Here is a 112,802-nt window from a genome sequence, read left to right on the forward strand (position 1 = left end):
CGGGATTCAGCGCATCCAGCACCAACAGGCGACCGCCTTCGTCATGCCCGCCATGCCCGCCGTGGCCATGCGCCTGGCCAGCGGGCATGCCGACAATCAGCAGGGACTTGCCATCGGGGGTCAGATCCACGTTGTGGGGTAGCACCTCCAGGGCGACGGTGCGGGTGGACGCGGCGTCCTCGTCGATGATGGTCAGGCTGCCGGCGCCTTCGTTGGCGACATAGACGGTGGCGGCCATCACGGGCGTGCCGGCGAACAGGGCGCTGGTCAGTGCCAGCGCCAACAGGCGGGATTGCATGGGGAAATCCTCTGGCATTGCGATCTACCCCCAGCCTGCGGCAGCGCCGCTGACGGCAGGCTGAAGCGTCGATTACGTTTTCGTCAGCTCAGCGGCGCGGCACCTTCGGCGCCGGGTAGCTGGCCAGCACCTCGTCCTGCCCGGCGCGGTTGAGGCCGAGCACCTGATACGCCTCGTGCGGCTGGCCGTAGTCCATGCCCGGCGAGCCGGCGGGCATGCCTGGCACGGCGATGCCGCGCAGGTCGGGGCGCTTGAGCAGGGCGTGAATCTGCGCCACCGGCACGTGGCCCTCGACGAACTTGCCGTCGATCACGCCGGTGTGGCAGGAGGCCAGGCGCGGCTGCACGCCCAGCTTCTGTTTGACCGCGCCGATGTCGCGCTCGACGTGGTCGCGCACCGTGAAACCGTTGTCCTTGAGGTAGACGATCCAGTCCTTGCAGCAGCCGCAATTGGCGTCGCGGTGCACGTCGATGGTCAGGGGTTCGGCCGCCTGGGCGGCGCCGCTCAGCAGCAGGGCGGCGAGGGCCGCGATACGCAGTCTGGGGTGCATGGAACTTCTCCGGATCAGTCGATGGAAACCTTGCGCAGGAGCAGCGCGTTGAACACCACCGAGGCCGAGCTCAGGCTCATGGCCAGCGCGGCGATCAGCGGCGACAGCAGCAGGCCGGTCAGCGGATAGAGCAGGCCGGCGGCCAGCGGAATGCCCAGCGTGTTGTAGAGGAAGGCGAACGTCAGGTTCTGGTGCATGTTGCGCACGGTGGCCACCGACATACTGCGCGCGCGCAGGATGCCGAGCAGGTCGCCCTTGACCAGCGTGACCTGGGCGCTGTTCATCGCCACGTCGGTGCCGGTGCCCATGGCGATGCCGATGTCGGCGCGCGCCAGGGCCGGGGCGTCGTTGATGCCGTCGCCGGCCATGGCCACGCGGTGACCCTGCTGTTGCAGAGTGGCGGCCAGGCGCTCCTTGTCCTGCGGCTTGACCTCGCCGTGCACCTCCTCGATGCCCAGCTCGCGGGCCACCGCGCGGGCGGTGGTCAGGCCGTCACCGGTGGCCATGATCACCCGCACGCCGTCGGCCTGCAGGCGCTCCACCGCCAGTTGCGAGGTCGGCTTGATCGGGTCGGCGACCGCCAGCAGCCCGGCCAGCGTGCCGTCCACCGCCAGGTACATGATGCTCACCCCGTCGCCGCGCAGCCGTTCGGCGCTGGCCTGCAGCGGGCCGGTATCCACGCCGGCGTCGGTCAGCAGCGCGGTGTTGCCCAGTAGCAGGCGGCGGCCCTCGACCTGGCCGCGCACGCCGATGCCGGAGGTCGACTCGAACGCCTCGGGGGGGCTCAGCGCCAGGCCCAGGGCGCGGGCCTGAGCGACGATGGCGTGGGCCAGGGGGTGTTCGCTGCCCTGGTCCAGGCTGGCGGCCAGCCGCAGTACCTCGCCGGGTGTGAAGCCGGGCGCGGCCTCGACGCTGTGGAAGGCCGGGCGGCCTTCGGTCAGGGTGCCGGTCTTGTCGACGATCAGCGTGTCGATCTTGCGCAGGTTCTCGATGGCGCCGGCATCGCGGAACAGCACGCCGCTGCTCGCCGCCTTGCCGGTGGCGACCATTACCGACATCGGCGTGGCCAGGCCCAGGGCGCACGGGCAGGCGATGATCAGCACCGCCACCGCGTTGATCAGGCCGAACACCCAGCTCGGCTCCGGCCCCCACAGACCCCAGACGAACAACGTGAGCACGGCGATGCCGATCACCACCAGCACGAAGTAACCGGCGATGACATCGGCCAGCCGTTGCATCGGCGCCTTGGAGCGCTGTGCCTGGGCGACCATCTGCACGATCTGCGCGAGCACGGTCGCGCTGCCGACCTTCTGCGCCTGCATCACCAGGCTGCCGTGGGCGTTCAGGGTGGCGCCGATCAGGCTGTCGCCGGCGCGCTTCATGATCGGCAGCGGCTCGCCGGTCAGCATCGACTCGTCCACCGCGCTTTCACCTTCCAGCACCAGACCGTCGACCGGCACCTTCTCGCCCGGTCGCACGCGCAGGGTGTCGCCGCTGTGCACGTGGCTGAGCGGGATGTCTTCTTCGCTGCCGTCGGCATTGATGCGCCGCGCGGTCTTGGGCGCCAGGCCGAGCAGCGAGCGGATTGCCGCCGAGGTCTGCGAGCGCGCCTTGAGTTCGAGGATCTGGCCGAGCAGGGTCAGCGAGATGATCACCGCCGCCGCCTCGAAGTACACGCCGATGCGCCCGTCCTGGACGAAGTCGGCGGGAAACACGCCGGGAGCCAGGGTGGCGACCAGGCTGTACAGGTAGGCGGCGGCGGTGCCCAGGCCGATCAGCGTCCACATGTTCGGGCTGCGCAGCCGCACCGAGCGCACGCCGCGCACGAAGAACGGCCAGCCGGCCCAGAGCACCACCGGGGTGCTCAACGCGAGTTCGACCCAGTTCTGCGCAGCGCCGTGGAACAGGTTCAGGGCATGCCCGCCCATGGCCAGCACGGTGACGATCAGGGTCAGCGGCAGGGTCCACCAGAAGCGCCGGGAGAAGTCCCTGAGCTCCGGATTTTCCTCTTCTTCCAGTTCCGGCATGACCGGCTCCAGCGCCATGCCGCAGATCGGGCAGGTGCCCGGGCCGATCTGGCGGATCTCCGGATGCATCGGACAGGTGTATTCGGCGGCCGCCCCTGCGTCGGGCGCGGTAGCAGCCGGCGCGTGATCGGCGTGCTGGGCGGACAGGTACTTGTGCGGTTCGGCGCCGAAGCGGTCCAGGCAGTGCTGGCTGCAGAAGCGCAGGCGCTGGCCGGCATGCTGGGCCTGGTAGGGACTGTCGGACTTGACCGTCATGCCGCACACGGGATCGCGGTCCGGGACGGCGGCACTTGCAGGGTGTGAGTTCGGCGGGCTGGGCATGGCGGGATTCCTTTTACCTGTTGGCACCGTAGCGTCGGATGGCTGACATCAGGCTGAGCCCGGGATTACTTTTCTGTCAGCTTGTGGTCAGCGTCGTTCGGGCGCTGCACACTGCCCGCGTCTGTTTCCCGTGGGGGGTGTTGCCCATGAAACTCCTGGTCGCCGAAGACGAGCCGAAAACCGGTACCTACCTGCAGCAGGGCCTCGGCGAGGCCGGCTTCAGCGTCGACCGCGTCACCAGCGGCGCGGATGCCGTGCAGCAGGTGCTGAGCGAGCCGTATGACCTGCTGATCCTCGACGTGATGCTGCCCGGCCTGGACGGCTGGGAAGTGCTGCGCCGGGTGCGCGCCGCCGGCCAGGACATGCCGGTGCTGTTCCTCACCGCCCGCGACCGGGTCGAGGACCGGGTCAAGGGCCTGGAGCTGGGCGCCGACGACTACCTGGTCAAACCCTTCGCCTTCTCCGAACTGCTGGCCCGGGTGCGCAGCCTGCTGCGCCGCGGCAACCCGGCGGCGGTGACCACCCAGCTGCGCATCGCCGACCTGGAGGTGGACCTCCTCAAGCGCCGGGCGGTGCGCGCCGGGCGGCGCATCGACCTGACCGCCAAGGAATTCGCCCTGCTGGAACTGCTGCTGCGCCGGCGCGGCGAGGTGCTGCCCAAGTCGCTGATCGCCTCGCAGGTGTGGGACATGAACTTCGACAGCGACACCAACGTGATCGAAGTGGCCATCCGCCGGCTGCGCGCCAAGATCGACGACGACTTCGAGCCCAAGCTGATCCACACCGCGCGCGGCATGGGCTACATGCTCGACGAGCCCGAGCCGTCATGAGGCGCCTGTCGCTCACCGCGCGGCTGAGCCTGCTGTTCATGCTGGCGGTGGCCGGGGTGCTGGCGGGCTCGGGGTTCTTCTTCAACCACCTCAGCCAGCACCATTTCGACGAGTTGGACCAGCAGACCCTGAGCGTCGCCGCCGCCGCGGCCGAACGCCTGCTGCGTGAGGCGCCGCCGGCGAGCCGCGACGGGCAGCTGCGCGCGCTGTTCAGCGGCCAGGCCGACCTACAGGCGCGCATCCTTGAAGACGGGCGCCCGCTGTTCGCCACGCCGGAGCGGGGCGCGGCCCCGTTCGGCGCCGGCTCCGGCGAGTGGCGGTACGAGGGACGCGCCTGGCGGGGACTGGAAAGGAACGTCGTGGTGGGCCAGCGGCCGGTGAGCATCCAGCTGATGCTGGATGTCACCACCCATCAGGTGTTCTCCCACCAGTTGGCCGGCTGGTTGTGGGCCGGGTTGGGGCTGGCGGCGCTGCTCAGCGTGCTGCTGGGCTGGTTGCTGGTGCGCAGCGGCCTGCGCCCGCTGCGCCAGGTGACCGAGGTGATCGCCTCGGTGTCGGCCCGTTCGCTGGAAGAGCGCATCGAGCAGGAGGTGCCGGCCGAGCTGCGCGCGCTGGTGCGGGCGTTCAACGCCATGCTGGCCCGCCTGGAGGACTCCTTCGTGCGCCTGTCCAACTTCTCGGCGGACATCGCCCACGAACTGCGCACCCCGGTCACCAACCTGCTGACCCACACCGAGGTGGTGCTGACCCGCGCGCGCAGCGTCGAGGACTATCAGGAGAACCTGCATTCCAACCTGGAAGAACTGCGGCGCATGGCGCGGATGATCGACGACATGCTGTTCCTGGCCAAGGCCGACAACGGGCTGATCATCCCCGAGCAGCGGCCGGTGGCGCTGCATGAGCTGTGCGCCAGTCTGCTGGATTTCTACGAGCTGTCCGCGGAGGAACGCGGCATCCGTTTCGAACTGAGCGGCGAGGCCACGCTGCAGGGCGACGTGCTGATGCTGCGCCGGGCACTCTCCAACCTGCTGTCCAACGCGCTGCGCTACACGCCTGACGGCGGCAGCATCCGCCTGACCCTGCGGCAGAGCGAACACAGCGTGTGCCTGGCGCTGGCCAACCCCGGCGGCACCATCGCCGCCGAGCATCTGGAGCGCCTGTTCGACCGCTTCTACCGGGTCGACCCGGCCCGCCGCGAAGGCCACCCCGGCAACGCCGGCCTGGGCCTGGCCATCACCCGCTCGATCGTCGAGGCGCACCGGGGAAGGATCCGCTGTCACAGCGCGGAGGGTTGGACGACCTTCGAGCTGGAGTTTCGCGTGTGAAAGGCGATCGCTCCCGCGTGGTGACGCGAATGCCGGCGCGGTTTCCTTAAGTCCGCCCTGTCGACTGTCGCCGTATCGGTCGTACCCGCTGAACTGAACGGACGACGACATGGCAGAAACAACAGTGCTCAATCCCTGGCTATCGATGTGGACGAAGCCGCGCTCGACCGTTCAATGGCTCGTCGAGCACGACCCCGGGCGAAGCGTCGTGCTGCTCCCCACCCTGGCCGCTCTTTCCGATGCGCTGAACCGAGCGAGCAGCAAAGGCCTGGGGGATACCTCGCCGTTGCCGTTGATCCTGGTGATGGCCCTGGTGACCAGTGTCATTTTCGGCCCCCTCATGCTTTATCTCGGGTCGATCATTCTGGGCTGGACAGGCAAATGGCTGGGAGGCCGCGCATCGAGAGAGGCGATCGGCATGGCGCTTGCCTGGTCGATGGTGCCGATTGCCTGGTCGCTGTTGCTGTGGATTCCCGAGCTGCTGATTTTTGGCACCGAGCTGTTCAGCCACTCGGCACCCAGTGTTGCCGCCAGCCCATTGCTCTTCCTGTCATTCAAGGTCGCCGAGGCGGTGCTGGGGTGCTGGGCGTTGGTGCTGCTGCTCAAGAGCCTTGGCCAGGTCCAGGGTTTCTCCGCATGGCGCGCCCTGGGAACCACACTGCTGGGGCTGCTGATTCTGGTCGTGCCGATCGTGCTGCTGGTCTTCGCATTCAAGGCGCTGTTCTGACGCTGGCGCACGGGCCGCGATCCGTCGTATCGAGACGGATCGGCCCGCCCTACATCGGGATATCTTTCGCGCAGTAGATCTTTGCCAGGTTCTGCGTGCTGTAGCAGGTCAGGCCGTCTTGCACGATGGATTGCGGCACGGGAAAGCCGGGCTCACCGTCCAGGCTGATCGAGGACGTGTCCTCGGTGGCGCTCACGCTGACCGCACTTTCGCCGCCGCCGATGTCCCACTGCGCCCAGTACGAATGGACATTGGCGCATACGGTTACGCCGCACACCCGCTCGGTTTCCTCGCCCCCGCTGATCACCAGGCACATGCCCTGCATCTCGCCGCAGCCGGCCACGCCAGGACCGGCGAACAGCAGCGCGCACAAAAACAGCAGGGGTTTCGCGAGGCTCGATTTCATTTCACTACCTGAGGGTGGGCTGGGGGGGCCGGCGAACGCTACTGTTTTGCCATTACGGTGTCCACTGACGGCAGGCGCGGCAATGTCGCAGGGAGTCGCGCCGCAGGGCCTATTTGCTGCGCAGCGCCTTGGCCAGGCGCAGCATGGCGGCTTCGATTTCCATGGCGTTCAAGGATGAATAGCCCAGCAGCCAACCCTGTTTCCGTTCCTCCCCGGCATACAGTCGACTGAGACCGGGCAACTGCACGCCGGCGTTGGCGGCCAGGCGGATGGTCCTTTCCTCCGACCAGCCCTCATCCAGCAGGCAAGGCATCTGCAAGCCGCCCGGGGGTCGCATGGCGGTGGCGATACCGTCCAGATGCCTGCCGATGGCCTCGAACATGCTGGCCCGTCGGCCCGCGTACAGTTTGCGCATGGCCCGCACATGGGCGTTGTAATGGCCGTCTTCCATGAAGCGCGCCAGGGTCAGCTGAAGGATCTGCGGGGTGTGTCCGTCCATGATGCTGCGCGCATGGGTGAACGCTCTTACCAGGGGCTGGGGCAACACCATGTAACCCAGGCGCAGGCCCGGAGAGAGTGTCTTGCTGAACGTGCCCACGTAGAGGGTGCGCTGGTACTTGTCCAGGCCCTGCACACAGGCGGTTGGCAAGCCGTCGTAGTGAAACTCGCTGTCGTAGTCGTCCTCGATGATCCACCTGCCGTTTTCCGCCGCCCAGTTGACCAGCTCGAGCCGGCGCGCCAGTGGCAGGGTCGCCCCGGTGGGGTACTGGTGGGAGGGCGTCACGTAGACGCAATTGGCGCCGCTGCGGTCCGCGCGCAGCAGGTCGGTGCGAATGCCCAGCGCATCGACATCGATGGGCACGACCCTGGCCTCGGCGCTTTCGAAGGCTTTCCGGGCGCCGTAGTAGCCGGGGTTTTCCAGCAGGATCGGCTTGCCGGCATCGACCAGCAACTGGGCGCACAGGAACAGCGCCTGGCGGGTACTGCTGAGTACCAGGATCTGCTCCGGGGTGCACGCGGCCCCGCGTTCCAGGTTCAGGTAGGTGGCGATGGCCTTGCGCAGCGGCTCGGCGCCCTGCGGGTCGCCATGCAGCAGGACGGTGGCCCGATAGTCCTTCATGGCCTGGCGTTGCAGGCGTAGCCAGACATCGATGGGGAAGGTGCGGGTCTCCGGCAGACCGGTGGCGAACGCCCTGACCACCTGCTGATCGCTGACCCCGCCGCTGTCCAGAATCATGCGCCCACGCCGGCTCAGGCCGGGTTCCGCCGCCGCCGTCTCGCTGCGTCGGGCCTCCCGTGGCCTTGGGCGCTGGCGCGCGATCCCCTGCAACTCGTTGCCGAGCGTCTCGGCCACGTAGCTGCCCGAGCCCTCGCGTCGCACGATGAAACCGTCACGGTGCAGTTGCACATAGGCGTTTTCGACCGTGTCGCGGGCGACCCCCAGCGATGTGGCCAGGGAGCGGGTGGCCGGCAGTTTCAGGCCGGGGGCCAGTGCGCCGTCGAGGATCAGCGCGCGCAGGGCGCGCTGAATGCGCTGATGCAGATCCAGGCGCTGAAGCTCGGCATCGTTGAGCCGCATCTTCAGCGTTTCGAGCTCGAAGGTTTTCACGAAGTGGTCTGCCCTGAACAAAAAAACCGGCCGGCGGAAGCGGGCCAGTTTATCCATGGTTGCGCTCAGCGCAGAAGGAGTTTCTCGACGTACCCCTGCGGCAGCCCAGGCGGGAAAGTGGTCTGGTTATCTGATGGAAAGTGTACGGGTTCTACGGACCATTACCGCGCTATAAATCAGCCGCCAATTCCAGCCTCGTGTTGCCAGGAGCCACCTGAAGCCATGTCGTCCCCTGTCTCCCCATCCGCGGTTCGCCTCCGCGATCTCGTCCATCCGATCGTCGCCGGGCTGGTCTCGGTGATCGTCAACTATGGCGGCACCTTCATTCTGGTCTTCCAGGCGGCCCAGGTGGCGGGGCTGAGCCCTGAGCTGACGGCTTCCTGGGTGTGGTCGGTATCGATCGGCGTGGGGCTGAGCGGGCTGGTGCTCAGTTGGCGGTTCCGCGAGCCGATCATTACCGCCTGGTCGACTCCGGCGGCGGCATTCCTGGTCGTCGCCCTGGCGACGACGCCCTATGCCGAGGCGGTCGGCGCCTACCTTGTCTCGGCCGCCGCCTTCGTGCTGCTGGGCGTGTCCGGCTATTTCGAGAAGGTCATCCGCATGATTCCGCCGGGGGTGGCCGCGGGGTTGCTGGCGGGTATCCTGCTGCAGTTCGGCATCGGCGCCTTCGCCGGCGTGAGCGTCGATCCGCTGCTGGCCGCGCTGCTGATTGGCGCCTATGTGGTACTCAAGCGCCTGAGCGCGCGCTACGCAGTGGTGGGGATTCTGCTGCTCGGCCTGGCCTTCCTGCTGCTCCAGGGGCGGGTGGACCTGTCCGGGCTGGAGCTGCGGCTCGCGGCACCGGTGTTCACCCTGCCGGTCTTCTCGCTGAACGCCTTGCTCAGCGTGGCGCTGCCACTGTTCCTGATCACCCTGACCGGCCAGTACATGCCCGGCATGCTGGTGCTGCGCAACGACGGCTTCCGCACCAGCGTCAACCCGATTGTCACCGTCACCGGGCTGGGCTCGCTGCTCATGGCGCCGTTCGGCTCGCATGCGTTCAACCTCGCCGCGATCACCGCCGCCATCTGCACTGGCAAGGACGCCCACGAAGAACCCGCCAAGCGCTGGATCGCCGGTGTCGCCGCAGGGGTCTTCTACATCCTCGTCGGGGTTTTCGGCGTCACCCTGGCCGCGCTGTTCATGGCCTTCCCGGCGACCTTCATCACCACCCTGGCCGGGCTCGCGCTGCTCGGCACCCTCGGCGGCAGCCTGGCCAGCGCCATGGCCGATGCCCAATCCCGCGAAGCCGCGCTGATCACCTTCCTGGCCGCTGCCGCCGATATCAGCCTGTTCGGGATCGGCGGGGCGTTCTGGGGGCTGGTGATCGGGCTGGCGGCATTCGCCGTGCTCAACGGCCGTTTGCCGCGCCGCGTGCCGGCCGGCCAGCCGGTCGCCAATGCGGGAGGGACCCACTGATGCCGCGCCTGCACGAACAGCATGGCCGCTACCCGCAGGCCAACAGCGTCGAGGACTTCCTGCGCAACCTGGCCGCCGTGCGCCAGCGCATCGCCGACGCCTGCCGGAGGGTCGGGCGCGATCCGGCGGGCGTGCGCCTGTTGCCGGTGAGCAAGACCTTCGACGAGGCGCACCTGCGCCTGGCTTATGCCGCCGGCTGCCGCTTCCTGGGCGAGAACAAGGTGCAGGAGGCGCAGCGCAAATGGGAAGCCATGGCCGACCTGAGCGACCTGCAATGGTCTGTGATCGGCCACCTGCAGACCAACAAGGCCAGGCAGGTCGCGCGCTTCGCCGCCGAGTTCCAGGCGCTGGACAGCCTGCGGGTGGCCGAGGCCCTGGACCGGCGCCTGCAGATCGAGGGTCGGCACCTGGACGTGTTCGTCCAGGTGAATACCTCCGGCGAGGCCAGCAAGTACGGCCTGGCGCCCGACGCGGTCGCCGACTTCCTGCGCGCGCTGCCGGCGTTCTCCGCGCTGCGGGTGCGCGGCCTGATGACCCTGGCGTTGTTCTCCGCCGATGCGGCCCGTGTGCGTCCCTGTTTCGTGCGGCTGCGCGAGCTGCGGGAGCGACTGCGCCAGGACGCACCGGCCGGTATCGACCTGGAGGAGCTGTCCATGGGCATGTCCGGCGATTTCGAAATCGCGATCGAAGAAGGCGCCACCGTGGTGCGCGTCGGCCAGGCCATCTTCGGTGCCCGCGCCCTGCCGGACAGCCACTACTGGCCGACGGTCAGCGAATAGCACGTCGCGCACGTTTACCCACGATCCCCACTGAGGAATGCCATGACCCCCTCATCCGCGTATCTGATGCCGACCTACGCACGCCAGCCCGTTTCGTTCAGTCGCGGCCAGGGCGCGCGCCTGTGGGACACGCAGGGCATCGAGTACCTGGACGCGATCGCCGGCGTGGCCGTGACCAGCCTCGGTCACGCCCATCCGGAGATTGCCGCCGTGATCGCCGAGCAGGCCGGCCAACTGCTGCACACCTCCAACCTGTTCCGCATCGAATGGCAGGAGCGACTGGCTGAGCGCCTGTGCGCCGTGTCGGGCATGCAGCGTGCGTTCTTCTGCAACTCGGGGGCCGAAGCCAACGAGGCGGCGCTCAAGCTGGCCCGCCTGCACGGCAGTGCCCGGCGGGTGACCGATCCGCAGGTACTGGTCATGGAGAACAGCTTCCATGGCCGCACGCTGGCAACCCTTTCGGCCACCGGCAACCCGGCCGCGCAGCGCGGCTTCGAGCCCCTGATGCCGGGCTTCGTGCGGGTGCCCTACGACGACATCGAGGCGCTGCGGGACGCGGCGCGGCAATTCCCGGGCATCGTCGCGGTGCTGGTCGAGCCGGTGCAGGGCGAGGGCGGGGTGCGTGCCGCCTCCGCCGGCTATCTGCAGGCCCTGCGGCAACTGTGCGATGCGCACGACTGGCTGATGATGGTCGACGAGGTGCAGACCGGCCTGGGCCGCACCGGCAGCTGGTTCGGTTTCCAGCAGGCGGGCATCGTGCCCGACGTCATCACCCTGGCCAAGGCGCTGGGCAACGGCCTGCCGATCGGCGCCTGTCTGGCCCGGGGTTGGGCGGCGGAACTGTTTTCCCCCGGCCAGCACGCCTCCACCTTCGGTGGCAATCCGCTGGCCTGCCGGGTGGCCTGCACGGTACTCGACATCCTGGCGCGCGAGCAGCTCCCGCAGCGGGCCGCCACCCTCGGTCGCCGGCTGCTGGCGGCCCTGCAGGAGGGACTGAGCGGCTGTCCCGAGGTGCTGGCGATCCGTGGCCTGGGCCTGATGGTCGGCATCGAGCTGAATCGCCAGTGCCCCGAGCTGGTTGGCCGGGCGCTGGAGGAACAGCGCCTGCTCATCACCGTGACCCGCGGCACCACCCTGCGGCTGTTGCCGCCCTTGATCTGCGACGACGCGCAGATCGACGACATTGCCGCGCGGGTCATCCGGCTGCTGGCCTAGCAGGCCCCCGATTTTCCAACCCACAGGTTCCCTTATGTACGACGCATCCCTGACCCTTGCCGATTTTGATCCCGAGCTGTCCGCGGCCATCCATGCCGAGGAAGTCCGTCAGGAAGACCACGCCGAACTGATCGCCTCCGAGAACTATGCCAGTCCGCTGGTGATGGCGATCCAGAGCTCGGTGCTCACCAACAAGTACGCCGAAGGCTATCCGGGCCGGCGCTACTACAGCGGCTGCGAGCATGTCGACGTGGCCGAGCGCCTGGCTATCGCGCGGGCCAAGGCCCTGTTCGACTGCGACTACGCCAACGTCCAGCCGCACGCCGGCTCCCAGGCCAACGCCGCCGTGTTCCTGGCCTTGCTCAGTCCCGGCGACACGGTGATGGGCATGAACCTGGCCCAGGGTGGGCACCTGACCCACGGCAACCCGGTGAACTTCTCCGGGCGCCATTACCGGATCGTTCCCTACGGGCTCGATCCACGCACGGGTTTGATCGACTACGACGAGATGGAGCGCATCGCCCTGCAAACCCGGCCGAAGCTGCTGATCGGCGGGTTTTCCGCCTACTCCCGGCACATGGACTGGGCGCGCATGCGCGACATCGCCGACCGGGTAGGCGCGCTGTTCTGGGTCGACATGGCCCATGTCGCCGGCCTGGTGGCGGCCGGCGAGTACCCGAACCCGCTGCTGCACGCCCATGTGGTGACCAGCACCACCCACAAGACGCTGCGCGGCCCACGGGGTGGCCTGATCCTGTCCAGGGGGCAGGACGAGACGTTCTACAAGAAGCTCGATTCGGCGGTCTTTCCGGGTGTCCAGGGCGGCCCGTTGATGCACCTGATCGCCGCCAAGGCCGTGGCCTTCAAGGAAGCGCTGCAGCCGGGGTTCAAGACCTATCAGCAGCAGGTCGTGGCCAATGCTCGGGCCATGGCCGCGGTGCTGCAGCGGCGGGGTTTCCGGATCGTCTCCGGCGGGACGGACAACCACATGATGCTGATCGATCTGTCCGACCGGCCTTACACCGGCAAGGACGCCGATGCCGCGCTGAGCGACGCCTGCATCACCGCCAACAAGAATTCGGTGCCCAACGACCCGCGCTCGCCGTTCGTGACCTCGGGGCTGCGGATCGGCACCCCGGCGGTGACCACCCGTGGATTAGGCGTGCCGGAGTGCGAGCAACTGGCGGGCTGGCTGTGTGACGTGCTGGACGCGCTGGAATCCGGTGGCAGCGAGACGGTGGTTCGTCAGGTAGGGGAGCAGGTGATGGCGCTATGCCGGCGCCATCCGGTGTATCGCTAGGCGCTGTACGTAAAAGTGCCTAGCCCGGGCTGGCCGGCGTGGCAACGACCGTCAGCAGTTGCTCGCCGAGCGTGCCGAACTGGCCCTCCAGCTGTGCGCCTGCCCGCCATTCGTCGCCCAGGTCGCGCAGCAGGCCCAGGCGCAGGCGGCCGGCCGGGTCCCAGTCGAGCAGTTCCGCGTCCTGGAAATAGAAGCGTTGGCCGACCAGGGGATACAGCGCCTTGAACAGGCTTTCCTTGGCCGAGAAGGTCAGGGTTGTCAGCCAGGGATGCAGCGCCGGCTCCAGCTGTTCGAGCCGCTGGCGCTCGCCGGCGGTGAGGATTTCCCCACGCAGGCGCTGGCTGCGCTCGGCACTCAGCAGGCGCTCCAGATCGATGCCCAGGCCGCGCCAGTGCTCGGTACTGGCGACCAGCGCGGCGGCCTGGCCGTGGCTGTGGGTGATCGAGCCGACCACGCCGGCGGGCCAGCGCGGCGCGCGGTCCTCGCCGACGGCGGGGACGCCCGGCTGGCCGGTGAGGGCGTGCAGGGCGTGGCGCGCGCACAGGCGTCCGGCCAGGTATTCGCACTTGCGCTTGGCGACGCCGGGCACGCCGGGAATCGCGCAACTGACGAAGTCGCCGGGTTGCAGCTGGTCGGCCTGGAACAGGGTGCTGACCAGCCGCGCGCCGGGCATGGGGATGGGCAGGGGCCAGTGCTCGCGCAGCGGTGCGCAGCAGGCGGGGTGGAAGTCGCTCATGGGGGGCATTGTGCCGGGGCGGACGGGAGTCGTCACGTCGTCAGGAACCGGCCATCCCGCCCGTGCCGGAGCCTGCTTTGCACGGGGCAAGGCACGACCCGGCGGTGCTGTCGGCGCCCTGCATGCATGGCGAGATACTGCACCGTGATGGATAATGCGCGCTTTTCGGCGGCTCCGGCTGGGGCTGCCTGGCCGCCGTTGTACCGTTGTTCGCTGGACTGTGCCTGTCGCCGTCCTGCCTGAGAGTTGCCATGTTCAGCCCGCTCGTCACCTTCCCGGCGTTGTATGCCGCCACCCTGCTCATGCTCGCCGGTTCAGGGCTGTTCAGCACTTACATGGGCCTGCGCCTGACTGAGGAGGGCGCAGGCGATGCCTGGGTCGGCGGGTTGATGGCGGCTTACTATTTCGGCCTGGTGTGTGGCGGCAAGTTCGGCCACCGGCTGATCGCCAGCGTCGGCCATATTCGCTCCTATGTGGCCTGCGCCGGGCTGGCCACGGTGATCGTACTGCTGCACGTGCTGGTGGAGCGGTTGGAGGTCTGGCTGCTGCTGCGTTTCGTCATGGGCGCGGTGATGATGAACCAGTACATGGTCATCGAGAGCTGGCTCAACGAGCAGGCGGAAAGCCACATGCGTGGCAAGGTCTTCGCAGGCTACATGGTGGCTGTGGACCTGGGGCTGGTCGTTGGCCAGGGGCTGCTGGCAATGCTTCCCTCTCTGGATTTCAAGCCGCTGGTGCTGGTGGCGATCTGTTTCGCCTCGTGCCTGATCCCGCTGGCGGTGACGCGGCGTGTGCACCCGGCCAAGCTGGTTGCGGCCCCGCTGGAAATCGGCTTCTTCTGCAAGCGGGTGCCGCAGGCACTGGGCAGCATCTTCGTCGCCGGGCTGATGGTCGGCGCCTTCTATGGCCTGGCGCCGGTGTATGCCAGTCGCAATGGCCTGGATACCTCGCAGGCCAGCCTGTTCGTGGCCATGTGCATCGTCGCCGGTTTCTGTGCGCAGTGGCCGCTGGGCTGGCTGTCCGATCGCCTGGATCGCAGCTGGCTGATCCGGGGCAATGCCATTTTGCTGTGCCTGACCGCCATTCCTCTCTGGGGGCTGTTCAGCCTGCCGTACTGGTTGTTGCTGGCCAATGGCTTCGTGACGGGCATGCTGCTGTTCACCCTGTATCCGCTGGCGGTGGCGCTGGGCAATGACCATGTCGAGCAGTCGCGGCGGGTGGCGCTGTCGGCCATGCTGCTGACCACCTATGGTGTGGGCGCCTGCCTCGGGCCGCTGCTGGCCGGCCTGATGATGCAGCGCTTCGGGCCGGGGATGTTCTACGTGCTGGTGTCGATCTACGCCCTGGCGCTGATCTTCTGGGTGCAGCCCAAGCGTGTTACCGGGCGCCATCGTGTCGACGAGGCGCCACTCAGTCACGTGCCGATGCCGGATACATTGAGCCCGATGGCGGTGGCGCTCGACCCGCGTGTCGAGGAAGTGCCGGAAGAGCTGCTGGTCGAGACGTCGGCGAGCATTGGGCGCTCCGACGATGAGCCGGAAACGCGGGAAATGGCGTAGCTCGGCTTCGTGCCGGCTGACCGATGTCGCGTGCGGCATGGCGCAACGCACAGCGGTCGTTGTACCTACCCGGTTCGCGTCGCGCGGCGAAATTCGCCGGGGGTCTGAGCGCTCCAGCGCTTGAAGGCGCGCTGGAAGGCTTCGGCCGAGGCGAAGCCGAGCAGGTAGGCGATCTCGCCGAAACTCAGCTCGGTGTCGCGGATATAGGTCATCGCCAGGTCGCGGCGGGTGTCGTTGAGGATGTCGCGAAAGCGCGTGCCTTCCTCGGCCAGCTTGCGGCGCAGGGTCCAGCTGGGCAGTTGCAGTCGCCGGGCGATCTCCTCCAGATCCGGCTCGCGGCCATGCAGCAGCGGGCCGAGCAACTGGGTGATGCGTTCGCGCAGGCTGCGGGTGCGGGTCAGCTGCGCCAGCTCCGCCTCGCAGAGTTCCAGCAACTGGTGCCAGGTGCTCGGGCAGTGGGCGGGGTTGCGCAGTGCCAGCACCTCGCGATCCAGGCGCAGGCGGTTGTGCGCGGCACCGAACTCCACCGGGCCGCCGAACACCTCGGCATAGCGCTCGGCATAGTCCGGGGCCGGGAACTCGATCTCCACCCGCTGCGCCGCCAGCGGCCGGCCGGCCAGGGCGCCGAGCTGGTGCAGCCAGCCGGCCAGCAGCGCGTCGACCACGAAGCGGTTGTAGGCGTTGTAGGGGCTGATCGAATAGAAGTTCAGCCAGGCGCCGTCGGCGTCTTCCGCGAAGCTCGACTGCCCCCGGTAGTTGGCGGCGTACAGCGGCTCGAAACGGATCAGAGTGCGCGCCGCCTCGCGCACCGTGGGCGCCTGGGCGGCGGTCACGCCGGCCAGGCCGACCTGGGCGATATGGCCGAGGCGGCCCATCTCCAGGCCCAGCGCCGGGTCGCCGCACAGCTGCATGGCGGCATGCCCCAGGCGCATGTAGCGGGGAATCGACAGCCGTGCGCGGGGTTCGGCCAGGCGCGCCGGGTCCAGGTCGTACTCGACGAGCAGCGGCTGCGGATCGATGCCCTGCTGGCGCAGGGCGGCGGCCAGGCTGAGCACGCTGCCCACCGACAGATCACCCAGGCGCACGCGCGCTGTCTTCACGGCTCGATCCACTGGTTGAGCAGATGCGTGCCGGGCAGGCTGCTGAGCTGCGGTGCCTGGGCCGGAGTCAGCGCCACACCGCGCGGCACGCCGCCGATCGGCCAGCTGAGCCGGCCGCGCAGGAACAGGGGCGGGCTGGTGCGCCCGTTGGGCAGCTGCACACGACTCTGCGGCCAGCCGGGGAGCCAGTCGCGCTCGACCAGGTACTGCTGATCGCCGACCGTCACCCGCTGGGTGGGAATGCGTACCGAGGTCCAGGGCCAGTCCTGCAGGAACGGCTCGCCGGTGATCTGGCCATCCGGGCCGAACACCAGGCTGAGGTTCCACAAGGGCCCGCTGCCGCTGTGCAGCCGGCCGTCACCGTTGATGCGCGGTTCGGGCAGCAGGATGGAGCCGGCCTGCAGGGTCACGCCATACTCCCTGGCCAGGCCGCCGAACAGGGCCTGGTAGTCGGTGGCCATCTGCTCGGCCTTCATGCGCAGCAGGGCTTCGTCGAGGCGGTTGGCGTCCAGGTTGCGCAGCAGCACGTTCATGGCCAGCAGCGGGTTGCCCAGCAGCAGCCAGTTGCGCACTTCCAGGCGGTCGCGGGCGCGGTAGAACTCCGGTTTTTCACCGGTGGCCAGCAGCCAGGTGCCGATATGGTCGGGCAGCACCACCAGGGTTTGTGCGTTGAGCAGACCGGCATCGCGCGCCGCGTCGAGGGCGGCGGCCAGCACCAGGCGCAGGTGCGCCGGGCTCTGGTAGTCGAGCGGGAACAGCTGCGGGCGGATGGTGAGCAGGTTGCCGTGTCGCACGGCGGGCGGCGGCGGGCTGATTACCTGGGTGCGCAGGTCGGACAGGTAGTGGATGGTCGGGCGTTCCTTGGCCCAGTCCAGGAAGCTCAGCAGGGCGCCGCCGGCGAGCAGCAACAGGGCGGCGGATATCAGCAGGGTGCGTTTCATGGCGGTCAGGGTAGGGGGCGGCGTCGGACTTGCCAAGCCGCGTTGTGCATTTGGATCAGCAACTTGTCAGTTTTGATCATTGAGCGCCTCGCGCCGGCTGACTATCGTCTGGCGCCATAACAGGCTGCGTCGATGAGCGTAGCCAGCACCGTGAACTGCCGGAAGGATTGCCATGACCGCACGCTACCCGCACCTGCTCGCCCCGCTGGACCTGGGCTTCACCACCCTGAAGAACCGCACCCTGATGGGCTCCATGCACACCGGCCTGGAAGAGAAGCCCAACGGCTTCGAGCGCATGGCGGCCTATTTCGCCGAGCGCGCCCGCGGCGGCGTCGGCTTGATGGTCACCGGCGGCATCGGCCCGAACGAGGAGGGCGCGGTGTACTCCGGCGCCGCCAAGCTGAGCACCCCGGAAGAAGCCGAGAAGCACCGCATCGTCACCCAGGCCGTGCACGAAGCGGGCGGCAAGATCTGCATGCAGATCCTCCATGCCGGTCGCTACGCCTACAGCCCCAAGCAGGTCGCACCGAGCGCCATCCAGGCGCCGATCAACCCGTTCAAACCGCGCGAACTGGACGAGGAAGGCATCGAGAAGCAGATCAGCGACTTCGTGAACTGCGCCCGTCTTGCCCAGCAGGCCGAGTACGACGGCGTCGAGATCATGGGTTCGGAAGGCTACTTCATCAACCAGTTCCTGGTCGCCCACACCAACCAGCGCACTGATCGCTGGGGCGGCAGTTACGAGAACCGCATGCGCCTGCCGGTGGAAATCGTGCGCCGCGTGCGCGAAGCGGTCGGCCCGAATTTCATCATCATCTACCGCCTGTCCATGCTGGACCTGGTGGAGGGTGGTAGCACCTGGGACGAAATCGTCACCCTGGCCAAGGCCATCGAGGCCGCCGGCGCCACCATCATCAACACCGGCATCGGCTGGCACGAGGCGCGCATCCCGACCATCGCCACCAAGGTGCCGCGCGCGGCCTTCACCAAGGTCACCGCCAAGCTCAAGGGCGAGGTGAAGATTCCGCTGATCACCACCAACCGCATCAACACGCCGGAGGTGGCCGAGCAGGTGCTGGCCGAGGGCGATGCCGACATGGTGTCCATGGCCCGGCCGTTCCTCGCCGACCCGGAGTTCGTCAACAAGGCGGCCGCCGGTCGCGCCGACGAGATCAACACCTGTATCGGCTGCAACCAGGCCTGTCTGGACCACACCTTCGGCGGCAAGCTGACCAGCTGCCTGGTCAACCCGCGCGCCTGCCATGAAACCGAGCTGAACTACATCCCGGTCGCCCAGGGCAAGAAGATCGCCGTGGTCGGCGCCGGCCCGGCCGGCCTGTCCGCCGCCTGCGTGGCGGCCGAGCGTGGCCACCACGTGACGCTGTTCGACGCCGGCAGCGAGATCGGCGGCCAGTTCAACGTCGCCAAGCGCGTGCCCGGCAAGGAGGAGTTCCACGAAACCCTGCGCTTCTTCCGCAATCGCCTGGACAGCACCGGCGTGGACGTGCGCCTGAACACCCGGGTCAGCGCCGAGGCGCTGGTCAAGGGTGGCTTCGACGAAATCATCCTGGCCACCGGCATCGTGCCGCGCACCCCGGCGATCCCCGGCATCGAGCACCCGAAGGTGATCGGCTACCTGGACGCCATCCTCGAGCGCAAGCCGGTCGGCCGGCGCGTGGCGGTGATCGGCGCCGGCGGCATCGGCTTCGACGTCTCCGAATACATCACCCATGACGGCGTTTCCACCAGCCTGGACCGCGAGGCGTTCTGGAAGGAGTGGGGCATCGACCTCGGTCTGGAAGCCCGCGGCGGAGTGGCCGGCATCCAGGCGCAGCCGCACGCGGCGGCCCGCGAGGTGTTCCTGCTGCAGCGCAAGAAGAGCAAGGTGGGCGACGGCCTCGGCAAGACCACCGGCTGGATCCACCGCACCGGATTGAAGAACAAGAACGTGCAGATGCTAAACAGCGTCGAGTACCTGAAGATCGACGACGCCGGCCTGCACGTCAGCATCGCCGGAGGCGAACCGCAGGTGCTGCCGGTGGACACGGTGATCATCTGCGCCGGCCAGGAGCCGCTGCGCGAGTTGCACGACGGCCTGGTCGCCGCTGGCCAGAAGGTGCACCTGATCGGCGGCGCCGACGTGGCCAGCGAGCTGGATGCCAAGCGCGCCATCAACCAGGGCTCGCGCCTGGCCGCCGAGCTGTAATCCGCGCCCGGCGCGCCGCTCGTCGCGGCGCGCACGGTGGGGCAGGTGGTTGCCAACGGCGTCACGCTGCCCGTCCCGGGCTTTTCCTAGACTGCGAACCCCGCCTGGCGCGGGGTTCGTTCGTTTCAGGGGGTAAGCATGAGTCTGCAGGCCAAGCCTCAGCAGGTCGAAGCGGTGATGTTTTTCCGCGCCGGTGCCATCTGCAAGGAGATGCACCTGGCCGAATTCGAGGCGGTGCTGGACGGGGTGGTGAGTCTGGTGGATTTCGCCGACCAGCAGATCCCCGCCGCCTACGTGCTGATCACGCCGCGCCTGCACATTCGTGCCGTCACCTTCTTCCTCATCGACTTCGACGAAACCGGCCGCGCCGACAGCGGCTGGAACATTCCCTTGCGCCATCTGGCGGAGCAGGGCGTGCGCGGCCCGGATCTGGGCGATGGCGCCATCCGCCTGGCCTGCCGCAGCCGTTGCCCGGTCGCCTGGCACCAGATGCACCTGTGGGACCCGAGCCTCAAGCCCGGTCGCAACGAGCTGCTGCAGCTGCGCGATGCCGCAAAACGCAACAATCTGGGGATTCTCAGCGAGGTAGATGCGCCGGCCGGTGCCGACGCCGGCGGCGGGGACTGGCTGGCCCCGGAGGCGGCCAAGAGCATGGCTGCGCGCCTGGCCCGCAAGGTGGATCTGCAGCATCGCCAGAAGACCGCGCAGTTGATCCGCCAGCAGCGTCTGCGCCTGCAAAGCCTGACCCAGCAGTACGAGGACCAGTTCGCCCGCCTGCGCCTGGAGGCCGAACAGCGGGAGAAGGCGCTGCTTGAGCAGATCGAGACGCTGCAGCAGGTACTGGCCTGCCAGGAGCAGATGAACGTGGACCTCAAGGTGCAGCAGCAGAGCCAGGCCGATCAGTTCCGCCGGGCCCGCGAGGCACTGACCCGCCAGTTGCGCTCGATGGAGCACGACGGGCGCAGCGAGGCAGAGTTACTGCGCGGGCAGTTCGAGCTGGAGCTGCAGGCACGCATTGCCGCGGAGGTCGCCGACTACAAGGACCAGATCGCCGCCTTGCAGGCGGAGCTGGCCAGCCGCAGCGAGCTGGACTCGCAACAGCAGGCGGAAGTGGAACGCTTGCGCCAGAACCAGCTGCGCGGCATCGAGCGCCTGGCCGGACTGGGCGTGATGTTTGTGGTCTATCACCCGGGCACCGGCCACCTGACCATTCCGCTGGCCGAAATCGGCCGCTACCAGGACGACCCCGAGGCGTTTGTGGCGGCCAAGTGCCTGGTGTCCCCCGAGCACTACCGGGAATGGCTGGCCCATTACCAGCAGCCGACCTGCAGCGCCCGCCTGCCCACCGGCGAACGCTGCGCCATGCCCATCGACCGCATCGACACGCCGAGCCGCTTCGTGCGCGGCGAAAGTAGCTGCTGTACGCGGCATCAGGCCAAGGTGCGGGCGGCGCGGGCAGGGGTCTGAGGTTTCACGTAGGGCGGGCAACGTTGTTCCTGGCCGCCGATGCGGCGGTCCGGTGGTCCGGTGGTCCGGCGCCCGGCGGCCCGAAAAGGCGCTGACCGCCCTACTAATACCCCGCTCCGAGGCGGGGGTGAGGGGATAGCGGCTGGACTGCGCCGACGGCGCGCCCTAGGCTGAGCCACCCCAAACCGCCTCCCCGCCCCATGCTGATCCTGCCCGACTGGTCCCCCGAACCCCCGTTGCAGCGCCTCGAACTCGACTGGCTGGCCCACGCCGGTGTGGAGGTCGCCGTGTTGCGCCTGGACCTGATCGACCCGCAGCTTTCCGGCAACAAGTGGTACAAGCTCAAACCGCATCTGCGCGAAGCCGCCGCAGCGGGTCGGGCCGGGGTGATGACCCTGGGTGGCGCGCATTCCAATCACCTGCATGCAGTGGCCGCCGCCGGCGTACGCTTCGGTTTCGCCACTGTCGGTCTGCTGCGCGGCGAGCCCTGCGACACGCCGACGGTGCGTGATCTCGAAGCATTCGGCATGCGCCTGCACTGGCTGGGCTACGGCGGCTACCGGGCGCGCCATCGGGAGGACTTCTGGGACGCCTGGCGGCAGCGCTACCCCGATCTGCACCCGGTGCCGGAAGGCGGCGGCGGGTTGCCCGGCGCGCAGGGCTGCGTCGAGCTGGTGGAACTGGCGCGCCGCCAGCTGCCCGCGCTGGGCTGGGACGACTACCACGGCTGGTGGCTGGCGGTCGGCACCGGCACCACCCTGGCCGGGCTGGCGCTGGGCGAGGCGGGACAGCGCCCGGTGCATGGCGCGCTGGCGGTGTCCGAGGACCATGGCGTGCCCCGGCGTCTGGCCGAGCTGGGCTTGGCGCGGGAGCACTATCACCTGCAACCGGCCTGTCGCGGTGGTTTCGCCCGGCTGGACGACGCCCTGCTGGCCTTCATGCGCGACACCGAGGACGCGACCGGCCTGTCGCTCGAACCGCTGTACACCGCCAAGGCCCTACTGGCGCTGCGCGAGCGGGTGGCCGCCGGCGAGGTTCCGGCCGGTACGCGGCTGATCTTCGTGCATACCGGCGGCCTGCAGGGCTGGCGCCACTGACCTTTGGTCGCAGGGCCGCGGCACTGCCGGCTTGATGCAAGTCAATCCGGGTGCTAGCGCATGGCGGCACAGTGACATCGTCATTCACCGAGGGTTGTACTACTCATGCAAGGCTTTCGTATTGCCGTCATCGGCGCCGGCGAGACCGGCACCCCGCTGCTCAAGCAACTGCTGACTTCGCCCTTCGTCACCGTGGTGGGCGTGGCCGACCTGGACCTGTCGATGCCCGGCATCGTGCTGGCCCGCGAGTTCGGCGTGCCGGTCACCGACAACTTCATGGAACTGGCCGAGCTGGGCGAACGCGTGGACGTGATCATCGACGTCACTGGCGCGCCCAAGGTGCGCGAGACCCTGCGCAAGCACATGGTCGAGACAGGCAACACCCACACCCTGATCATGCACGAGCGCATTGCCCTGCTGATGATGTCGCTGTCCGCTGGCCGCCTGGTCGGAAGCAAGCACGGCCATCAGGAATACGCCTGAGTCAGCCGCCGGCCTGGCCGTTGAGCGGCCAGGCGTCGGGCATCAGAAAGACTCGTTCCGCTTCCTCCCACACGTCCGTGCGCGCTTCCCGCAGGCGTACCAGCAGTTGCGCCGGCGCCGTGCGCGGCAACTGTTCCAGCCAGTCGTCAAAGTGTTCGGCCGACCACACCTCCGCGTGCGGCAGTTGCGCAGTGGCCAGCCAGGCCTGGCGGGGCAGCGGCTGCCAGGGGCCTGGCGCGCTGTCCGCGCGCAACGCGGTGAAGCGCTCGCGCGTCAGCCAGTATCCACGGCAGTGCAGCGGGTGTGCGCCCGCCGGCGCGGCGCAGCCGTCCGGCCAGGGGTAGAACAGATAACCGCCCAGCCAGAATTCAGCCTGGACGTCGTCCGGCCGCAGATCGGCCAGGGCCAGCTTGCCGTGGCGGCTGCTGGAGAGTGGCAACTGGTGGCTGGCCAGGTGATCCAGCTTGCGGTCCAGACGATCCTCGCTGCCCGGGCCCAGCCACTGGGCCGTGTCATGGCCGTTGCCCTGCCGCGGGCCCAGGTAGAGTTTGACCGCCAGTTCCAGGTGGTGGACGCCATCCTCGTCGCGCAGCAGCAGGTCCAGCTCGCCCAGGGTGCGGCCACCCAGGCGGATCGGCAGGTTGCAGGCCAGCAGCAGGATGCCGGGCGCGGCCTGCAGGGCGAACTGCCAGAGTCGCTCGTAATACAGGCCCAGACGCCGCAGCGGGCCGCGCGCCAGCCATTCCAGCAGGACGGCGGGCTGCTCGTCGAGGCGCAGCAGCCAGTCGGCCAGTCGCCCCGGCTGGCGCGCCCAGCCACTGCCGGCCAGCGGATGGCGCTGCGGCCATTCGGTCTCCGCCAGCAAGGGTGGCGATAGCAGCGTCCAGGCCAGGTCGCGGACCACGGGCTGGCGCAGGCGGGGCAGCAGGTCGGTGAGTTCGAGGAAGGGATGCATGGTGTCGAGCATAGTTGCGCTGTGCCCGGCGAATGACAAGGTCGGCACGAGGGCTGCCCCTGGCAGCCGCTTTCGCCCATAATTGCCGGCACTTTGGCGCGGCGAACAGGAGTCCCATGGAGCAGTTTCGTAATATCGGCATCATCGGCCGCCTGGGCAGTTCCCAGGTCCTGGAGACCATTCGCCGGCTCAAGCGCTTTCTGCTCGACCGCCACCTCAATGTGATCCTTGAAGAGGAAATCGCCGAGGTGCTGCCCGGACACGGCCAGCAGGTCTGCTCGCGCAAGAACCTCGGCGAGGTCTGCGACCTGGTCATCGTGGTCGGCGGCGACGGCAGCATGCTCGGCGCGGCGCGCGCCCTGGCGCGCTACAAGGTGCCGGTGCTGGGCGTCAACCGCGGCAACCTGGGCTTTCTCACCGACATCCGCCCGGACGAGCTGGAACAGAAGGTCGCCGAGGTGCTGGACGGCCAGTACACCGTGGAGAGCCGCTTCCTGCTGGAAGCCGAGATGCGTCGCAACGCCGTGCCCATCGGCCAGGGCGACGCCCTCAACGATGTGGTGCTGCACCCCGGCAAGTCAACGCGAATGATCGAATTCGAGTTGTACATCGACGGCCAGTTCGTCAGCAGCCAGAAGTCCGACGGCCTGATCATCGCCACGCCCACCGGGTCCACCGCCTACGCGCTGTCCGCCGGCGGGCCGATCATGCACCCCAAGCTGGACGCCATCGTGGTGGTGCCCATGTACCCGCACACGCTGTCCAGCCGGCCGATCGTGGTGGACGGCAACAGCGAGCTGAAGGTGGTGGTATCGCCCAACCTGCAGATCTACCCGCAGGTGTCCTGCGACGGCCAGAACCATTTCACCTGCGCGCCGGGCGACACGGTGACCATCTCCAAGAAACCGCAGAAGCTGCGTCTGATCCATCCGCTGGACCACAACTACTACGAGATCTGCCGTACCAAGCTGGGCTGGGGCAGCCGTCTGGGTGGTGGTGGCGAGTGATGCAGTTCGATCCCGCGCGCGGCTACGACATCATCGGCGATGTCCACGGCTGCGCCGAAGCCCTTGAGCAACTGCTCGAACGCCTCGGCTATCGCCTGCAGGACGGCGTGTGGCGACATCCGCAGCGCATGGCGCTGTTCCTTGGCGACATCATCGACCGTGGCCCGCACATCCGCGAAGCGTTGCACATCGTGCGCGACATGGTCGAGGCTGGGCAGGCGCTGTGCATCATGGGCAACCACGAGTTCAGCGCGCTGGGCTGGGCTACCCCGGCGCCGCCCGGCAGCGGCCGGCTGTTCGTCCGTGAACACGTGCGCCGCCACGCCATCCTGCTGCAGGAAACCCATCGGCAGTTCGAGGCCTACCCCGCCGAGTGGCAGGCGTTCCTCGACTGGTTCCAGGACCTGCCGCTGTTCCTCGACGCCGGCGCCTTCCGCCTGGTGCACGCCTGCTGGGACAGCGAGCTGATCGACATGCTGCGCGTGCATTTTCCCGAGGGGCGGGTCGACCGCGCCTTCGTGCGTGCCGCCGGCCGGCCGGAGAGCTTCGCCGCCCAGGCGTTCAACCGGCTGCTGCGCGGCCTGGACATGCGCCTGCCGGAGGGCGTGGTACTGACCAGCCGCGAAGGCTTCCCGCGCACCTTCTTCCGCACCAAGTTCTGGGAGGAGGACCCGCAGACCTACGGCGACATCGTTTTCCAGCCCGAGCCGCTGCCCCAGCACGTTGCCAGCACGCCGCTGACCCCGCATCAGAAGCGCGAATTGCTGCGCTACGGGCCGGACGAGCCTCCGCTGTTCATCGGCCACTACTGGCGCGACGGCCGACCGGCGCCGATTCGCCACAACCTGGCGTGCCTGGACTACAGCGCGGTGCTGGAAGGTCGCCTGGTGGCCTACCGCTTCGACGGCGAGCATCGGCTGCATGCCGACAAGTTCGTGTGGGTCGAGGTGGATAGCCTGGGGGCGCCGCGATGAGCGCCGTGGCGGTGCTGCGCCTGCCGCTGGAGACCGATCTCAGCGGCTTCCTGGCGCTGTTGAAACGGATGGGCGTGCCTTGTCGGGTCAGCGAGGAAAGCGGCCAGCAGGTGCTCTGGGTGCCGGACACGCTGGCGGCCCAGGTGCGCGAACTGTACGCGCGTTTCCCGCAGGGCGATCCTGATGCGCCCATCGAGGGCGAGGTCGTATCGGCAACGCCGGTGCGCCGCTTCGGCAGCCTGCGCGAGGCACCGTTCACCGCGCTGATGCTGTTGCTGACCCTGGTGGTGTTCGCCATCACCTGGGGTGGCGAGAACCTGGAGACCATCCGCTGGCTGAGCTTCGCGGATTACGGCATCACCGAGGAATACCTGTACTTCGCCGACCTCGGCCACACCCTCGACAGCGGCCAGTGGTGGCGCCTGTTCACGCCGATGCTGGTGCACTTCGGCTGGCTGCACTTGGCCATGAACAGCCTCTGGTACTGGGAGCTGGGTCGGCGCGTCGAGGCCCATCAGGGGCGCTTCGCCTTGCTGGGCTTCACCTTGCTGTTCGCCCTGGTGTCCAACCTGGCGCAGTACGTGTTCGGGGGTGTGGGCATCTTTGGCGGGTTGTCCGGCGTGCTCTATGGCCTGCTCGGGCACTGCTGGCTGTACCAGAAGCTGGCGCCCAATCCCGCCTACCGGCTGCCGCCGGGTGTGGTGGGGCTGATGCTGGTCTGGCTGCTGGTGTGCCTGTCCGGGCTGGTCACTGCCCTGGGCCTGGGCGCCATCGCCAACGCCGCCCACGTCGGCGGCCTGCTGATCGGCTGCGCCACCGGGGTGCTGGGCGGCTGGCTGGCGCGCCGGCGCTGACTCGCCGCTTCTGTGGGAGCGGGGCGGTTCGCGCTTTTCCCTTAATCCTCCCGCCCCGCTAGAATGGCCGGCGTTTCACTTTCCCGGAGTCGGCCATGTCGTCCTTTATCGAAGCCATCGAGAACATCACCCCCGAGATCTACCAGAACCTCAAGCAGGCCGTGGAGCTGGGCAAGTGGCCGGATGGCCGCAAGCTGACCCAGGAGCAGAAGGAAACCTGCCTGGGCGCGATGATCGCCTGGGAGCTGAAGAACCTGCCCGAGGAAGAGCGCACCGGCTTCATGAACGGCCAGGAATGCGGCTCGAAGAGCAAGAAGGCTGCCACCGAAAGCGATCTGTTCGCCCCGGCGTCCGGAACCCGCCACTGATGGTGGAACTCGGACGCGGCGCGCTGGACAAGATGGCCGCGCGCCTGGATGCCCCGGTGCAGTACGCCTTTCGCCTGGGCGACCTGCAGGTGCCGGTCAATCCGCTGATCGGCAAGACCCTGCGCCTGGAATACCTGGGCGCCATCCACTGCAGCCACTGCGGTCGCAAGACCAACAAGAGCTTCAGCCAGGGCTACTGCTACCCCTGTTTCAAGAAACTCCCCCAGTGCGACCTGTGCATCGTCAGCCCGGAGAAGTGTCATCACGAGCTGGGCACCTGCCGCGATCCCGAATGGGGCACGAGCTTCTGCATGACCGATCACGTGGTCTACCTGGCCAACTCCTCGGGCATCAAGGTCGGCATCACCCGCGCCACCCAGCTGCCGACCCGCTGGCTGGACCAGGGCGCCACCCAGGCGCTGCCGATCCTGCGCGTGGCCACCCGGCAGCAGTCCGGGCTGGTGGAAGACCTGTTGCGCAGCCAGGTGCCGGACAAGACCAACTGGCGGGCGCTGCTCAAGGGCGACGCCGAACAGCTGGACCTGCCGGCCATTCGCGACCAGGTGTTCGCCGCCTGCGCCGACGGTATCGGCCAGCTGCAGCAGCGCTTCGGCCTGCAGGCGATCCAGACCGTGCCGGATGCCGAGGTGCAGACCATCCGCTATCCCGTCGAGGCGTACCCGGGCAAGATCGTCACCCACGATCTGGAAAAGACCCCGCGGGTCGAGGGCACCCTGCTGGGCATCAAGGGTCAATACCTGATTCTGGATACCGGCGTGATCAACATCCGCAAGTTCACCGCCTACACCGTCGCCGCCAGCTGCGCGTAACCCTGTTTCTTCGACCCGCCGGGTCCGGCGGGTTTCGCGAACATGATTGAGGTTTCCATGCGTACCGAACAGCCGAACACCATCTACCTCAAGGACTATCAGGTTCCCGACTACCTGATCGACGAGACCACCCTGACCTTCGAGCTGTACGAGGATCACTCGCTGGTGCATGCCCAGCTGGTGATGCGTCGCAACCCGCAGGCCGGAGCCGGGCTTCCCCCGCTGGTGCTGCACGGTCAGGAGCTGGAATTGCTCAGCCTGAGCCTCAACGATCGCGAACTGGGCGCCGGCGACTACCAGCTCACCCCGGCTAGCCTGACCCTGCAGCCGGACAGCGCCAGCTTCACCCTGGACAGCACGGTGCGCATCCATCCGGAAAGCAACACCGCGCTGGAAGGCCTGTACAAGTCCGGCACGATGTTCTGCACCCAGTGCGAGGCCGAGGGCTTTCGCAAGATCACCTACTACCTCGACCGCCCGGACGTGATGAGCAGCTTCACCACCACGGTCAGTGCCGACAAGCAGCGCTACCCGGTGCTGCTCTCCAACGGCAATCCGGTCGCCGCCGGCGACGGCGAGGACGGCCGCCACTGGGCGACCTGGCAGGACCCGTTCAAGAAGCCGGCCTACCTGTTCGCCCTGGTGGCCGGCGACCTCTGGTGCATCGAGGACAGCTTCACCACGATGAGCGGCCGCGACGTGGCCCTGCGCATCTATGTCGAGCCGGAAAACATCGACAAGTGCCAGCACGCCATGGACAGCCTGAAGAAGTCCATGCGCTGGGACGAGGAGGTCTACGGCCGCGAATACGACCTGGACATCTTCATGATCGTCGCGGTGAACGACTTCAACATGGGCGCCATGGAGAACAAGGGCCTCAACATCTTCAACTCCAGTGCCGTGCTGGCCCGCGCCGAGACCGCCACCGACGCCGCCCACCAGCGCATCGAAGCCATCGTCGCCCACGAGTACTTCCACAACTGGTCCGGCAACCGCGTGACCTGCCGCGACTGGTTCCAGCTGTCGCTCAAGGAAGGCTTCACCGTGTTCCGCGACGCCGAGTTCAGCGCCGACATGAACTCGCGCACCGTCAAGCGCATCGAGGATGTGGCCTACCTGCGCACGCACCAGTTCGCCGAGGACGCCGGCCCCATGGCCCACCCGGTGCGCCCGGACGCCTACATGGAGATCTCCAACTTCTACACCCTGACCGTGTACGAGAAGGGCGCCGAAGTGCTGCGCATGATCCACACCCTGCTGGGCGCCGACGCCTTCCGCAAGGGTTCGGACCTGTACTTCCAGCGCCACGACGGCCAGGCGGTGACCTGCGACGACTTCATCAAGGCCATGGAAGACGCCAGTGGCATCGACCTGACCCAGTTCAAGCGCTGGTACAGCCAGGCCGGCACGCCGCGCCTGCAGGTCAGCGAGGCCTACGACGCCGCCGCCCAGACCTACACCCTGACCTTCGCCCAGAGCTGCCCGGCCACCCCCGGCCAGGCGGAGAAGCAGCCGTTCGTGATCCCGGTCGCCTTGGGCCTGCTGGACGCGCAGGGCAACGACCTGCCGCTGCAGCTGGCCGGCGAAGCCGCGGCCCAGGGCACCAGTCGCGTGCTGTCGGTCACCGAGGCGCAGCATTCGTTCACCTTCGTCAACGTGGCCGAGAAGCCGCTGCCCTCGCTGCTGCGCGGCTTCTCCGCGCCGGTGAAGATGAGCTTCCCGTACAGCCGCGACCAGCTGATGTTCCTCATGCAGCATGACTCCGACGGCTTCAACCGCTGGGAGGCCGGCCAGCAGCTGGCCGTGCAGGTGCTGCAGGAGCTGGTCGGCCAGCGGCAGCGCGGCGAGGCCATGGTGCTGGATCAGCGCCTGATCGCCGCGCTGCGCACGCTGCTGGAAAACCAGCAGCTGGATCAGGCCATGGTCGCGGAGATGCTCAGCTTGCCGAGCGAGGCCTACCTGGCGGAGATCAGCGACGAGGCCGATGTCGACGCCATCCACGCCGCCCGCGAGTTCGTGCGCCAGCAGATCGCCGAGGCGCTGTACGAGCCGCTGTGGGCCCGCTACCAGGCCAGCCGCGAGCAGTCCCGCCAGACCCCGTATGTGGCCGAGGCGGGGCAGATCGCCCGCCGCAGCCTGCAGAACATCGCCCTGAGCTACCTGATGGAAACGGGCCGCGAGGAAGTGCTGGCCGCCTGCCTGGAGCAGTACGAACACAGCGACAACATGACCGAGCGTCTGCATGCGCTGGCGGTGCTGGTCAACTCGCCGTTCGAGGCCGAGAAGGCCGGTGCGCTGGCCAAGTTCGCCGAGCACTTCAAGGACAACCCGCTGGTCATGGATCAGTGGTTCAGCGTGCAGGCCGGCAGCCCGCTGCCCGGCGGCCTGTCCCGTGTGCAACAGCTGATGGCGCACCCGGCGTTCAACCTGAAGAACCCCAACAAGGTGCGCTCGCTGATCGGCGCCTTCGCCAACCAGAACCACGTGAACTTCCACGCCCTGGACGGCAGCGGCTACCGCTTCCTGGCCGATCAGGTGATCGCCCTGAACGGCTTCAACCCGCAGATCGCGGCCCGCCAACTGGCGCCGCTGACCCGCTGGCGCAAGTTTGCACCGGCCCGCCAGGCGCTGATGCGCGGCGAGCTGGAGCGCATCCTGGCCAGCGGCGAGCTGTCGCCGGATGTGTATGAAGTGGTGAGCAAGAGCCTGGCGTAAGCGGGCGTTGCTGCACCCAAAGGCCGCCCCGGGCAACCGGGGTGGCCTTTTGTTTGCACGGCCGTCCTGCTGCCGACATGCCGCGGTGCGGGTGCCATGGTGGACAAGGAAAGCGTTGTCCACCCTACGCCTTTCTGGCCGTCGGGGCCCCGACTCTGATGTATTCGGCAAACTGGGGTGCGGTTTTTCTGGCGCCTTTTTTCCGTCCTTGATCGGCATCATGGAGGCGGGCGCCCGCCAACCGATAGCGTTGCGCCACCTTCCCGACTTCATTAGTCAGCTTGGTAATTCGGGGGAGGCGAGCGAATTGCCAGGCCGTGAGATCGTGCGATGAGAAGACTGTTCCGGCCCGCCGAGGCCCTGATGAATCGCCTGAAGTACCCCCTCAAGTTCCTGGCCATGGGGCTGCTCATGGTGCTGGCGCTGGCCGCCATGCTGTGGGGCATCGCCCGCCAGCAGCAGGCGACCATCGAGCGCGCTGAACAGGAGCAGCGCGCCGCCGAGCTGGCCCGGCCGCTGTCCGAACTGGTGCGCCTGGCGCAGCAGCAGCGCGGTCTGTCCGCCCGTCTGTTGGGCGGCGACGGCGGCGCCGAGGCAGCCCTGCGCGAGGTGCAGCGCGGCCTGGGCAACGGCCTGGCGCAACTGGAGGAGCGGCTCACTCCGGCCCAGCGCGACGCGCTGGCACGTATACGCACGGAGTGGCAGCGCATGGTCGCCGAGCAGCCTGGCTGGAGTCGCGAACAGAGCTTCGGTGCGCATAGCGCCCTGGTGGATGAGCTGCTGCGCCTGCAGGCACGCATCGCCGATGACCATGGACTGACCTTCGACCCCGAGGCAGACACCTACTTCCTCAAGGCAGTGGCGGTGGAGCGCCTGCCGTTCCTGCTCGAGCGCTTCGGGCGCCTGCGTGCGCTGGGTTCCGGTGTGCTGGCGCGCGGCGAGGCGAGCGCCGAGGAACGCGGCATGCTGCTGGTGCGGGTCGACGAGATCAGCACTGGCCTGCGCGATATGCAGGACAGCCTGGACAAGGTGATCAACCTGCACCCGAATCTGCGTGATCGCCTGCAGCGTTCGCTGTCTCGCCTGCGTGAGCGCGGCGGCGAGATCGAAAGGGTGGTGCAGGGCCTGGTCTACCAGGGCGAGGCCTCAATCAGCAGCGAAGCCTTCTACCGGCTGGCCACTGAGACGGTCGATGAAGGTTACCGGCAGATGTTCGAGGTGCTGTTGCCGGAGCTGGACCATCTGCTCGCCGAGCGCAGCGCCCAGGCGCGCGGCGAGCTGTTGCGCAACCTGGCGGTGTTCCTGGGGCTGCTGCTGGTGGTGGGCTACCTGGCGACGGGGGCCTACTGGTCGGTGCTGGGCAGTGTGATCCACCTGCGCGAGGGCAGCGAGCGGCTGGCCGCCGGCGACCTGACGGTGCGTATCCATCTGGAGGCACGCGATGAACTGGCGCAGGTGGCGGGCAGTTTCAATCACATGGCCGAATCCATGGCCCAGCTGATTGGTGGCATCAAGGGCCATTCGGATCAGGTGGCCGACGCCGCGCACCAGCTGGCGGCGGCCTCCGGGCAGATCCGCGTGGCGACCCAGCAGCAGAACGATGCGGCCTCCAGCATGGCGGCGGCGGTGGAACAGATGACCGTCAGCATCGAGGACATCAGCCGCAACGCCGCCAGCGCCGACGAACTGGCCAGCCGTTCGGGTCAGCTGTCGCGCCAGGGTGGCGAGATCGTCGCCTCGGTGGTCGGCGAGATCGGCGGCATCGCCGACTCGGTGGCCCATTCGGCGCGCACCATCGACGCGCTGGGCGAGCGCTCCGGCCAGATCGCCAGCATCGTCGACGTGATCGGCAACATCGCCTCGCAGACCAACCTGCTGGCGCTCAACGCGGCCATCGAGGCGGCGCGCGCCGGCGACAAGGGCCGCGGCTTTGCCGTGGTCGCCGACGAGGTGCGCCAGTTGTCCGAGCGCACCGCCGAATCGGCGCGGGAAATCGCCGACATGGTGCGCTCCATCCAGGACGGCATCCACGGGGCGGTGACCAGCATGGAGCAGGGCGTGGAGCGGGTCGGCGAAGGCGTCGGCCGGGCGCGACGCGCCGGCGAGGCCATGCAGCAGATCAGCGAAGCCGCCCAGCAGGTGGTATCGCGCGTGGCGGAGATCTCCCATGCCCTCAAGGAGCAGAGCAGTGCGTCCGGGGAAATCGCCCGCCAGGTGGGGCTGATCGCCCGCATGACCGGCGAGAACGACGAGGCGGTGGCCAGCAACCACCAGACCGCCGGGCGGCTGGGAGAGCTGTCCACCGCCCTGCAGGGCAGTGTCGCGCGCTTCCGCGCAGCGTAGCGGTCAGTCTCGGTCGACGGCGAACCCCGCCCAGGCCTGGCGGGTGGGCATCACTTCCAGGAAGTTGATGTTGATGCGGTCCGGCAGGTTGGCCACGTAAAAGATCTGCTCGGCGATGTCCTCGGCGGTCAGCGGCGTGGTGGTGTTGTACAGGCGGTCCGAGGCCGCCTGGTCGCCCTTGGTGCGCACCAGGGTGAACTCGGTTTCCGCCATGCCCGGGGCGATGTCGGTGACCCGCACGCCGGTGCCCTGCAGGTCGCAGCGCAGGTTGTAGCTGAACTGCTCGACGAAGGCCTTGGTGGCGCCGTACACGTGGCTGCCAGGGTAGGGCCACTGGCCGGCGGTGGAACCGATGTTGATGATGCTGGCACCGGCGCCGGTCTCGATCAGGGTTGGCAGCAGGGCGTGGGTGACGTTGACCAGGCCCTTAACGTTGGTGTCGATCATGGTGTGCCAGTCGGCCAGGTCCACGTTCTGGGCCGCCTGCGGCGCCAGGGCCAGGCCGGCGTTGTTGAGCAGCACACGCACCGGGCGGAAGGCGGCCGGCAGAGCCGCGACCACGGCCTGCACCGCCTCGGCGTCGCGCACGTCCAGCGCGGCGATGTGCACCGGTACCTGTGCGCCGAGTTCTTCCTGCAGCGCTTGCAGGCGTTCGACGCGGCGCCCGGTGAGGATCAGCGACCAGCCTGCGGCCGCGAAGCGGCGCGCGGCGGCGCGGCCGAAACCGGAGGTGGCGCCGGTGATGAAGATGATCTTGGACATGGGAGATAAACCTCTTTTTTCTGAAAACCTGCGGGCCTCCGTGCCGAACCCGTAGGAGCGACTTCAGTTGCGAGCCCCTGGGTGGGGTCGCATCAAAAACCGCGGCTGAAGCCGCTCCTACAAAAGCCGGACGAAGCCCCGCGAAACCGCAACAGACGACCGGGCTCCTACAGCAGCGCCAGATCGTCGTGGATCAGTACGCAATGGCGGCCGGCGTCATCTTCGTGGCAGGCGTACAGGTAGTACATGGTCACCTGGCCGCGTTCGTTCACCACGGCCACATAGTCGCCCGGCTCGGGGGTGAAGAACTGCGAGGTGCTGGGTGCGGCGCAGCATTCGATCAGCGCGGTGACGAACTGCTCGGGGTCCTCGTCGCCGAAGAAATCCTCCAGCTCGGCCTCGCCCCAGTGGGCCGGCGCCTGAAAGGGGCCCTGGAAGAGGATGCGCGCATCGCCGAGGTCTTCCTCTTCGGTGTCCGGATCATCCTCCTCGGCGGAGCGATACAGGGTGCAGTCGCGGGCGTCGGCGCTGTCCAGCACCTGCTGGCGGGCCTGCAGGCGCTTGGCGGGGTCCAGGCCGTCGGCCTCGCACATCTGGGCCCAGAGGGCGTCGTCAGGGTTCACGAATCATTTCTCCATCATTGCCCAGGTGCAGGCGGCACCCGGTCGGGTCATCGGGGGTATAGCGGTGGCAGTCCACCGTTGCCATTGCTTACGGGCGTGCCATCCGGCCGGGGCGGCAGGTCGCGGATGGCCTGCCACAGCTGCTGGCCGTCCCATTGCTGGCCGCTCTCGCCGTACAGCACGCCATTCAGACCATCTAGGGCATCGGACAGCGGCACACAGCGGGCGGCCATCTCCGCCAGGGTTTCCGGCTGGGCGCGGGCCCAGGCATCCAGCGCCTGGCGGGTCGCCTGCGGATCGTTGGCCTGGCAGGCGCGCCTCAGCTCATCGAGCAGGCTGCGCGCGTTCGCGGCGCTCGGCAGCGTACGCGGGATCGCCGGCTGGCGGCGGGCATGCCACCAGAGGGAAAAGCCGAGCAGTGTGGTCAGGCCGAGCACGGCGGTGCTCAACTGCCAGGGCCACAGGCGTGCGGCGGAAGCGTCCGTTTCGCCTGAGGCCGCTGGGGCTTCCAGCAGGGGGTCGGCCTGCACGCTGAAGTGGCGTGCCGGCAGCGTGGCCCGTTCCAGGCGGTCACTGGCCAGGTTCCACCAGACCACTTCCAGCGCGGGGATTTCCAGCTCGCCCGCCTGGGTGGGCACCAGCGCCTCACGCTGTTCGCGCAGACCGGTCAGGCCCGTCTCGCCCAGGGTGCTTTCCAGCCGTGGCTGATCGGGATAGCGGCGCAGGCCGGGAACCTCGGCGAGCGGCAGGGGCGGCAGCTGGGAGCTGGCCAGGCCCTCAGCGCGCAGGGTCAGGGTGCGGGTCACCGAGTCGCCGACCTTGAGCGGTTCGCTCGTCTCGCTCCAGCTTTCCGCCAGTGTCAGGGCGGTTGCCGGCAGCCAGGGCGTGTCGGCCGGGTACTCGGCGGGAATCGACTTGACCTGCAGGGGAATCACCGGCGAGCTCACCTGCACGGTGCGCCCGCTGCGTGGGCCGAACGGGTTGAAGGTGTCCGGATCGTTGCGCTCAACCAGGGTGGCGCTGAACACCTGGGCGGGCAGCTCCAGTTCCCCGCTGCGCAGCGGATGGATGGCGTAGCGCACCTCGATGACGCCGTGGCGCACGCCGTTGACGCGTGTCTCGTAGGTGCGCGGCTTGCCGAGCTGCTCGATGCGCGCCTCCGGGGTCTGCAGCGGGGTCAGGGTGCTGTCGTCGAACAGCGACACGGAATGGTAGATGCGCAGGGTCAGCACCGCTTGCGCCTGCACATAGACACTGTCGCGGTCGAGATTCGCGTCGATGAACACCGGCATCAGCCGATCCCCTCCGGCGTCCGGCGTGCTGGCCTCGCTGACTTGCAGGGTGATGGGCGCGGACACCGCCTCGCCGACGCGCAGCGGCGGAATCACCACGTACCCGGTGCGGCGCGGCAGAAGGGTGAGGATCCAGCGGGTGGCGCTGCGGCTGCCCTGATCGTCGCGGATCACCCGGTTGACCTGGCGGCTGTCGAGCACCTCGAACAACGGCAGCAGCGGGCTCAGGTCCGGCTGGCCGCTCAGCGCCAGGCCGCCCAGCTCCAGGGTCAGCTCGACGGTATCGCCTTCGGCGATCTGCTGACGGTCCACGCTGGCCATTAGCTCGTCGCCGCGCACGCCGCCACTGAGCAGAAGAAGGCAGACCAGACAGAGCGTTCGCATCATCACGGGGTTTCCTGGCGCTGTTGCTGTTCGAGGCGGAACTTGCGGCGCAGCAGTTCGGCGGGGTCATCGGGAATCTGGCGCAGCCATTGTTCCAGGGCCTGGCGGCGCTCCCGGTCGAGCGGCGCCTGTGCGGCCGTGGCGGCTGCCGGCTCGTTGCCGGTGCCCGCACCGTTCTGGCCTCCGGCAGTCGCCTCGCGGGGCGGGCTCGGCTCGCCTTGTTGCGGGTCGCCGGTCCCTTCATCGGGAGTTGCAGGCTGCTCGCCCGCGCCGCCGGTGCTCGGCGCCGCCTGGCCGCCGGGCGCTTCCCGGGGCGGCGCCGCCTGCTCCTGCTGCCGGTCGCGTTCGGCCTGCCGCTGGCGCAGCAGTTCTTCCACCTGCTGACGATTGTGGCGGGCCTGCTCGAGTTGCGGGTCGCGTTCCAGGGCCTGGTCATAGGCCAGCAGGGCCTCTTCCAGCTGGCCATCGAGGGCCAGGGCGTTGCCGCGATTGTAGTGATCGGCGGCCTGGTCGCCCTGGGCGAAACGCTCGGCGGCTTCGGCATAGTCACCGGCCAGGTACAGGGCGTAGCCCTGGCGCTGGGGGTCGGTGAAGGCCTGGGCGGCGTCCTCCGGCCGGCCTTCGGCGAGCAGGCGCTGGCCCTGCTGGTCGGCGCGCAGCCACAGGGTATCGAAGGCGGCATGGCTGGGTAATGGTGTGAACAGCAGGGGCAGGCAGAACAGCCAGCCGCGTCGACCGGCGCAGGCGGCGAGCAGCAACAGTGGCAATAACAGCCAGTAGCCCTGGTCCACCCAGTGTTCCAGCGGCAGCCGCTGACCGCTTTCCTGTTCGCTGGCCGTGGCCTCCAGCAGGCCGAGGGCCCGCAGGTCGGCGGCGTCCGGGCGCAGCGGCTGGTAGGCGCCGCCCAACTGGCGAGCGAAGCGCTGGTGGCTGGCGGCGTCCAGGCGCGGGAGCACGATGGCGCCCTGCGCGTCCTTCAGGAAGCTGCCGTCGTCCAGCACGATCGGGGCGCCGCGCGAGGTGCCCACGCCGAGGACGTCGAGGCGATTGCCGTCGAGAGGGAGGGCGGCGATGGCGGTCTGTTCCGCGTCGCTCAGGCCGCTGGTCAACAGCAGCAGGCGACCGCTGCCCTGGCCGGCCTGCTCCAGCAGGGCCAACGCGCGGGCCACGGCCAGGTCGGCACGCTGGCCGGGTTCCGGCATGATCGACGGTGTGAGCGCGCCGAGCAGGTTGAGGGCGGTGGCCAGGTCGTCGGAAAGCGGCACCAGTACGTGGGCGCTGCCGGCATAGACAACGATGCCGGTCTGCGCGCCGCGCCGTGCCTCCAGCAGGTCGACGAGGGTGCGTCTTGCCTGCTCCAGGCGAGTGGGCGGCAGGTCGGTGGCCAGCATGCGCGGAGTCAAGTCGAGGATCGCCACCAGCGCATCGCCGCGCGTCGCCGTCGCCTGTTCCATGCGCTGCCAGCTCGGGCCGAGCAACGCCAGCAGCGCCAGCAGCCAGGCCAGGCCGAGGGCCAGCCAGGGCAGGCGGCTGCTACGGCCTTGGTTGCCGGCCAGCAGCAGGGCATGGAAGGGACGCGGCAGCAGCAGCTGCCAACGCGCGCTGCGCCGCTCGCGGCGCCACAGGCGCCAGAGCAGCCAGGCGCAGGGCACCAGCAGCAACAGCCAGGCAGGACGCAACAGGGTCGGCCAGAGCTCGGTCATGGGCGCGACCTCCGCAGCCAGTAGGGGGCCATGCCCTGCGGCCGGATCACCCGCACCACCAGCAACAGGCTGAACAGCAGCGCCGCCGCCAGCGGCCAGACGTACAGCTCGCGGGTGAGGCGCGCCGGCAGGCTTTGCTGGGCCACCGGCTGCAGGCGGTCGAGGGTCTGGCCGATCTCGCGCAGCGCGTCGCTGGAGTGGGCGCGGAAGTACTGGCCACCGGTCAGTTCGGCCATCGCCTGCAGCCCCGGCTCGTCCAGATCCAGCCCCGGCGCGAAGGCAAAGATTCCCGGGCCACGGCCCTGTCCCGGCAGGGCGCCGATGCCGATGGTGTAGAGCGTCACGCGATTGTCCGCCGCCAGCTGCGCGGCGGTCAGCGGCGCCAGGCTGCCACCGGTGTTGGCGCCGTCGGTGATCAGCACCAGCACGCGGCTGTGCGCCGGCTGGTCGCGCAGACGCTTGACCGCCAGGCCGATGGCGTCGCCGATGGCGGTGTTCGGCCCGGCGATGCCGACGCGGGCCTCCTCCAGCCAGGTGCGCACGGTGCGCCGGTCGAAAGTCAGCGGCGCCTGCAGGTAGGCCTGGCTGCCGAACAGGATCAGGCCGACCCGGTCGCCACGCCGCTGCTCGATGAATTCGCCGAACAGTCGCTGCACCAGCCCCAGGCGGCTGATGGGCTGGTCCTGCCAGAGCATGTCCGGGTATTCCATGGAGCCCGAGACATCCACCGCCAGCAGCAGGTCGCGGCCACTGGCGGGAATCGGCAAGCGTTCACCGAGCCACTGCGGGCGGGTGGCGGCCAGCAGCAGGCACAGCCACACCACCATGAAGGGCAGCTGCTGGCGCCAGGCGGGCAGGCTGCTGCCACGGGCACGCTGGCCGCTGAGGTCCTGCAGCTCATCGAGGAAGCTCACCTTGAGCGCCGCCTCGCCGCTGTCGGCCGGCGGCAGCAGGGCGCGCAGCAACCAGGGCAGCGGGGCGAGCAGGAAGATCCACGGCCAGGCGAACTCAAACATGCTTGCGGATCCACAGGTCGATGGCCTGGTGCAGGGCCTGCAGCGCCTTGTCGTCGAGCTGGCAGCGCGGCCGATAGGCGCCTTCCACCAGCACCATCCAGCGGGTGAGTCCGGCGGAGGGGCAGCGGCTGTCCAGGAAGGCCAGCCAAGCGCGGCCGCTCAGGGTCTGGCACTGGCTCTGCGGGTAGCGCTGCACGCATAGGCGCTTGAGCAGCGCGTTGATTTGCTGCAGCCAGGGGCCGGCCTCGCGGCCGTAGGGCTTCTCCAGGCTGTCGAGTTCGTGCAGGGCGGCCAGGCGCAGCGGATCGAGCTGGGTGGGGCGAAGCGGGCGGCGGCGCAGGCGGCGACGCAACAGATACAGCCCCCCGACCGTCAGCAGCAGCGCCAGGGCCAGCAGCCACCAGCCGGGTGCCGGCGGCCACCAGGGCACTGGTGGCGGCGCGATGGGCGGCAGCAGGGAATCGAGGGGATTCATGGCTGGGCCTCCACCGGTGCGGTCTGGAAGTCGCGCAACTGATCGAGCAGTTCATGGCGGGTGCTCAGCGGCAGCAGCACCGCGCGCACCTTGTCCGCCAGTTGCTGCCAGCGCTGCTGGCGGGCCTCGCCGCGGGCACGGTAGGCCTTGCGCAGTAGCGGGTCGTAGGTGTCCAGCTCCAGCGCGGCGCCGCCTTGGGCGAAACGCAGCAGACCGGCGGCGGGCAGGGCGTGATCCAGCGGATCGGAGAGCGGCACGAGGATCAGTTCCACGTGCCGGCCGAGCAGCGCCAGTTGCTGTTCGGACGCGTCGTCCAGCGCGCGTTCGTCGCAGATCACCACCAGCAGGCTGCCGGGGCGCAGCACCTCGCGGGCGCGACGCAGCGCCGGGCCAAAGGTGCCCTGGGGGCCGGGCATGTCGGCGTGCAGGGCATGATTGGCATCGATCAGCCGGCTGAGCAGCTGCAGCAGGCTCTGCTTGCTGCGCCGGGGGCGCACTTCCGGGGCATCGCCGCTGCCGAACACCAGGCCGCCGATGCGGTCGTTGTGGTCCAGCGCGGCCCAGCCGAACAACGCCGCCGCCTGGGCGGCGAGCACCGACTTGAAGCGCGCGCCGCTGCCCAGGAACAGCGGGCGACTCTGCTCCACCAGCAGGTAGACGGGGCGTTCGCGCTCCTCGTGGAACAGCTTGGTGTGCGGTTGCTGGGTACGCGCGGTGACGCGCCAGTCGATGGTGCGCACGTCGTCCCCGGCCTGGTAGACACGCACCTGGTCGAAGTCGATGCCGCGCCCGCGCAGCCGCGAGCGATGCAGGCCGACCAGCGCACTGCGCCGGTAGGGCGTGGAAAACAGCTGCAGGCCGCGCAGCTGGTGGCGGATGTCCACCAGCTCGGCGAGGGTGGTGTAGGCGCCGGCGGGGCCGGGAGCCGGGCGGTCCATCAGCCCACCGCCACCACGTCAAGCACCCGCTGCAGCACCTGGTCCTGGTCGATGCCGGAGGCCTCGGCCTCGAAGGACAGGATGATGCGGTGGCGCAGCACATCGAAGAACACCGCCTGGATATCCTCCGGGCTGACGAAGTCGCGGCCGGCCAGCCAGGCGTTGGCGCGGGCGCAGCGGTCCAGCGAGATGCTGCCGCGCGGGCTGGCGCCGTAACTGAGCCAGGCGGCCAGGTCGGCGTCGAACTTGGCCGGGAAGCGGGTGGCCATGACCAGTTGCACCAGGTACTCCTCCACGGCATCGGCCATGTGCAGGGCGAGGACTTCCTGGCGGGCGGCGAAGATTGCCTGCTGGCTGATGCGTCGGTGCGCGCCGGCGTCGGCGCCGTGCAGCGCCTCGCCGCGCGCCTGCTGGAGGATGCGGCGCTCCACCGAGGCGTCCGGATAGCCGATCTTCACGTACATGAGGAAACGGTCGAGCTGGGCTTCAGGCAGCGGGTAGGTGCCTTCCTGCTCGATCGGATTCTGGGTGGCCATCACCATGAACAGCGGCGACAGCGCGTAGGTGCTGCGGCCGATGCTCACCTGGCGCTCGGCCATGGCTTCGAGCAGCGCCGACTGCACCTTGGCCGGCGCACGGTTGATCTCGTCGGCCAGCACCAGGTTGTGGAAGATCGGCCCCTGCTGGAACACGAAGCTGCCGGTCTCCGGGCGGTAGATCTCGGTGCCGGTGATGTCCGCCGGCAGCAGGTCGGGGGTGAACTGGATGCGATGGAACTCCGCCTCGATCCCTTCGCCCAGCTCCTTGATGGCGCGGGTCTTGGCCAGGCCCGGCGCGCCTTCCACCAGCAGGTGGCCGTCGGCGAGCAGGGCGATCAGCAGGCGGTCGATCAGGCGGTCCTGGCCAAGGATACGGCTGGCCATGAACTGGCGCAGGGCAAGCAGCGCTTCGCGATGTTCCATCGTCGGGGTCATCTCCGGTGGGCGAGTCCGGTCGGCTCGTCGGCAAGACCGGCACTTTAATCCAACTCGGCCGCGCTGGCACGAGGCGTCGCAACCCGGAGTGGCCACCCGTGGACTAACGTTGAACGGAAACACGGGTTCGTTACTGTCACTCTGCCACCCTGCCTGCTTCGATGGAGTTGTCATGGTCTTTTTCAGCGCGTCCGGCAAGACCGATTTTCACCAGCAACTGCGAGAAGCGCTCGCCCGGCATGTGGAGCCCGAGGTGCTTCCCCGGCTGGCGCGATTCGCCGAACAGTTCTTCGCCATTGCTCCCCTGGAGGAGCTGCTGCAGCACCGCCTGGCCGACCTGGAGGGCAGCACGCTGTCCGCCTGGCGGCTACTGGAGGCGTTTCGCGGCGAGCCGCTGGTGCGGGTCTTCAACCCCGATTACGAGCAGCATGGCTGGCAGTCCACCCACAGCGTGGTGCAGGTGCTGCACCCGGACATGCCGTTCCTGGTGGATTCGGTGCGCATGGCGCTCAACCGGCGCGGTCACAGCATCCATACCCTGCAGAACAGCGTGCTCAGCGTGCGGCGCGGCGCGGCGGGGGAATTGCTGGACATCCTGCCGCGCGGCAGCCACGCCGAGGGCGCACGCGACGAAGCCCTGATGTTCCTGGAGATCGACCGTTGCGCCAGTACCGCCGAGCTGCGCGAGCTGCAGCAGCTGCTGAGTGACGTGCTGGCCGAGGTGCGCCTGGCGGTGGGCGATTACCCGGCGATGCAGGAACAGGTCCGTCGCCTGCTCGAACATTTGGCGCAGCGGGGCGATGCGGGCGAGGGTGAGAGTGTCGGTGAGGTGCGGGCCTTCTACGAATGGCTGCTGGATCATCACTTCACCTTCCTCGGCTACGAGGAATTCCGGGTGCTCGAGGACGAGCGCGGCGCCCGTATCGAGTACGACGAGGGTTCGCTGCTGGGGTTGTCGCGGGTGTTGCGCAAGAACCTCAGCGACGAGCAGCGCAGCATCGAGCCTTCGGTGCTGGCCTATCTGCGCGAGCCCTGCCTGCTGAGTTTCGCCAAGGCTTCCCAGGTCAGTCGCGTGCATCGTTCCGCCTACCCCGACCTGGTGTCGCTGCGCATGCTGGACGACCAGGGGCGGGTGGTCCGGGAGTGCCGCTTCCTCGGCCTCTATACCTCCATGCTGTACACCGAAAGCGTCACGCGCATTCCCTATGTGCGCCGCAAGGCCGAAGCGATCCTCGGCCGTTCCGGTTTCGCCCGACACGCGCACCTGGGCAAGGAGCTGGCCCAGGTGCTCGAAGTGTTGCCCCGCGACGAGCTGTTCCAGACGCCGGTGGACGAGTTGTACGAGACCGCCATCGCCATCGTGCAGATCCAGGAGCGCAACAAGCTGCGCCTGTTCCTGCGCAAGGACCCCTACGGTCGGTTCGTCTACTGCCTGGTCTACGTGCCGCGCGACCACTATTCCACCGAGATCCGCGTGAAGATCCAGAACCTGCTGATGGAGCGCCTGAACGCCTCCGACTGCGAGTTCTGGACCTATTTTTCCGAATCGGTGCTGGCCCGCGTGCAGCTGATCCTGCGTGTCGACCCGCGCACCGTGCCGGCGTTCGACGCGCGCCAGCTGGAGCAGGAGGTGATACAGGCCTGCCGTTCCTGGCAGGACGAGTTCGCCAGCCTGATGGTCGAGCGCTTCGGCGAGGCGCGCGGCACCGACCTGCTGGCACGCTTCGCGCCCGGCTTCCCGGCCGGCTACCGGGAGCGCTTCGAGCCGCACTCGGCGGTGGCGGACATGCAGCACATTCGCAGCCTGTCCGACGAACAGCGGCTGGTGATGAGCTTCTACCAGCCGCTGGGACAGGGCGAGGGCGAGCTGCACTGCAAGATCTACCACGCCGATCTGCCGCTGCCGTTGTCCGATGTGCTGCCGATCCTGGAGAACCTCGGGCTGCGGGTGCTCGGCGAGTATTCGCACCGGCTGCGCCAGCGCGATGGCCGGGCCTACTGGATTCACGACTTCACCTTCGCGCCGCCGGCCGGGCTGGTGGTCGATCTGAAGACGCTCAACGGCCTTTGCCAGGAGGCGTTCACCCAGATCATCGCCGGCAATGCCGAGAACGACGCCTTCAACCGCCTGGTGCTCGGCGCCGGGCTGACCTGGCGGGAGGTGGCACTGCTGCGCGCCTACGGCCGTTACCTGAAGCAGATCCGCATCGGCTTCGACCTGGGCTACATCGCCGCCACGCTGAACAACCACACCGACATCGCGCTGGAGCTGGTGCGTCTGTTCAAGACCCGCTTCTACCTGGCCCGCAAGCTCACCGCGGAGGCGCTGGAGGAGAAGCAGGGCAAGCTCGAGGAGGCCATTCGCGCCGCGCTTGACCAGGTGGCGGTGCTCAACGAGGACCGCATCCTGCGTCGCTACCTGGAGCTGATCGGCGCCACGCTGCGCAGCAACTTCTACCAGACCGACGCCGAGGGTCGGCACAAGCCCTACTTCAGCTTCAAGATCAGCCCCGGCGCGATCAGCGAGATGCCCCGGCCGGTCCCGCTGTACGAAATCTTCGTCTATTCGCCGCGTGTCGAGGGCGTGCACCTGCGCTTCGGTCCCGTGGCGCGTGGCGGGCTGCGCTGGTCGGATCGCGAGGAGGATTTCCGCACCGAGGTACTCGGTCTGGTCAAGGCCCAGCAGGTGAAGAACGCGGTCATCGTGCCGATGGGCGCCAAGGGCGGCTTCGTGCCCCGCCGCCTGCCGGTGGGCGGTAGCCGCGACGAGATTCAGGCCGAGGCCATTGCCTGCTACCGGCTGTTCATCAGTGGCCTGCTGGACATCACCGACAACTACCTGGAAGGCCGCGTGGTCCCGCCGGAACAGGTGGTGCGCCACGACGGCGACGATCCCTATCTGGTGGTGGCCGCCGACAAGGGCACGGCGAGTTTTTCCGATATCGCCAATGGCATCGCCGCCCAGTACGGGTTCTGGCTGGGCGACGCCTTCGCCTCGGGCGGTTCGGCCGGTTACGACCACAAGAAGATGGGCATCACCGCGCGCGGTGCCTGGGTCTCGGTGCAGCGGCACTTCCGCGAGCGTGGCATCGACGTGCAGCGCGACAGCATCACGGTGATCGGCATCGGCGACATGAGCGGCGATGTGTTCGGCAATGGGCTGCTGATGTCCGAGCGGGTGCAGCTGCTGGCCGCCTTCAACCATCTGCACATTTTCGTCGACCCCGATCCTGACCCGACCGCCAGTTATGCCGAGCGCAAGCGGCTTTTCGAGCTGCCGCGCTCCAGCTGGGCGGACTACGACGCGGGGCTGATTTCCGCCGGTGGCGGGGTGTTCCCGCGCAGCGCCAAGAGCATCGCCGTCAGCCCGCAGATGCGCGAGCGCTTCGACATCCAGGCCGAGAAGCTGTCGCCCAACGAGCTGGTCAGCGCGCTGTTGCGGGCGCCGGTGGACCTGCTGTGGAATGGCGGCATCGGCACCTACGTCAAGGCCAGCACGGAAAGCCATGCCGATATCGGCGACAAGGCCAACGATCCGCTACGGATCGACGGTCGCGAACTGCGCGCCCGGGTGGTGGGCGAGGGGGGCAACCTGGGCATGAGCCAGCTGGGGCGCATCGAGTACTGCCTAAACGGTGGCGCCTGTAACACGGACTTCATCGACAACGCCGGCGGGGTGAACTGCTCCGACCATGAGGTGAACATCAAGATTCTCCTCAACGGCGTGCTGGTCGCCGGCGACATGACCGGCAAGCAGCGCAACCAGTTGCTGGCGCAGATGACCGACGACGTGGCGCAGCTGGTGCTGGGCAGCAACTACACGCAGACCCAGGCGCTGTCGCTGGCCGAACGCCGCGCCCGCGAGCGGATGGGCGAATACCGCCGGCTGATGAGCGACCTGGAAAGCCGCGGGCGCCTGGATCGGGCGCTGGAATTCCTGCCCAGCGACGAGCAGCTCGGCGACCGTGCGCTGACCCGGCCCGAGCTGGCGGTCCTGCTGTCCTACAGCAAGATCGACCTCAAGCAGGCGCTGCTGGATTCCAGCGTGCCGGACGACGATTACCTGGTACGCGACATGCAGCGCGCTTTCCCGCCGCAGCTGGTGGAGCGCTTCGGCGAGGCGATGCGCAATCACCGGCTGCGGCGCGAGATCGTCGCCACCCAGATCGCCAACGATCTGGTCGACCGCATGGGTATCACCTTCGCGCAACGGCTGTGCTCATCCACCGGCATGGGCGCCGCCCAGGTGGCCGAGGCCTATGTGATCGTGCGCGACGTCTTCCACCTGCCGCACTGGTACCGGCAGATCGAGTCGCTGGACTATGGCGTGAGCGCGGATACGCAGCTGGCGCTGATGGATGAACTGATGCGCCTGGGACGCCGGGCCACGCGCTGGTTCCTGCGCAGCCGCCGCCAGACCCTGGACGCTGCCCGCGATGTGGCGCACTTCGGCCCGCCGGTGGCCACCCTTGGCGTGAAACTGGACGAGCTGCTGCAGGGGGCGGCCCGCGAGCAGTGGCAGGAGCGCCACCAGGCCTACGCCGAGGCCGGGGTGCCGGAGTTGCTGGCACGCATGGTGGCGGCCAGCGACCAGCTCTACATGCTGTTGCCGATCCTGGAGGTGGCCGAGCGGACCGGTCACGAACCGCTGCTGGTGGCGCGGGCCTTCTTCGCCGTGGGCAGCGCTCTGGACCTGGACGGCTACCTGCGGCGCATCACCCATCTTGCAGTGAACAGCCACTGGCAGGCGCAGGCCCGCGAAGCCTTCCGCGATGAACTGGACAGCCAGCAGCGGGAGATCACCCTGTCGTTGCTGTCGGCCCCCGGCGAAGGCGATCCGCGCCATCGCCTGGAGAGCTGGCTGGAACAACGCCAGCCACTGGTGCAGCGCTGGGAAACGATCCTCGCCGAACTGCGCGGCGCGGGTGAAAACGACTATGCGCTGCATGCCGTGGCCAGCCGGGAGCTGGCGGACCTGGCGCGTTCGGGCTGAACGGCAGCGCCGGGCGGCCGCCCTGCAGACCCGTGATCCAGGTAGGCGGTCGGCGCTTTTCGGCCGCCGTTGGGCACGACGCCCGGCGGCGCTTACGGATCGATGTGCAGGGTGGTCGGCAGGTGGTAGAGGAATTCCACCAGGTCCGGCGCGCCAGCCAGGCGCAGGCCTTCGCCGAGGGCGTTCGCCTGTTCGTCGGCGCGCGGCAGCAGCAGGGCTTCGAGCACCGTGGGCGTGCGCTGCAGCAACAGGCGCGAATACGGCAGCCCGCTGTCCAGCAGCAGCCCCATGAAACCTGGGTCGCTCCAGGCCTCGGCCGGCATGCCGAGCATGTGGTAGTGGCTGTGCAGCTCGGCCAGCACCACCGGATTGAGCCGATACTGGGCGACCTCCGCCGGCAGCTCGTGCTTCAGGCCGCGCAAGCGGGCATAGGCAACCAGAACGGCCAGCGTGGTGCCCTGGTCTCCGTCGTAGAACAGCCGTTCGCCAAACCATTCCGCCTGGCGCAGGCGCAGGGGCTGACCCTTGCCGGGCAGCGTCTGTTCGGCGGCCTTGAGGAAATCCTTGTAGCTGATCATGCGCAGGCTGCGGCAGGCCGGCGTGGCGGCCAGGTCTTCCAGGCGCGAATGGGGTGGTTGGTCACCCGGTGGACAGCACAGCCCACCGATGTCGCGCAGATCGAAGGCCGGCACGAAGCGATGATTCACCTCGAGCAGGCGCGCCAGCACCGCGTGGGCGGCCGCCTTGTCCTCCTGCACCGGTCCGGACAGGGCACCGCGCGGTAGATCCACCAGGCGCTCCAGTTGTGGACCGAGTTGCCACCAGATGCTCAGGGTGGGCAGGGGGATCGGCTGAAACGGCAGGCTGAGCTGGCGTGCGCGATCCAGCATGCGTCTGGCAGCCTTGCCGCCCAGGCCCAGCTGTCCGGCCAGGGACGACAAACGGCTGGTGAGGCGCGGGGGTGGCGTGGGCGAGGTCATGGCAATGCTACGGGCTCCAACAGTACTGCGTCGGGGTGGCGTGCCATTCGAACCGGGCGAGCAGGGCGCATGGAAAGGTGCGTTGCCCGCCTGGCCTTGCTGGCGCTCGCTAGTGTGGCAGAGCGGCCCGCTCGCTGGCGAGGGCGACTTGGGTCGCAGATGTGGCAAACTGACTCGCGTGTCTGACAAAGGGGGCGCTCCATGCCCAGCCTGGTGCTGGATATCCATCTGACGGCCGATCAGTTCTTGGCCTACTACCAGGGCCGTGCCAACCGGGTGCTGGCCTACAGTCGCGACGGGCGCAGCGTGAGCCTGCCGGCCCATCATCTGCGGCCGTTCCTGACCCATGCCGGCATCCAGGGCACCTTCCGGCTGGAGGTAGGTGCCGACGGCAAGCTGCTGGACGTGAAGCGTCTGGCCTGAGTCCGACGGGTCAAAAGCGCGCGCCGAGCGGGTATACTCGGCGGCCCCCAAACACCCAACGAGCCCGACCATGTACTCCCTGGCCCGCGATCTGCTCTTTCGACTGTCTCCGGAAACCTCTCACGAACTGTCCCTCGACCTGCTCGGCGCGGGCGGGCGTCTGGGGCTGAACGGTCTGCTGTGCAAGAAGCCGGCGGCCCTGCCAGTGAAGATCATGGGTCTGGAATTCGCCAATCCGGTCGGACTGGCCGCTGGTCTGGACAAGAACGGCGACGCCATCGACGGTCTCGGCCAGCTGGGTTTCGGCTTCCTCGAGATCGGCACCGTGACGCCGCGCCCTCAGCCGGGCAACCCGAAGCCGCGCCTGTTCCGCCTGCCGGAAGCCCAGGCCATCATCAACCGCATGGGCTTCAACAACCACGGGGTCGACTACCTGCTGGAGCGCGTGCGCGCCGCCCGCTATCGCGGCGTGCTGGGCATCAACATCGGCAAGAACTTCGACACCCCAGTCGAGCGCGCGGTGGACGACTACCTGATCGGCCTGGAGAAGGTCTATCCCCACGCCAGCTACGTGACGGTCAATGTCAGCTCGCCGAATACCCCCGGGCTGCGCAGCCTGCAGTTCGGTGATTCGCTGCGCCAACTGCTCGAAGCCCTGCGCCGTCGGCAGGAAGACCTGGCCGTCGAGCACGGCCGCCGTGTGCCGCTGGCGATCAAGATCGCCCCGGACATGAGCGACGAGGAAACCGTCGAGGTGGCGCGCGCGTTGGTGGATGCCGGGATGGATGCGGTGATCGCCACCAACACCACCCTGAGTCGCGAAGGCGTCGAAGGCCTGCTGCACGGTGACGAGGCCGGCGGTCTGTCCGGCGCGCCGGTACGCGACAAGAGCACCCACACCGTGAAGGTGCTGGCCGCCGAGCTGGGTGGGCGTCTGCCGATCATCGCCGTGGGCGGTATCACCGAAGGGTGCGACGCGGCCGAGAAGATCGCCGCCGGGGCGAGCCTGGTGCAGATCTATTCGGGGTTCATCTACAAGGGCCCGAAGCTGATTCGCGAAGCGGTGGATGCCATCGCCGCGCTGCCGCGGACCTGAAGCGCACAAATGGAAAGGGCTCCCTTGGGAGCCCTTTGGCGATCACCGTGCCAGGTCCGTGTGGGGCCTGGCGCGGCGGAAGAGCGTCGGACCGGGTCTCAGCCGACCGCTCTCATTTCATTCAGTCGATGTATGCCGGCGGTGCCGGTCAGACCGTCCCAGTGGTCGGCGCGACCTTCGCGCCAGCCATTGAGCCAGGCCTGGCGAGTCGTCGGATGGGTGAAGGGACAGAGCTCCTGGGATTTGCCATGAACACCATGTTGGTAACCGCGTAAGTAGGCGCGTTCCATCGGGTCACGCTTTAGTCTTCTCATCGGGTATTGCCCTCAATCGTTGACTGTATTTCCCACTGGCGGCCGCGTTGCGAGGCCGCGAAAGGGGCCGTTGCCGGCGTGACGACCCCATAGGAAGGGCAACCTTGCGTTGTCTCCCTGAGGTTGTTTCTATCCAAAGGGGCGAGCGCTGTGAATGATCGATTTGTCATAACGAGGCAACATTTCGCCTGACGGAACCATAAGCAGCGCCACTTGTCGGGGCAAAGCGGTATCCCAGGTGGGTTTGGGCGCTAGTTGCGCACCGTGATTTTGTCAGCAACTGTTGTGCAGCTCGTCGTTTCAATTTGTTTCGGCTTCTCTGGCGGAAGCCTTTATCGCCTGCGGGCCTGGATTTTCGAATGTCTGAGCGTTACGAACTGGTACTGACCTGCCCCAAGAGCCTGGAAAGCCTGCTGCTGGACGAGGCCGGGCAACTGGGGCTGGAAGAGGCCCGCGAACATGTGGCCATGGTGCGCGGCTTCGCCGGTATTGAAACCGCCTATCGGCTGTGCCTGTGGTCGCGGTTGGCCAACCGGGTGCTGCTGGTGCTGGCGCGCTTCCCGGTGAGCAATGCCGAGACCCTCTACGAAGGCGTCAAGGCCGTCGACTGGAGCGAGCACCTGGATGCCGGCGGCAGCCTGGCGGTGGAGTTCAGCGGGCGCGGCGCCGGCATCGACAACACACACTTCGGCGCGCTGAAGGTCAAGGACGCCATTGTCGACCGTCTGCGCGCGCAGTTCGGCCAGCGCCCGTCGGTGGACAAGGACAATCCCGACCTGCGCGTGCACCTGCGCCTGGACAAGGGCGAGGCGGTACTTTCCATCGACCTGTCCGGGCACAGCCTGCACCAGCGCGGCTACCGCCTGCAGCAGGGTGCCGCGCCGCTCAAGGAAAACCTGGCTGCCGCGATCCTGATCCGCGCCGGCTGGCCGCGCATTGCCGCCGAGGGCGGCGCGCTGGCCGACCCGATGTGCGGGGTGGGCACCTTCCTGGTCGAGGCCGGCCTGATGGCGGCCGACGTCGCCCCCAACCTCAAGCGCCAGCAGTGGGGCTTTTCCCGCTGGCTGGGCCATGTGCCGGCCGTGTGGAACCGCCTGCATGCCGAGGCCGAGGAGCGCGCGCGCATCGGCCTGGGCAAGCCGCCGCTGTGGATTCGCGGCTACGAAGCCGACCCGCGCCTGATCCAGCCGGCGCGCAACAACATCGAGCGCGCCGGACTCGGCGAGTGGGTACGCATCTACCAGGGCGAACTGGCCACCTTCGAGCCGCGCACCGACAAGGGCCAGGTCGGCCTGGTGGTGTGCAATCCGCCCTATGGCGAGCGCCTGGGCGACGAAGCCAGCCTGCTGTACCTCTACCAGAACCTGGGCGAGCGCCTGCGCCAGGCCTGCATGGGCTGGGAGGCCGCGATCTTCACCGGCGCGCCTGAGCTGGGCAAGCGCATGGGCATTCGCAGTCACAAGCAGTACGCGCTGTTCAACGGCGCGCTGCCGTGCAAGCTGCTGCTGTTGCAGGTGCGGCCCGACCAGTTCGTCACCGGCAACCGCCAGGGCGCCGAAGACCGCCTTGTGCCCCAGGCCAGTGAGCCGGCACGCCTGTCCGAAGGTGGGCAGATGTTCGCCAACCGCCTGCAGAAGAACCTCAAGACCCTGGGCAAATGGGCGAAGCAGGCCGGTGTGGAATGCTACCGGCTGTACGACGCGGACATGCCCGAGTACGCCCTGGCCATCGATTTGTACCGCGATTGGGTGCATGTGCAGGAATACGCGCCGCCGCGCTCGATCGACCCGGAAAAGGCCCAGACCCGCCTGCTCGACGCCCTGGCGGCGATCCCGGTGGCCCTTGGCGTGCCCGCCGAGCGCGTGGTGATCAAGCGTCGCGAACGGCAGACCGGTACCCGCCAGTACGAGCGCCAGGGCGAGCAGGGCCGCTTCATGGAGGTCAGCGAGGGCGGCGTCAAGCTGCTGGTCAACCTCACCGATTACCTGGACACCGGACTGTTCCTCGACCACCGGCCGATGCGCCTGCGCATCCAGCGCGAGGCGGCCGGCAAGCGCTTCCTCAACCTGTTCTGCTACACCGCGACCGCTACCGTGCACGCGGCCAAGGGCGGCGCACGCAGCACCACCAGTGTCGACCTGTCGAAGACCTACCTGGACTGGGCACGCCGCAACCTGTCGCTGAACGGCTTCTCGGACAAGCAGCGCCTGGAACAGGGCGACGTGATGGCCTGGCTGGAAGCGGATCGCGGCGAGTACGACCTGATCTTCATCGACCCGCCGACCTTCTCCAACTCCAAGCGCATGGAAGGAGTGTTCGACGTTCAGCGCGATCATGCCCGGTTGATCGACCTGGCCATGGCCCGGCTGGCGGCGGGGGGCGTCCTGTACTTCTCGAACAACTTCCGTAAATTCCAGCTGGACGAGATGCTGGCAAAACGCTACAAGATCGCCGAAGTGACGGGCGAAACACTGGATCCGGATTTCGCCCGCAATCCCCGCATCCACAGGGCCTGGCACATCAGCCACGGCTGAACCCTGGTTTGCGCTGGCAGGGAAGTCGGTATGCAGGCAGTACAGCAAGATGATTCTTCCAGGCCCCGGCCCGTAAGTCGGGGCTGCGAAGCCGGCACTGTGTTCCTTCTGGTATTTCTTGTCGGCCTGTCGTTATCGGCAGCCGCCGCGTATGCCCTGGAGCAGAATCGCCGTGCCCAGATGCAGGATCAATTCCAGCGTCTGGCCGGCGAGCGTGTGTCGCGGATCGCCAACCAGTTCAAGACCAGTCAGCAGCAGGTCGAATCCCTCAGCCGCCACCTGAGCCTGGCCGGCGACCAGGGCCCCGGAGCCTTCGCCCTGGCGACCGAGCACCTGTTGGCCGACAGCCTAGGTTTTATCTGGATGCCCCGCGTGACCCACGAGCAGCGGCCGGCCTTCGAGGCCCGGTTGCGCGAGCAGGGTGGCGCGAACGGTCTGCGCGAAGTGGATGAGCGAGGTGCGCTTCGCCCGGCCGGGGTGCGTGACGAGTATTTTCCGGTGCGCTACGTAGGTTCGCGCCATCTGGGTGAACGCCTGCCAGGCCTGGACCTGGCGTCCCATCCAGGCAGGCGGGAGATCCTGCAACGGGCGCGCGAGCGTGAGGGGCTGGTCTCCACCGTGCTGACGCTGTCGCCTGTCACCCCCTATGGCCAGGCCCTGGTGGTGATGGCCCCGGTACTGCGTGCGGGTGAACTGCTGGGTTTCGTTTCCTCTGCCCTGCTGCTGGACGAGGTGCTGGCCGAGCACGGCAGTACCGAAGGGCTGTACACCGAACTCTGGGACCTGAGCGACGCCGAGCAGCCCCGCTTGCTCCACTCGGCAGGCGAGCCAGCCGAGAGCAGCGCGCTGGAGTACCACCGGATGCTGCCCATGGCCGACCGACTGTTCGCCGTCAGCCTGCGCCCGCAGTTCGCCTTCATGCACCAGCATGGAGGATCGGTGGGTGTGTGGGTCTTCCTGCTGGGTGGTCTGGTCAGCCTGCTGGCGGCCGGATTTCTGGGCTCGTTGCTCAGTGAGCGGCAACGCACCCGCCGCCTGGTGGCGGTGCGCACGGCTGAACTGCAGGCCAGCCAGCGGGAGTTGCAGACCAGTCAGGAAGAGCTGCGCCTCAGCGAGCGGCGCTGGCACTTCGCCCTGGAGGGAGCGGGTGATGGCGTCTGGGACTGGGAATGTCAGACGGGCCGCGCCTACTTCTCGCCGACCTGGAAGCACATGCTCGGCTACGCCGACGGGGAGATCGAGGGCACCTACCAGGAATGGCTCGAACTGATCCACCCGCTGGACCGGCACCAGGCGCTGCGGGCTCTGGAGCGCCACATGTCCGGCGCCACGGAGTCGGTCGCCTACGAGTACCGTCTGTACTGCAAGGACGGCAGTTGGAAGTGGATCCTCAGTCGCGGGCAAGTGGTGCTGCGCGATGCTCAGGACCAGCCGTTGCGCATGATCGGCGTGCATACGGATATCGATGGCCGCAAGCACACCGAGCTGCAGTTGAACCGCACCCTGGGCGAGCTCGATGCCCTGCTCAGGGCCACGACCCATGTGTTGATCATCGCCACCGACCTGCAGGGACTCATCCAGCGTTTCAACGTCGGTGCCGAACGCATGCTGGGCTACCGCGCGGAGCAGATGATCGGGCAGCCGATCGAGCGTCTGTGCCGCGCCGAGGATCTGGACGATCACGCCGCGCCGTCCGGGTCGCGGCGTAGCCTGCAGGAACTGACTGCGGACTGCCGCACCAGCCAGGAATGGACGTACCTGCGCAGTGATGGTGGCCATCTGGTCGTCGACCTCATCACCACCAGTATCCGCGACGAATACGACCAGGCGGTCGGCTACCTGGGCATCGCCACCGACGCCACCGAGCGCCGGCGCAGCCGTGCGGCGCTGGAGGAGCGCGACCACCTGTTGCAGAAGCTGACCCAGCGCGTGCCGGGCATCATCTTCCAGCTGCACCGCGCGCCCAACGGCCATTTCAGCGTGCCGTACGCCAGTGCCGCGCTGTCCGGCCTCTACGAGCTGGACCCCACCGATGTGCGTTCCGATGCCCAGCGTATGTTCCGCCTTGTGCACCCGGAAGACTACCCGCGACTGCGCGACGGCCTGCAGGATTCCGCGCAACACCTGACCCTGTGGCAGACGGAGCTGCGTTGCCTGCTGCCCAGCCAGGGACAGCGCTGGTTCCGCTGCGAGGCCATGCCGGAGCGCGGTGCCGATGGTGGCGTTCTCTGGCACGGCTTCCTGTCGGATATCACGCCGCTCAAGGACACCGAACAGGAGTTGCGCCAGCTCTCGGAAACCGATGGCCTGACCGGGGTGTTCAACCGCCGCTACTTCCAGGAGCGCCTGGCGCAGGCCATCTCACTGGCCGGGCGGCGTGAAGCCGGCCTGTCACTGCTGATGTTCGATATCGACCATTTCAAGCAGATCAACGACCAGTTTGGCCACGCCGCCGGTGACCGGGTACTGCAGGCGTGCTGCCAGCGGCTGGGAGCGCGCCTGCGGCGTAGCGACCTGCTGTGCCGGTTGGGTGGTGAGGAATTCGCCGTGCTGTGCGCCCAGACCAGCCTGTCCCAGGCGGCGACCCTGGCCGAGGCGCTGCGGGCGCTGCTGGCTGGCGAATCGATCGAAGAAGTGGGGCGCGTCACCGCCAGTTTTGGCGTAGCGCAATGGCATACCGGCGAAACCGCCGATGATTTGCTCAACCGTGCCGACGCCGCGCTCTACGCAGCCAAGCGCGCAGGTCGCGATCAGGTGCGCCTGGCGACCTGACCTCAGCGTCGCGCGGTGCTGCGCCGCTCGCGCGGCTGCTCGTATATCGACAGCAGCACCTGGTCCAGCACTGCCGAGGCGCCCCAGGGGCGCGGGTGGTTGAGGATGGCCACCACCGCCCAGCTGCTACCGTTCACGTCGCGGCTGTAGCCGGCGATGGCGCGCACGTTGTTCAGGGTGCCGGTCTTGATGTGCGCCTTGCCGGCCACGGCGGTGTCCTGCAGGCGTTTGCGCATGGTACCGTCCAGCGCCGCCAGCGGCATGGAGGAAATGAACTCGGCGGCGAACGGGCTCTGCCAGGCCGACTGCAACAGGCTGGCCAGGCCCCGGGCAGTGACCCGCTCGCTGCGCGACAGGCCCGAGCCGTTTTCCAGCACCAGCCGTGCCACCGGCAGCCCCTTGCGTTCGAGCCACTGGCGAATCACCCGTTGCGCGGCGGCCGCATCGTCACTGTCCTGTCCTGTACGGAAGGCGGCGCCCAGGCTGAGGAACAGCTGCCGGGCCATGGTGTTGTTGCTGTATTTGTTGATGTCGCGGATGACCTCCACCAGGTCCGGCGATTCGGCGCGCACCAGCAGGCGCGCATCCTCCGGCACGCGGTCGATACGGTTGGCGCCCAGCAGGGTGCCGCCCAGCTCGCGCCAGATGGCCCGCACGGTACCCGCCGCATATTGCGGATGATCGAGCAGCGCTAGATAGGTGTGTGCCTTGCAGCCCTGGGCCAGCTCGCCAGTGATCACCAGGGTCACGCTGTCGCCCTGGTGAACCGGCCGGTAACTCACCTGCGGCCAGGCCGGGCAGGTGGCGCGGGCCGGCAGCGGGCGCACGCGATTGTCGATGCGCACCGCGTCCAGTGGCGGTTCGGCGCTCACATGCACCTGGCCACCTTCGCTGCGCACGCTGAAACGCTGGGCGTTGAGATTGATCAGCAGGGAATCCGGCGCCACCAGATACGGGCGGTTGGCGTCACCGCCGTCATCGTCGAATTCCGGCAGGGCGGGCTGCAGGAAATGGCTGCGGTCCAGCACCAGGTCGCCGCTTATGGTGTTAACCCCATGGCTGCGCAGGTCGCGCAACAGCAGCCAGAGGCGTTCCATGTTCAGCTTGGGATCGCCACCACCCTTGAGGTAGAGATTGCCGTGCAGCACACCGTCGCGCAGCGGCCCATCGGCATACAGCTCGGTCGTCCAGGTGTGGGCGGGACCGAGCAGCTCCAGCGCGGCGTAGGTGGTGACCAGCTTGATGGTGGACGCGGGATTGACTGGCACGTCGGCGTTGTAGGCGGTGATCTGGCCGGGACCGTTGAGCGGGATGGCCACCAGCGACAGTGCCTGGCCGTCCAGCTTGTGCTGGCGCAAGGCCTGCTGGACTTTTACAGGGAGCACCTGTCGCTCCGCCGCCCACACGGGAGGGGCAGCGAGCAGCGTCGTGGTCGTCAGCAGGCCCCCCAGCAGTAGGGGATGCAGCCATGGTTTCATGCGGGCTTCCGGGAGAATCGGCACGCGTCCGGTATGCAGCTTAGTCATCGCCTGCAAGGACGAAGTTTGTCCGCGCCGGCCAGTATCCGACGGGTGTCGTGCACAACCGCTTGGCGGAGGTCGCGTGCGGTTGTCCAGATCCCTGGACAGTCGCTTGCTGCTGCTGAACATGTCCAGCGAACCGGACGTCTTTTCAGGCCCTCTGCGTCGCTGCGGCAGTGCCAGAGCAGCGGCAAAGCCGCGTGGCGCCTGGCCTTTGGGTGTCGGCGGGGAGTTGCGGACGGTCTGGCACGTCTTTCGCTGTAGGGAGTTCAGACTAAGGCGCCGTCCACGGGCAGGCGCCCCCGGCGGGTCGTCATCGGCAGGAGAACCCCACATGAATCTCAAAGGCAAGATCGCACTGGTCACCGGCGCCACCAGCGGCATCGGCCTGGGCATCGCCCACCGTCTGGCCGCGGCCGGTGCCGCAGTGGTGATCAATGGCTTCGGCGACGTCGAAGGCGTGCTTGCCGAGCTTGGCCGCCATGGCACGCGAGTCGGCCACTACCCGGCGGACATGGCCGATGCGCAGCAGATCGCCGAGATGATCGCCTACGTCGAACGGACCTTTGGTGGCCCCGACATCCTGGTCAACAACGCCGGCATCCAGCATGTCGCCGCGGTGGAGGCGTTTCCGGTGGAGCGCTGGGACGCCATCATCGCCATCAACCTGTCCTCGGTATTCCATACCTCGCGCCTGGTGCTGCCGGGCATGCGCCAGCGCGGCTGGGGGCGCATCCTCAATATCGCCTCCACCCATGGGCTGGTGGCTTCCGCCGGCAAGAGCGCCTATGTGGCCGCCAAGCACGGGGTCATCGGCCTGACCAAGAGCATCGCCCTGGAAACCGCGACCACGCCGATCACCTGCAACGCGATCTGTCCCGGCTGGGTGCTGACGCCCCTGGTGCAGCAGCAGATTCAGGCGCGCATCGAGGCCGGTGCCAGCCCCGACGAGGCGCGCCATGACCTGCTGGCGGAGAAGCAGCCGTCCCGGGAGTTCGTCACCCCCGAACAGCTCGGTGAGCTGGCGGTATTCCTGTGCAGCGAGGCCGCCGCCCAGGTGCGTGGTGCGGCCTGGAACATGGATGGCGGCTGGGTGGCCCAGTAGGTGCCTAGCGGCGCGTGCCCAGGCCGTGCTGCTGCAGCTTGCTGTACAGGCTGGCGCGGGAGATGCCCAGTTCGCTGGCGGCGCGCCGGCGATTGCCGTTGCAGGTCGCCAGGGCGTGCTGCAGCGCGCGGCGCTCGGCTGCCGCGATGCTGTGCGCCAAGGGCTGCAGCGGCTGCTGGGGTTCGTCAGCGGGTGGCGCAGCCTGCGGCGTTGGGTTGGCGGCCGCCGTGACGGGCAACGGTGCGCCGCGCGTAGCCAGCAGTGGCAGCAGTTGCGCCGCCTCCAGCACTGGGCCGTCGGCATCCAACTGTACCCGCTCCAGCAGGTTGCGCAGCTCCCGCACGTTGCCGTTCCACGGCTGCCGGACCAGCAACATCAGGGCTTCGCGGCTCAGCTCCCGGGGCGCCTGGCCGGAGCGGTTGGCGATGTCGTCGAGCAGGTGTTCGGCCAGCGCCGGGATATCCTCGCGACGGTCGCGTAGCGGCGGCACGTGGAGCGCCAGCACATTCAGGCGGTAGTAGAGGTCGGCGCGGAACTGCCCCGCGGCGACCTTGGCCTCCAGGTCGATATGGGTCGCGGCGATCACCCTTACGTTGAGCGGCTTGACCTGGTTGGAGCCGAGCGGCTCGACTTCCTGCTCCTGCAGCACACGCAGCAGCTTGGCCTGCAATGCCAGCGGCAGGTCGCCGATCTCGTCGAGGAACAGCGTGCCACCGTTGGCCACCTCGAACTTGCCGATGCGCGCCTTGCGATCGGCACCGGTGAAGGCGCCCGGCGCGGTGCCGAACAGCTCGGCCTCGACCAGGGTTTCGGGAATGGCGGCGACGTTGACCGCCACGAACGGGCCGTTGGCGCGCGGCGACAGGTTGTGGATGCCCTGCGCCAGCAGCTCCTTGCCGGTGCCCGTCTCGCCGCGCAGCAACACCGTGGCGTCCAGCTGTGCGGCGCGCCGGGCCTGGCGCTTGACCTCGCTGGCGGCGGCGCTGCCGCCGATGAAGCCGGCGATGGTGTAGCGGGCGCGGCGTGCCTTGGCCAGCTCACTCTGGGTAGCCAGCAGTTGATTCTGCAGGCTGTTGTACTTGGCCATCAGCGGTTTGAGCTGGTGCGCGCGATCCAGCAGCACGAAGCCCAGCGCACCCACCAGGGTGCCGTCCTTGTCGCGCAGCGGGATGCGCGTGACCACAAAGTGCTCGCTGCCGAAGGCCATCAGATCGAGCATGCTCGGTTGGCCGCTCTCGACCACCTCGCGCAGGCGGCTGGCCGGCAACACCTCTTCGATCTCCTTGCCGAGCACGCTGTGCGGCGGACTGATGCCGAGCTTCTCTGCGTATTTGTCGTTGATCCAGACGATTCGCGCCTGGCGGTTCACGGCGATGGTGCCTTCGCACTGCGCATCAAGGTGATCGAACAGCAGGGGCATCGCCACCGCGCGAAAGCGCTCGGGAGATACCCCGACGATCAGGCCGTGCTGGTCGAGGTCGTTGCTGGAGATGGCCATGGCAGCTGGGCTTCCGAGGGTGACGGGGGATTATGGGAGCCGCCTCGCCGCGCGGGCAAGGCGGTACAGCCGGGGATCAGGGGCCGCCATACACCTCGTTGGGCAGCCAGGTGGCCAGGGGCTCGAAGTAGAACACCAGGGCCATGCCGAGCAGTTGCAGGGCGATGAAGGGCGCCACACCCAGGTAGATGTGGCGGGTGCTGATGCCCGGCGGGCAGACGCCCTTGATATAGAAGAGTGCGAAGCCCACGGGTGGGGTGAGGAACGAGGTCTGCAGGCACAGCGCGAAGAGGATTGCGAACCACAGGGGATCGACGCCCATGGAGAACAGCACCGGCGCCACCAGCGGCAGGATGATCAGGGTGATCTCCACCCAGTCGAGGAAGAACCCCAGCAGGAAGGTGATCGCCAGCACCGTGAGCAGCACGCCGGTCTGGCCGAACGGCAGGCCGGTCAGCGCGGCACGGATCACGTCATCACCGCCCAGGCCGCGCAGCACGGCGGCGAACACTGTGGCGCCGATGAAGATGCCGAAGATGAAGGCGGCGGTGCGGCTGGTCTGGTAGAGGGCGTCCTTGAGCACCGAAAGGCTCAGGCGACGGCCGCCGGCCGCCATCAACAGCGCGCCGGCCGCGCCGACTGCCGAGGCCTCGGTGGTGGTGGCGATGCCGAAGAAGATCGAGCCGAGCACGGCGAAGATCAGCGCCAGCGGCGGCACCACGGCCCGGAACACGTCGAGCAGGGCGCGGCCGTCGAGCTTCTGCCGGTTGGCGGGTGCCGGGGCGAAGTCTTTCTTCAGCCAGGCGACGATCACGATGTACAGCACGTACATCAGCGCCAGCAGCATCCCCGGGATCAGCGCGCCCATGAACAGCTTGCCCACCGAGGCCTCGGAAGTTCCGAGGCGATCGGCCATCAGCACCAGCATGATGCTTGGCGGAATCAGGATGCCCAGCGTGCCCACCGAACAGGCGGTGCCTACCGCCAGGCTCTTGTTGTAGTTGGCCTGCAGCATCGGTCCGAGCGACAGCATGCCGAGCAGCGCCACCGAGGCGCCGACGATGCCGGTGGACGCGGCGAGCAGGATGCCGACCACCACCACGGTCACCGCGTAGCCGCCGCGCAGCGGGCCGAGGACCCGTACCAGGCTGTGCATCAGCCGTTCGGCGATGCCCGAGCGGTCGAGCATGATGCCCATGAAGATGAACAGCGGCAGGGCGACCATCAGCTCGTTGGCGACGATGCCGTAGATGCGCGCGTCCAGGACGCCGATGGTGCCGTCCCAGGTGAACCAGAGATCGGCGTCGAAGTGATCGACCAGTACATAGCCGAGCACCGCAAACAGCAGGCCGATGCCGGCCAGCGACCAGGCGACCGGGAAGCCGAGCAGCAGCAGGCCCATGAAGCTGGCGAACATGGCGATGACGAGAATTTCTTCCAGACCCATGATTGCGACTTCTCCATCAGGGCTGCGAACGAGCGCGGTCGCGGTCGTCCGAGGGGGCCGCCAGGGCCCGCGGGAAATGGAACAACAGCGTGCTGCAGCGCAGTGCGCGGGAGAGCAGCGCCAGCGCCACCAGCAGCAGCCCCAGCGGCAGCACGCTCTTGAAGATGAAGCGATAGGGCAGCCCGCTGGGTGCCTGGGAACGCTCGTTGTACAGGTAGGCCTGGTAGGCGTAGGGGACCAGCGCATCGATCATCAGCAGGATCACCGGCAGCGCCAGCAACACAATGGCGAGTAGCTCGATCCAGGCCTGGCTGCGCAGGCTGAAGCGTTCACGCAGCACGTCGACGCGCACGTGGTCGTCGCGCACCACCGCGTAGGCGAGGGACAGCATCACGGCGGCGCCGAACAGGTGCCAGGACAGTTCCTCCAGCGCAATGGAGCCGCGCGAGAGAATGAAGCGACTGAACACGTTGGCCAGCACCACCAGCAGAACCACCAGCCAGAGCCAGGCGCTGGCCTGGCCGATGGCGGTCAGCAGGCGATCCAGTGGCCGCGAGATGCGGTTGTACGGCAGCGCCTCGGGCGCTGCCGTATCGGGAGAGACGGGCTTGAAGGACACGGCGACCTCGGAATCTCGACACGGGGATTGAGAAGCGGGCACGTTGCCGTGCCCGCTCACGGGCGCGCAGCCGTCAGTCGTACTGGTAGTAGTCGCGCGGCAGGTAACCCATGCCGTGCCAGATCGAGTGATGCTTCATGAACTCGCGCTGGCTGGTCAGCACGCGCTTGAACATCTCGTCCTTGGCGGCCATTTCGTCGAGCACCTCGTCGGTCACCCTCTGCAGCTCGCGCAGCACCGGCTCGGGCAGCACCTGGGCCTTCACGCCCTGCTGCTGATAGTCACGCAGGGCAGTCGGCTGGGCCCACTCGCTCTCGGCGAAACCCTTGAGGGTGGCCGCCTCGCAGCCCATCTCGATGAGCGCGCGACTTTCCGGCTTGAGCTTGTCCCAGACATCCTTGTTGACCAGCAGGTGCGAGGTGGTCAGCGTCTGGTGCCAGCCGGGCATGATGTAGTTCTTGATGATCTGGTCCAGGCCCAGCATCTTGTCCACCGCCGGCTGCGAGAATTCGGTGGCGTCGATGGTCTTGCGTTCCAGCGCCTGGTAGATCTCCCCGCCGGGCACCATGGTCACCGAGGCGCCGAGCTTTTCCAGCACCTTGCCGCCGATGCCGGCGAAGCGGATGCGCAGGCCGTCGATGTCGCCCAGCTTCTCGATGGGCTTGGCGAACCAGCCGGCGCCTTCCGGGCCGATGATGCTGCACAGCATCGGATGGATGTTGCGCTGGGCATAGATTTCCTCGAGCAGCTTCTTGCCGTCGCCCTGGTAGTACCACGCCAGGTGCGCCGGCGGTTCCATGTTGAACGGTGCGCCGGAATACAGCGGCAGGGCCGGGATGGTGCCTTGGTCATAGCCGACCCAGGTATAGCCGGCCGGATACTTGCCGGTGCTCACCGCATTCATGATCTCGAACGGCGGCACCAGTTCGCCGGGCTCGTAGTAGCGCAGCTGGATGTTGCCGCCCGAGATGGTCTTGAGCGATTCGGAGAGATGCTTGACCGGGGTGGTCAGGCCGACAAGGTGGGACGGGAAGGCCAGCGGTACCTGCCAGCGGATCTTCTCGCTGGCCATCACCGGGCTGGCCAGCAGGGTGCTGGTGAGCAGCGTAGCGGCGGTAACACTGAAGGTCAGGCGGGAAAGCTGTTGCTTCATGGACATGCTGAGTTCCTTCTTGTTGTTTTTGTATGTGCTACCGGTCGGACAGTAGCGCAGATCACGTCCGGTTCGCTGCTGCGATGGAACGCTGCAAGGGCACCGGCAGGTGGCGAAGGGAGCCAAGCAGGTTTCATACCTGTTCTGAAAATCCTTTTTAAATCAATAAGTAAGAATATGGAGCGACAAGCACATCCGGAAATCTGGACATGCGCGACGGGTATCGGTGTCTGTTCGTCCAGAAACCTGGACTCGTCTGTCCGGTTTTCTGGACGCCTGCGTGTGAGTCCGCGTGGTTGCTGGGTTTCGGCCCGGGTGAAGAATTTGCATGGGCGACGCTAAAGCCGGTAGAGTGCCCGCCACTTTATTGAGGAGACACCCCATGGCTAGATCCCGCCGCCTGCGCAAGAAACTCTGCGTCGACGAATTCCAGGAACTGGGCTTCGAAGTGCAACTGAACTACCGCGACGGCATCAGCGACGCCGAGCGTAACGCCGCCATGGACGATTTCCTGGACCAGGCCATCGAGGCCAACGGCCTGGGCTTCATTGGCGCGGATGAGTACGGTTATGTCTGCCTGGGCCGTCGTGGTTCGGTAACCGCCGAACAGCGCGCCCAGGTCGAAGCCTGGCTCAAGGGCCATCGCGACCTGTCCCGCAGCGTGGCTGGCGAGCTGATCGACGTCTGGTACCCGGACGCGCCGATCCACCAGCCGCAGTAACGGCCAGCGGAACCGATCAAGCCCTCCTCGCGAGGGCTTTTTTGTGGCCGGTGGGCACCAGTCAAACGCCAGGACTGCGACCTTTGCGCCAATTGTGGCGGGCCAGGGCAGCGCGCTACCTTCTGGAACCTTGTCCGGAGAGCATTGCCATGAAGCGCATCGCTGCCATTGTCCTGTTGGGTCTGGTAATGGCCGGGCCGCTGCAGGCCACGCGTTCCGATCGCGTCGACACCCTCATCACCGAAGCCCGCACCGCCTTGTCAGCAGGCGACTATCAGGGTGCGCTGGGGAGTCTGCTCGATGCGGAGAGTACGCTGGGGTTTGCCAATCCGGTGATTCTGCATCTGCGCATCACCGCCCAGCAGATGCCGCTGGAGGCGGGCAACTACCGCTACCTCGACCTGCGTGAGCAGCGCGGCAACTGCGCGATCTACATGCACGAGTTCGGCGTGAACCACCCGGCGGATGCGATCTCTCCGGACATCTCGCGCATCTGCGCAACGCTCAAGAGCTATCCCCGCGAGGCGCTGGAGGTGGTGCGCGCCAATCTGGAGGCGCGCCGCTACACGGCGGCGCTGGACGATCTGGCCGCGCTGGAGAAATTCGGTGGCGCCTGGTCCGAGCCGCAGGCGCTGCTGAAGATTCGTGCGCTCGAACAGGCGCTGGCGGTCGAGCGCAATCCCGAACGCAAGCAGGCGCTGCGGCGGGAAGTTGACGACTACCTGGAGCGGGTGTCGGCGGGGCAAGACCAGCCGCTCCCGGCCGACCTGGCATATGTGCGGGCGCTGGCCGGCGGGGACTGACAGCATCGCGGCTGAGGCCGCTCCACAGGATGGCCAGGCCCGTAGAGGTCGAGGCGCAGTCTTGGCCACCGCGCCCCCTGAAACGACATCGCCCGCCGAAAGGCGGGCGATGCGTATTGCACGTGACGGTCAGGCGTTCCAGGGACGGTCGCCGTGCTCGTCCTTGACGCGGGTCGGCAGGCCCATCTGGTCGAGCAGGGTCAGGAACGGCTCGGGCGGCAGCTCCTCCACGTTGACCATCTGCCGCGCATCCCAGTCGCCACGGGCGATCAGGCGGGCGGCGGCCACCGGCGGCACGCCGGCAGTGTAGGAGATGCCCTGGCTGTCGGTCTCGGCGAAGGCTTCCTCGTGGTCGGCCACGTTGTAGATCAGCACTTCGCGCGGTTGGCCATTCTTGCTGCCCTTCACCAGGTCGGCGATGCAGGTCTTGCCGGTGTAGCCGGGCGCCAGCGAAGCCGGGTCGGGCAGCACGGCCTTGACCACCTTGAGGGGCACCACTTCCTGGCCCTCGGCAGTCTTCACCGGCTGCTCGGAGAGCAGGCCCAGGTTCTTCAGCACGCTGAATACATTGATGTAGTGGTCGCCAAAGCTCATCCAGAAGCGGATGTTCGGCACGTCCAGGTTCTTGGACAGCGAATGCACCTCGTCATGGCCGGTCAGGTACAGGTTCTGCGCGCCGACCACCGGCAGGTCATCGGTACGCTTGACCTCGAACATGCTGTTCGGCGTCCACTGGCGGTTCTGCCAGCTCCACACGGTGCCGGTGAATTCGCGGAAATTGATTTCCGGATCGAAGTTGGTTGCGAAGTACTTGCCGTGCGAGCCGGCGTTGACGTCGAGAATGTCGATGGAGTCGATCCGGTCGAAGTACTGCTTGTTGGCCAGCGCGGCCCAGGCGTTGACCACGCCCGGGTCAAAGCCGATGCCGAGAATGGCGGTAATGCCTCTCTCTCGGCATTCGTCCAGGTGCTTCCACTCGTAGTTGCCATACCACGGCGGGGTCTCGCAGATCCTGCTCGGATCCTCGTGGATGGCGGTGTCCAGGTAGGCGGCGCCGGTTTCCATGCAGGCGCGCAGCACGGACATATTGAGGAAGGCAGAGCCAACATTGATGACGATCTGCGAGTCGGTCTCGCGGATCAATGCCTTGGTCGCCTCGATATCCAGCGCATCCAGGGCATAGGCCCTGATCTCGGCGGGCTGTTTCAGGCTGCCCTTGGCCGTAACGCTGTCGATGATGGCCTGACATTTGGAGAGATTGCGCGACGCAATGGCGATACGACCCAGTTCGTCGTTGTGCTGCGCGCACTTGTGAGCCACTACCTTGGCAACACCCCCTGCACCAATGATCAGTACGTTCTTCTTCAATTATTTCTCCCTCGCTGCCGGCCTTCAGGAAAGGCTGGACAGGTAGTCGTCGTAACCAAATTCACGGACCAGCTCGATGCTGCCATCGAGCTGCCGCACGGCGATGGACGGCATTTTCAGGCCGTTGAACCAGTTTTTCTTGACCATGGTGTACCCTGCCGCGTCGATGAACGACAGGCGATCGCCGATGGCCAGCGGACGATCGAACCGGTACTCGCCGAAGATGTCTCCGGCCAGACAGGATTTGCCGCACACCATGTAGGTGTGCTCACCCTCGCTGGGTGCCATCTTGGCATTCAGGCGGTAGATCAGCAGGTCGAGCATGTGCGCCTCGATAGAGCTGTCCACCACCGCCAGGTGCTTGCCGTTGTAGAGGGTGTCGAGCACGGTCACTTCCAGCGACGCGCTCAGGGTGATCGCGGCCTCGCCCGGCTCCAGGTAGACCTGCACGCCGTGGCGTTCGGCGAAGGCTTTCAGGCGCGCGCAGAAGGCATCCAGCGGGTAGCCTTCGCCAGTGAAGTGAATACCGCCACCCAGGCTTACCCACTGCACCTGCTTGAGCAGATGGCCGAAGCGCTCCTCGATATGGGTCAGCATCTGGTCGAACAGCTCGAAACTGCTGTTCTCGCAGTTGTTGTGGAACATGAAGCCGGAGATCTTGCCGATCACCGCCTCGATCTTCGCCGGGTCGTGCTCGCCCAGGCGGCTGTGCGGACGGGCCGGGTCGGCGAGGATGAAATCGGAGCTGCTGACGCCCGGATTCACCCGCAGGCCGCGCACATGATTGGCCGAAGCCTGTTCGAAGCGCTGCAGCTGGCCGATGGAGTTGAAGATGATCTTGTCCGAGGCAGCCAGCACTTCCTCGATCTCGTCGTCGGCCCAGGCCACGCTGTAGGCGTGGGTCTCGCCGGGAAACTTCTCGCGGCCCAGTTTCACTTCGTACAGGGAGGACGAAGTGGTGCCGTCCATGTACTGGTGCATCAGATCGAACACCGACCAGGTGGCGAAGCACTTCAGCGCCAGCAGCGCCTTGGCCCCGGAGTGCTCGCGCACGTAGGCGATCTTCTCCAGGTTGGGCAGCAGTTTCTGCTTGTCGATCAGGTAATAAGGCGTCTTGAGCATCTGTAAACCCGTGCGAGTCGGCTGGCGGAGGCGGCCAAGGCCCCCCCTTTTCAAAGAGGGGGCGCATTGTGCCGATAACCGTCGCGGACTGGAAGGCCGCGAGCTGACTATCTCGTTTCGGGTTGTCTCAACTCAAGGTGACGAACAGATTGCAACGCCGGTAAATGGCGTCGAAAAACCGATACCCGGCGCCGTTCAGCTAGCCGCCAATTGCCAGGCGCTGAGCCCCAGGAGCGCCAGCAATACGCCGGTACCGAGCACGAACACCGGCATACGGCGCGAAAGCTGGTTCGAGCCGATGTGAATACCGGCATGCACCACGCGCAGCGCCACGTACAGCCAGGCGAGCAACAGCGCCGGCAGGCTGACCCCGTCGATGGCATGCAGCATCAGGCACAGCGCGTAGAACAGCACCGGGGATTCGAACTGGTTGGCCAGATTATTGGACACCTTGACCACCGACTCCGGCCAGGCCCGGTTGTCCAGCGCGGCTTCCCTCATGTTGACGGCGCGGGACTTGACTGCTCCGGCCTTGCGTCGGGCGAGGACGATGTAAATGGCAAGGGTCAGGGCGATCTGGGCGAGAACCGGCCAGAAAATCAGTGCGGCATTCATCCGTTGAACTCCAGGTGGCGGGGAGACTGTGCGAGCAGGGGTCGATTCTGAACGATGCGCCGGCCGGCAGCCGGCAAGGGTGCGCAGATTCAGGCGGCTTCCGGGTCGGCCCAGGTCATGGTCCATTCCTCGTGGCCGGTATGCTCGTCCGGCTGGCGGACCTGGCGGCGGAAGCCATGCTTCTCGTAGAAGGCGATGCTGCGCGCGTTGGCGGCGTATACGCGCAGCGTGAGCTCCGGGCGCAGGTGCTGGGCGTGCTGGAGCAGGCGTGCACCGATGCCCTCACCCTGGCGGTCGGGCGCCACGAACAGCGCCGACAGGGTTGGGCCGACGAGGGACAGGAAACCCAGCACCTGGCCATTTTCCTCGTACACATAGGACTCGGCGGCCGGCAGGTAGACCTCCTGCATGTCGCCGACTCGCGCCACCCAGTAGTCCGGGGCGATGAAGTCGTGGGCCTGGATGGAAGCGTTCAGCCAGACGCCGAGCACGGCGTCCATGTCGGTAGGGGCGAAGGATCGGATCATGTTGTTGTTCTTCGAGGATCGGATGGCCGGATGCTCGCACAGAAGCCGTTCTCAGGCCAGCCAGCCGAGGCGGAAGCCTACACCGGTCAGCACGAAGAGCACTGCGATCAGCGTGACGGGGTATACATGCCAGGCCAGCGCCGTCAGGTTGTGGTTGCCGAGCCGGGGAATGATGCGCAGCCGGGCATCGGCCGCCAGCGCCGCGGTGGCCAGCAGCAGGGCGAGCTTGATCAGCAGCAGGTTGGCGGCCGGGTTGGCGCGGTTGCCCAGCGCGGCCAGGTCCGGCAGGTAGTGGGCCGCCAGGTACAGGCCACTGGCGATCTGTACGATCAGCGCCGGGATGCCGACGCGTTCGTAGGCGGACTCGAAACGGCGGAGGAACTCCAGGTCCCGGCTGCGCAGCACCTTCGGCAGGATGGCCAGCGCCAGCACCAGATGCCCGCCGGTCCAGACGGTGGCGCCCAGCACATGGGCGAGGAGGGCGAGTTCGTACATGGGTGGCTCCTGTCAGCTAGCGGTGCTAGAGCATTCCGCGTGTTCACCCACATGGCCTTGACGGGGATCAGATCCAGCGCCGCGTGCGTTGCCGATAGGCCTGAAACTGCTCGGCGAAGCGGCCTTCGACCATGCGTTCCTCGCGGGGAATCACCACCTGGTTCATGTAAAGGAAGAAGGCCAGCGGGCCGAGCAGCGCCGGCCAGGAATCACGCCACAAGGCGAAGCCGATCAGTACGAGCAGCATGCCCAGGTACATGGGATTGCGTGACAGTCGGTAGAGGCCGTCAGTGACCAGGGTATCGGGGCTGCGGGTCGGGTCTACCGTGGTCCCGCGTGCGCGGAACAGCCCGGCGGCAAGGATCAGCAGCAGCCCCCCGGCCAGCAACAGGGCTATGCCGAGCCAGGGCAGTCCGGGCAGGCCCAGGGGCGCGGGCAGCAGGCGGTCGAACAGCCAGGCCAGGCCGAGCAACGCCAGCATGACCAATAAGGGATAACGTGCCATGGAGCCTCCTGGAATACGGTGCTCGGGGAGTCTACGCGGCGCGCCTGGCGCTGCCTATCCGGACGGCTTCGGGCAGTTGCCGGCCTGCTGCGCGGCGCTGGCCAACAGGCGCTCGCGCTCGGTTTCCAGCAGCTCGCGCAGCCGGCTCAGTTCGTCCATGCGGGCCTCCAGGACGACGAGCTTGTCCGCGATCAGCACGGCGCCTCGGGTGCAGTCCAGTTGTCGGTTGCGCCGCGCGGCAAGCAGTTCGCGGCATTCCTCCAGGGCAAACCCCATGGCCTGGGCGTGGCGGATGAAGGCCAGTTCGGCCACGGCCTGCTCGTCGTACTCCCGGTAGTTGTTGGCGCGCCGGCGGGCCCGCAACAGGCCGATGCGCTCGTAGTAGCGCAGCGTGTGCCGGCTGGTGCCGCTGCGGATTTCCAGTTCGCCGATACGCATTCCGTGCCCTCTTGACCTTCGACTGGGCTCGACAGTTTAGCCTGCGTCGCCTCTTCACCAAGGAAGCGACACGATGACCACGACCTGCCTGGTAACCGGCGCCAGCGGCTTCATGGGCCGCCATCTGCTGGCGTCTCTCACAGCCCACGATCACACAGTGCTGGCCCTGCTGCGCAGTCCTGACAGGCTGCCGGCATTGCGGGCGGAGGTCGACGCCCTGGGCGGGTGTGGCGACCGGCTGCATGCGCTGGCCGGTGATCTCGCCAGTCCCGGCCTGGGACTGAACGGGGCCGATCGCCGGCAGGCCGCACAAGCGGCAGTGGCTTTCCATCTGGGGGCCCAGTTCGCCTGGCGGCTGCCAATGAGCCGGGCGCGCACGGTGAATGTCGAGGGCACCCGGCAGGTCGCCGAGCTGGCCGCCGCCTCCGGGAGCCGGTTGCTGATGGTGGGTGGCTTCATGCTGTGCAACCCCATGCACCTGCGACGCCTGGGCATTGACCTGGAGCGGCCGTCGCGCACCGATTGGCCGGCCGTCTACCGGCGCAGCGGGGGCTACGAGGGCAGCAAGCTGGAAGCGCATTTCATGGTGACCCGGCGGATGCGCGAGCTGTCCGGGGCGCTGACCTGCATCCATCCGGCGACGCTCTGCGGCCACAGCCGCACCGGCCATATACTGCCAACGCAGCCGCTGGCCGGGTTGATCGACAACCTGGCCCGTGGCCGACTGCGGGCCATCCCCGGCACCCCGGCGCATTGGCTGCCGCTGGTGTGCGTGGATTTTCTTACCGAGCTGACGCGCCTGGCGGCGTTCGATCCGGCCATGGAAGGTAGCGAGTTGCTGGTGCTGGACGATGCCACGCCGAGCCTGGCCGGGCTGGTTCGTCGGCTCGCGCAGGCGCTTGCCCTCGAGCCGCCACATCGGCACCTGCCGCTCGGTCTGCTGCGTGCCCTCCTGCGGGTGCCGGGAACGGCGCAGCTGTTGCGTACCGAGCCGGAGTCGCTGCATTTCATCCAGACGCACCGTTTCGATACCACGGCGACCCGCGCCTTCGCGGCGCGTCACGGTGTGCCCTGGCCGGATATCGGCGCGGCGCTGGAGGCGACTGCGCGGTTCGCCGGCTCCGCTGGACGCTAGTCAGGCGATGCCTGCGTGCGCCAGTATGGCGCCTTCATCCACCGCGTCGATCTGCTCCGGCGCCAGGAAACGCTCGCCGTACTGGCGCGGCAGGTCGTGGCGAATGAACAGGCGGAACAGGTCGGGATCGATGTGGCCGTTGCGGCACATGTTGGCCATCAGCATGAGGGATTCGCTTAGGGTCTTGCCGCGCTTGTAGGGGCGATCGACGGCGGTGAGTGCCTCGAAGATGTCGGCAATGGCCATCATGCGCGCCGGCAGGCTCAACTGTTCGGCGCTGAGCCGGCGCGGGTAGCCGTTGCCGTCCATCCGCTCGTGATGACTGCCGGCCATGTCGGGGACCTCCTTGAGGTGCGGCGGGAAGGGCAGATGGCCGAGCATGATCAGGGTCTGCACGATGTGGTGCTTGATCAGGTAGCGTTCTTCCTCGGTGAGGGTGCCGTGACGCACCGACAGGCTGTACAGCTCGCCCAGGTTGAACTTGTACTCGGGCACGCGCATACGGAAGCCCCAGGGATTGTCCGGTGCGATGCGTTCCTGCTCCGGTCGCTCGATCAAATGGTCGGGGCGATCAGCCAGCAAGGGTTCTTCCACCGGTAGCGCCGCAGGCGGCTGGCCTGCCTTGCGCTGGGCTTCTTCCCAGGACAGGCCCAGGCGATCGTCGAGGGTGCGCAGCCAGCGGCGCCGGGCAATGCGCTGCAATCGCTGCAGGTCCGCCTCGGCCATGTTCTCGCTGCCCAGGTTGCAGCGGGCGACGAAGGCGAAATCGTCGTCCAGTTCGGCCAGTTGGCGATCACGGCGCTCCGCCAACTGCGCCGCGTCTCCCCCTTCGGCCAGGGCGCGCCAATAATCGACCCAGGCGTCGCGCTTGAGCACCTCGAAGCGGGTGCGGATCTCGTGGATGCGATTGTAGAGCGTTTCCAGCTTGGTGGATTTGTCCACCACGTATTCCGGCGTGGTGACTTTGCCGCAGTCATGCAACCAGGCGGCGATATGCAGGGCTTCCCAGTCCTCGGCGCTGGGGCGGTAATCGCTGAAGGGCGGTTCGCTACTGGCCGCGGCGGTGCGCGCCAGCATCAGGGTGAGTTCCGGCACGCGCTGGCAATGGCCGCCGGTGTAGGGGCTCTTGGCATCGATGGCGCCGGCAATCACCTGGATGAAGGCCTCCAGCAGGCGCTTCTGGCGATCCAGCAGGCGCTGGCTCTCGATGCTCAGCGCGGCGGCGCCGGAGATGGCCTCCACGAAAGCGATGCGTGCCGGCTGCAGCAGGCTGGGATCGCCCTGGGCACCGGTGATGCGGTTGAGCAGCAACAGCACGCCCAGGGTGTCGCCCTGACGGTTGTGCAGGCCGATGCACAGCAGCTGCAGCTGGCGACAGTCCAGGCGCTCCATCAGCTCGCGCAGGTCGCCGGCCTGCTCGTAGCCGAGGGCGATCAGCAGGCTCTCGCCGCCCTCGGCTGGCTGGCGCAGCCAGACGGGAGCGCTTGCGCTGTTCCGGTAGGCGAGCAGGCCGCCGCGCACTGGCGCGTCGTGGGAGTTGCGCAACAGCCAGCCGTGGGGCTCCAGACGGCCGCTGTCGGCATCGCGCAGGTACAACAGGCCGGCGTCGGCGCCGCCAATCCCCAGGGTTTCGCGCAGCACGCGTTCGAGCAGGGCTTCATAGCGGGTTTCGGCGGCGAGCGAGGCGTTGATTTCCAGGAAGCTGGCCAGGTTGTTTCGCATGTGCCGCATGACGCCGGCCAACTGGTCGATTTCCAGCACCGGCGAGCGGTTGTCCACCGTCTGACTGAAGTCGAAGCGGCCGATGGCCTCGGCGTTGCGCGCCAGACTGCGCAGCGGCAACACCACCAGGCGCGAGGCCAGCCAGGCCAGCAGCATGCCGAGGGCGGTGACGCCGATGGTGATCAACGCGCTCTGCCAGCGGATGCGGTAGGCGTCGCCGAGCAACTGGTCCTCCGGCACCAGGATGGCCAGGTTGAGGCCCTGTGGTCCGCCCTCGGCGATGCGGCTACGGGTCACCAGCCAGTCGCGTCCGGCCAGGCGCAGGCGGCCCTGCAGCAGGGTGGGCATGTCGAACAGCGCGGCCAGGCCGGGACTGAGTCGCCGGGCGGGAATCAGCTCCTGGGCGCTTTCGTCGATCACCAGGGCGCTGCTGGGGTAGGCCACGGCACGCCCCTGGCTGTCGTAGAGCACCAGTTGGGTATCCGGGGTGACATTGTGGCGGGCGAGGGTGGCGGACAGGTCGGCCAGGGTCAGGTCGGCAGCCAGCACGACCTCGCCATGCACGGCCAGGGCCAGGGTGGTGCCCACCTGGCGGCTGGAATAGAAGACGTAGGGCTCGGTGGTGATAAGCCGCGCGCTGTCGCGGGCTTCGACAAACCAGTTGCGGGTACGTGGGTCGTAGGCTTCCTCGGTTTGGGGTGCGCGGCTGACGACGCTCAGCGTGTCGTCGTAGAAACGGTGCTGGGAGACGATGCGCCGGCCATTACGTTCGATCGACCAGACCTGGAAGCGCGCGTTCGGCGGGGCATCGAACAGCGACCTCAAGCGTTCATCGCGCAGCGGCCTGACCATGAAGAAATCGCCGTCCGGATAGCCGACGTACAGTGAGTCCAGCTGGGGATTGTCACGCAGCGCCTGGCTGAAGGGGCGCAGCAGCGGCAGGCGCTGATCCAGATCGCGGCCCTGGGTCGCCGGCGCCTGGGCCAGCAGGTGCAGCAGCCGCCGGATCGGCGTGAAGGTGTTCTGCAGGTCCTGCTCGACGGCCTCCTGAATCTGCACCGACAGCTGGGCGCTGCTGTCATAGATGATCTGGCTGGCCTGGCGGTAATGGAACACGCCCAGCACGAAGCCGCTGAGCAGCAGCAGGCTGCCGAACAGCAGGGTGATCAGGACATGCAGCGGCAAGCGGCGAAAAGCCTTGGGCATCGTGGTACTCCAGGGCGAGCCACCATCCCTGGCCCGCGACGGGTACCTGCAAGCTTAGTCGGGGGGCTAGCCGGCGCGGTGGTGTCAGCCGCGCAGCGGCACGCTCAGGCTGACGCGCAGGCCATCGGACCGGTTGTCGAACGCGAGACGAGCGGCGCAGCGCTCGGCAATGGCCTGGACGATGGCCAGGCCCAGGCCGTTGCCCTTGCCCTGGCTCCAGAACCGCTGGGTGAGCCGCGGCAGGTGCGTTTCGGGCACGCCGGGGCCGTGATCGCGCACCGTGAAGCGCACCTGGCCGCCTTCCTGCTCCACCCACAGCTCCACACCCGTGCCGGCTGGCGTATGACGCACGGCATTCTCCAGCAGGTTGCGCAGCGCGGTAATGGCCAGCACCGAGGGCATGGCCAGCGGGGCGTCGGGCAGGGGCTCCAGCAGATGCAGCGCGACAGGCGCGGGACTGACATCGTGGATGGCCAGTTCGGCCACATCGCGCGCCAGCAGGGGTTCGTCGTCTTCCAGTGGCAGCTGGCCCTCCAGACGCGCCAGTAACAGCAACTGCTCGAGGGTGCGCTGCAGGCGGTTGGCGCCCTGTTCGGCATTGGCCAGCGCCCGTTCGGCGGTGGCGCCCTCGGTCATTCGTGCCACTTGCAGGCAGGTCTTGATCACCGTCAACGGGCTGCGTAGCTCGTGGGCCATGTTGTTGGTCAGGCAGCGCTCGCGTTCCATGGCCTGGCTGATGCGCTCGAGCAGCAGGTTCTGGGAGGTCACCAAGGGGCGCAGCTCGCTGGGCAGACCCTGCTCGGGCAACGGGCTCAGATCGTCGGCGCTGCGCCGGGTCAGGGCTTCGCGTACGCGCGTCAGCGGCGCCAGGCCCTGGCCGATGCCCAGCCAGAGAATCGCCAGGCTGCCGAACAGCGCTACCACTGCTGGTACCGTGGCGCTCAGCCAGATGGAGCGTTCCAGTTGCGAGCGTTCCTCCAGGCGGTCGGCGGTGGTGATGCGCAGGCCGTGGTCGCTGACCAGCGTGAAGCTGCGCCAGGGGTGGCCGTCGATGGTCTGGGAGCGAAAGCCCTTGTCCACCTCCAGGGGGGCGCCCGGCAGGGCATGGCTGCGGGCCAGCACGGTGCCGCGCAGCGAACTGACCTGGCAGCGCAAGCCATTGGGGATGCCCAGCTGCTCGGCGCTCAGGCGCTGCTCGTGCAGGCCGTTGAGCAGTTCCGGGGGCAACTGCGCGACCAGGCCGGCAACCATGCGTGCCGACGCCGCCAGGCGCTGGTCGAGCGCCAGCATGGTCTGGTTGCGCAGGTCGTAGAGCAGCCAGGTGGCGGCCAGCGTCCAGAGCAGCAGGAAGGCGCTGCCGAGGATCAGCGTCAGGCGCAGGCGCAGGCTCATGGGTCGCTGCGCTCTGGCTCGCCGAGCCGGTAGCCGAGTCCGCGTACGGTTTCGATGATGCGGCTGCCCAGCTTGCGACGCAGGTGATGGATGTGCACGTTGAGGGCGTTGCTCTCCACGTCGTCGCTGAAGCCGTAGAGGGCGTTCTTCAGCTGCTCGCCGCTGAGGATTCGTCCGGGATTGTGCAGCAGGGTTTCCAGCAGGGCATGTTCGCGTCGAGTCAGCTCCACGGGCAGGCCGTCGAGCAGGGCCTCGCGGGTGCTGGGATCGTAGCGCAGCGGGCCGTGTTCGACTGGATTCACGCAGCGCCCACCGGCGCGGCGCTGCAGGCTGTGCAGGCGGGCGCTCAGTTCGCGCAGGTCGAAGGGCTTGAGCAGGTAATCGTCAGCGCCGGCCTGCAGGCCGGCGACCCGGTCGCTGACGGTGTCGCGGGCGCTGAGCACCAGCACCGGTATCGCCAACCCCTGCCGGCGCAGGCGTTGCAGCAGGGATAGCCCATCCTCGTCGGGCAGGCCCAGGTCCAGGATCAGCACGTCGAAGGTGGCGGCGCGCAGCATGGATTCCGCAGCGACGGCGCTTGCCGCATGCTCGATGGTCAGGCCCTGGGCAAGGAGTCCGGCGACGATGCCGCTGGCGATCAGGGGGTCGTCTTCGACGAGCAACACAAACATGGCAACCACTGGTAACAGAAACCTGCCGGCATTATGCCTTGGCGTGCGCCTGGAGTGCTGATCCGGATCAGCACTCGCGGCTTGCTACCTTCGGAGGGTAAGCGCAGGCACCCCAGTTAATGTCTGCTTAATCGAGGTGCGGCAATTTGGCGCAGTAATTCCATAAGGTCTTCCCGCCGTGTCTTCGGAGGCGGTGGCGGGACCAGCCCGATGTACATCTCCAACGATGAGGGGAGCACAATGAAGAAGCTTCTGACCCCGCTGGCCTTCGCCATGGCGCTGGGTGCGGCATCCGCCGCCCAGGCGCTGGAAGGCGACGCCAAGGCAGGCCAGCAGGCCGCCGCCGTCTGCACCAGTTGCCACCAGCCCGATGGCGGCGGCATGAACATCGCCGGCGGCCAGTCCTGGCCGCGCCTGGCCGGCCTCGATGCCGACTACCTGTACAAGCAGCTGCGCGATATCAAGGCCGGTAGCCGTCAGAGCCCGGTCATGATGCCGTTCGTGAGCATGCTCAACGAGCAGCAGATGCGTGACGTGGCAGTGTACTACAGCCAGCTGCCTGCCACCGCCGGCAAGGGGGGCGAGCAGGCCAGCGCCGAAGACCTGGCCCACGGCGAGAAGCTGGCCACTGTCGGCGACTGGGAGCGTTATATCGTGCCCTGCCAGAGCTGCCACGGCCCGGCCAACCTGGGCGTCGGCGGGCAGTTCCCGGCGCTGGCCGGCCAGCACGCCGGCTACATCGCCGATCAGCTGCGCGCCTGGAAGAACGGCACCCGCGACAACGACCCGCTGCACCTGATGCTGGCGATTGCCGAGCGGATGGATGAGAAGGATATCCGCGCGGTATCCCAGTGGCTGTCCCGGCAGCCGGCCAAGTGAGGAGCGAGTCGATGAATATCCCCTTCGTGAAACTGTCCGCCGCCATTGCGGTGGGCCTGCTGAGCCTGAACGCGACCGCCGCCGACGTGCGCTTCCCGGTGGACATGCCCAAACCCAAGGAAGGCCAGCTGGTGCACGTGCCGCCGACCATGGACGACCTGGAGAAGAGCCAGCTCCATCCGGAGCTCAAGCGGGTGATCCGCCGGGGTCATGACCTGTTCATGAACACCCAGCAACTGCGTGGCAAGAACGTGTTCAACAACATGAACTGCAGCAGCTGCCACATGGGCGAAGGCCGCCTGCCGTTCGCCGGCCCGGTATGGCCGGCGGCGGTGACCCTGCCGGACTTCCGGCCGAAGAACAACCATGTGAACAACCTGGAGGAGCGCATCGCTGGCTGCTTCAGCTATTCCATGAACGGCACGCCGCCGGCCTATGGCAGCGACGACATGCTGGCGCTGTCCGCCTATCACCAGTGGCTGGCCAAGGGTGTCGAGATGTATCCCAGCGCGCCAATCTATGGCCGTGGCTACCCGAAGCTGAACGACCCGCAGCAGAAGCCCGACTACAAGCGTGGCAAGCAGGTGTACGAGGCCAAGTGCAGCCTCTGCCACAGCAACGACGGCAGTGGTCTGGTGCAGAACGGCAAGGTGGTGTTCCCGGCGGTATGGGGCGACAACTCCTACAACTGGGGCGCCGGTATCGCTCGCACGTTCACCCTGGCAGCGTTCGTCAAGCACAACATGCCGCTGGGCCAGCGCGGCACCCTGAGCGATCAGGAAGCCTGGGACGTGGCCTACTACATCGACACCCAGGAGCGTCCGCAGGACCCGCGCTACACCGGTAACGTGAAGGAAACCCGGGCCAAGTACGACGCGACCTTCCACAAGGCCACCAACTACGGCCTGACCGTCAATGGCAAGCTGCTGGGTGACCATGACAACACCGGCAGCAAGCCCTTCCTCAAGCCCGAAGCGCTCAAGCCGCGCACTTTTACGGCTGAGTAAGCGCCTGCTGTTGACTGAACCCTGGGGCCGGCTTCACACCGGCTCCAGGGTTTTTTGTGCCCGCCGGATGTTGCTGCGCCGCGCCGACCGGCAGTGCGAGTTGACCCGTGTCGGGGGAAAACAGGCGGGGCTCGGTTTCAATTGGCCCTGCGGTCACGCCTAGACGGCGCTATGCCGAGCGCCTTCTCGCCAGCACCCGCTGCAGTGCTTGCACCAGGCTGGCCATCATCAGCACCAGCACAATTCCCAACACCACATTCAGCAGGCGTCCCTGCGGCTGTAGCCAGTCCGTGGCGAGGCCTTCGCGCAGCAGCAGGCAGCCCAGGGTGGTCTGGATGGCGAACAGCAGGTAGTGGCTCGCCTGGAAGGCGCGGTTGAAGAAGATCACCGGCAGCAGCAGGGCGCTGAGCAGCAGCGGGCGCTGCAGGCTGTGGCCGATGGCGGTCATCAGCGCGCTGACCAGCAGCACGGCCAGCGCCATATACAGCAGCGGCCGCAGGCCACGCACCAGGTTGAGCTGCAGCATGATCACCACCGTAAGGCTCAGCCAGTAGCCGTGGGCCAGCTCCAGCAGGTCGATGAACAGCCCGGCCAGCCCCAGGGCAAGGATGCAGGCCAGGGCATGCAGCAGCCACGGCTGGCGCGGCACGCTGCGGGCCTGGCGGCGCATCACGCGCAGCACCGCCAGCAGGCGTGGCATGTAAGGCCAGGTGCGCAAGGCATGCAGGCCGCGCAGGATGAACGCCAGCAGTGTGGTCCACAGGGCACCGAGCAGGAACAGCATCGCCACCGCGCCGGCATTGTTCAGGTCGCTCTGGCCATGGCTGCCCTGGCCGAGACACAGGCAGACCGCCAGGCCGAGCCCCAGCTTGCCGGCTTCGTTGCCGTAGCGTTGCAGGCGGGCCAGCAGCAGGCCCATGGCGGCGAACAGCAGCAGGCTATACAGCGGATGGCTGGCGGCGGTGTAGCCCAGCGCCGCGGCGAGGGCGCCTAGGGTACCGATGAGCAGCATGCGCAGCATGCCGTAGCGGTGCAGCGGATTGGCCAGGGCCGTCTGGAACGCGCCCAGCGCCGCCCAGAGGAAGCCGTTATGGCCGCTGACCAGACCGAGCACAAGGGGCAGGGCGCAGCCGAGCGTGGCGACAGTGGCGACACCCCAGACCGGTGCCGAGAAGCCGTGGCGCACGGCATGGGGAATACGAAGACGCATGGTTCGGGTGTCGTGACGGTTGGTGTAAGGCCTGTCGGCATTGCGGTAGCGAAGCGGGAGGCCTGCGCTGAGTAGACTGACAGGCGCCGGCAACGTTCAGTCACATCGGCCGGGCCCGCCCGGTCAGCTCCAGGGCCATTTCGCTGGCGTAGCTGTCGGTCATGCCGGCGATGAAATCCAGCATGCGCAGATAGCCCCGGTACAGCGGCCAGTTCGGATCGGGCGCGTTGTTGCCCAGCAGGTCGAGCACTCGGCGATGCTTGAAGGATGGCGTGCGGCCACCATGCTGCTCGCGCGCCGCGCCGCAGAAGGCGTTGAGCAGGATTTCCAGGGTGGTGTAGGCGCCGATCTCGTGCAGGGTCTTGCGCTTGTCCTGGAAGATCTTTTCCCGGGCGGTGGCCTTGGCCTGCTGTACGCAGTAGCGCGCCGGTCCTTGCATGTGTTCCACCAGGTCGCCTTCAAGGGTGCCGGCCAACAGGGCATCGCGCTGGTCCACGAAGGCGCGGGCGGCGGCGTTGGTCAGGTGCTCGATGGCCTTGCCGCGCAAGATCGCCAGCTTGCGCCGCCGCGAGTCGTTGGGGCCGAGCTGGCGGTAGGTTTCCGGCAGGTCGTCGCCGACCAGGCCGAGCAGCAGGGCTTCGACCTCGCCGTAGTCGAGCAGCTCCATTTCCAGGCCGTCTTCCAGATCGATCAGGCCATAGCAGATGTCATCCGCCGCCTCCATCAGGTAGACCAGCGGATGCCGGGCCCAGCGCTGTTCCTCCAACTGCGGCAGGCCCAGCTTGCCGGCGATCTGCTCCAGCACCGGCAATTCGCTCTGGTAGCAGCTGAACTTGTGCTTCTTGTACCCCAGGGCGTCGGCGTGGCGCGAGGTCCAGGGGTACTTCAGGTAGGTGCCGAGGGTCGCGTAGGTCAGCCGCATGCCGCCGTCGAACTGGTGGTACTCGAGCTGGGTCAGCACCCGCAGGCCCTGGGCGTTGCCTTCGAAATGCAGGAAGTCGTTGCGCTGGTCGTCTTCCAGGTCGTCCAGCCAACCGCGCTCCCCGGCCTGCTGGAACCAGTGGCGAATGGCATCCTCCCCGGAATGGCCGAACGGCGGGTTGCCGATGTCATGGGCCAGACACGCAGACTGCACGATCATGCCCAGGTCGCCGGGGTCGCACCAGTCGGGCAGCTCGCCACGCAGCATCTCGCCGACGCGCATGGCCAATGAGCGGCCGACGCAGCTGACTTCCAGCGAGTGGGTCAGGCGCGTGTGGATGTGGTCGTTGCTGGACACCGGGTGCACCTGGGTCTTGCGCCCCAAGCGGCGGAAGGCGCCGGAGAAGATCACCCGGTCGTGGTCCTTGTGGAACGGCGAGCGGCCAAGCTCCTCGGTGCCGTGCACGGGCTTGCCGAGGCGTTCGCGGCTGAGCAGGGAATGCCAGTCCAAGGGCGGGTCTCCTGAAGGGGCGGAGGCTCAAGCTTGGCCATTTGCCGTGGATTGGACAAGCGGAGAGTAGGGCGTCGTTCGCGGCGCGATTGTTTGCCGTAGGGTGGGTAACTCGCGCAGCGATTACCCACCGAAGGCGGGTGCTTTGCGGTAGACAAGGCTGCGCCGTTGTCTACCCTGCGGTTCTGCTACGGCCCCTCCACGGGCACTGAAACGAAAAAGGCGCCCGAAGGCGCCTCTCTCAATTCCGACCGGGCTTACTTGCCCTGCCAGCGCTTCAGGATCAGGGTGGCGTTGGTGCCGCCGAAGCCGAAGCTGTTGCTCATCACGGTGTCGATCTTGGCGTTCTCGACGGTGCTGCGCTGGATCGGCAGGTCGGCGACTTCCGGGTCCAGCTCTTCGATGTTGGCCGAACCGGCAATGAAGTTGCCTTCCATCATCAGCAGGCAGTAGATCGCTTCCTGCACGCCGGCGGCGCCCAAGGAGTGGCCGGACAGGCTCTTGGTGGAGCTGATGGCCGGGGCCTTGTCGCCGAACACTTCGCGCACGGCGCGTGCTTCCGCGACGTCACCTACCGGGGTGGAAGTGCCGTGGGTGTTCAGGTAGTCGATCGGGCTGTCGACGGTGGCCAGTGCCTGCTGCATGCAGCGCACTGCGCCTTCGCCGCTCGGGGCGACCATGTCGTAGCCGTCGGAGGTGGCACCGTAACCTACGATCTCCGCGTAGATCTTGGCGCCACGGGCCAGGGCGTGCTCCAGCTCCTCGACCACCACCATGCCGCCGCCGCCGGCGATCACGAAGCCGTCACGCTTGGCGTCGTAGGCGCGGGAGGCCTTCTCGGGGGTGTCGTTGTACTGGGTGGACAGGGCGCCCATGGCATCGAACAGGAAGCTCTGGCTCCAGTGCTCCTCTTCACCGCCGCCGGCGAAGACGATGTCCTGCTTGCCCATCTGGATCTGCTCGACGGCGTTGCCGATGCAATGTGCGCTGGTGGCGCAGGCCGAGGAGATCGAGTAGTTGACGCCCTTGATCTTGAACGGGGTGGCCAGGCACGCGGACACGGTGCTGCCCATGGTGCGCGGGACGCGGTACGGGCCGACGCGCTTGACGCCTTTTTCGCGCAGGGTGTCCAGGGCTTCCATCTGGTTGAAGGTGGAGGCGCCGCCCGAGCCGGCGATCAGGCCGGTGCGCGGGTTGGAGATCTGCTCTTCGCTCAGGTTGGCATCGGCAATGGCCTGCTGCATGGACAGATAGGCAAAGGCTGCGGCGTCGCCCATGAACCGGTAGACCTTGCGATCGATCAGCTCTTCCAGATTCAGGTCAATCGAGCCGGAGACCTGGCTGCGCAGACCCATTTCGGCATAGGACGGATTGAAACGGATGCCCGGGCGGCTGGCGCGCAGGTTGGCGGAGACGGTTTCTTTGTCATTGCCCAGGCAGGACACGATGCCCAGGCCGGTAATCACGACGCGACGCATACGGATTGACCCTTAGAAATTGTCAGTGGAAGTGAACAGGCCGACACGCAGGCCTTCGGCGCTGTAGATTTCGCGGCCATCGACGCTGACGCTGCCATCGGCGATGGCCAGGATCAGCGAGCGGTTGATGGTGCGCTTGATGTGCAGGTTGTAGGTGACCTTCTTGGCGGTGGGCAGCACCTGGCCGAAGAACTTCACCTCGCCCGATCCCAGGGCGCGACCGCGGCCGGGGTTGCCCTGCCAGGCCAGGAAGAAACCGACCAGTTGCCACATGGCGTCCAGGCCCAGGCAGCCGGGCATGACGGGATCGCCTTCGAAGTGGCAGCCGAAGAACCACAGGTCCGGGTGGATATCGAGCTCGGCGACGATCTCGCCCTTGCCGTACTTGCCGCCGACGTCGGAAATATGGGTAATCCGGTCGACCATCAGCATGTTCGGCGCGGGCAGTTGCGCATTACCCGGGCCAAACAGCTCACCGCGGCTGCAGCGCAGCAAGTCTTCCCGGGTGAAGGCGTTCTGTTGTGTCATGCGAGTTCCTCAATAGTCCCAGTCATGGCTCTGGGTAAATCGTTCATCTGCACGCGCGTGACGGTGCAAATCAGCCTAAGAGACAGTCGCCTGGGCGAGAAAGTCACAGGCAACGGGATACAAGTGTTCGCCAAATGCGAATCCGAAGTGCAGAAACTTTAGCACTCGCCGTCAGGCGACTCCTTGCGTTCGGTCAGCCAGCGTAGCAGCAGGCGCTGTAAATCGGCCCGTTTGAAGGGTTTTGCCAGGTAGTCGTTCATGCCGGCCGCCAGGCAGGCTTCGCGGTCCCCGGGCAGCGCGTTGGCGGTCAGCGCGATCACCGGCACCTGCGCGTAACCTGGCAGGGTGCGCAGTACCCGGGTCGCGCTGAGGCCGTCGAGCTCGGGCAGCTGGCAGTCCATGAGGATGGCGTCGAACTGCTCGGAGCCGGCGCGCTGCAAGGCTTCGCGACCGGTGTAGGCCTGGCTGATGCGATAGCCGAGGCTGCGCAGCATGGCCTGGGTGACGGCCTGGTTCACCGCATTGTCCTCGACGATGAGGATGTGCTGGCCCCCGCCGAGCGCCGTGTCCGGCAGATCCTGATCCGACGTCTCCGCACCTTGCAGGGTGCAGTCGAAGGTCAGTTCCAGGGTAAAGGTGGAGCCGTTGCCGGGCTGGCTGCGGGCGAACAACTGGCCACCCATGCCCTCCGCCAGCGTGCGGGCGATGGCCAGGCCCAGTCCGGTGCCGCCATAGCGGCGGGAAATCGAGCTGTCGGCCTGCTGGAAGGGATCGAACATGCGTGCCAGGCGCTCGGCCTCGATGCCGATGCCGGAATCGTGCACGGCGCAGCTGACACGCAGGTGCGATTCATCCAGCAGTTGCCAGCGGACCTCCAAACGGACGCCGCCGTGCTCGGTGAACCTCAGGGCATTGCCCAGCAGGTTGACCAGGACCTGTCGCAGGCGAGTCGGGTCGCCGCGCACGGTGTAGCGCTCCAGGCCCGGCTGGGTGTCGGCCTCCAGGCTCAGGCCGCGTTGCTGGGCGCCCGGCTGGAAGGCTTGAAGCGTGTTCTGCAACAGCTCGGCGATGTTGAAGGGGATGTGCTCGAAATCCAGCGATCCGCGCTCAATGCGCGAGAAGTCGAGGATGTCGTTGATGACCTTGAGCAGATGCTCGGTGGATTCGTTGGCCAGCGCCGTGTACTCGGCCTGCTCAGGGTCCAGGGGAGTGGTCTCCAGCAGCTGCAGCATGCCCAGCACGCCGTTCATGGGCGTGCGCAGCTCATGGCTCATCATGGCCAGGAAATCCGACTTGGCACGGTTGGCCGCCTCGGCTTCTTCGCGAGCCTGCGTCAGCTGGCGAATGCTGATCTGCTGCTCGCGGTTGGCGTTGGCCAGCGCCACGGCCAACTGGTTGATATGACGGGCCAGATCACCCAGTTCACGAATGCGCGGCTCGGGCAACAGGGCAACCTGTTGGCCACGCCCGATAGACAGCACCGCGCGGTCCATGTCGCCGATGGGGCGGGACAGGCCGCGGGCCAGACGCTGGGCGAGCAGCAATGTGAAGGACAGGGCGAAGGCCAGCAGCAGGCCTGCGCTGATCAGTATCTGCCGCTGGCGCTCGCTGAACGGGTTGTCGGTCATGCTGACGCGCACCCAGCCGAGCCGTTCCTCCGTCAGCGAGGACTCGTCGCGGCCGAAGGGCAGGAACGGATCGCTCAGAGGGATCGGCTGGCGGCGAATCGACGCCACATAAAGGGACACATTTGCCTCATTGGGCGCGGCCGGCTGGCCACCCACCGCAAGCAGGCGATCGTTGTGATCGTAGACCTCCACGGCACGCAGATAGGGGGTATCCAGGCTGCCCTGCAGCAGACTCTCCAGCACCAGCGGGTTACCGGTGATGACGCCGAACTCGGTAGCCGGAGCAAGCTGGTCGGCAATCAGTTGGCCGACCTGATCGCGCTCGGCACGCAGGTCCTGCAAGCGCGTGTGGGTGAAGTAGGCGATCAGCAGCAGTCCGAGCGCAAGCGCCGGCAGCAGGCTGACCATCAATGTGCGGGTGTGGATGTTGCGGCTGTGCCAGGAGAAAAAATGCCAAGGGGTGCGTTTCACGGGGAGGCCTCCAGGCGTTGCAGCGCTTGTTCCAGCTGGTGCGGATCGGTCATGGGGATGCCGAGCGACAGGGCGACCCGGGTATTGCCCATTACCTTGAAATGGGCTGGGTAGAGTTCGTGGGGCCAGGTGGCGGGATCTCGGTCGAGCAGGGTGCCGAGGGTGTCGAGCCAGTCCTGCTGATCGCTGTAGGTGCTGACCAGGCTGCCGGCATGCACGAAGGCCGCAGTTGGGCCGATCAGCGCCTGGCGCCGGCCATAACTGCTCAACAGCAGGGTCTTGATGGTGTGCGGGTTGTACAGGTGCGGGTCGTCGAGACCCAGCAGCACGTCGCTCTGGTCGAGCAGGCGGCTGAGAACCCGGGGGTCGCGGGTGTTCGGCCAGAAGTGCGCATTGATCTCCAGCTCGCCCGCGGGCGTCACCTGGCGCAGCTCCTGGACGAGGAAGGCACTGTCGTTGCTGTACAGCACGCCAATGTGGCGGGCCTGGGGTAGCAGGAGTCGGATCAGGTTCAGCTGGCGCGCGAGCGGCGGGTCACCCCACAGCAGGGTGATGCCCAATGGCTGTCGGCGCCCCAGGATCTGTCGTCCTTCGATCCGGTTGACCTGCATGACCAGGGTCGGCGGCCCTTCCACCGAGCGCTGGCGCCAGTCGAGCAGCTCTGGGCCGATGAGGATCAGGCGCAGATCCCGTGGCAAGTCCGCGACCGCCGGCAGCTGCTCGGCACGGGAAAACTGCACACGATCATCCGGCCGGCTGGCCTGTAGGCCCACGAGGAAACGCTGCAGGGCCGGACTGCTCTCCTGAGCCGCGACCAGGATCTCCAGTGCCTGTACGGCTGGCGCTCCGGCCAGCAATAGCACCGCAAGGCCAGCCGCCCGCAGTGCGTTCATCCTTGAAAGAGTGATCATGGAGTCAGAGTTCTACTCCTGCGGAGAGCCAGTAGACGTGTGGTTCGTCGTACTGATAGGCACGGCCGGCGAGGCCGTTGTTGTCGAGGCGCTGCTGCCAGCTGCCGCTAAGCAGGAGCGTGGTATCGCTGAGCCGCCACCGCTTGGTGACGCTCAGATCGAGTCGCTCGAACATCTGGCCGTTGATGGCATCGGCCTTGAGGTAAGTTGCGCCGGTGTCCAGTTGGTTGCCCCATTCGTGCAACCAGCTCAACGAGCCGCTGTGGCGAGGGGTGTACCAGCTGTCCCACTCATGGCTTGCATCGAGTTCAATCCGGGAATAGGTAAGGCGCAGGCGATCATGGGGGCCGGGTTTCCAGTTGGCTTCGATCTCCCAGCCATGGAAGTCCATGGTGTTGCGGTTAGTGGGTATCAGGTCCGCGATCTTTGCCCAGTACGTGATCAGGTCGTGGATCTTTTCCTTGTAGATACGCACGTCCAGGTGCAGCCCCCACTCCATGAAGTGCCCGTTGTAACCCAACTCACGTGACTCGATGCGCTCCTGACGCAGATTGCCATCGACGCGGTTGCTCAGGAAGAAGTAAGCCTCGCGTTGTCCGAACGCTGCGGGTTCCAGGTTGCGTACGTAGACCTGCCAGTCGGCGCTGAGCTCCAGCATATCGGGGGTCCGCACCGCCTGGGTGTATACGGCTCTGAAGCCGTGTGCCGGCGTTGGCAGATAGTTCACGGCCAGGCGTGGCGTCAGGGAGTCATCCGCCAGCATGCTGTCGTATTCGTACATGGCGCCGGCCTGCAGGATCCACTGATGATGGGGATACCACTCTACTTGGCCATACAGACGGCCGATGTCCTTGTGCCGCGAGCCGCTGAAATAAGCTTCGGAGGTCGCTTCATCGCGCCGGTAGTTCAGTACACCCACCAGCCGAAGGTTGTCGGCGATGTTCAGGGTGTCCTGGACCTCGAGGTCGAAACGGGATTCCCGCGCATTCTCGTTGAGGTCTCCGCAGGTGTGGGCGAACCGCTTCGTTACCGGGTCGTAACTTGCAGCCACCTGGGTGTAAAAGGCGGTGCCCAGGGCTTGCTGTTCTGCGGTCCCATAGCCGAGAGGCGCGTTGTTGCCTATTAAAGCCATGGTGTAGGCCGGATCCTCCCGGTAGAGCCTGCGCAATTCGGGGCTGAACAGCACTGTCGCGTCACAGCTGCGCCACTCCCAGATGCGCTCCCAATGTTGCAGCGAGCTCTGGATGTAGAGGCTGTGGTTGGGATTGATATCCCAGTCCCAGCGCAGGCTGGCGGCATAGTTGCGGGAAATGCGCTCCGTGAACTCGTCCCGCTCCCCCGGCTGCAGATCCACGTCCAGGGTTGGGCGATGGTGGTTGCGATCGTCGTGTCGCCCGTCTGTAAAAGCCAGCTGCCAGGCCAGTGACTGGTTATCTGCCAGCATCTGGGTGCCGCTCAAGTTGAAGCGTTGCAGGTCAATGTCGTCGTGGAAATCGCTGCCGTTGCTGCGGTGGTCGAATCCGGTGTCTTCCCGCGATGACACGCTCGCCCGCAACGCACCCCCGTCCCAGGCAAAACCGTGGCGGGCATAGCCATCCCGGATGCCTCGCTGGCCATGGGTATATGTGACGCGGGTACCCAGGCTTTCTTCCGGTCTGCGGGTAATGATGTTGACCACCCCGGTCAGAGCGTTGGCCCCATAGCTGACTGTGTTGGGGCCGCGGAATACCTCGATGCGCTCGATGTCTTCCAACGACACCGGCAAATCCTTCCAGTCGACCTCGGCAAGCCCTGGGCGATAAACGGAACGGCCGTCGATCAGTACCTGCATGCGCCGCGCCTGCGCCGCGTGCCCGCCGTGGTAGTTGACCTGTACCTTGATGTCATCTGTGACAACGATCATCCCCGGCACCAGCCGCAACAGCTCGGTGAGTTCCCGGGCTCCGCTGGCCTGTATAAGCTCGCGATCCAGCACGCTGATGCTGCCGGGCACCGCGGCGGGCGCCTGCTTCAGACGCGTGGCGGTGAGAACCTCGGGCAACTCGGGAGTGCCAAGGAACAGCTCGAAGGCGTTGGCGGAGTCAAGGCTGGTCAGTGTCAGCCCCAGAAGCAGGGGCGGCAGCGATTTCGCTAATCCGGGGAATGGCACAGGACAACTCGTTTCAGGCCAGGAAAGGCCGGCATGTTAACCGAGACGGTGGTGCCACGGGCAAGGCGGTACTGTCCGCAACGGCCGCGCTCCGTATAATGCGCCGTCGCCACGGGGGTGGCTGGAGATAAAAGAATGACTGAACGACAACCCATTGCGGTTCTGGGTGGGGGAAGCTTCGGGACGGCCATCGCCAACCTGTTGGCAGAGAATGGCCAGATCGCGCGCCTGTGGATGCGCGATGCCGAGCAGGCGGAAACGATGCGCCGCGAGCGGGAAAATCCCCGCTACCTCAAGGGCATCCGTATTCATCCCGGCGTGGAGCCGTGCAGCGATCTGGCCGAAGTGCTGGCCGCTTGCGAACTGGTGTTCGTGGCGCTGCCCTCCATCGCGCTGCGCCAGGCCCTGCAGCCAGTGGCCGAGGCGCTGCGCGGCAAGCTGCTGGTCAGCACGACCAAGGGGATCGAGGCGCAGAGCTTCAAGCTGATGAGCCAGATTCTCGAGGAGATCGCGCCGCAGGCCCGCATCGGTGTGTTGTCCGGTCCGAACCTGGCGCGTGAGGTGGCGGAGCACGCACTGACCGCCACGGTCATCGCCAGTACCGATGAGGAACTCTGCCGTCGCGTGCAGGACGCCCTGCATGGCCGTACCTTCCGGGTCTACGCCAGCAGCGACCGTTTCGGTGTCGAACTGGGCGGTGCGCTCAAGAACGTCTACGCCATCATGTCCGGTATGGCCGCCGCCATGGGCACCGGGGAAAACACCAAGAGCATGCTGGTGACCCGCGCCCTGGCGGAAATGACCCGCTTCGCCGTGCGTCTGGGCGCCAACCCGATGACCTTCCTGGGTCTGGCCGGTGTCGGAGACCTGATCGTCACCTGCTTCTCTTCCAAGAGCCGCAACTACCAGGTGGGCTACGCCCTGGGGCAGGGGCTGTCGTTGGAGGAGGCGGTGGGTCGCCTGGGAGAGGTGGCCGAGGGGGTCAACACCCTCAAGGTGCTCAAGGGCAAGGCCGAGGAATTGCATGTCTACATGCCGCTCGTGGCCGGTCTGCATGCGATCCTCTTCGAGGGGCGCACGGTGGACCAGGTCAGCGAGGCGCTGATGCGTGGCGATCCCAAGACCGACGTGGATTTCATCCCGGCCAGTGGTTTCTGATCGGGTCGGGTATCACTAACCGAGGAGTAAGACCATGCAGGACCCGAAAGCCGAACTGCGCCGCGAAGCCTTGTTGCTGCGCGTACTGTGGATGCTGGTATTCGTCATCGTCTGGCAGCTTGCCGAGCTGGTGCTGCTCTGCCTGGTGGTGGTGCAGCTGCTGGTGCGCCTGGTGCAGGGCGAACCGAACCGGACGCTGATGGATTTCGGCGACAGCCTGAGCCGCTATCTGGCCCAGATCGGCCGTTTCGAGGCCTTCCACAGCGATCGCAAGCCCTGGCCATTCGCCGACTGGCCGGCTGCACGCGCTCCAGAGCGGGATGTCGAGCCGGTTGCGCCGGCGCCGGTCAAGCCCGCAGACGATACCGCGCCCCGCCCATGAGGCTCTGGTTGCTGCGCCACGGCGAAGCGCAACGCTTCGCCCCACAGGATGCCTTGCGGGCGCTGACCGAACAGGGGCGTCAGGAGGTGCTGGAAAGCGCAGCCCAGCTGCGCGGGCGACCCCTTGAAGCCATCCTGGCCAGCCCGTACGTGCGGGCCCGCCAGACGGCCGAGCTGGTTGCCGAGACGCTGGGCTACCCCGGCGTGGTGGAAATCCAGGCCTGGCTGACGCCGGACAGTGACCCCGCGGATGCGTTGAGTCAGCTGTTCCGGCGGCCCGAAGGCGAGTTGCTGGTGGTCACTCACCAGCCCTTCGTCGGCGCGCTGGCCGGGCTATTGCTGCACGGCCACCGCCAGTCCCCGCTGCCCATGCGGACCGCCGCACTGGTCGGCCTGGAGGGGGATTACCTGCTCGCTGGCGCCATGGACCTGCTCGTCCAGCCTTCCCGCTAAGCTTTTTGGTGATGGTTGCAGCCGCAGCGGCAGTCGTCGCTTGCGCAATCGGCGAACCCGTGAAACATTAACCAAGCAAGTGCTTGGTAGTCTAAAAAACAACAACAAGAAAATGGAGGGACGCCGGTGGCCATCACGCAACCGTTGCTGCCGCTAGAGCAATTCTATTGGCGCGAGAAACGACACCCCGATCGGCGCTACCTGATCCAGCCCCAGGCAGGCGGACAGGTGGAAGAGCTGACCTGGGGGCAAGTGGGCGAGCAGGCCCGCCGCGCGGCAGCCTGGCTGCGGCAGCTGGAGCTGGCACCGGGCAGTCGCATCGCAATCATTTCCAAGAACTGCGCGCACTGGATTGTCGCCGACCTGGCAATCTGGATGGCCGGACACGTTTCCGTGCCGCTCTATCCCAACCTCACCGCCGAGTCGGTACGCCAGATCCTCGAGCACTCGGAAAGCGCTGTAGCGTTCATCGGCAAGCTGGACGACTGGCCGGCCATGGCCCCTGGCGTCCCCGAGGGGGTACGCACCGTCGGCTTGCCGCTGCGGCCCACGGGCCGCTTCGATCATTTGTGGAGCGACCTGCAGGCCTGCACGCCGATCACCGACAACCCGGCTCCCCAGGCCTGTCGGCTGGCCACCATCATCTACACCTCCGGCACCACCGGCGTACCCAAGGGCGTGATGCACAGCTTTGGCAACTTCGGCTTCACCGGCAGGCAAGCGGTCGCGCTGTTCGGTGTGCAGGAGGGGGACCGGGGCCTTTCCTACCTGCCGCTGTGCCACGTGGCCGAGCGTATCTTCGTCGAGGTGGTGTCGTTCTACGGGGGGCAGACGGTGTATTTCGCCGAGAGCCTGGATACCTTCATTCACGATATCCGCCGTGCCCGGCCCACCCTGTTTTTCGCCGTGCCACGCATCTGGACCAAGTTCCAGCACGGCGTATTCGCGCGCATGTCGCCGCGCCGGCTGGATGTCCTCATGAAGCTGCCCGTTCTCGGCGGCCTGCTGCGGCGCAAGGTGCTCGCCGGCCTGGGCCTGGATGCCGTGCGCTATGCCTTTTCCGGTGGTGCGCCGGTGCCCGAGTCGCTGCTGGATTGGTACCGGCGGCTCGGCCTGGAGATCAACGAGGTCTACGGGATGACCGAGAACTGCGGCTACTCGCACGTCGGCCGCCCGGGTGAACGCAAGCCAGGCTGGATCGGGCGCAGCAATCCGGGCGTGGAGGTACGTATTAGCACCGAGGGCGAAGTGCAGGTGCGCAGCCAGGCGGTCATGCAGGGCTACTACAAGGAGCCATTGATGACCGCCGATACCCTGACCGAGGACGGCTTCCTGCGCACGGGCGACAAGGGCGAGCTGGACGGCAGCGGATTCCTACGCTTGACCGGGCGCATCAAGGAAATCTTCAAGACCAGCAAGGGCAAGTACGTGGCGCCGGCGCCCATCGAGAACCGCCTGGCGGAACACGAGCAGATCGAGCTGGTCTGTGTCGTCGGCGACGGGCTGCCCAGGCCAATGGCCCTCTGCGTGCTGTCGGAAACCGGCAAGGCGCAGGCGCGCGAGCACCTGGAAGGGCATCTCCATCGGCTGCTGGGTGACGTCAACGCCGGGCTCGACAAGCATGAACAGCTCAAGGGACTGGTGATCATCGGCGACCTGTGGGCGGTGGAGAACGGCTTTCTCACCCCGACGCTGAAGATCCGCCGGGCCGTGGTGGAGCGCCATTACGGCCACTGTTTCGAGGCATGGGGCGAGCACGCACGGGCGGTGCTCTGGCATGACGGCAAGGAGAACGGGCATGGCGATCTGGCGACAGACTCCGGATCTCGAGCGGCTCACAGCCCAGCTGGCTGACACCATTGGCGAGCTGCTCGACATCCGCTTCGAGGCATTCGATGACGACACGCTGACCGCCAGCATGGTAGTCGACCGACGAACCCATCAGCCCTATGGCCTGCTGCACGGCGGCGCCTCGGTGGTGCTCGCCGAGACCCTGGGCTCGATGGCCAGCTACCTGTGCCTCGACCCACAGACCCACTATTGCGTGGGACTGGAGGTCAACGCCAACCACCTGCGGGCGCTGCGCAGCGGTCGGGTCACCGCCGTGGCCCGGCCGGTGCACCTGGGACGCACCACCCACGTCTGGGATATCCGCCTGCACGGAGAGGACGGCAAGCCCAGCTGTATCGCGCGGCTGACCGTGGCGGTGGTCCCCCACGTCGCGCAGCCACCGACCTGATGTTGGCTTGGCCGGAGTGCCGTCCTGTGCGGCGCTTCCGGCCGTTGCCGGTGGCCTGCGGGAAAGCAACAATCCCGGCCTGTTTTTCACGCCGCCAGACCCGCCGATGTCCCGTGTCCTGTTCTTCGCCCACGCCAACGGATTTCCGTCGGAAACCTACCGCAAGCTCTTTGCCGGGCTGGAGCCCGACTACCGTATCCATCGCCTGGCACAGCACGGCCATGACCCGCGTTTTCCGGTGGATGACAACTGGGGCAATCTGGTCGTCGAGCTGATCGAGTCGCTGGAGCGCCTCGACGGGCCGGTCTGGGGTGTTGGTCATTCGTTGGGCGGCATCCTGCATTTCCATGCGGCCCTGCGTCGACCGGAACTGTACCGGGGCGTGGTGATGTTGGATTCGCCGCTGCTGACGGTGGTCGACCGGCTGGCCATCCGCGCCGCCAAACGCTTCGGTTTCATCGACCGGCTCACCCCGGCCGGCCGTAGCCTGGGCCGTCGCGACCGTTTCGCCGACCACGCGCAAGCCCGCGCGTATTTCGCCGGCAAGGCGCTGTTTCGCCGTTTCGACCCCGACTGTCTGGACGATTATGTCCGCCATGGCCTGGCGCCGGCCGAGGATGGACTGCGCCTGAGGTTCGATCCGGCTACCGAAATCGACATCTACCGCAGCGTGCCGCACCGGGTTCCAGGCAGGCCGCAGCGCCTGGCCGTCCCCCTGGCCATGGTGCGCGGGCGCGACAGCCGCACCGTGCTGCCCCATCATGTACGCCTGGCCCGGCGAATGCCGCGTGGCGAGTGCCTTTCGGTGCCGGGTAGCCACATGTTTCCGCTGGAACGCCCGCAACACACCGCCGAATTGCTGCGCGGCCTGTTGCATCGCTGGGAGGAGCAAGCCCCATGACCGCCCGGGTCGAAGAAATCCGTCTCAACCTGCCCCACGTCGAACTGGCTGCGCACCTGTACGGCCCCGAGGATGGCCAGCCGGTACTGGCCCTGCACGGCTGGCTGGACAACGCCGCCACGTTCGCCCGGCTTGCGCCGAAGCTGGAGGGGCTGCGCATCGTCGCGCTGGACTTCGCCGGTCACGGCCACTCTGCTCACCGGGGCGCCGGCGCTGGCTACCAGTTGTGGGACTACGTCATGGACGTGCTGCTGGTAGCCGAAGAGCTGGGCTGGCAGCGCTTCTCGCTGCTCGGCCATTCCCTGGGCGGCATCATTTCCATGATGCTGGCCTCGTCGATGCCCGATCGGGTCGAGCGGCTGGCGCTGATCGACGGCCTGGTGCCCTATGTCGGCGAGGCCGAGCAGGCGCCGCAGAAGCTTGGCGAGGCCCTGCAGGCGCAGCTGGACCTGCGCACCAAGCGCAAGCCGGTGTATGCCACCCTCGAGCAGGCCGTCGAGGCGCGCATGAAAGGGGTGGGAGATGTTTCCCGCGAGGCGGCGGAACTGCTGGCCGTCCGCGGGCTGATGCCGGTGCCGGGCGGTTACACCTGGCGCACCGATGCGCGGTTGACCCTGCCCAGCCCGCTGCGCCTGACCCGCGCGCATGCCCGGGCCTTTGTCGAAGCGCTGCGCTGTCCGGTCGATCTGGTGGTGGCTGAGCAGGGCATGCTGGCGAGTGAACAGCTGCTGATGACGTGGCTCACCCTGCTGCCGATCACTGTGCATCGCCTGCCCGGGGGCCATCACCTGCATCTGGATGACGAGGCGGGCGCACAGGCCGTCGCAGACTGTTTCAATCGAGCCTTTGCCGTGCCTTGACTTGCGCCGGCCAACTGGCGAGGCTGCAAGCCACTGTGAGTGGAGAGCAGCCATGATTGATCTGTATACGGCCGATACCCCCAACGGCTTCAAGGTGTCCATCGCCCTCGAGGAGCTGGGCCTGCCCTACGAGGTGCATGCGCTCAGTTTCGCCAACCGGGAGCAGAAGGCGCCCGAGTATCTGAAGATCAACCCCAACGGACGCATTCCCGCCATTGTCGATCGCGACAATGACCATTTCGCCGTGTTCGAATCCGGTGCCATTCTGATCTACCTGGCCGAGAAGACCGGGCGCCTGATGCCAAGCGATTTCAAGGGCCGCTCCACGGTGATCCAGTGGCTGATGTTCCAGATGGGCGGTGTCGGCCCCATGCAGGGTCAGGCCAACGTCTTCTATCGCTACTTCCCGGAAAAGATTCCCGCCGCCATCGAGCGCTACCAGAACGAAACCCGTCGGCTGTACGAGGTGCTCGATAGCCGCCTTGGCCAAGTGGAGTACCTGGCCGGCGACTACAGCATCGCCGACATCGCCACCTTCCCGTGGGTGCGTATCCATGACTGGGCGGGGGTGAGCGTGGACGGTCTGGAGCATCTGCAGCGCTGGATGACCGCGCTGGAGGCCCGGCCTGCAGTGCAACGCGGGCTGCAGGTGCCGCCCAGCACCAAGGCCGAGGCCGAACAGGTGAAAGCCGCCCAGTCGATCCTGGTCCGGTGAGGTGCAGATGCGTCAGTTCCTGATCGGTTCCCTGTTCCTGAATCTCATCGCCCTGCCGGTTACTTACGCCGAGGAGGTGCGGTTGCCCGAGTTGCCGGTGCCGCAGCAAGCGCAGTTGAGTGAGGCACGCGAAAGCGAGGGCGTTCAGCGCGTCTATCCGCAGGCATCGATCAGCCGCATCAGCGGACGTCTGCGTATCGACCAGTCCATCGAAACCCGGGGGCGGCTCACTGCACTCACCTGGGAACTGCCGGATGAGCGTCATCTGGGCGAGGCATTCGCCCAGGCCCGTCTGGCGCTGCTCGAGCAGGGCGCGCAACTGCTCTACTGGTGCGAAGGGCGTGACTGCGGCTCCAGCAGCCTGTGGGCCAACAGCATCTTCGGCAACGCCCGCCTGTACGGCCCGGACAACCAGCAGGGCTACATGCTGCTGCGTCTGGATGAGCCCCGTGCCGACAGCCTGCTGGCGCTGTACATGATCACCCGCGGCAACCGCCGCGCCTACCTGCACGCCGAGCGCCTGGACGCCGACGCCCCACTGGGCAGGGTGCTGCCCAGCGCCGCCACGCTGCTGCGGCAGCTGCGCGAGCACGGCTCGCTGGCGCTGCGCGACCTGTCAGGGGAGCCGGACCCGGAGTGGGTCAGTGTGCTTGTGCGGGCCCTGAACCTCGACAGCACCCTGCGTGTCAGTCTGGCCGGCCCCCAGGCGGCGGCCTGGCGCGACGCCCTGGTGGCGCGTAATGTGCGTGCCGGTCGCCTGGAGCTGGCGGCGAATGGTGGCGACGGACTGCGTATCGAACTGCTGCGCTGATGATCCTGCGTACCCGGGCCCCGCGAGCCCTGATCACCTTGTGCCGCCGGGAGCGGCTGACCTCCGATGATGAGCAATGACCGCCTGCTGATTCAGATTCTGCTGTTGAGCCTGCTGGGCGCCAGCCTGTGGGTGCTGGCGCCCTTCGTGTCCGCCCTGTTCTGGGCAGCGGTGCTGGCCTTCGCGTCCTGGCCGCTGATGCGCTTGCTGACCCGCTGGCTGTCGGGGCGCCAGACGGTGGCCGCTGCCGTGCTGACCGCCGGCTGGATGCTGCTGGTGGCGGTGCCGCTGGTCCTGCTGGGGCTGAACATGGCGGATCATCTGCGTGATCTGAATGCGCTGATCCATGACCTGCAGGACGCCGGCCTGCCGCCGGCGCCAGCCTGGCTGGTCGAGATTCCGCTGATTGGCGACTGGCTGCGTGACACCTGGCGCGAGCTCGACGAGCAGGGCACGGCGCTGTTCGATGCCCTGCGCCCGCACCTGGGCTTCCTGGGCAACTGGCTGCTGGGGCGCAGCGCGCAGATTGCCGGCGGCATGATCGAACTGGCGCTGAGCCTGGTGCTGGTGTTCTTCTTCTACCGCGACGGCCCCCGCCTGTCGGCCTTCGTGCACAGCGTGCTGGAACGCCTGATCGGTCGGCGCGCGGACCACTATCTGGAGCTGGTGGCCGCCACCATCCAGCGGGTGGTCAACGGCGTCATCGGGACCGCGGCGGCGCAAGCCGCGCTGGCCGGCATCGGCCTTGCCATTGCCGGGGTGCCCGGCGTACTGCCGCTGGCCCTGCTGACCTTCGTGCTCAGCCTGATTCCCATGGGGCCGCCGCTGGTGTGGATTCCCGCCACCGTATGGCTGGTGGGCCAGGAGGCGTATGGCATGGCGATTTTCCTGGCCGTGTGGGGCACCTTCGTGATCAGCGGCGTGGACAACGTGCTCAAGCCCTACCTGATCAGCCGGGGCGGCAATCTGCCGCTGGTGGTGGTGCTGCTCGGCGTGTTCGGCGGCATCCTGGCCTTCGGCTTCATGGGCCTGTTCCTCGGGCCCACCCTGCTGGCGGTGGCCTACAGCCTGCTCAATGACTGGGTCGGCAAGGCGGAGGAGCAGAAAGCCGCCGAGACGGGCGGGCCGGTGCTGTAGGTCTCACGGTCAGGCCGTGTCTTCGTAATTGTCCAGGGTGTCGCTGGCGATCTGCCGGCCCAGTGCGATGAGTTCCTGGGCGCGGTGGAAGTCGAAGAAGCGACAGACCTTGCGCGGCACGTTGATCAGGATGTCCGGCGGATAGCCGGCGATCTTGTACTGGGCCAGCGAGGTCTGCATGGCCTCGAAGCTCTGGTTGACCAGTTCCAGCAGCGACGCCGGACCGACCTGGTCCACCACGCGCGTGCCGCTGGCCGAACGCGGCGAGCCTGGTTTGAGCGGCGCGGCGATCGGTTGCTGGGCTTCCGGATCGGCCTCCTCGGGGACGCTGGTCGCATGGCCGTTGCCATTGCCGGTGCGCATGAAGGGCAGGCGGTGGAGCATGCCTTCGAAGCGGTTGCGCATCGCGGGCGGACGCTCGATCTCCGGCAGGCGGTAATGGCGATGCCCGGCGGCGTTGAGGTTGACCGCCACGATCAGGTCGCTATGGCTGGAGACCACCGGCACGATGGGCAGGGGGTTGAGCAGGCCGCCATCCACCAGGGTGCGCTGGTCCTGCAGGACCGGGGTGAAGATGCTGGGAATCGCCGCGGAGGCGCGCATGGCCTGGTGCAGATCGCCTTCCTGGAACCAGATCTCCTGCTGGTTGGTGAGGTCGGTGGCCACCGCCGTGAACGGGATCGCCAGGTCCTCGATGTTCACCTCGCCGAGGATTTCGCGAATGCGCCCGAAGACCTTCTCGCCGCGCATCATGCCCAGCGAGAAACTCACGTCCACCAGACGCAGCACGTCCAGGTAGTCGAGGCTTTCGATCCAGGCGCGGTATTCCGGCAGCTTGCCGGCGGCGTAGATGCCGCCCACCACCGCGCCCATCGAGCAACCGGCGATGCAGGTGATCTCGTAGCCGCGCCGTTCCAGCTCCTCGATGACGCCAATATGGGCGTAGCCGCGTGCCCCGCCCGAGCCCAGCACCAGTGCCACCCGCTTGCCCATATCGTTCCCTCGTGCAAAAGGGGGGACGATAGCGCGGCGCCTCTGTCGTCGCCAAGCCCGACGTAGGCGCGGACAGAGGGGCCCACAGAGCGCTAGAATCCCCGCCCCGATCTGAATCTCGCCCGGAGACGCCATGCCCGAGACCATTCGCTTGACCCAGTACAGCCACGGTGCCGGCTGCGGTTGCAAGATTTCCCCGAAGGTGCTCGATGTGATCCTGGCCGGCAGCGGTGCGCAGAACCTCGATCCGGCCCTGTGGGTCGGCAACGCCTCCCGTGACGATGCCGCCGTGTATGGTATCGACGGCGAACGCGGGGTGGTCTCCACCACCGACTTCTTCATGCCCATCGTCGACGACCCGTTCGATTTCGGCCGCATCGCCGCGACCAACGCCATCAGCGACATCTATGCCATGGGCGGCGACCCGCTGATGGCCATCGCCATCCTCGGCTGGCCGGTGAACGTGCTGGCGCCGGAAGTGGCCCGTGAGGTGGTGGCGGGCGGGCGCGCTGCCTGCGAGGCGGCCGGCATCCCGCTGGCGGGCGGACATTCCATCGACGCGCCGGAGCCGATCTTCGGCCTGGCCGTCACCGGCCTGGTCGACAAGCGCCACCTCAAGCGCAACGACACGGCCAGCGCCGGCGCGCGCCTGTACCTGACCAAGCCGCTGGGCATCGGCATCTACACCACGGCGGAAAAGAAGGCCGCCCTGCGTGCCGAGGATGTCGGCGTGGCGCGCGATCTGATGTGCACCCTGAACCGCGCCGGCAGCCGCTTTGGCCGGCTGGAAGGGGTGCAGGCGATGACCGACGTAACCGGCTTCGGCCTGCTCGGCCATCTGCTGGAAATGGCCGACGGCAGCGGCCTGTCGGCCCGGGTGGCGTTCGACCGGGTGCCGCGCCTGCCGGCGGTGGAGCACTACCTCGAACAGGGCTGCGTGCCCGGCGGCACCCATCGCAACTTCGACAGCTATGGCCAGCGGGCCGCCCCCCTGGAGGAGCTGCACAAGCTGCTGCTGTGCGACCCGCAGACCTCGGGTGGCCTGCTGGTGGCCGTGGCCCCGGAAGGCGAGGCGGAGTTCCTCTCCGTGGCGGCCGAGCTGGGCATGAGTCTTTCGCCCATCGGCGAGCTGACGGAGCGACAGCAGTATTCTGTCCAGGTGATCTGATGCGAGAAAACAGCAGTAACTACCGCGACCTTTTCCTCAACGACCGGCCACTGATGGACGTGCGGGCGCCCATCGAGTTTCGCAAGGGCGCCTTTCCGCAGGCCATCAATCGGCCGTTGATGGAGGACGCGGAGCGCGAAAAGGTTGGTACCTGCTACAAGCAGCGTGGGCAAGAGGCTGCCATCGAGCTGGGGCATCGCCTGGTGTCGGGGGCGGTGAAGGAGCAACGCATTGCGGCCTGGGCGGCCTTCGCCCGCGCCAATCCCGAGGGCTATCTGTACTGCTTCCGCGGCGGCCTGCGTTCGCAGATCGTCCAGCAGTGGCTGAAGAGCGAGGCGGGCATCGACTATCCGCGCGTGGTGGGTGGCTACAAGGCCATGCGCACCTTCCTGATCGATACCACCGAGCAAGCCATGGCCCAGTGCCGCTTCGTGGTGCTCGGTGGCTACACCGGCATCGGCAAGACCGAAGTCCTGGCGCAACTGCCCAGCGCGCTGGATCTGGAAGGCCACGCCAATCATCGCGGTTCCAGCTTCGGCCGCCACGCCACGCCACAGCCGGGGCAGATCGACTTCGACAACCGGCTGGCCATCGACATCCTCAAGAAGCGCGCTGCCGGCTTCGAGCATTTCGTCCTGGAAGACGAGGGGCGCATGGTGGGCAGCTGCTCGCTGCCGCTGTCCCTGTGCCGGGGCATGCAGGAATATCCGCTGGTCTGGCTGGAGGACAGCTTCGAGAACCGTGTCGAACGCATTCTCAAGGACTACGTCATCGACCTGCTGGCCGAGTTCGTCGCCCTGCACGGCGCCGAGCAGGGCTTCCCCGTGTTCGCCGAGCGGCTGCGCCAGAGCCTGTCGAATATCCAGCGCCGCCTTGGCGGCGAGCGTGCCCAGCGCCTGGTGGCGCTGATGGACGAGGCGCTGGCGGAGCAGGCCAGAAGCGGCGCGGTGGACCTGCACCGCGCCTGGATCGAAGGCCTGCTGCGCGAGTACTACGACCCCATGTACGCCTTCCAGCAGGAGAAGAAGCGCGAGCGGGTGATCTTTACCGGCAATCGCGAAGAGGTCATCGGCTACCTGGCGCGGCTGACCTGCCGCTAGCGTTTGCGCCGCGGCGTGCAGAATGTGCACGCTGCACGGCCAGGCGTCCGGCCAGTTCACAGAATCGCCGCGCGCGGCCTTGCCCGCCTTGGAGTGGTCAGTAGCATCGACCGCTCATCAAGGAGGCTGCATGCGCACGAAACTGGAACGCTGCCTGGCGGCAGTAAACGAGGTGGTGCTGGGCAAGGAAGCGCAGGTGCGTCTGGCCATGGCCTGCCTGCTGGCCCGGGGACATCTGCTGATCGAAGACCTGCCCGGCATGGGCAAGACCACCCTCAGCCATACCCTGGCGCGTGTGCTGGGGCTGGGCTTCCAGCGTATCCAGTTCACTGCGGACCTGCTGCCGGGCGACATTCTCGGCACTTCGGTGTTCGACCCGCGCAGCGGCCGCTTCACTTTCCATCCGGGGCCGATATTCGCCGAGCTGGTGCTGGCCGATGAAATCAATCGCGCCACGCCGAAAAGCCAGAGTGCGCTGCTGGAGGCGATGGAAGAAGGACAGGTGACCCATGAGGGCACCACCCATGCGCTGCCGTCGCCTTTCTTCGTCATTGCCACCCAGAATCCCAGCAACCAGGGTGGCACCTTCGCGCTGCCGGAATCGCAGCTGGACCGTTTCCTGATGCGCCTGTCGCTGGGGTATCCAGCGCTGGCCGCCGAGCGGGATCTGCTGCTGGGCACGACACGTCGCGCGCTGCTGGCGCATATCCAGCCGCTGCTCGAACCCGGTGAGCTGGCCGAGGCGCAGCAGGCGGTCAGCGCCGTGCATGCCAGCACCGCCGTGGTGGACTATGTGCTGCGCCTGGCCACCGCGACCCGCCAGTCCGATGTCTTTGGCAGCGGCCTGTCACCGCGCGCCACCCTGGCGCTGCTGGCCGCGGCGCGGGCCTGGGCCTGGCTGGCCGGGCGCGAATACCTGATTCCCGAGGATGTCCAGGCGGTGCTGCCGGCCGTGGCCGGGCATCGACTGGGCCATGACAGCAACAGCGGGGATGCGCAGGTGCGCCGGCTGCTGGACGAAGTGCCGGTGCTGTGATGCCTGCACTGCGGGGGGAGCGCTGGCTGACGCGGCGGCTCCCGGCGGCCCGGCATGTTCGCCTGGCGCCGCGCCAGGTGTTCATACTGCCCACCCGCGCGGGATGGGCGCTCGCGGCTGCAGTGGTGCCCATGTTGCTGGTGGCGGTCAACTACCAGAACAGTCCGGCCTATGCGCTGACCTTCCTGTTGGTATCGCTGGCGCTGGTGTCGCTGCTGCATACCTGGCGCACGTTGCTCGGCGTAGAGCTGCGCGCGGGGCCCGCGGAGTCCACCTTCGTCGGCCAGGCCGCCTGCTTTCAGATATTCCTCGGGGCCGACAGTGCCCGTTCCGCCATCGCGCTGGGCTGGCCCGGTATGGAACGCGTCCTGGTTGATATTCCTGAGACGGGCGAGGCCCGCGTCGAACTGCTGCTGCCGGCGCTACGCCGAGGCTGGCTGGTGGCGCCGCGCCTGCGTGTGGAAAGCCGTTTCCCATTGGGTTTGTGGGTAGCCTGGAGCGGGGTGGACCTGCAGCAGCAGGCGCTGGTGTATCCGCAGCCGACCAGCGGGTCGCCGATGCGTAGTCGTGCCGGCGGTGGCGACGGCGATGGCCAGCCGGCGGGCGAGGGGGTGGACGACTTTCGCGGCCTGCGCCAGCACCAGCCCGCCGATGGCGCACGTCGGCTGGACTGGAAGGCCTTCTCGCGCGGGCAGGGGCTGCGCGTGAAGGAGTTTGCCGCGTGGGCCGGCGGCGACTGGCTGCTGGACCTGGACAGCCTGCCTGGCCCGCTGGAGGAACGCCTGTCGCGCTTGTGCCAGGCGGTGCTGGAATTGTGCTCCGAGGGACGGCCCTTCGAATTACGCGTGGCGGGCAAGCGCCTGGGACCGGCAATCGGCGCAGCCCATCGCGAGGCCTGCTTGCGCGCGCTGGCATTGCACGGCCTGGGGGAAGCCTCGTGAGCCATATGCCGCGTCACGCACTGAGCTGGCTGCTGACCGCGCAGTTGCTGGTCATTCTGCCGTTCGTGGCGTACCTGCCGGCTTGGTTGGTGCTGCTCTGGCTGGGCTGTGCCGCGTGGCGGGTCCAGGTGTACCGCATGCGCGTGCCCTTGCCGCCGTCGTGGCTCAAGGGCTTGCTGCTGCTGGCCGTGCTGCTGGGGCTGGCACTGTCCAGCTCGGGCTTCGATCTGAACGCGGCCGCCGCGCTGCTGGTTGCCGCATTCATCCTCAAGGTGCTGGAAATGCACCGGCGGCGCGATGCGCTGGTGGTGGTTTTCCTGGGGTTCTTCGTGCTGGTGACCGGCTTCCTGTTCGATTCCGGTCTGCTGGCCACCCTGTACAGTCTGGTGCCCTTCGTCGCGCTGCTGGCAGCGCTGATCGGCCTGCAAGAAAGCGAGCTGGCCCGGCGACCCGTCCGGACCCTGCGCCTGGCCGGCACGCTGCTGCTGCAGGCATTGCCGCTGCTGCTGGTGCTGTTCGTGCTGTTCCCGCGTCTGGGACCGCTGTGGTCATTGCCCCAGGTGAAGCAGCAGGGTGTCAGCGGCCTGTCCGACCGCATGGCGCCGGGCGACATTGTCGAACTGAGCCAGTCCAGCGCGCTGGCCTTTCGGGTCGGCTTCGACGGGGCGGCACCTCCGCGTACTGAACTGTACTGGCGGGCGCTGACCCTGGAGCGCTTCGACGGTCGCGAATGGAGCCAGGACGCCGCACCTGCCTGGCCGAGCGCGCCCCAGTGGCAAGCACAGGGCGAGCCGCTGCGCTACAGCGTGGTGATGGAGCCCAGTAATCGCACCTGGCTGTATGGCCTGGATGTCGCGCAAACCGAGCTGCCGCGCGTACGCCAGGGGGCCGACTTCCGGCTGGAACACTGGCGGCCGGTGGATCAGCCGTTGCTTTACCCGGTCACCTCATGGCCGGCTGCGGTGCGCGAATTAACTGCGCCTGCGGCCACCCTGCAGCGGGCCTTGCAGCTGCCCGACGCGGGCAACCCGCAGGCGCGGCTCTGGGCCAGGCAGTTGCGTGCGGATCACGACCAGCCTCAGGCACTGGTACAGGCCATGCTCAGCCATTTCCGCGAGCAGCCCTACGTCTACAGCCTGCGCCCGCCGCCGGTGGGCGTGCACATCATTGATGACTTCCTGTTTGCCAGCCGCAAGGGCTTCTGCCTGCACTATGCCGGCGCCATGACCTTCGTGCTGCGTGCCGCCGGAATTCCCGCGCGCCTGGTGGTGGGGTACCAGGGCGGGGAATACAACCCGAGCGGCAATTACCTCACGGTGCGCCAGTTCGATGCCCATGCCTGGGTGGAATACTGGCTGCCGGAGCTGGGCTGGCAGCGTGTCGATCCGACCTTTGCGGTGGCCCCCGAGCGTATCGAGCAGGGCCTGGAGCAGGCCGTCGACGAGGAGCAAAGTTTCCTCGCCGATGCGCCGCTTAACCTGCTGCGCTATCGGGATATCAGCTGGCTGAACGGTTTGCGCCTGGGCTGGGAGCGCATCAACTACGGCTGGCAGCGCTGGGTGCTGGGCTATCAGGCCGATCAGCAATGGCGCGTGCTGAAGGAGTGGTTTGGCATTCTCGACGGGCGGGCCTTGGTCGGGGCCTTGCTTCTGCTGCTGGGTGCGCCGCTCCTGCTGCTGACGGTCTGGCTGATTGCTCCCTGGCGGCGACGTGCGGACCCGCTGTCGCGGCAGTATGCCCGCTTCGAGGCGTTGCTGGCCCGGCACGGCCTGCGCCGCGCTATCGGGGAAGGCCCCCGGGACTTTGCCGAACGGTCCGCACAAGCCCTGGCGGCGCAGCGTGAACCGATCCTCGCCTTCGCCCGGCTGTACGAACAGGCCCGCTATGCCGATCAGTCGCAGTCGGGGCATGCGCTGCGAGCAGCCCTCACCCGGCTGCGGCGTTGCCTGCGCTGAGTGGCTTCTGCTGCGCCGTCGCGCTGGCTAAGCTGCGCCTTACCCGCAATGGAGTCAGTGATGAATTTCTTTGAATTGATGCAAATTCCGTCGGATAGCGCCATTCGCATCCCCGCGCACTGGGGACAGGGCCGCTCCGTGTTCGGCGGCCTGGCCGCCGCGCTGGTCTACAAGGCCTTGCGCGAGCGTGCGCCGGCCGATCGCCCGGTGCGTTCGCTGGCGATGACTTTCGTGGCGCCGATGCAGTGCGAAGCACCGGTACACCTCGAGGTGGAGGTGCTGCGCGAGGGGCGCGCCGTCAGCCAGTTGCTGGGCCGGGCGCTGCAGAACGGCGAAGTGGTGACCCTGGTGCAGGCCAGCTTCGGCGCCGGGCGCCCGTCTGTCGTGGCGGTGGACGCCGAGCCGGCGCCAGCGCTGAAAGCGCCTGACGAGTGTCAGAGTTTCCCCTACCTTCCGGGCATCACGCCGGAGTTCACCCGTCATCTGGAAATGAACTGGGGGCAGGGTGGCCTGCCGTTCTCCGCCACGCCGGCCCGGGAGATGGGCGGCTGGGTACGCCTGCGCGGTGAATCACCACACCAGCCGGTGGACGAGGCGGCCTTGCTGGCGCTCGTGGATGCGTGGCCACCGGCGCTGCTGAGTCACCTGTCGCGCCCGGCGCCGGGCAGTTCGCTGACCTGGACCATCGAATTCGTGCAGCCGCTGCCGGTGGCGGACGTCGGCGAATACTTCCTCTATCAGGCGCGCATCGAACATGCCCGCGACGGCTATGGGCATGTGGCCGCCAACCTGTGGACAGCCGGCGGCGAGCTGGCGGCCATCAGTCGTCAGACCGTGGTGGTCTTCGACTAAGCGAAAGCGCCTGGGCTCGCCCAGTCACTTTCGCGCGAGGAAGGGTTACAGCTTCAGCTTGCCGATGGCCCGGTTCAGCTCGCTGGCCAGGTTGGCCAGCTCGGTGCTGGTGGTGGTCGAATCGCGGGTCTGCAGCACGGTTTTCTCCGAGAAGTCGCGGATACCGATCACCGAACGGGTCATTTCCTCCGCCACCTGGCTCTGCTGCTGGGCGGCGGTGGCGATTTGCATGTTGCTGTCGCGCATCTGTTCGACAGCCTGGGCGATCTCCGCCAGCGCCTGCTCGGCTTCGCGGGCCAGCTGCACGCAGTCATCGGCGCGCAACGAGCTTTCCCGCATGAACTCCACTGCGTCCCGGGTGCCGCCCTGCAGGCTGCCAACCATCGCGGTGATCTCGTCCGTGGAGTCCTGCACCCGGCGGGCCAGGTTGCGCACCTCATCGGCCACCACCGCAAAACCGCGCCCCTGCTCGCCGGCGCGCGCCGCCTCGATGGCGGCGTTGAGCGCCAGCAGGTTGGTCTGTTCGGCGATGCCGTGAATCACGTTGACCACGCCACTGATCTTCTCGCTGTCCTGGGCCAGTCGTTCGACCATTTGCGCGGTTTCCTGGATGCCGTCGGAGAGTCCGGCGATGGACTGCTCCACGCGCGCCACCACCGACTGGCCGGTGCTGGCCAGCCGGTCCGCCGCCAGTGACTGGTCACGGGTGTCGGCGGCGTGCTGGGCAATGTGGTGCACGGTCACCGACATCTCGTTGATCGCCGTGGCGGTCTGATCGGTTTCGCTCTGCTGGCCGACCATGCCCTGCTGTACCTGGCCCATGGCGGTCGCCAGGCGCGTGGCGCCTTCGTCCAGCTGCGCGGCGCTTTGCGCCACCACGCCGACGATGCGCTGGTAGCCGGCCTGCATGGCATTGAAGGCGCTGGCCATCTCGCCGACCTCGTCACGGCTGTCCAGGGGGACACGGGCGGAAAGATCGCCACTGCGCTCGACATGCAGCATCACCCCGCGCAGGGTGTTCAGGTGGGTGAGCAGGAAGCGGATCAGCAGTTGCGAGCTGGCCAGCAGCATCAGCATCAGCACCAGCACCGCCAGCGCGTAACTGCTGGCCCGTTCGAAGAACACCTCACCCAGACCGGCGCCTACTGCCAGCACGGCGGCTCGGCGGCCGTCAGCCAGCTCGACCACGTGTGCGCCGATCAGCGGCTGGCGATCGAAGAGATCGTGCTCCAGCGCCGTCCAGCCGCTCTGCCGCGACAGCGGCAGCGGGGCGCCATTGCGCCGCGGCTGTCCGTCCGGCGCATACACCAGCACCCGGTCGCTGGCCGGCAGAGCCGTGCCCGCCGGCCAGCGGGCCAGCAGCTCGGCCTGGGCCTGGGCCTGCTGGCGCGCCGCCGTCCCCCGCGCATCCTGCTCCTGATGCATGGCGAACAACACCAGCAGCAGGGTTATGGCGAAGGAGACGGCGTTCAGCGCCCAGAATTTGTATTTAAGAGAAAGATCGCGAAGGTGGAGTCCCATGGGATGGTCTTTTTATCGTTATAGGAATGTGACGCAGGCAACACTATATCGGCCATATGCCAGCCGGCATGAGAATAATCAAGAAACCCGGCCATCTGCGGCGGGTTCGGGCAGGCCGAAGAAGGCGCGGGCGCAGGCGCTGGTATGCGCGGCCAGGGCCTCGGGGCTTTCGCCCCGGTTGCGTGCCACCTGGGCGAGCACCTCGCCCAGGAAGGCCGGCTCGTTGTGCCCGTGCTTGGGTTTCGGCCGCAGAGTGCGTGGCAGCAGGTAGGGCGCGTCGCTTTCCAGCATCAGTCGGCCGGCGGGAATGTCGCGTACCAGCGCCTGTAGGTGCGTACCGCGGCGCTCATCGCAGATCCAGCCGGTGATGCCGATGTGCAGGTCGAGGTCCAGATAGGCATACAGCGCGCGGCGCTCGCCCGTGAAGCAATGCACCACCGCGGCGGGCAGGTGATCACGGAACTCCTTGAGGATGGCCAGCAGGCGTTGATCAGCCTCGCGCTCGTGGACAAACACCGGCATCTTCAGCTCGGCCGCCAGCTCCAGCTGGGCGGCGAACACGTTCTCCTGCACCGGGCGGGGCGAGAAGTCGCGGTTGAAGTCCAGGCCGCATTCGCCCACGGCGCGCACCCGTGGCTGGCGCAGCAGCGCCTGCAACTGGCGGCGGTGGCCGTCTTGCCAATGGCTGGCATCATGGGGATGCACGCCGGCCGTGCAGAACAGGCGTCCGCCCTCGGGGTCGTGCTCTTCGCACAGGTGCAGGGCCTGCTCGCTTTCGGCCAGGCTGGTGCCGGTGACCACCAGTTGTTCGACGCCCGCCTGGCGGGCGCGCTCCAGCACACCGTTCAGGTCCGCGACGAGGCTGGGATGGGTGAGGTTCACTCCGATATCGATGAGCATGACGGTTCCGCAGGGGGGCGATGAGAGGTCCTTATAAATCAGGAACATGCTGTTGCCTATCCCGTTGCCGCAAGCGGGTCCGCTCGACGTCGTCGAAGTAGTCGATCTGCAGTTGCTCGATGGCCTGCTGCCGGGCGTTGCTGTCAAGGCGCTCATTGAGCTGGATGCGCGCCTTGGCCCGGTTGTAGGCCCGCAGGCGGCGTTCCCAGGCGCGAGTCTCTTCCGCGTTCAGCGGACGCAGCTGTTGCGCAGTGGTTTCGTTGGGCAACAGATGCAGCCCGCCGAACGCGAACATCAGGACCAGGCCCAGGGCCAGAAGCAGCTTCTTCATCGGCGACTCGATGACTCGGAGCGAGGCGTCCTGCCTCGCGGTGGGTTGTCGAGGCAGGAATCGTGCCTGAGTGCCAATGCCTCTGGATTCAGGGATCGCGCGCGCTCAGCCGCTCAATCGGGAGAGAAACTGTTACGGCCCGACACAGCAGGCCAGCGGGCCAGTCGCTGGTAACGTGGCTGGCGCTCGATGCTCTGGTACAACCCCCATTCGCTCACCTGCCAGGAAACCTGGGGAGCGGACGCCGGTGCTGCTGTCTCGTCCAGCCGGCGTACCAGGGTCAGATGCGGCCGGTAGGGCCGCTGTTCATGGGCAATGCCGGCCGCCTGCAGGCGGTTCGACAGTTCGGCCTGGAATTCCAGCAGGGCAGGCGGCGCCTGGCGCGTGACCAGCACCAGCAGGTCGGACCAGCGCTCCGTACGGGCCAGCTCCAGCTCAAAGGCGGGCAGTGGCAGTGCAACTGCCAGCGTGGTCAGGGCCGGCAGGGACTCCACCGGCTGATTGCCGAGAAACGCCAGCGTCACGTGCAGATCGGCAGGGTGAAGCGGTCGCCCGCTGGGGAAGTTCGCAGTGCACCAAGCGCTCAGCGCTTCGGTCACGGGCTCAGGGCAGGGCAGGGCGAAGAACAGGCGTAGGCGATCGTTGGTCATCCGGGCAGTCGTCGGTGGTTGACAGGTCTGGTGGGTCTTTCTAGCATTTCGCCCCTGCGCCGATTTAGTCAGCTACTTGCGGGGCGCTTGAGAAAAATACCGCTAAAGCGCTGGTTCCGGTGATGCCTCCCACCGCTGTCCAGTGGTTCTCGCGAGGCGGAAGCGTTTCACCATGAATTCCTCCCTTTTTACCCTGCGTACCGCTCCTGTTGCCCGCGGCCTGGCCGGCCGCGACCCGCAGATCCTGCTGGGTGGCCAGCGTCAGGTCGATCTGATCCGACGTCTGGATGCCCTGCGGGGGCGGCGTGGCCCGCTGCAGATCCGTTTTGCCGAGGAAGGCAGCGCGCTGGCCAGCCTGGCGACCGACAGCATTGACCTGGCGGTGATGGAGGCCTCCGGTCTCGACTGCATCGGCCAACTGATACGGGTGGCGCGCAAGGGCTTGATCCTCCGACGCTGAGATCCCGGTGGCGTTCAGCTGTCCTTGGGGTAGTCGATCTCCACCAGGTACCAGGTCTTGATGCCGGTGGGCGTGGACACGCGCACCTCGGCGTCAAGGCTCTTGCCCACCAGTGCGCGGGCCAGCGGCGAATCGATGCTGATCAGGTTCTGCTTGAGGTCCAGTTCGTCCGGTCCGACGATGCGGTAGCGCGCCGTCTCGCCGTCCTCGTCCTCCAGGGTGACCCAGGCGCCGAAATAGACCTTGTTCGGGTCGGCCGGGCGTTCGCGCACCACCTTCAGGTTCTCCAGGCGCTTGCGCAGGAAGCGCACACGGCTGTCGATCTCGCGCAGCATCTTCTTGCCGTAGATGTACTCGGCGTTCTCCGAGCGGTCGCCCAGCGCGGCGGCCTCGCTCACTGCCTGGGTGACCTGTGGGCGGCGCACGTTCCAGAGTTCATGCAATTCGGCGCGCAGACGAGCTTCGCCTTCGGGGGTGATCAGCGGTGTACCGGCGGTACGCGGGGGGCGATAACGACTCATGCTTTCTTCCTGACTCAACCTTCGCGCAGCACCTGCAGAGGGCTGGCATTGAGGGCGCGGCGGGTACCCAGCACGCCGGCCGTGCCAACCAGCAGGGCGCCCAGCAGTGGCAGCGACAGCAGCCACAGGTGCGGCTGCCAGTCCAGATCGAAGACAAAACGATAGAGCAGGGCGCTGGACAGTTCGCAGCCCAGCGCGGCGAGCAGACCGCTGGCCGCGCCGAGCAAGGCGAACTCGCTGCGCCGGGCGCGGACCAGCAGGCGCCGCGAGGCGCCAATGGCGCGCAGCAGGGCGCCCTGTCGAATGCGCTCATCCAGCGTGGCCTGCAGGCCGGCCGCCAGTACCACCATGCCGGCGGCCAGAACGAACAGCAATACGTATTCCACCGCCAGGGTGACCTGTTCCAGGATGCTGCGCAGTTGCGCGAGCAGGGCGTCCACCTGCAGCAGGGTTACGGAGGGGAAGGCGCGGGCCAGCACCACCAGCTCGCGCTCCTGTCCGGCCGGCAGGTGGAAACTGGTCAGGTAGGTCACCGGCAGATCCTGCAGGGAGCCGGGCTCGAAAATCATGTAGAAGTTCGGCCGGAAGCTGTCCCAGTTCACCTGGCGCAGGCTGGTGACCCGCGCCTCGTGCTCGCTGCCGGCGATGCTGAAGCGCAGGCGGTCGCCCAGCTTCACTTTCAGGCTCTCGGCCAGCTCGCTCTCCACCGAGACGCCCGGCAGGTCGGTGTCCTCCTGCTGTGGCCACCAGGCACCGGACAGCACCTGGTTGTCGTCAGGCAGTTCGGCGGCCCAGGTCAGGCTCAGATCGCGGCGGATCGCGCGTTCGCCCTGTGAGTCCTTGCTGACGATGTCGCGCACCGGCTGGTCGTTGATCGCCACCAGGCGACCGGGCAGCACTGGGTATAGCGGAGCGGCGATCGCCTGCAGGGATTCGAGGTGTTCGGCGAAGGACTGGCGTTCATCCGGCAGGATGTTCAGCGCGAAATGGTTGGGCGCATTTTCCGGCAGCTGGGCTTGCCAGGTGTCCAGCAGCTCGCTGCGCAGCAGCGCCACCAGCGCCATGGCCAACAGGATCAGTCCGAAGGCCAGCGCCTGGCCCACCGCCGCCAGCGGGTGGCGCAGCAACTGCCCCAACCCGAGGCGCCAGGGCAGTGCGGCATCGCGCAGCAGGCGGCGCAGGCCGGTCAGCGCCGCCAGCAGCAGGCCGCCGAGCAGCAAGGCAGCCACCAGGCCGCCAGCCAGAAGGGCCAGGGTCAGCGTCAGGTCGAGACTCAGGCGCCACATGATCACGCCCAGCGCCAGCAATGCCGAGCCATAGACCAGCCAGGCGCCGGGCGGCAGCGGTTGCACATCGCTGCGCAGCACGCGCAGCGGCGGCACGCGGCCCAGCGCCGCCAGCGGGGGCAGGGCGAAGCCGGCCAGGGCCAGCAGGCCGGTGGCGGCACCGGCCAACGCCGGCAGCAGGCCGCCGGGCGGGATGTCCGCCGGCAACAGTCCGGCCAGCAGACGGAACAGTCCAAGCTGCGCCAGCCATCCCAGCAGTACGCCCACCGCGCTGGCGGCAACCCCCAGCATCAGCAGCTGCAGCGCATACAGGCCGAGGGCTTCGCGCCGTGAAAGGCCGAGGCAGCGGAGCAGCGCGCTCGCGTCGAAGCGGCGCACGGCGAAGCGGTTGGCCGACAGCGCCACGGCCACCCCGGCCAGCAGGATGGCGGCCAGGCTGGCCAGGTTCAGGTATTGCTCGGCGCGCGCCAGGGCGCCACCGATCTGCCGGTTCTCGTCGCGTACGTCCTGCAGGCGCTGGCTGGCCTGCAGTCGTCCTTCCACGTCCTGCCGGTAGGCATCCAGAGTTGCCGTCGGGCCGCTCCACAGCTCCCGGTAACGCACCCGACTACCGGGCTGCACCACGCCAGTGGCGTCCAGGTCGTCCAGGTGCATCAGCACGCGTGGCGTCAGGCTGTAGAAGTCACCGGCGCGGTCCGGTTCGTGGGTCAGCACGCGGGTCAGACGCAGGCTTTTCTCGCCGACGTCGATGCTGTCGCCTACCGCCAGCTCCAGTGCGGCGAACAAACGGGCCTCGGCCCAGGCTTCGCCGGGGCGGGGTCCGGCGCCGGCGCTTTCGACTCCATAGGGCTCGGCGGCGCTGCGCAGCTCGCCGCGCAGCGGATAGGCATCATCGGCCGCCTTGACGCTGGCCAGCTGGATGCCCAGGTCCGTGGCGATGACGCTGGAAAACTCCACCACCCGGGCATGGCCCAGGCCGAGGGCATGTCCCGGGGCAAGCTGCTCGGCGCTGGCCGGCGCGCTCCCGCTGAGCACCAGGTCGGCGCCGAGGAACTCGCTGGCGCGCAGCAGCATGGCGCCGTTCAGGCGCGCGCCGAAGTAGCCGATGGCGGTGCTGGCCGCCACGGCGATCAGCACGGCGCCGAACAGCACGCGCAGCTCGCCGGCACGCAGGTCGCGCAGCAACTGGCGGGTCGCCAGGGCCAGCAGGCGAACGAAGGGGATGTGACGGGCCATCAGGGCTCTTCCTGCTCGATCAGTCGACCGCCTTCCAGGCGGATCTGCCGGCGGCAGCGGTGGGCCAGGCGCTGGTCATGGGTGACCAGCACCAGCGTGGTCCCCCGCTCCTGGTTGAGGTCGAACAGCAGGTCGCTGATGCGCTCGCCGGTGCGGCTGTCCAGATTGCCGGTGGGTTCGTCGGCGAACAGCAGGCCGGGCTCGGCGGCGAAGGCGCGGGCAATGGCGACCCGCTGCTGCTCGCCGCCGGACAGCTGCCGTGGGTAATGACGCAGGCGCTGGCCCAGGCCGACCCGCTCCAGCAGTTCGGTGGCTCGCTGACGGGCATCGGCGCGGCCTTCCAGTTCCAGCGGCAGCATGACGTTCTCCAGCGCGTTCAGGCTGTCGAGCAACTGGAAGGACTGGAACACGAAGCCCACGTGCTCGGCGCGCACCCGCGCGCGCTGGTCCTCGTCGAGGGTTTCCAGGGCGTTGCCGGCCAGCACGACTTCGCCGCTGCTGGGGCGATCAAGTCCGGCCAGCAGGCCGAGCAGGGTGGATTTGCCGGAGCCCGAGCTGCCGACGATGGCCAGGCTGTCGCCCGCCGACAGTTCCAGGGACAGGGGATGCAGGATGGTCAGCGCGCCTTCCGTGCCAGGTACCACTTTGCTAAGGTTCCGGGCGCTGAGAATGCTGTTGATCATGGGGGTTCCGATGCGTGCGTGGATTCTGGCGGGTGGCCTGGCGTGCCTGCTGTGGGGGCAGTCCGCCCTGGCCGGTACGCTGCTGGTGGTCGGCGATAGTATCAGCGCCGCTCTGGGACTGGATACCAGCCAAGGCTGGGTTGCCCTGCTGGAGCAGCGCCTGGCGGCGAAGGGGCAGCCTTACCGGGTGGTCAATGCTTCCATCAGCGGGGATACCAGCGCCGGCGGGCTGGCCCGCCTGCCCCGGCTGCTCGAAGAGCATCGCCCTGACTGGGTGGTCCTCGAACTGGGTGGCAACGATGGCCTGCGCGGCCTGCCGCCTGACCAGTTGAAGCAGAATCTCGATGCGATGATCGCGCGCAGCCGGGACGCAGGTGCCGAGGTGATCCTGCTGGGCATGCGTCTGCCGCCCAATTATGGCGTCCGTTACACCCGTTCGTTCGAGCAGGTCTTTTCCGAACTGGCCAGGCAGTGGCAGTTGCCCTGGGTGCCGTTCTTCCTGGAAGGCGTGGGTGGCGTGGATGGCATGATGCAGGCCGATGGCATTCATCCCAGCGCTGCAGCGCAGGAGCGGCTGCTGGACAACCTCTGGCCGGTTCTCGAGCCCTTGTTGTGAGGCTTTCCCGCCTTTCGCCTTTCGGCTAAGGTGGCGCCCCCTTCCCGGAGCCTGCCATGCCGCGTCACGCCTGGTCCCTGTACGCCTATCAGTTGATCGAGCCAGACGAGCAGCTCGACCTCTTCGCCTGTCGCGAGGTGCGTGTGCATCTGGTTGCACGGCAGCTGGAGCTGGCCGGCCGGGGTGACCGCACGCTCTGTGGCAATCTGCTGCCGGCCCGCCCGCACTTCCGTTCGGTCGAGCAGGATCTGCTAAGTGACCGGCTGCTCTGTCCGCAATGTCTGGCTACGCTCAAGGCGCATCGCCAGGGGAAGCGGCCCGACCCTGCCCTGGCGTGGTGAGCGCGCTTCAGGGGTAGCCACTGGTCTGGTTTTTCCGTCATCCCGCCGTTGTCGCTGAACGTTTGCTCCCTAGCGCAGTCTCAAGTCGTCGGCTCAGTGGGCCTCGTTTTGCTCTGCATGTTCAGTCAGCCAAGGGTTCCTCTCGGATGTTTGTCCCGCTTCTTGCTTCGCTGCGCCGCGCCGTTCTGCTCGTTCTCGGCGCCACGGGAGCCGCTCAGGCGCTCGAGCTGCCATTGCCTCCGCCCGGCGAGGATGTGGTCGGTCAGGTGCGCATGATTCAAAGCCGCTACGAAGACACCTTTGCCGCGATCGCCGAGGCCAACGACCTCGGTTATCTGGAACTGGTCGCGGCCAATCCGGGGGTGGACCCCTGGTTGCCGGGCGAGGGCACCGAAGTGATCCTGCCGACGCGCTACATCCTGCCCCCCGGCCCTCGTGAAGGCATTGTCATCAACCTCGCCGAGTACCGTCTGTACTACTACCCGAAAGGGCGTGACGTGGTTTACACCTACCCGCTGGGTATCGGGCGCGAGGGGTGGTCATCGCCGGTTGCACAAACCCGCATAACCGCCAAGACGCCCAATCCGGCCTGGTATCCGCCCAAATCGATCCGCGACGAGCATGCGGCCGAGGGCGACCCGTTGCCGGCCGTTGTTCCGCCTGGGCCGGACAACCCGCTGGGTCCGCTTAAGATGAACCTGGCGCTGCCGGGCTACCTGATCCATGGCTCGAATAAAAAGTTCGGCATTGGCATGCGGGTCAGCCATGGCTGCTTCCGCATGCTCAACCACAACGTGCTGGAGCTGGCCGGGCTGGCGCCGGTCGGCACTCCGGTGCGCATCATCAACCAGCCCTACAAGGTGGGCGTGGGCGGTGGCCATTACTTCCTGGAGGTGCATGCCCCGCTGGAGGACGACGGCAAGGTCTCGGTGGTGGACAAGCATGCGAACATCATCAATGCCCTGTTGGCGCGCGGTGACCTTGGCTCCCAGCAACTGGACTGGGAAATGCTGCGCGAGGTGGTGGCTGCCGAGGATGGCCTGCCGGTGGAAATTGCTCGGCGTGATCCGGCAGTCGTGCAGCAGGGGGGCGAGGGGCACGTGGCCGACGTCTATCCCTGAGGCTTCAGTTGGCGGAAACAAAAAAGCCGATCCGGTTGCGGATCGGCTTTCTCAAGGGATGTGTCCCTTATTTGCGGCTGGCACGATCCAGCATGCGCAGCGCTCGCTCGTTGGCTTCGTCTGCGGTCTGCTGGGCACGCTGTGCGGCGGCGAGGGCTTCGTCCGCTTTGCGATAGGCTTCGTCCGCGCGTGCCTGGGCGCGAGCGGCGGAGTCTTCGGTGGCGGTCATGCGGGCTTCGGTATCGCTGCTGGTGCTGCTGCAACCAGCGGCCAGAACGGCGGCCAAGGCGATAGCAGAAAGTTTCAGAGTGTTGTTCATTGGATTCCCCTTATGGTGGGCTTTACTGTATCGGCTATTTCCCGCAACGGGAAACCAGCGGCCTACATGCTGCCAATCACATTTCTAGACACTGAACGGACAGCATGCAAATTAAAGACAGTTTCCGACGCGTGACGTTTAACGACGCGAGCGGAGACTTGCAATTAAGCGGCCATCTGATCCGCTCGCACGGCAAAAGTTCCAGTCAGACCACGACGCCAGACCCACGCTGGCGCACTAGGTGGAAATCCCTGGCGGGTGTAGAGTGTCGGTCATTGCCGGGATGGCAAGTGGTCAAATGACGCGCCAGGCAGTATCCGCAGGGAGGGCGGACCTTGCGCCAGATGCCGTGCGGGAGAACACATGAACGAGGCTTCCATCCATCACGATCCGGCGGGTCATCAGTTCGAGATGACCGTGGATGGCCACCGCGCCTATCTGGCCTACATGGATCTGGGCCAGCAGACCTGGGATATCTATCGCACCTTCGTCCCCAACGACCTGCGCGGCAGGGGCATCGCGGCGGCACTCACCGAGCACGCGCTGCAGTATGCCGAACGCATGGGCTATTCGGTGATTCCTTCCTGTTCCTACGTGGAGCGC

101 protein-coding genes (2 of these 101 cut by a window edge) are annotated in these 112,802 nt (G+C 67.3%); 51 read left to right on the forward strand and 50 right to left on the reverse strand.

Translation table 11 applies throughout. The features are described 5' to 3' along the window. The 3 genes from PT85_RS07175 to PT85_RS07185 all read right to left on the reverse strand — a co-directional run. Nucleotides 1-298, reverse strand: the 5' portion of a protein-coding gene (locus tag PT85_RS07175) for a YncE family protein (protein ID WP_027591928.1). 704 nt of this gene lie to the left of the window's left edge; the window shows 298 of its 1,002 coding nt (coding positions 1-298); the start codon lies at nucleotides 296-298; its stop codon lies off the left edge, out of view. Between the two features lie 88 nt (nucleotides 299-386). Beyond that, complete coding sequence (locus PT85_RS07180) at nucleotides 387-848, reverse strand: DUF411 domain-containing protein (RefSeq protein WP_039606277.1); 462 nt, start codon at nucleotides 846-848, stop codon at nucleotides 387-389. 14 nt (nucleotides 849-862) lie between these two features. Then, nucleotides 863-3,196 (reverse strand): heavy metal translocating P-type ATPase, encoded by a 2,334-nt coding sequence (locus PT85_RS07185; RefSeq protein WP_074467479.1) that lies wholly within the window; start codon nucleotides 3,194-3,196, stop codon nucleotides 863-865. Nucleotides 3,197-3,342: 146 nt separating this feature from the next. Between PT85_RS07185 and PT85_RS07190 the strand changes: the two genes are divergently transcribed. The 3 genes from PT85_RS07190 to PT85_RS07200 all read left to right on the forward strand — a co-directional run bounded on the left by PT85_RS07190 (nucleotide 3,343) and on the right by PT85_RS07200 (nucleotide 6,078). Further along, complete coding sequence (locus tag PT85_RS07190) at nucleotides 3,343-4,026, forward strand: heavy metal response regulator transcription factor (protein WP_039606278.1); 684 nt, start codon at nucleotides 3,343-3,345, stop codon at nucleotides 4,024-4,026. Next, complete coding sequence (locus PT85_RS07195; protein WP_039606279.1) at nucleotides 4,023-5,351, forward strand: heavy metal sensor histidine kinase; 1,329 nt, start codon at nucleotides 4,023-4,025, stop codon at nucleotides 5,349-5,351. Before PT85_RS07190 ends, PT85_RS07195 begins: the two co-directional genes overlap by 4 nt. A 109-nt stretch (nucleotides 5,352-5,460) precedes the next feature. Next, nucleotides 5,461-6,078: a YIP1 family protein gene (locus PT85_RS07200; protein WP_074467478.1), complete on the forward strand. Its 618-nt coding sequence runs from the start codon at nucleotides 5,461-5,463 to the stop codon at nucleotides 6,076-6,078. Between the two features lie 49 nt (nucleotides 6,079-6,127). On the opposite strand, the gene PT85_RS07205 is transcribed toward PT85_RS07200, so the two are convergent. Both PT85_RS07205 and pdxR read right to left on the reverse strand, forming a co-directional pair. Further along, nucleotides 6,128-6,484: a hypothetical protein gene (locus tag PT85_RS07205; protein WP_039606281.1), complete on the reverse strand. Its 357-nt coding sequence runs from the start codon at nucleotides 6,482-6,484 to the stop codon at nucleotides 6,128-6,130. 109 nt (nucleotides 6,485-6,593) lie between these two features. Next, nucleotides 6,594-8,063, reverse strand: a complete 1,470-nt coding sequence (gene pdxR / locus PT85_RS07210; RefSeq protein ID WP_039606391.1) for a MocR-like pyridoxine biosynthesis transcription factor PdxR — start codon at nucleotides 8,061-8,063, stop codon at nucleotides 6,594-6,596. 252 nt (nucleotides 8,064-8,315) lie between these two features. On the opposite strand from pdxR, the gene PT85_RS07215 reads away from it, so the two are divergent. From PT85_RS07215 to glyA, 4 genes are read left to right on the forward strand one after another with little or no spacing between them, the layout of a single operon-like run. Continuing rightward, nucleotides 8,316-9,551 carry a benzoate/H(+) symporter BenE family transporter gene (locus PT85_RS07215; protein WP_039606282.1) on the forward strand — a complete coding sequence of 412 codons (1,236 nt, stop codon included), beginning with the start codon at nucleotides 8,316-8,318 and terminating at the stop codon, nucleotides 9,549-9,551. Further along, nucleotides 9,551-10,330 (forward strand): YggS family pyridoxal phosphate-dependent enzyme, encoded by a 780-nt coding sequence (locus tag PT85_RS07220; RefSeq protein WP_039606283.1) that lies wholly within the window; start codon nucleotides 9,551-9,553, stop codon nucleotides 10,328-10,330. The genes PT85_RS07215 and PT85_RS07220 overlap by 1 nt, the downstream gene beginning before the upstream one ends. A gap of 42 nt (nucleotides 10,331-10,372) precedes the next feature. Beyond that, a complete protein-coding gene (locus tag PT85_RS07225) occupies nucleotides 10,373-11,545 on the forward strand; it encodes an aspartate aminotransferase family protein (RefSeq protein ID WP_039606284.1) in 1,173 nt (390 codons plus the stop codon). 34 nt (nucleotides 11,546-11,579) lie between these two features. Then, nucleotides 11,580-12,845 (forward strand): serine hydroxymethyltransferase, encoded by a 1,266-nt coding sequence (glyA, locus tag PT85_RS07230; protein ID WP_039606285.1) that lies wholly within the window; start codon nucleotides 11,580-11,582, stop codon nucleotides 12,843-12,845. Nucleotides 12,846-12,864: 19 nt separating this feature from the next. On the opposite strand, the gene PT85_RS07235 is transcribed toward glyA, so the two are convergent. Next, nucleotides 12,865-13,581: a 4'-phosphopantetheinyl transferase family protein gene (locus PT85_RS07235; RefSeq protein WP_039606286.1), complete on the reverse strand. Its 717-nt coding sequence runs from the start codon at nucleotides 13,579-13,581 to the stop codon at nucleotides 12,865-12,867. Between the two features lie 251 nt (nucleotides 13,582-13,832). Here PT85_RS07235 and PT85_RS07240 point away from each other — a divergent pair, with 251 nt between their 5' ends. Next, complete coding sequence (locus tag PT85_RS07240; RefSeq protein ID WP_039606287.1) at nucleotides 13,833-15,140, forward strand: MFS transporter; 1,308 nt, start codon at nucleotides 13,833-13,835, stop codon at nucleotides 15,138-15,140. 65 nt (nucleotides 15,141-15,205) lie between these two features. Here the strand turns inward: PT85_RS07240 and PT85_RS07245 are convergent, their stop codons facing one another. Next, nucleotides 15,206-16,240 (reverse strand): AraC family transcriptional regulator, encoded by a 1,035-nt coding sequence (locus tag PT85_RS07245; RefSeq protein ID WP_039606288.1) that lies wholly within the window; start codon nucleotides 16,238-16,240, stop codon nucleotides 15,206-15,208. Then, entirely contained in the window at nucleotides 16,237-17,181 is a 945-nt protein-coding gene (locus PT85_RS07250) for a carbon-nitrogen hydrolase family protein (RefSeq protein WP_039606289.1), read from the reverse strand. Before PT85_RS07250 ends, PT85_RS07245 begins: the two co-directional genes overlap by 4 nt. Before the next feature lie 172 nt (nucleotides 17,182-17,353). On the opposite strand from PT85_RS07250, the gene PT85_RS07255 reads away from it, so the two are divergent. The 4 genes from PT85_RS07255 (at nucleotide 17,354) to PT85_RS07270 (ending at nucleotide 22,434) form a co-directional block, all read left to right on the forward strand. Further along, complete coding sequence (locus PT85_RS07255; protein ID WP_027589616.1) at nucleotides 17,354-19,387, forward strand: NADPH-dependent 2,4-dienoyl-CoA reductase; 2,034 nt, start codon at nucleotides 17,354-17,356, stop codon at nucleotides 19,385-19,387. A gap of 138 nt (nucleotides 19,388-19,525) precedes the next feature. Then, nucleotides 19,526-20,854 carry a hypothetical protein gene (locus PT85_RS07260; RefSeq protein ID WP_039606290.1) on the forward strand — a complete coding sequence of 443 codons (1,329 nt, stop codon included), beginning with the start codon at nucleotides 19,526-19,528 and terminating at the stop codon, nucleotides 20,852-20,854. Nucleotides 20,855-21,054: 200 nt separating this feature from the next. Beyond that, complete coding sequence (locus tag PT85_RS07265) at nucleotides 21,055-21,951, forward strand: 1-aminocyclopropane-1-carboxylate deaminase/D-cysteine desulfhydrase (protein WP_039606291.1); 897 nt, start codon at nucleotides 21,055-21,057, stop codon at nucleotides 21,949-21,951. 105 nt (nucleotides 21,952-22,056) lie between these two features. Then, nucleotides 22,057-22,434 (forward strand): Gfo/Idh/MocA family oxidoreductase, encoded by a 378-nt coding sequence (locus PT85_RS07270; RefSeq protein ID WP_027589619.1) that lies wholly within the window; start codon nucleotides 22,057-22,059, stop codon nucleotides 22,432-22,434. Between the two features lies 1 nt (nucleotide 22,435). On the opposite strand, the gene PT85_RS07275 is transcribed toward PT85_RS07270, so the two are convergent. After that, nucleotides 22,436-23,401: a DUF1853 family protein gene (locus PT85_RS07275; RefSeq protein WP_407681075.1), complete on the reverse strand. Its 966-nt coding sequence runs from the start codon at nucleotides 23,399-23,401 to the stop codon at nucleotides 22,436-22,438. A gap of 104 nt (nucleotides 23,402-23,505) precedes the next feature. Between PT85_RS07275 and PT85_RS07280 the strand changes: the two genes are divergently transcribed. From PT85_RS07280 to PT85_RS07310, 7 genes are all read left to right on the forward strand, one after another. Beyond that, nucleotides 23,506-24,396: an NAD(+) kinase gene (locus tag PT85_RS07280; RefSeq protein WP_027589621.1), complete on the forward strand. Its 891-nt coding sequence runs from the start codon at nucleotides 23,506-23,508 to the stop codon at nucleotides 24,394-24,396. Continuing rightward, complete coding sequence (locus PT85_RS07285; protein WP_039561744.1) at nucleotides 24,396-25,370, forward strand: metallophosphoesterase; 975 nt, start codon at nucleotides 24,396-24,398, stop codon at nucleotides 25,368-25,370. The genes PT85_RS07280 and PT85_RS07285 overlap by 1 nt, the downstream gene beginning before the upstream one ends. Further along, a complete protein-coding gene (locus tag PT85_RS07290) occupies nucleotides 25,367-26,224 on the forward strand; it encodes a rhomboid family intramembrane serine protease (protein WP_027589623.1) in 858 nt (285 codons plus the stop codon). Before PT85_RS07285 ends, PT85_RS07290 begins: the two co-directional genes overlap by 4 nt. A gap of 95 nt (nucleotides 26,225-26,319) precedes the next feature. Then, entirely contained in the window at nucleotides 26,320-26,592 is a 273-nt protein-coding gene (locus tag PT85_RS07295) for a YeaC family protein (protein ID WP_027589624.1), read from the forward strand. Then, nucleotides 26,592-27,422, forward strand: coding sequence for a DUF2797 domain-containing protein (locus PT85_RS07300; protein WP_039606292.1), 831 nt, complete (start codon nucleotides 26,592-26,594; stop codon nucleotides 27,420-27,422). The genes PT85_RS07295 and PT85_RS07300 overlap by 1 nt, the downstream gene beginning before the upstream one ends. Nucleotides 27,423-27,479: 57 nt before the next feature. Further along, on the forward strand, nucleotides 27,480-30,137 hold the full coding sequence (pepN, locus tag PT85_RS07305) for an aminopeptidase N (RefSeq protein ID WP_039606293.1): 2,658 nt from the start codon (nucleotides 27,480-27,482) through the stop codon (nucleotides 30,135-30,137). Between the two features lie 330 nt (nucleotides 30,138-30,467). Then, nucleotides 30,468-32,480 (forward strand): methyl-accepting chemotaxis protein, encoded by a 2,013-nt coding sequence (locus tag PT85_RS07310; protein WP_039606294.1) that lies wholly within the window; start codon nucleotides 30,468-30,470, stop codon nucleotides 32,478-32,480. Between the two features lie 3 nt (nucleotides 32,481-32,483). Here PT85_RS07310 and PT85_RS07315 read toward each other — a convergent pair whose 3' ends face one another. The 8 genes from PT85_RS07315 to PT85_RS07350 all read right to left on the reverse strand — a co-directional run bounded on the left by PT85_RS07315 (nucleotide 32,484) and on the right by PT85_RS07350 (nucleotide 40,635). Further along, nucleotides 32,484-33,242, reverse strand: a complete 759-nt coding sequence (locus PT85_RS07315; RefSeq protein ID WP_027591900.1) for an SDR family NAD(P)-dependent oxidoreductase — start codon at nucleotides 33,240-33,242, stop codon at nucleotides 32,484-32,486. Nucleotides 33,243-33,409: 167 nt separating this feature from the next. Beyond that, nucleotides 33,410-33,865, reverse strand: a complete 456-nt coding sequence (locus tag PT85_RS07320; protein ID WP_407681076.1) for a hypothetical protein — start codon at nucleotides 33,863-33,865, stop codon at nucleotides 33,410-33,412. Between the two features lie 47 nt (nucleotides 33,866-33,912). Continuing rightward, nucleotides 33,913-35,544 (reverse strand): BatD family protein, encoded by a 1,632-nt coding sequence (locus PT85_RS07325; protein ID WP_039606295.1) that lies wholly within the window; start codon nucleotides 35,542-35,544, stop codon nucleotides 33,913-33,915. Further along, a complete protein-coding gene (locus PT85_RS07330; protein WP_039606296.1) occupies nucleotides 35,544-37,244 on the reverse strand; it encodes a VWA domain-containing protein in 1,701 nt (566 codons plus the stop codon). The genes PT85_RS07325 and PT85_RS07330 overlap by 1 nt, the downstream gene beginning before the upstream one ends. Then, a complete protein-coding gene (locus PT85_RS07335) occupies nucleotides 37,241-38,260 on the reverse strand; it encodes a VWA domain-containing protein (RefSeq protein ID WP_039606297.1) in 1,020 nt (339 codons plus the stop codon). The genes PT85_RS07330 and PT85_RS07335 overlap by 4 nt, the downstream gene beginning before the upstream one ends. Further along, a complete protein-coding gene (locus PT85_RS07340) occupies nucleotides 38,253-38,735 on the reverse strand; it encodes a DUF4381 domain-containing protein (protein ID WP_027589687.1) in 483 nt (160 codons plus the stop codon). The genes PT85_RS07335 and PT85_RS07340 overlap by 8 nt, the downstream gene beginning before the upstream one ends. Next, nucleotides 38,732-39,673, reverse strand: coding sequence for a DUF58 domain-containing protein (locus tag PT85_RS07345; protein ID WP_027589688.1), 942 nt, complete (start codon nucleotides 39,671-39,673; stop codon nucleotides 38,732-38,734). The genes PT85_RS07340 and PT85_RS07345 overlap by 4 nt, the downstream gene beginning before the upstream one ends. Further along, on the reverse strand, nucleotides 39,673-40,635 hold the full coding sequence (locus tag PT85_RS07350; protein ID WP_027589689.1) for an AAA family ATPase: 963 nt from the start codon (nucleotides 40,633-40,635) through the stop codon (nucleotides 39,673-39,675). Before PT85_RS07350 ends, PT85_RS07345 begins: the two co-directional genes overlap by 1 nt. A 184-nt stretch (nucleotides 40,636-40,819) precedes the next feature. Between PT85_RS07350 and PT85_RS07355 the strand changes: the two genes are divergently transcribed. Then, the gene (locus PT85_RS07355) at nucleotides 40,820-45,640 is read left to right on the forward strand and encodes an NAD-glutamate dehydrogenase (protein ID WP_039606298.1); all 4,821 of its coding nucleotides are present in this window, start codon (nucleotides 40,820-40,822) and stop codon (nucleotides 45,638-45,640) included. Nucleotides 45,641-45,732: 92 nt separating this feature from the next. Here PT85_RS07355 and PT85_RS07360 read toward each other — a convergent pair whose 3' ends face one another. Beyond that, entirely contained in the window at nucleotides 45,733-46,620 is an 888-nt protein-coding gene (locus tag PT85_RS07360; RefSeq protein WP_027589691.1) for a hypothetical protein, read from the reverse strand. 201 nt (nucleotides 46,621-46,821) lie between these two features. Between PT85_RS07360 and PT85_RS07365 the strand changes: the two genes are divergently transcribed. Both PT85_RS07365 and PT85_RS07370 read left to right on the forward strand, forming a co-directional pair. Continuing rightward, the gene (locus PT85_RS07365) at nucleotides 46,822-47,043 is read left to right on the forward strand and encodes a DUF2835 domain-containing protein (protein ID WP_027589692.1); all 222 of its coding nucleotides are present in this window, start codon (nucleotides 46,822-46,824) and stop codon (nucleotides 47,041-47,043) included. Between the two features lie 70 nt (nucleotides 47,044-47,113). Further along, nucleotides 47,114-48,139 (forward strand): quinone-dependent dihydroorotate dehydrogenase, encoded by a 1,026-nt coding sequence (locus tag PT85_RS07370; protein WP_039606299.1) that lies wholly within the window; start codon nucleotides 47,114-47,116, stop codon nucleotides 48,137-48,139. Nucleotides 48,140-48,237: 98 nt separating this feature from the next. Here PT85_RS07370 and rmf read toward each other — a convergent pair whose 3' ends face one another. After that, on the reverse strand, nucleotides 48,238-48,453 hold the full coding sequence (rmf, locus tag PT85_RS17750) for a ribosome modulation factor (RefSeq protein WP_037008600.1): 216 nt from the start codon (nucleotides 48,451-48,453) through the stop codon (nucleotides 48,238-48,240). A gap of 359 nt (nucleotides 48,454-48,812) precedes the next feature. Between rmf and rlmKL the strand changes: the two genes are divergently transcribed. Further along, nucleotides 48,813-50,987: a bifunctional 23S rRNA (guanine(2069)-N(7))-methyltransferase RlmK/23S rRNA (guanine(2445)-N(2))-methyltransferase RlmL gene (gene rlmKL, locus PT85_RS07375; RefSeq protein WP_039606300.1), complete on the forward strand. Its 2,175-nt coding sequence runs from the start codon at nucleotides 48,813-48,815 to the stop codon at nucleotides 50,985-50,987. A 180-nt stretch (nucleotides 50,988-51,167) separates the two neighbouring features. Beyond that, nucleotides 51,168-53,759, forward strand: a complete 2,592-nt coding sequence (locus PT85_RS07380) for a sensor domain-containing diguanylate cyclase (RefSeq protein ID WP_052237630.1) — start codon at nucleotides 51,168-51,170, stop codon at nucleotides 53,757-53,759. A 2-nt stretch (nucleotides 53,760-53,761) separates the two neighbouring features. On the opposite strand, the gene dacB is transcribed toward PT85_RS07380, so the two are convergent. Further along, entirely contained in the window at nucleotides 53,762-55,237 is a 1,476-nt protein-coding gene (gene dacB, locus PT85_RS07385) for a D-alanyl-D-alanine carboxypeptidase/D-alanyl-D-alanine endopeptidase (RefSeq protein ID WP_082013038.1), read from the reverse strand. Between the two features lie 376 nt (nucleotides 55,238-55,613). Here dacB and PT85_RS07390 point away from each other — a divergent pair, with 376 nt between their 5' ends. Further along, complete coding sequence (locus PT85_RS07390; RefSeq protein WP_027589697.1) at nucleotides 55,614-56,384, forward strand: 3-hydroxybutyrate dehydrogenase; 771 nt, start codon at nucleotides 55,614-55,616, stop codon at nucleotides 56,382-56,384. Nucleotides 56,385-56,388: 4 nt separating this feature from the next. Here PT85_RS07390 and PT85_RS07395 read toward each other — a convergent pair whose 3' ends face one another. From PT85_RS07395 to PT85_RS07410, 4 genes are all read right to left on the reverse strand, one after another. Further along, nucleotides 56,389-57,882 carry a sigma-54 interaction domain-containing protein gene (locus PT85_RS07395; RefSeq protein ID WP_039561766.1) on the reverse strand — a complete coding sequence of 498 codons (1,494 nt, stop codon included), beginning with the start codon at nucleotides 57,880-57,882 and terminating at the stop codon, nucleotides 56,389-56,391. Between the two features lie 76 nt (nucleotides 57,883-57,958). After that, nucleotides 57,959-59,329 carry a TRAP transporter large permease gene (locus PT85_RS07400; protein ID WP_027589699.1) on the reverse strand — a complete coding sequence of 457 codons (1,371 nt, stop codon included), beginning with the start codon at nucleotides 59,327-59,329 and terminating at the stop codon, nucleotides 57,959-57,961. Nucleotides 59,330-59,345: 16 nt separating this feature from the next. Beyond that, a complete protein-coding gene (locus PT85_RS07405) occupies nucleotides 59,346-59,948 on the reverse strand; it encodes a TRAP transporter small permease subunit (protein ID WP_027589700.1) in 603 nt (200 codons plus the stop codon). A gap of 73 nt (nucleotides 59,949-60,021) precedes the next feature. Continuing rightward, nucleotides 60,022-61,107, reverse strand: a complete 1,086-nt coding sequence (locus PT85_RS07410) for a TRAP transporter substrate-binding protein (protein ID WP_027589701.1) — start codon at nucleotides 61,105-61,107, stop codon at nucleotides 60,022-60,024. A 376-nt stretch (nucleotides 61,108-61,483) separates the two neighbouring features. Here PT85_RS07410 and PT85_RS07415 point away from each other — a divergent pair, with 376 nt between their 5' ends. Beyond that, nucleotides 61,484-61,822: a YggL 50S ribosome-binding family protein gene (locus PT85_RS07415; RefSeq protein ID WP_027589702.1), complete on the forward strand. Its 339-nt coding sequence runs from the start codon at nucleotides 61,484-61,486 to the stop codon at nucleotides 61,820-61,822. 149 nt (nucleotides 61,823-61,971) lie between these two features. Continuing rightward, nucleotides 61,972-62,625, forward strand: coding sequence for a hypothetical protein (locus PT85_RS07420; protein ID WP_027589703.1), 654 nt, complete (start codon nucleotides 61,972-61,974; stop codon nucleotides 62,623-62,625). Nucleotides 62,626-62,754: 129 nt separating this feature from the next. On the opposite strand, the gene PT85_RS07425 is transcribed toward PT85_RS07420, so the two are convergent. From PT85_RS07425 to PT85_RS07455, 7 genes are all read right to left on the reverse strand, one after another. Then, on the reverse strand, nucleotides 62,755-63,993 hold the full coding sequence (locus tag PT85_RS07425; RefSeq protein WP_027589704.1) for a saccharopine dehydrogenase family protein: 1,239 nt from the start codon (nucleotides 63,991-63,993) through the stop codon (nucleotides 62,755-62,757). Between the two features lie 24 nt (nucleotides 63,994-64,017). Next, a complete protein-coding gene (locus tag PT85_RS07430; RefSeq protein ID WP_027589705.1) occupies nucleotides 64,018-65,115 on the reverse strand; it encodes a carboxynorspermidine decarboxylase in 1,098 nt (365 codons plus the stop codon). A gap of 195 nt (nucleotides 65,116-65,310) precedes the next feature. Next, nucleotides 65,311-65,730: an MAPEG family protein gene (locus PT85_RS07435; RefSeq protein ID WP_039606302.1), complete on the reverse strand. Its 420-nt coding sequence runs from the start codon at nucleotides 65,728-65,730 to the stop codon at nucleotides 65,311-65,313. An 89-nt stretch (nucleotides 65,731-65,819) separates the two neighbouring features. After that, nucleotides 65,820-66,257 carry an N-acetyltransferase gene (locus PT85_RS07440; protein WP_039606303.1) on the reverse strand — a complete coding sequence of 146 codons (438 nt, stop codon included), beginning with the start codon at nucleotides 66,255-66,257 and terminating at the stop codon, nucleotides 65,820-65,822. A gap of 51 nt (nucleotides 66,258-66,308) precedes the next feature. Next, nucleotides 66,309-66,752 carry a CopD family protein gene (locus PT85_RS07445; protein ID WP_039606304.1) on the reverse strand — a complete coding sequence of 148 codons (444 nt, stop codon included), beginning with the start codon at nucleotides 66,750-66,752 and terminating at the stop codon, nucleotides 66,309-66,311. Nucleotides 66,753-66,819: 67 nt separating this feature from the next. Then, nucleotides 66,820-67,257, reverse strand: coding sequence for a methyltransferase family protein (locus PT85_RS07450; protein ID WP_065365786.1), 438 nt, complete (start codon nucleotides 67,255-67,257; stop codon nucleotides 66,820-66,822). Nucleotides 67,258-67,311: 54 nt separating this feature from the next. Next, nucleotides 67,312-67,695, reverse strand: coding sequence for a MerR family transcriptional regulator (locus PT85_RS07455; RefSeq protein ID WP_039606306.1), 384 nt, complete (start codon nucleotides 67,693-67,695; stop codon nucleotides 67,312-67,314). A gap of 73 nt (nucleotides 67,696-67,768) precedes the next feature. On the opposite strand from PT85_RS07455, the gene PT85_RS07460 reads away from it, so the two are divergent. Next, nucleotides 67,769-68,830, forward strand: a complete 1,062-nt coding sequence (locus tag PT85_RS07460; RefSeq protein ID WP_039606307.1) for an SDR family oxidoreductase — start codon at nucleotides 67,769-67,771, stop codon at nucleotides 68,828-68,830. Here the strand turns inward: PT85_RS07460 and PT85_RS07465 are convergent, their stop codons facing one another. From PT85_RS07465 to PT85_RS07475, 3 genes are all read right to left on the reverse strand, one after another. Continuing rightward, nucleotides 68,831-71,758, reverse strand: a complete 2,928-nt coding sequence (locus PT85_RS07465; RefSeq protein WP_039606308.1) for an HD domain-containing phosphohydrolase — start codon at nucleotides 71,756-71,758, stop codon at nucleotides 68,831-68,833. An 84-nt stretch (nucleotides 71,759-71,842) separates the two neighbouring features. Beyond that, nucleotides 71,843-73,150 carry a sensor histidine kinase gene (locus PT85_RS07470; protein ID WP_039561781.1) on the reverse strand — a complete coding sequence of 436 codons (1,308 nt, stop codon included), beginning with the start codon at nucleotides 73,148-73,150 and terminating at the stop codon, nucleotides 71,843-71,845. Continuing rightward, on the reverse strand, nucleotides 73,147-73,821 hold the full coding sequence (locus PT85_RS07475) for a response regulator (RefSeq protein ID WP_039606309.1): 675 nt from the start codon (nucleotides 73,819-73,821) through the stop codon (nucleotides 73,147-73,149). Before PT85_RS07475 ends, PT85_RS07470 begins: the two co-directional genes overlap by 4 nt. A 240-nt stretch (nucleotides 73,822-74,061) precedes the next feature. On the opposite strand from PT85_RS07475, the gene PT85_RS07480 reads away from it, so the two are divergent. Beyond that, entirely contained in the window at nucleotides 74,062-74,700 is a 639-nt protein-coding gene (locus PT85_RS07480; protein ID WP_039606310.1) for a c-type cytochrome, read from the forward strand. A gap of 11 nt (nucleotides 74,701-74,711) precedes the next feature. Next, entirely contained in the window at nucleotides 74,712-75,707 is a 996-nt protein-coding gene (locus PT85_RS07485) for a c-type cytochrome (protein ID WP_039561788.1), read from the forward strand. 169 nt (nucleotides 75,708-75,876) lie between these two features. Here PT85_RS07485 and PT85_RS07490 read toward each other — a convergent pair whose 3' ends face one another. From PT85_RS07490 to PT85_RS07520, 7 genes are all read right to left on the reverse strand, one after another. Further along, the gene (locus PT85_RS07490; RefSeq protein ID WP_139181979.1) at nucleotides 75,877-76,917 is read right to left on the reverse strand and encodes an FUSC family protein; all 1,041 of its coding nucleotides are present in this window, start codon (nucleotides 76,915-76,917) and stop codon (nucleotides 75,877-75,879) included. Between the two features lie 100 nt (nucleotides 76,918-77,017). Continuing rightward, a complete protein-coding gene (locus PT85_RS07495; protein ID WP_039606311.1) occupies nucleotides 77,018-78,349 on the reverse strand; it encodes a deoxyguanosinetriphosphate triphosphohydrolase in 1,332 nt (443 codons plus the stop codon). A 257-nt stretch (nucleotides 78,350-78,606) separates the two neighbouring features. After that, nucleotides 78,607-79,827 carry a beta-ketoacyl-ACP synthase I gene (gene fabB, locus PT85_RS07500; RefSeq protein ID WP_027589719.1) on the reverse strand — a complete coding sequence of 407 codons (1,221 nt, stop codon included), beginning with the start codon at nucleotides 79,825-79,827 and terminating at the stop codon, nucleotides 78,607-78,609. 12 nt (nucleotides 79,828-79,839) lie between these two features. Next, nucleotides 79,840-80,355: a 3-hydroxyacyl-[acyl-carrier-protein] dehydratase FabA gene (gene fabA, locus PT85_RS07505; protein WP_027589720.1), complete on the reverse strand. Its 516-nt coding sequence runs from the start codon at nucleotides 80,353-80,355 to the stop codon at nucleotides 79,840-79,842. Between the two features lie 158 nt (nucleotides 80,356-80,513). Beyond that, nucleotides 80,514-82,391 (reverse strand): ATP-binding protein, encoded by a 1,878-nt coding sequence (locus PT85_RS07510; protein ID WP_052237641.1) that lies wholly within the window; start codon nucleotides 82,389-82,391, stop codon nucleotides 80,514-80,516. 59 nt (nucleotides 82,392-82,450) lie between these two features. Then, nucleotides 82,451-83,347, reverse strand: a complete 897-nt coding sequence (locus PT85_RS07515) for an ABC transporter substrate-binding protein (protein ID WP_234702678.1) — start codon at nucleotides 83,345-83,347, stop codon at nucleotides 82,451-82,453. 22 nt (nucleotides 83,348-83,369) lie between these two features. Beyond that, complete coding sequence (locus PT85_RS07520) at nucleotides 83,370-85,514, reverse strand: TonB-dependent receptor plug domain-containing protein (protein ID WP_039606312.1); 2,145 nt, start codon at nucleotides 85,512-85,514, stop codon at nucleotides 83,370-83,372. A 135-nt stretch (nucleotides 85,515-85,649) separates the two neighbouring features. On the opposite strand from PT85_RS07520, the gene PT85_RS07525 reads away from it, so the two are divergent. The 10 genes from PT85_RS07525 (at nucleotide 85,650) to PT85_RS07570 (ending at nucleotide 94,169) form a co-directional block, all read left to right on the forward strand. Continuing rightward, nucleotides 85,650-86,672: an NAD(P)H-dependent glycerol-3-phosphate dehydrogenase gene (locus tag PT85_RS07525; RefSeq protein ID WP_039606313.1), complete on the forward strand. Its 1,023-nt coding sequence runs from the start codon at nucleotides 85,650-85,652 to the stop codon at nucleotides 86,670-86,672. Between the two features lie 34 nt (nucleotides 86,673-86,706). Further along, entirely contained in the window at nucleotides 86,707-87,054 is a 348-nt protein-coding gene (locus PT85_RS07530) for a DUF4389 domain-containing protein (RefSeq protein WP_039606314.1), read from the forward strand. Next, nucleotides 87,051-87,506, forward strand: a complete 456-nt coding sequence (gene sixA / locus PT85_RS07535) for a phosphohistidine phosphatase SixA (RefSeq protein ID WP_039606315.1) — start codon at nucleotides 87,051-87,053, stop codon at nucleotides 87,504-87,506. The genes PT85_RS07530 and sixA overlap by 4 nt, the downstream gene beginning before the upstream one ends. Nucleotides 87,507-87,632: 126 nt before the next feature. Next, on the forward strand, nucleotides 87,633-89,360 hold the full coding sequence (locus tag PT85_RS07540; RefSeq protein ID WP_407681077.1) for an AMP-binding protein: 1,728 nt from the start codon (nucleotides 87,633-87,635) through the stop codon (nucleotides 89,358-89,360). Further along, nucleotides 89,305-89,745, forward strand: coding sequence for a hotdog fold thioesterase (locus tag PT85_RS07545; RefSeq protein WP_027589726.1), 441 nt, complete (start codon nucleotides 89,305-89,307; stop codon nucleotides 89,743-89,745). The genes PT85_RS07540 and PT85_RS07545 overlap by 56 nt, the downstream gene beginning before the upstream one ends. 106 nt (nucleotides 89,746-89,851) lie before the next feature. Beyond that, entirely contained in the window at nucleotides 89,852-90,646 is a 795-nt protein-coding gene (locus tag PT85_RS07550) for an alpha/beta fold hydrolase (RefSeq protein ID WP_039606398.1), read from the forward strand. Next, nucleotides 90,643-91,506, forward strand: coding sequence for an alpha/beta fold hydrolase (locus tag PT85_RS07555; RefSeq protein WP_039606316.1), 864 nt, complete (start codon nucleotides 90,643-90,645; stop codon nucleotides 91,504-91,506). The genes PT85_RS07550 and PT85_RS07555 overlap by 4 nt, the downstream gene beginning before the upstream one ends. Nucleotides 91,507-91,558: 52 nt before the next feature. Then, entirely contained in the window at nucleotides 91,559-92,221 is a 663-nt protein-coding gene (locus tag PT85_RS07560; protein ID WP_027589729.1) for a glutathione S-transferase family protein, read from the forward strand. A 7-nt stretch (nucleotides 92,222-92,228) separates the two neighbouring features. Beyond that, nucleotides 92,229-93,032 carry a DUF4892 domain-containing protein gene (locus PT85_RS07565; RefSeq protein WP_039606317.1) on the forward strand — a complete coding sequence of 268 codons (804 nt, stop codon included), beginning with the start codon at nucleotides 92,229-92,231 and terminating at the stop codon, nucleotides 93,030-93,032. Between the two features lie 66 nt (nucleotides 93,033-93,098). Continuing rightward, nucleotides 93,099-94,169: an AI-2E family transporter gene (locus PT85_RS07570; protein WP_027589731.1), complete on the forward strand. Its 1,071-nt coding sequence runs from the start codon at nucleotides 93,099-93,101 to the stop codon at nucleotides 94,167-94,169. Between the two features lie 9 nt (nucleotides 94,170-94,178). Here PT85_RS07570 and PT85_RS07575 read toward each other — a convergent pair whose 3' ends face one another. Next, nucleotides 94,179-95,162: a patatin-like phospholipase family protein gene (locus PT85_RS07575; protein ID WP_039606318.1), complete on the reverse strand. Its 984-nt coding sequence runs from the start codon at nucleotides 95,160-95,162 to the stop codon at nucleotides 94,179-94,181. A gap of 133 nt (nucleotides 95,163-95,295) precedes the next feature. On the opposite strand from PT85_RS07575, the gene selD reads away from it, so the two are divergent. The 6 genes from selD (at nucleotide 95,296) to PT85_RS07605 (ending at nucleotide 102,214) form a co-directional block, all read left to right on the forward strand. Then, nucleotides 95,296-96,330, forward strand: coding sequence for a selenide, water dikinase SelD (gene selD, locus PT85_RS07580; protein WP_039561807.1), 1,035 nt, complete (start codon nucleotides 95,296-95,298; stop codon nucleotides 96,328-96,330). Then, entirely contained in the window at nucleotides 96,330-97,430 is a 1,101-nt protein-coding gene (gene mnmH, locus PT85_RS07585) for a tRNA 2-selenouridine(34) synthase MnmH (RefSeq protein ID WP_039606319.1), read from the forward strand. The genes selD and mnmH overlap by 1 nt, the downstream gene beginning before the upstream one ends. A 130-nt stretch (nucleotides 97,431-97,560) precedes the next feature. Beyond that, nucleotides 97,561-98,466 (forward strand): AAA family ATPase, encoded by a 906-nt coding sequence (locus PT85_RS07590; protein WP_039606320.1) that lies wholly within the window; start codon nucleotides 97,561-97,563, stop codon nucleotides 98,464-98,466. Beyond that, nucleotides 98,466-99,407: a DUF58 domain-containing protein gene (locus tag PT85_RS07595; RefSeq protein WP_074467477.1), complete on the forward strand. Its 942-nt coding sequence runs from the start codon at nucleotides 98,466-98,468 to the stop codon at nucleotides 99,405-99,407. The genes PT85_RS07590 and PT85_RS07595 overlap by 1 nt, the downstream gene beginning before the upstream one ends. Nucleotides 99,408-99,412: 5 nt before the next feature. Further along, entirely contained in the window at nucleotides 99,413-101,362 is a 1,950-nt protein-coding gene (locus PT85_RS07600; RefSeq protein WP_039606322.1) for a transglutaminase TgpA family protein, read from the forward strand. Nucleotides 101,363-101,422: 60 nt separating this feature from the next. Next, nucleotides 101,423-102,214 (forward strand): acyl-CoA thioesterase, encoded by a 792-nt coding sequence (locus PT85_RS07605; RefSeq protein ID WP_039606323.1) that lies wholly within the window; start codon nucleotides 101,423-101,425, stop codon nucleotides 102,212-102,214. A gap of 45 nt (nucleotides 102,215-102,259) precedes the next feature. Here the strand turns inward: PT85_RS07605 and PT85_RS07610 are convergent, their stop codons facing one another. The 4 genes from PT85_RS07610 to thpR form a co-directional block, all read right to left on the reverse strand. Next, nucleotides 102,260-103,735 (reverse strand): methyl-accepting chemotaxis protein, encoded by a 1,476-nt coding sequence (locus PT85_RS07610; protein ID WP_039606324.1) that lies wholly within the window; start codon nucleotides 103,733-103,735, stop codon nucleotides 102,260-102,262. 78 nt (nucleotides 103,736-103,813) lie between these two features. Further along, nucleotides 103,814-104,635 carry a TatD family hydrolase gene (locus PT85_RS07615; RefSeq protein WP_039606325.1) on the reverse strand — a complete coding sequence of 274 codons (822 nt, stop codon included), beginning with the start codon at nucleotides 104,633-104,635 and terminating at the stop codon, nucleotides 103,814-103,816. A gap of 31 nt (nucleotides 104,636-104,666) precedes the next feature. Further along, entirely contained in the window at nucleotides 104,667-104,966 is a 300-nt protein-coding gene (locus PT85_RS07620) for a lipase secretion chaperone (RefSeq protein WP_039606326.1), read from the reverse strand. Nucleotides 104,967-105,079: 113 nt separating this feature from the next. Then, entirely contained in the window at nucleotides 105,080-105,616 is a 537-nt protein-coding gene (gene thpR / locus PT85_RS07625; protein ID WP_052237634.1) for an RNA 2',3'-cyclic phosphodiesterase, read from the reverse strand. A 172-nt stretch (nucleotides 105,617-105,788) separates the two neighbouring features. On the opposite strand from thpR, the gene PT85_RS07630 reads away from it, so the two are divergent. Then, on the forward strand, nucleotides 105,789-106,076 hold the full coding sequence (locus PT85_RS07630; RefSeq protein ID WP_027589742.1) for a hypothetical protein: 288 nt from the start codon (nucleotides 105,789-105,791) through the stop codon (nucleotides 106,074-106,076). 14 nt (nucleotides 106,077-106,090) lie between these two features. Here PT85_RS07630 and greB read toward each other — a convergent pair whose 3' ends face one another. Genes greB through PT85_RS07645 form a run of 3 tightly spaced genes read right to left on the reverse strand, consistent with a single transcriptional unit; the run spans nucleotide 106,091 to nucleotide 109,802 of the window. Further along, the gene (gene greB, locus PT85_RS07635; RefSeq protein WP_027589743.1) at nucleotides 106,091-106,597 is read right to left on the reverse strand and encodes a transcription elongation factor GreB; all 507 of its coding nucleotides are present in this window, start codon (nucleotides 106,595-106,597) and stop codon (nucleotides 106,091-106,093) included. Nucleotides 106,598-106,611: 14 nt separating this feature from the next. Continuing rightward, nucleotides 106,612-109,119 carry an ABC transporter permease gene (locus PT85_RS07640; protein ID WP_039606327.1) on the reverse strand — a complete coding sequence of 836 codons (2,508 nt, stop codon included), beginning with the start codon at nucleotides 109,117-109,119 and terminating at the stop codon, nucleotides 106,612-106,614. After that, nucleotides 109,119-109,802, reverse strand: coding sequence for an ABC transporter ATP-binding protein (locus PT85_RS07645; protein ID WP_027589745.1), 684 nt, complete (start codon nucleotides 109,800-109,802; stop codon nucleotides 109,119-109,121). Before PT85_RS07645 ends, PT85_RS07640 begins: the two co-directional genes overlap by 1 nt. 10 nt (nucleotides 109,803-109,812) lie before the next feature. Between PT85_RS07645 and PT85_RS07650 the strand changes: the two genes are divergently transcribed. The 3 genes from PT85_RS07650 (at nucleotide 109,813) to PT85_RS07660 (ending at nucleotide 111,880) form a co-directional block, all read left to right on the forward strand. Next, nucleotides 109,813-110,418, forward strand: coding sequence for an arylesterase (locus PT85_RS07650; RefSeq protein WP_039606400.1), 606 nt, complete (start codon nucleotides 109,813-109,815; stop codon nucleotides 110,416-110,418). Nucleotides 110,419-110,474: 56 nt separating this feature from the next. Continuing rightward, on the forward strand, nucleotides 110,475-110,759 hold the full coding sequence (locus PT85_RS07655) for a hypothetical protein (protein WP_027589747.1): 285 nt from the start codon (nucleotides 110,475-110,477) through the stop codon (nucleotides 110,757-110,759). Between the two features lie 146 nt (nucleotides 110,760-110,905). Next, on the forward strand, nucleotides 110,906-111,880 hold the full coding sequence (locus PT85_RS07660; protein WP_051587355.1) for a L,D-transpeptidase family protein: 975 nt from the start codon (nucleotides 110,906-110,908) through the stop codon (nucleotides 111,878-111,880). 67 nt (nucleotides 111,881-111,947) lie between these two features. On the opposite strand, the gene PT85_RS07665 is transcribed toward PT85_RS07660, so the two are convergent. Then, nucleotides 111,948-112,199 (reverse strand): Lpp/OprI family alanine-zipper lipoprotein, encoded by a 252-nt coding sequence (locus PT85_RS07665; protein ID WP_027589748.1) that lies wholly within the window; start codon nucleotides 112,197-112,199, stop codon nucleotides 111,948-111,950. A gap of 363 nt (nucleotides 112,200-112,562) precedes the next feature. On the opposite strand from PT85_RS07665, the gene PT85_RS07670 reads away from it, so the two are divergent. After that, on the forward strand, nucleotides 112,563-112,802 hold the 5' portion of the coding sequence (locus tag PT85_RS07670; protein ID WP_027589749.1) for a GNAT family N-acetyltransferase. It continues 36 nt past the right edge of the window; 240 of the gene's 276 nt are visible here — the first part of the coding sequence; it begins with the start codon at nucleotides 112,563-112,565; the stop codon falls past the right edge of the window.

This window comes from Pseudomonas flexibilis, from assembly GCF_000806415.1.
GTDB classification, from domain to species: Bacteria; Pseudomonadota; Gammaproteobacteria; order Pseudomonadales; family Pseudomonadaceae; genus Serpens; species Serpens flexibilis.

Coding starts and splice junctions, on each gene's coding strand:
- PT85_RS07180 (WP_039606277.1), bottom strand. CDS start 848: ATGCACCCCAGACTGCGTATCGCGGCCCTCGCCGCCCTGCTGCTGAGC.
- PT85_RS07185 (WP_074467479.1), bottom strand. CDS start 3,196: ATGCCCAGCCCGCCGAACTCACACCCTGCAAGTGCCGCCGTCCCGGAC.
- PT85_RS07190 (WP_039606278.1), top strand. CDS start 3,343: ATGAAACTCCTGGTCGCCGAAGACGAGCCGAAAACCGGTACCTACCTG.
- PT85_RS07195 (WP_039606279.1), top strand. CDS start 4,023: ATGAGGCGCCTGTCGCTCACCGCGCGGCTGAGCCTGCTGTTCATGCTG.
- PT85_RS07200 (WP_074467478.1), top strand. CDS start 5,461: ATGGCAGAAACAACAGTGCTCAATCCCTGGCTATCGATGTGGACGAAG.
- PT85_RS07205 (WP_039606281.1), bottom strand. CDS start 6,484: ATGAAATCGAGCCTCGCGAAACCCCTGCTGTTTTTGTGCGCGCTGCTG.
- pdxR (WP_039606391.1), bottom strand. CDS start 8,063: ATGCGGCTCAACGATGCCGAGCTTCAGCGCCTGGATCTGCATCAGCGC.
- PT85_RS07215 (WP_039606282.1), top strand. CDS start 8,316: ATGTCGTCCCCTGTCTCCCCATCCGCGGTTCGCCTCCGCGATCTCGTC.
- PT85_RS07220 (WP_039606283.1), top strand. CDS start 9,551: ATGCCGCGCCTGCACGAACAGCATGGCCGCTACCCGCAGGCCAACAGC.
- PT85_RS07225 (WP_039606284.1), top strand. CDS start 10,373: ATGACCCCCTCATCCGCGTATCTGATGCCGACCTACGCACGCCAGCCC.
- glyA (WP_039606285.1), top strand. CDS start 11,580: ATGTACGACGCATCCCTGACCCTTGCCGATTTTGATCCCGAGCTGTCC.
- PT85_RS07235 (WP_039606286.1), bottom strand. CDS start 13,581: ATGAGCGACTTCCACCCCGCCTGCTGCGCACCGCTGCGCGAGCACTGG.
- PT85_RS07240 (WP_039606287.1), top strand. CDS start 13,833: ATGTTCAGCCCGCTCGTCACCTTCCCGGCGTTGTATGCCGCCACCCTG.
- PT85_RS07250 (WP_039606289.1), bottom strand. CDS start 17,181: ATGAAACGCACCCTGCTGATATCCGCCGCCCTGTTGCTGCTCGCCGGC.
- PT85_RS07255 (WP_027589616.1), top strand. CDS start 17,354: ATGACCGCACGCTACCCGCACCTGCTCGCCCCGCTGGACCTGGGCTTC.
- PT85_RS07260 (WP_039606290.1), top strand. CDS start 19,526: ATGAGTCTGCAGGCCAAGCCTCAGCAGGTCGAAGCGGTGATGTTTTTC.
- PT85_RS07265 (WP_039606291.1), top strand. CDS start 21,055: ATGCTGATCCTGCCCGACTGGTCCCCCGAACCCCCGTTGCAGCGCCTC.
- PT85_RS07270 (WP_027589619.1), top strand. CDS start 22,057: ATGCAAGGCTTTCGTATTGCCGTCATCGGCGCCGGCGAGACCGGCACC.
- PT85_RS07275 (WP_407681075.1), bottom strand. CDS start 23,401: ATGCTCGACACCATGCATCCCTTCCTCGAACTCACCGACCTGCTGCCC.
- PT85_RS07280 (WP_027589621.1), top strand. CDS start 23,506: ATGGAGCAGTTTCGTAATATCGGCATCATCGGCCGCCTGGGCAGTTCC.
- PT85_RS07285 (WP_039561744.1), top strand. CDS start 24,396: ATGCAGTTCGATCCCGCGCGCGGCTACGACATCATCGGCGATGTCCAC.
- PT85_RS07290 (WP_027589623.1), top strand. CDS start 25,367: ATGAGCGCCGTGGCGGTGCTGCGCCTGCCGCTGGAGACCGATCTCAGC.
- PT85_RS07295 (WP_027589624.1), top strand. CDS start 26,320: ATGTCGTCCTTTATCGAAGCCATCGAGAACATCACCCCCGAGATCTAC.
- PT85_RS07300 (WP_039606292.1), top strand. CDS start 26,592: ATGGTGGAACTCGGACGCGGCGCGCTGGACAAGATGGCCGCGCGCCTG.
- pepN (WP_039606293.1), top strand. CDS start 27,480: ATGCGTACCGAACAGCCGAACACCATCTACCTCAAGGACTATCAGGTT.
- PT85_RS07310 (WP_039606294.1), top strand. CDS start 30,468: ATGAGAAGACTGTTCCGGCCCGCCGAGGCCCTGATGAATCGCCTGAAG.
- PT85_RS07315 (WP_027591900.1), bottom strand. CDS start 33,242: ATGTCCAAGATCATCTTCATCACCGGCGCCACCTCCGGTTTCGGCCGC.
- PT85_RS07325 (WP_039606295.1), bottom strand. CDS start 35,544: ATGATGCGAACGCTCTGTCTGGTCTGCCTTCTTCTGCTCAGTGGCGGC.
- PT85_RS07330 (WP_039606296.1), bottom strand. CDS start 37,244: ATGACCGAGCTCTGGCCGACCCTGTTGCGTCCTGCCTGGCTGTTGCTG.
- PT85_RS07335 (WP_039606297.1), bottom strand. CDS start 38,260: ATGTTTGAGTTCGCCTGGCCGTGGATCTTCCTGCTCGCCCCGCTGCCC.
- PT85_RS07340 (WP_027589687.1), bottom strand. CDS start 38,735: ATGAATCCCCTCGATTCCCTGCTGCCGCCCATCGCGCCGCCACCAGTG.
- PT85_RS07345 (WP_027589688.1), bottom strand. CDS start 39,673: ATGGACCGCCCGGCTCCCGGCCCCGCCGGCGCCTACACCACCCTCGCC.
- PT85_RS07350 (WP_027589689.1), bottom strand. CDS start 40,635: ATGGAACATCGCGAAGCGCTGCTTGCCCTGCGCCAGTTCATGGCCAGC.
- PT85_RS07355 (WP_039606298.1), top strand. CDS start 40,820: ATGGTCTTTTTCAGCGCGTCCGGCAAGACCGATTTTCACCAGCAACTG.
- PT85_RS07360 (WP_027589691.1), bottom strand. CDS start 46,620: ATGACCTCGCCCACGCCACCCCCGCGCCTCACCAGCCGTTTGTCGTCC.
- PT85_RS07365 (WP_027589692.1), top strand. CDS start 46,822: ATGCCCAGCCTGGTGCTGGATATCCATCTGACGGCCGATCAGTTCTTG.
- PT85_RS07370 (WP_039606299.1), top strand. CDS start 47,114: ATGTACTCCCTGGCCCGCGATCTGCTCTTTCGACTGTCTCCGGAAACC.
- rmf (WP_037008600.1), bottom strand. CDS start 48,453: ATGAGAAGACTAAAGCGTGACCCGATGGAACGCGCCTACTTACGCGGT.
- rlmKL (WP_039606300.1), top strand. CDS start 48,813: ATGTCTGAGCGTTACGAACTGGTACTGACCTGCCCCAAGAGCCTGGAA.
- PT85_RS07380 (WP_052237630.1), top strand. CDS start 51,168: ATGCAGGATCAATTCCAGCGTCTGGCCGGCGAGCGTGTGTCGCGGATC.
- dacB (WP_082013038.1), bottom strand. CDS start 55,237: ATGAAACCATGGCTGCATCCCCTACTGCTGGGGGGCCTGCTGACGACC.
- PT85_RS07390 (WP_027589697.1), top strand. CDS start 55,614: ATGAATCTCAAAGGCAAGATCGCACTGGTCACCGGCGCCACCAGCGGC.
- PT85_RS07395 (WP_039561766.1), bottom strand. CDS start 57,882: ATGGCCATCTCCAGCAACGACCTCGACCAGCACGGCCTGATCGTCGGG.
- PT85_RS07400 (WP_027589699.1), bottom strand. CDS start 59,329: ATGGGTCTGGAAGAAATTCTCGTCATCGCCATGTTCGCCAGCTTCATG.
- PT85_RS07410 (WP_027589701.1), bottom strand. CDS start 61,107: ATGTCCATGAAGCAACAGCTTTCCCGCCTGACCTTCAGTGTTACCGCC.
- PT85_RS07415 (WP_027589702.1), top strand. CDS start 61,484: ATGGCTAGATCCCGCCGCCTGCGCAAGAAACTCTGCGTCGACGAATTC.
- PT85_RS07420 (WP_027589703.1), top strand. CDS start 61,972: ATGAAGCGCATCGCTGCCATTGTCCTGTTGGGTCTGGTAATGGCCGGG.
- PT85_RS07430 (WP_027589705.1), bottom strand. CDS start 65,115: ATGCTCAAGACGCCTTATTACCTGATCGACAAGCAGAAACTGCTGCCC.
- PT85_RS07435 (WP_039606302.1), bottom strand. CDS start 65,730: ATGAATGCCGCACTGATTTTCTGGCCGGTTCTCGCCCAGATCGCCCTG.
- PT85_RS07440 (WP_039606303.1), bottom strand. CDS start 66,257: ATGATCCGATCCTTCGCCCCTACCGACATGGACGCCGTGCTCGGCGTC.
- PT85_RS07445 (WP_039606304.1), bottom strand. CDS start 66,752: ATGTACGAACTCGCCCTCCTCGCCCATGTGCTGGGCGCCACCGTCTGG.
- PT85_RS07450 (WP_065365786.1), bottom strand. CDS start 67,257: ATGGCACGTTATCCCTTATTGGTCATGCTGGCGTTGCTCGGCCTGGCC.
- PT85_RS07455 (WP_039606306.1), bottom strand. CDS start 67,695: ATGCGTATCGGCGAACTGGAAATCCGCAGCGGCACCAGCCGGCACACG.
- PT85_RS07460 (WP_039606307.1), top strand. CDS start 67,769: ATGACCACGACCTGCCTGGTAACCGGCGCCAGCGGCTTCATGGGCCGC.
- PT85_RS07465 (WP_039606308.1), bottom strand. CDS start 71,758: ATGCCCAAGGCTTTTCGCCGCTTGCCGCTGCATGTCCTGATCACCCTG.
- PT85_RS07470 (WP_039561781.1), bottom strand. CDS start 73,150: ATGAGCCTGCGCCTGCGCCTGACGCTGATCCTCGGCAGCGCCTTCCTG.
- PT85_RS07475 (WP_039606309.1), bottom strand. CDS start 73,821: ATGTTTGTGTTGCTCGTCGAAGACGACCCCCTGATCGCCAGCGGCATC.
- PT85_RS07480 (WP_039606310.1), top strand. CDS start 74,062: ATGAAGAAGCTTCTGACCCCGCTGGCCTTCGCCATGGCGCTGGGTGCG.
- PT85_RS07485 (WP_039561788.1), top strand. CDS start 74,712: ATGAATATCCCCTTCGTGAAACTGTCCGCCGCCATTGCGGTGGGCCTG.
- PT85_RS07490 (WP_139181979.1), bottom strand. CDS start 76,917: ATGCGTCTTCGTATTCCCCATGCCGTGCGCCACGGCTTCTCGGCACCG.
- fabB (WP_027589719.1), bottom strand. CDS start 79,827: ATGCGTCGCGTCGTGATTACCGGCCTGGGCATCGTGTCCTGCCTGGGC.
- fabA (WP_027589720.1), bottom strand. CDS start 80,355: ATGACACAACAGAACGCCTTCACCCGGGAAGACTTGCTGCGCTGCAGC.
- PT85_RS07510 (WP_052237641.1), bottom strand. CDS start 82,391: ATGGTCAGCCTGCTGCCGGCGCTTGCGCTCGGACTGCTGCTGATCGCC.
- PT85_RS07515 (WP_234702678.1), bottom strand. CDS start 83,347: ATGAACGCACTGCGGGCGGCTGGCCTTGCGGTGCTATTGCTGGCCGGA.
- PT85_RS07525 (WP_039606313.1), top strand. CDS start 85,650: ATGACTGAACGACAACCCATTGCGGTTCTGGGTGGGGGAAGCTTCGGG.
- PT85_RS07530 (WP_039606314.1), top strand. CDS start 86,707: ATGCAGGACCCGAAAGCCGAACTGCGCCGCGAAGCCTTGTTGCTGCGC.
- sixA (WP_039606315.1), top strand. CDS start 87,051: ATGAGGCTCTGGTTGCTGCGCCACGGCGAAGCGCAACGCTTCGCCCCA.
- PT85_RS07545 (WP_027589726.1), top strand. CDS start 89,305: ATGGCGATCTGGCGACAGACTCCGGATCTCGAGCGGCTCACAGCCCAG.
- PT85_RS07550 (WP_039606398.1), top strand. CDS start 89,852: ATGTCCCGTGTCCTGTTCTTCGCCCACGCCAACGGATTTCCGTCGGAA.
- PT85_RS07555 (WP_039606316.1), top strand. CDS start 90,643: ATGACCGCCCGGGTCGAAGAAATCCGTCTCAACCTGCCCCACGTCGAA.
- PT85_RS07560 (WP_027589729.1), top strand. CDS start 91,559: ATGATTGATCTGTATACGGCCGATACCCCCAACGGCTTCAAGGTGTCC.
- PT85_RS07565 (WP_039606317.1), top strand. CDS start 92,229: ATGCGTCAGTTCCTGATCGGTTCCCTGTTCCTGAATCTCATCGCCCTG.
- PT85_RS07570 (WP_027589731.1), top strand. CDS start 93,099: ATGATGAGCAATGACCGCCTGCTGATTCAGATTCTGCTGTTGAGCCTG.
- PT85_RS07575 (WP_039606318.1), bottom strand. CDS start 95,162: ATGGGCAAGCGGGTGGCACTGGTGCTGGGCTCGGGCGGGGCACGCGGC.
- selD (WP_039561807.1), top strand. CDS start 95,296: ATGCCCGAGACCATTCGCTTGACCCAGTACAGCCACGGTGCCGGCTGC.
- mnmH (WP_039606319.1), top strand. CDS start 96,330: ATGCGAGAAAACAGCAGTAACTACCGCGACCTTTTCCTCAACGACCGG.
- PT85_RS07590 (WP_039606320.1), top strand. CDS start 97,561: ATGCGCACGAAACTGGAACGCTGCCTGGCGGCAGTAAACGAGGTGGTG.
- PT85_RS07595 (WP_074467477.1), top strand. CDS start 98,466: ATGCCTGCACTGCGGGGGGAGCGCTGGCTGACGCGGCGGCTCCCGGCG.
- PT85_RS07600 (WP_039606322.1), top strand. CDS start 99,413: ATGCCGCGTCACGCACTGAGCTGGCTGCTGACCGCGCAGTTGCTGGTC.
- PT85_RS07605 (WP_039606323.1), top strand. CDS start 101,423: ATGAATTTCTTTGAATTGATGCAAATTCCGTCGGATAGCGCCATTCGC.
- PT85_RS07610 (WP_039606324.1), bottom strand. CDS start 103,735: ATGGGACTCCACCTTCGCGATCTTTCTCTTAAATACAAATTCTGGGCG.
- PT85_RS07615 (WP_039606325.1), bottom strand. CDS start 104,635: ATGCTCATCGATATCGGAGTGAACCTCACCCATCCCAGCCTCGTCGCG.
- PT85_RS07620 (WP_039606326.1), bottom strand. CDS start 104,966: ATGAAGAAGCTGCTTCTGGCCCTGGGCCTGGTCCTGATGTTCGCGTTC.
- thpR (WP_052237634.1), bottom strand. CDS start 105,616: ATGACCAACGATCGCCTACGCCTGTTCTTCGCCCTGCCCTGCCCTGAG.
- PT85_RS07630 (WP_027589742.1), top strand. CDS start 105,789: ATGAATTCCTCCCTTTTTACCCTGCGTACCGCTCCTGTTGCCCGCGGC.
- greB (WP_027589743.1), bottom strand. CDS start 106,597: ATGAGTCGTTATCGCCCCCCGCGTACCGCCGGTACACCGCTGATCACC.
- PT85_RS07640 (WP_039606327.1), bottom strand. CDS start 109,119: ATGGCCCGTCACATCCCCTTCGTTCGCCTGCTGGCCCTGGCGACCCGC.
- PT85_RS07645 (WP_027589745.1), bottom strand. CDS start 109,802: ATGATCAACAGCATTCTCAGCGCCCGGAACCTTAGCAAAGTGGTACCT.
- PT85_RS07650 (WP_039606400.1), top strand. CDS start 109,813: ATGCGTGCGTGGATTCTGGCGGGTGGCCTGGCGTGCCTGCTGTGGGGG.
- PT85_RS07655 (WP_027589747.1), top strand. CDS start 110,475: ATGCCGCGTCACGCCTGGTCCCTGTACGCCTATCAGTTGATCGAGCCA.
- PT85_RS07660 (WP_051587355.1), top strand. CDS start 110,906: ATGTTTGTCCCGCTTCTTGCTTCGCTGCGCCGCGCCGTTCTGCTCGTT.
- PT85_RS07665 (WP_027589748.1), bottom strand. CDS start 112,199: ATGAACAACACTCTGAAACTTTCTGCTATCGCCTTGGCCGCCGTTCTG.